The following is a 95,511-nucleotide window of genomic DNA, read 5'->3' as shown; positions in this document are numbered from 1 at the left end:
TATAGATACCAGTGGAACCTGAAAAAGATGACTCCTGTGCAATACAGAAATCACCTTTTAGCATCTTAGTACTCTTTTTTATATTGTCCTTGACATAGGTACCAGTTTAATTAAGGCACCCTTTTATGAAATTAATTATTATATTTTTTCTATTACGATTTGATCATCTTTGGCATCTACACCAATTATAGAACCATCGTTTATCTCTCCCTTAATAATCTTTTTAGCAATATTGGTTTCTAAAACATTTTCAATATATCTCTTAAGTGGTCGCGCTCCATAAATTGGGTCATATCCTTCAAGTGCCATTAACTCTTTAGCAGCGGTTGTTACTTTCATTAATATATTTTTATCTTTAAGTCTATTTTGTATGTCTGCAAGGAATATATCTACTATTCCCTCTATTTCTTTTGTTTCCAAAGGTTTAAATAATATAATATCATCTAACCTATTTAGAAACTCTGGTTTGAATTTAGTTTTTAGCTCACTCATAACCCTATCCCTGATATGTTTATCTATGCCACCAATTTCTTTGTTTTCTAGGAGATAGTTACTTCCAATGTTTGATGTCATAATTATAATACAGTTTTTAAAATTAACTATTTTGCCTTGATTATCTGTAAGCCTTCCATCATCTAATATCTGAAGAAATATATTAAATACATCTTCATGCGCTTTTTCTATTTCATCAAATAAAACTACGCTATAAGGTTTACGCCTAACAGCCTCTGTAAGCTGTCCACCCTCTTCATACCCTACATAGCCTGGCGGAGCACCTATAAGCCTTGATACAGAATATTTTTCCATATACTCTGACATATCTATTCTTATTATATTTTCACTTGATTCAAATAATGTCTGGGCTAATGTTTTCGCAAGTTCAGTTTTTCCAACACCAGTAGGTCCTAGGAATATAAACGAACCAATCGGTCTTTTAGGATCTTTCATACCCGCTCTTGCTCTTATAACCGCATTTGACACAGCAGTTACTGCTTCTTTTTGACCAATGACACGCTTAGTTAGTTCATCTTCAAGCCTTAGAAGCTTTTGTCTTTCACCTTCTTCTAAATTTGTTACGGGTATACCAGTCCACTTTGATACAATTTGAGAAATTTCTTTTTCGGTTACCTCTTCTTTAAGCATTGCAGTTTCATTATTTTGGTGTATTTCTGCCTCTTTTTGTTTTATCTGTGCTTCAAGTTTTGGTATTACTCCATACTTTAGCTCTGCTACTTTACTTAAATCATATTCTCTTTCAGATTTTTCTATTTCACCTCTTGAAACATCGAGTTCTGCTTTTAAATTTCTAATTTCAACTATCTTTGATTTTTCTTTTTCATATTTTGAAGTCATTTCATTATCTTTATCTTTTAAATTGCTTAACTCTTTATCAAGTACTAAAAGCCTTTTCTTTGATGATTCGTCTTTTTCTTTAGATAGTGCCTTCTTTTCAATTTCAAGTTGGAATACCTTACGCTTAATCATATCCATTTCAGTAGGCATACTATCAATATCAGTTCTTATCATAGCGCAGGCTTCATCTATAAGATCTATTGCCTTATCTGGCAAAAATCTTGCAGTTATATATCTATCTGATAATTTTGCAGCAGCAACTATGGCTGAATCATGAATTCTAATACCATGATATATCTCGAATTTTTCTTTAAGACCTCTAAGAATTGAAATTGAATCTTCAACTGTTGGTTCCTCAATAGTAACTGGTTGGAACCTTCTCTCTAGAGCTTTGTCTTTTTCTAAATATTTTCTATATTCATCAAAAGTTGTAGCACCAATGCAATGCAAACTTCCTCTTGCAAGAAGTGGTTTTATCATATTACCAGCATCCATAGAACCCTCTGACTTTCCGGCTCCAACTATATTATGAATTTCATCTATAAATAAAATTATTTTCCCTTCACTATTTTCTACTTCTTTAAGAACTGCTTTAAGTCTTTCTTCAAACTCACCTTTAAATTTAGCACCAGCAATAAGAGCTCCCATATCTAAAGAAAATATTATTTTATTCTTTAGGCCTTCTGGTACATCTCCTTTTACAATTCTTTGGGCAAGTCCTTCAACTATAGCGGTTTTACCTACTCCAGGTTCACCTATAAGTACTGGATTATTTTTAGTTCTTCTAGATAGTATTCTTATAACTCGCCTAATTTCCTCATCTCTCCCGATTACTGGGTCTAGTTTATGTTTTTTTGCTTGCTCAACTAAATTTGAACCATACTTTACCAAAGCTTCATAAGTGCCTTCTGGGTCTGGATTTTCTACCCTCTGGTTTCCTCTAACACTGGAAAGCACGCTCAAAAAAGCGTCCTTAGTTATATTAAATTTCTTTAATATCTCAGTTATCTCTTTAGTATTTACCTCCATAAGACCAAGCATTACATGCTCTACACTTATAAAAGAATCTTTAAACTTTTTAGCTTCTGCCTCTGCTTTCACAAATACTTCCTCAAATCTTCTAGTAGCATAAACAGATCCGCTGTCAGCTCCACTTCCTGTTACTTTTGGCATACTGTCTATTACTTTTTTAATATCGTTATTAAGACTCGCTATGTCCACTCCCATTTTGCTAAATATATTTGGAATTAGACCATCCTCTTGAGCAATAAGTGCTGCAAACAAATGCAAAGTATCAACCTGTTGATGATTATTTTTTACAGCTAATAATTGAGCCTCATTTAATGATTGTTGAACCTTTACCGTTAATTTTTCTACATCCATGTAAATAACCCTCCTAGTTTTTTTAAATTATTACCTATTTAATTTTATAAATTATGATTTTGAATATTGTAAAATATAAATTAATCACCATAGTTGACTAAAAGCTAAGTTATAAACTTAAATTTAAGTTACTATAGTGATCATATTCAATGCATTATTATTTAAGTAGTGCTTGAGTTATACTAATAAGTTGTTCTTTACTTAAAGCTTCAAGGTACATTTGACGTTCCACATGAGTACACTCCTCTAAAAGTTTTCTCACTCTATGAGTTTCTATGTAAATCCCTGAAACCATTAGGTCATCACTATTAGTATCCATGTAATGCCTTTTCCAAATATTATAGTATTTAATAGCTGTGGCCTCACTGAAACCCTTGTTCACTAGTTTCATAATACCCGTTTTTCTATCTTGTTTTTCAAAACATTCACATAGCTTATATATTTTCGAAAGCATTATCATAATTTTTTCCCTTCCTTCTTAGGTAGCCAGGAAACATACAAAAAACAAATCCCTTGTTTATTTTATCTGTCCAAAGACGATTTCTATTTACCTTATATTATACCATAATTAAGCTAAAAAAGCCACTGATTTAAACAATCAGTGGTTTTAGCTCTAATTTTATTTAAGACTTTCAATGGCATTCTTAGCCCAGTTTGAGTCCTTATATATAGCCCTAGCTACGCCAACAAGATCTGTCTTTCCCTCAGCTAATAGTTTTTGCGCAGCAGAAACCTCTGTAATTCCCCCAGTAAGTATCACTGGAATTTCCACAACTTCCTTAATGGCCGAAGTGATTGGAGAAAAATATCCTTGGCTAGTATTACCCGGAATTACATACCCACAAAATCCTCCAGAAATATCTAGCATGTCTACTCCTGCTTTTTCAAAAGCAATTGATGCAACTTTACTATCTTCAATAGTAATTCCACCCTCCATATAATCTGATCCACCTAACCTGAGAAGAATAGGGAATGCTTCACCAACGACCTCACGTACTGCCTTAATAATATCTAAATGAATTTTAATTCTACCATATATATCTCCACCATATTCGTCAGTTCTTTTGTTGGTAAGTGGTGAGAAAAATTGGTTTAGGAGATATCCGTGAGCAGAATGAATCTCTACGCCATCAAACCCAGCTTCTTTTGTTCTCCTTGCAGCTTCTACAAATTCTGAAATTATAACTTTAATTTCTTCAATTGTAAGTTCCTTTGGAACATTCCCTACCCGTGGATTTGCAATAACTGACGGTCCAACTGGAGAATGTCCTGTTACTTTTTTGCTTGCTGCGCTCCCAGCATGATTTATCTGCATTACTGTTTTAGATCCATTTTTATGAATAACATCTGCAAGCTCTTTTAACTTCTCAACGACATTATCCTCTGCCACAGAAAGTTGTCTATCACTGGCCTTTCCATCAACCGTTATAAAACTATGTTCTATAATAATAAGTGAGATAAATCCACCTTGAGACTTTTCATTATAATAATCTAATATATCTTTGCTTACCTTTCCATCTTCTCCGGACTTTGATGTAGCCATCGGTGGCATAACCAATCTGTTCTTTAAAGTTAATTTACACTTTTCTAATGGTTTTAGTAAATCTAACATGTATGACCTCCTACTAATTTATTTTAATTTTAACCCAATTTATCTACAGTATAATCCTTATTTGTTTAAATTTCTAGTGAAAATTATAATACTAATCATCTGTAAACTAGTGAATTAATTTACATATGGGTGCAACAAATTATGTACCACAATAGAAAACGAAAAAAGAAGAAAAATTAAATTTCCTTCCCTTTTACGTTTTATATATATTTTTACTTGAAGACTATTTTAGGTCTTTAGCTAATACATGATCCATATCTGTAAATTCTTGATTTTCTCCAACCATACCCCATATGAAAGTATAGTTTTTTGTTCCAACTCCTGAGTGTATAGACCAGCTTGGTGAAATAACTGCTTGTTCATTTTTCATAACAATATGTCTTGTCTCCTGTGGAGTTCCCATAAGATGGAACACTACATTATCAGCATCCATATCAAAGTATAAATAAACTTCCATACGTCTATCATGAGTATGACAAGGCATAGTATTCCATACACTACCAGGTTGTAGTATTGTCATTCCCATAACTAATTGACAACTCTTACAAACTGCTGGATGTACGTATTGGTTTATTACTCTTTTATTACATTCTTCATCAGTACCAGCTAAAACCTTATTAGCTTGTTCTAGACTAATTTCTACTGTAGGATAATTTCTATGTGCAGTGGCACTATTTGCATAAAATTTAGCTGGATTTTTAGCATCTTTACTTGTAAAACTAATTTCTTTAATTCCTTGTCCAACGTAAAGTCCATCTCTAGCTCCTAATTCATGTACCTCACCATCTAGTGTAACTATTCCTGCTCCACCTATATTTATAACTCCAAGTTCACGTCTTTGAAGAAAATAATCACAACCTAAAGCTTTACTTCCCTCAAGCGTAAGAGCCTTAGTTGTTGGTACTATACCTGCTACTATTATTCTGTCTATATGACTATAAACCATCTTTATTTCACCTGGTACAAATAAATCCTCTATTAAAAAGTGTTTTCTAAGTTGTGTTGTATCATAGCTTTTTGCATCTTCGTTATGACTTGAATATCTAATTTCCATTTCAATTCCTCCTAATATTAATTTTATTATTTAAGTTCATTCATTACAGGATTTTCTTATAATAAGCTCAGGTTGCAATATAATATTTTGTTTTGCAATCTGAAAATTATTTATCTCATCAATTAATATTTTAGCTGCTATTTTGCCTAATTCAAATTTTCTTTGGTGAACTGTTGTTAAAGGAACTGGAAGCATCGCAGCTTGCTCAATATCATCATAACCTGCAAGTCCAATATCTTTTGGTATTTGAATATTATTAATATGAGCGTACTTCATAACTCCCATTGCTACAGAGTCATTAATAGTAAAAATAGCATCTACATTTTTATTTATAAGTATTTCTGCAAGTTCAAATCCATCTTGAAAACTTGCGTCACTATTTAATAGAATTTCACTATCAACTTGTATATTATTCTCCATTAGCACATCTTTATACGCTTTTAATCTTTCATTACTAGCCGAAGATATTTCGTCTCCAAGTATTACTCCAATTTTTCTATAACCTTGCATTAACATATGAGTGACTATTTTTCTAGCCCCAGCATAATTATCATTACCTACATAACTTATTTCTAGGCCACTAACATGATTATCAGCCATTACAAGTGGTACATTTTCAATGATTTTTTTATAATCGGAAGCTTTGGGTTTTACAGGTATGAGAATTATCCCATCTACTCTTTTCTGCGCCAAAAAATCAATGTATCTATTTTCATTTTCTTTGTTTCTATCACTATTACAAAGTACTAGTCCATAACCAAATTTTTCTAAATATGAACTAACTCCCTTGCTCACATATGCATAATATTGATTTGTTATATCAGGTATTAAAAGTCCAATCATATTAGTTTTATTTAATATAAGACTCCTTGCTGCAGAATTCGGAATATACCCTTTTTCCTCACAAGTTTTGAGTATAAAATCTCTTGTTTTTTTAGATATTTCTTTACTATTATTTAGTGCTCTAGATACGGTAGTTGCTGAGACATTACATTCTTTTGCTATATCCTTTATACCTACCATATTTCACTCCCCAATAATAAATAAATATTTTACCGTTAACGTTAACGGATTATCTAAACTATAACATCAACTATCATATATTGCAATAATTTATACACAAAAAGAAAGTAAATCTAGTAGTTATTATTATTCTAACTACTAGATTTACTTTCTTTTCTAAATAAATTTACTAATTGAAAATTGAAAAGATATGTCTTTCTCTTTTAGTCTGTATTCATCTATCAGTTCTGGTCCACAACTATTCGAACCAATACCAGAATTCTTATAATCTATACGTACTATGGTATTCTCATTTTCGATTAATTCATCTGTGTGTTTTGCATTGGTAAGAACTTCTGATGTATAATTTGAAACATTAAACTCAAATTGGTTATTGGAGCTAAAATTTACCCCCAACGAACTAAATTTTAGCCCTCCAATACAAAGTTCCTTAGCTTTTGTGTGATTACCATGTTCTTGAGGAACAATATATGGAACATATTCTTCTTTTGCACAACTCTCAAACATTCCCACACTAGTATGATGACACATGTCCATATAATTCTCAGTTGGACCCATTCCATAATATTTAAATTTTTCATTCTTTTTAGGAATTTCAAATTCAAAGCCCAATCGTGGAAGATATACACAATCTTCTTTAACTTTGCCTTGGAATTCAACTTCAATTTCACCGCAAGCAGAAACAGTGAAACTGGTATTAAACTTTAAGAATGGTGAACGTGATATCCCCGCTAGGCTACCACTTACTAATATCTTATTGCCTTTTAATTCACAAGAATATACTTTCGAGAATATTCTATTTAGGTTTTCTCCACTTCTGTTGTCTTCAAATAGTCCCCACTTATATTTCACATTTCTATCATTGTCTGTTGGTGCGCGCCATACTGTTAACTTTGTTATACCTGCTAATCTTTCACTGCCATCTACTATAAGGCTCTCAAAGTTTCCATAATGCTTGTTAAAAGTATAGGTGAAGTCCTCACCAGTTATCTTAATAAGCTCACTCTCTTCTTCAAACTTTGCTGTGCCTTGTAGATCACTATTTCCATTAAGAATTTCAACATCTAAGGAATGCTGCTCCATAGCAACTTCATATTCCTTCTCTAAGCTAACATCCATGTAACAACCTAATTCGCAACTCTTTGGTAATGTAAAATCGAGTATATACTGCTTAGTGTCATGTGGCTTAATATCACAATTAAGTTCTCCTTGTGCTATAACTTCCCCATCGCTAGCGACTTTCCACAGTAATTTATATTCATTTAAATTTGTAAAATCATAAAGATTTGTCACTTTTAACTTATTCTCTATAATTTCTGTCTTTATATATTGATAAGCAGCCTTAACTTCCAAAGATCCTGCTTTAAAGCTGCGATCAGCAAAAACCATACCGTCACAACAGAAATTACCATCATGGGTAACCTCCCCAAAATCTCCACCATATTTATAAGTACCGTCTACTAGAACAGTATGATCTGCCCATTCCCATACACAACCACCTATAAGTTTAGGATACTGATAAATTCTTTTCCAGTAATCATAAACATCCCCTGGGCCATTTCCCATAGCGTGGGAGTATTCACACAAGAAGAAAGGTCTCATGTCATCACTTTTAGCAAATTCTTCTATACCTTCTACGCTTGTATACATCCTAGATACTACATCAACCGATGACTTATCATTAACTAAAGATGCACCCTCGTAGTGTACTAATCTAGAACTATCTCTGTTTTTTGTCCAATTAATCATAACATCGTGGTTACTTCCATACCCGCTTTCATTGCCCATCGACCACATAATAACGCTAGAATGATTTTTATCTCTTTCCACCATTCTTTGAACTCTTTCCACAAAAGCATTTTCCCACTGCTTTTGGTTACATATCCACTCTGGATTTTCAATATCATATTGATACCCACCATTTCTAGAAACAAAGCCATGGATTTCAATATCAGTTTCATCCACTACATAAAACCCTAACTCGTCACATAGATTTAAGAACTCTGGTGACGGTGGATAATGAGAAGTTCTAATACAGTTAATATTTAATTCCTTCATCTTAAGAAGTTCGACTTTCATCTCATCATAAGGGGTATAATGTCCAAGCGTTGGATGAGTTTCGTGCCTATTAACTCCTTTTAGCTTTACTGACATACCATTAATTAGCAATTCCCCTTCTGTTGATACCTTTATGTCACGGATACCAACTTTAAAAGGAATAAATTCGCTCTTGTTTTTAACCACTAGCGTATATAAAAAAGGTTTCTCAGCATTCCATAAAATAGGATTAGCAAGGGTTTCTATTTTGTTTTTTCCTTCATATATAACATAATCTTTTTCAGAAACACTTATAGTCTTATTAACTATTTTAATTTCTATATCGTGCACACTACCCTTGTCCCTTGAAAGCAGATATACATCTCTAAATATTCCTGATAATCGGAAGAAATCTTGGTCCTCTAAGTAACTTCCAACACACCATTTTAAAACTTTAACTGTTAATTTATTATTGCCTACTTTTACATATTTAGAGATATTAAATTCACTTTGAAGATGAGATCCTTGACTACTCCCAACCAGTTTATCGTTTACATAAAGGTACAAACAAGAATTAACTCCTTCAAATACTATATATGAGTCTTTTTGAGCCCACTCCTTATTAATATTAAAATCCATTTGATACACTCCACAAGGATTATCATCAGGTACGAAAGGCGCATCAACAGGATACGGATAATTTACATTTGTATAATAGGGTGCCTCATATCCATGCATCTGCCAATTAGATGGTACAGGTATCTTGTCCCATTTTGTTATAATATCTGGCACATCTATATCTCTTTTAAAATAAGCAAAATCCCATGAACCATTTAGTAACTTATAATAACTAGAATTCTCTTTATTACCCTCCAAAGCTTTTTCTAAAGAATCATAAGGAATATAATAAGAACGCTGTGGCTCTCTGTTTTCTTGAATTAGATTTAAGTTTTCATAATTTCTCAATTTTTCATTCATTTTCATTTATAGTGCCTCCTTTGCTTTTCCTTAATTATATTACTATTTAATATGTTTTTAAATACATATTATTGACTATAACATACACAAAATGATACAATATCGTATTTTATAATATAGTGTCTTTTCATTTATAATATTTTAGCTCCCCAATATCTTTTGAAGTTTTGATATACTAATATCAATATTTGGACTAAATTCCTTAGACGAAAAGTAATTTAAAATGCTGTATATAAACTGTTTTCCTTCAGCATATTCAATTGTTTTTTCAAAATCACAAGCACAAACTAATAACTTTCCATTTAATACATTACATTCGAACAAAAATCCCATTTTATGATTACGCTCAAAATTATCTATTGTTGAAACTATAGGTCTAAAATTGCTTGGTAGATCATCCAATATAATTGAGCGTGAGTTTGTTATTATACTCCACCACTGATATGTTGAATATTCCGCGCATGGAAAGCACTTAAAAATAGGGTGTAGATTATCAATTAGTAAACCCATTGTACCCACTGGTATTTCTTTATTGGCACTTTGAGAAATAAAGCGAAACATCGGATAACACCAAAAATCCACACAGTAAACTCCTTTGATTGAGTTTTCAATCTCTGAGCTCTCTAATACAGAAAGATTTGGACAGAGCAATACATTTTGACCTTTTTCAAGCAGTTCAATTGTTCCCTGAGATAAGCTATCTACTATATTTATTCCTTCCATTTTTGATCTTTCTATGTCAACAGCAATCTCCTTTGGATAAACCCATAGATCATAGTTTTTTTCAGCATTTATCTCCTTTATTTCAAGTGATAATGTCAGCTTTTTCATTGATGTTACAGCTGGCATTTTTAAACTAATATCGCAAATTTCAATGTAGTTTTCTTTATTAACCTTTGATACTTGAACAGTCCCCTTTTCATATATAGTATCATTATCCTTAAGTTCCCAAAGTAACATAAGATTAGTTAATGGAGTATTTTTGTAATAACAAAGCTCTACATGTGTATTAAAACATTCCTCTGCGTTATAATTATATTTATCAAATCTAGCCATCAGCACGACATCTGAGCAAAAATTAGACCACTCCTCTTTAGAAACTAATTCTTTTGAATCCATAAAAGCGTCTAAGACCCCCACCAAAGCTGTTCCCTGTCCACTAAAATCCTGCAAATCTAAAAGCTGAAAACCTGCTAGCTTTCTTGTTCTAAATGTCGCCTCTAATTCTTCCTTATAACATGCAACCGCAAGTCTACCCGAACATTTAAAATACTTTTCTGCTAAGTCACTTAGACCTTTCTCTTCAAGCCGTTTCTTAAATACTTCAAAATTTCTTGCCTTTAAAGGACCAGTGTATTTTGTTATTTCATTAAAGCTCGGATACGTTTCATATTGTCCTATTTCATGAGATATAATAGGAATATTTGTTGTAAATTCATTACTATTACCCGAAATATTTTCATCATAGTCTTTCATTGTGCTTGGCATATCTGTTTGGACGTGACCTAGAGGTACATCACACATAGCATAAGATCCGCGTAGAAGTCGCTCTTTTGAAAGTCTAACTCCACAAAAAAAATCATCATTTTCAAGTATAACCGGGGTAAATTGAAAGTTGTTTGATCCTTGTGTATAAAGATGGCGATTATCGAATTCCTTGTATGCACTTAATATTTTATTCATTCTATACTGGCTCCCCCAAAGCTCATTTCCTAGAGACATCATAACAAAAGAAACATGATTTCCAAAATTCTTTAAAATAGAAAAACCCTCACTTATTAAATAATCTTGCTCTGCTTGGTTATGCTTTTCGTCATTTTCATCAGTAATAGTTCCCCAAAACGGTAGTTCTGGCTCCATATAAATACCAATTATATCAGCAGCAACAAAAGCAGCCTCTGGAGGACAACAGGTATGAAATCTATAGTGGTTTATTCCATAAGATTTTGAAATTTTAAGTACTCTTATCCACTCATTAACAGTTGTAGGCGCAAATCCCGTTAGTGGAAAAATTAAACCATCATGTTTTCCTCTAAGAAAAGTTTTAACAGATTATAATATCTAAAGAGGACAAGTTTCCTTGTCCTCTTTAGCTTTAATTATTTATTTTTCTTCCCATAATTTTACTTTATCTTGTAAAAGCTTACTATACTCTGCTGCTGTCTTTTCCATTCCTATTTTCTTAAGTTGTACTTGCATTTCATCCCAAACAGCATCGAATTTTTCAGGTGATGCTAACACTGCTTTCGGAACATTTGCCTGACAATAATCCTCTGCTTTTTTAAAATTAATTTCCATATCTGATCCTGTTGGCATTGACGTTTGGAATGCAGCACCATAATCTGATATGTCTGTAGATGCTGGGAATAAATCCTTAAACATTGTAGCCCCATAAGCTTTTAAAGTTTCTTTTTCGGCTACATTATAGTTCTTTATTATACTGTCAGTAGTATTTGTAGTATAAGGACTTCCTGTTTTATCCATAAGTCCATCTCCTCTTTCTGGGAACGGATAAGAATATGCTCCTACACCACTATTGATAACATAATCAGGATCTGTATTTTTCTTAGTTTGTTCCGCTTCTGAACGAACTCTTTTACCATTCTCAACTGTATAATTTACACCTTCAATACCCCAATGAGTAAGTACTTGGCCCTCATCTGATGATAAAAATTCTAGAAAATCCACAACTCTTTGTGGATTTTTAGCCGCAGTAGTAATTCCAACTCCCCATCCACCGCTATATCCAACATCTCTCATACCTGCATTTGTAATTGTTTCATCTAATGTAATTGGTTGTGGTGCCCAAGTTCTATCTGCTTTATTATCTTTAACTAAAGCAGTAGCAGGTTCAAGAAAATCCCAAGGCGAATCTGTCAAAGCTAAAACTCTACCAGTTGCTAATTTTGATTTGTAAGCATCATATTTCTGAGTAAATGATTCTGGATCAAGTAGACCCTTTGCATTCATACTATTTAACCATTTATAATATTCTCTAGCTTTTGTTGCCATAAATTTGTATGTTGCTACATGAGTTTTAGCATCAACAATCCATTCACCATCATCTTGGTGACCTAAAGCGCTGCCTACTGGATTTCCAACTGTTATAAGCCATCTCCAATCATCCGCACATAATGATAATCCTATAGTTTTTTGTCCGTTAATTGTAGGGTATTTTGCTTTGTAATCTGTTATTGCTTTTTCAAAATCTGCTAATGTTTTAAGTTTTGGATATCCCTGATCCTTTAATACTGCTTGTTGAATTTGAAACATAGAATTAGGTGCCCATAATTTAGCTCCAACTCCATATGCTCCTAATGTGTAAATTGATGGATCCTCAACACTATATTTAAGTCTATTGAAAAAATCACCATAAATAGAACTTATGTTAGGTGATTTTTTAATGTAATCATCCAATTTAATTAATGCTCCAGCATCAACTAATTTGTTAGTATCACCTTTAGCATAAATCATGTCTGGATAATCTGAACTAGCAATCATAAGTGGTATCCTTGCATTACTCCCACCTACAGGCGCCTCAATTTTTAAAGTTACGCCAGTTTTTTCTGTAATTTTTTTAGCTACAGCATCTGAGAATCCAGTTCCTTTTGGGTTTGCATCTGCATTATAAAATGTAATTGTTATTGGAGACTTATCTCCTACTTTTGATGGAGCCACTGTTTCTTTTGTTGTTTGCTTACATCCATAAAATAAAGATGATGCTACCGTCATTGTTAAGAGAATACTATAAATTTTTAATTTCTTCATGATTTACCCCCTATTATTTCTTTATGGTACATTTGTTATTAATTCGATTTATTATTAATTTGATCCATTAGAGAATCAAACAGAATAACCACTAACTTTTTACAGCACCTAATGTTAGACCAGTTACAAAATATTTCTGAACAAAAGGATATACTAGCAATATTGGAACGGTTGCAACTATTGTTACTGCCATTCTTATTGAAATTGGTGATACCATATTGGTAATTGCTCTACCATTTGGATCCCTCATACTAGCAGACTGTCCACTTGCAGCATTTGTATTATCAAGTATTTTCATAAGTTCAAATTGCAGTGTACTTAATGATGCATTTCCACCTGCATAAAGATAAGTATCAAACCAGGAATTCCATTGCCCTACTGCAATAAATAATGATATAGTAGCAATTACAGGAAGGCATAATGGCATTACAATCTTATAAAATATTACTAAGTCATTTGCACCATCTATACGTGCAGACTCTTGAAGTGATATAGGTAATCCTTCCATAAAGGATCTAATAACAATTACATTAAACACACTTATAAGACCTGGAATTACATATACCCAGAAACTTCCTAAAAGACCTAAGTTCCTAATTAGCATGTATGCTGGAATCATCCCACCTGATACATACATAGTTATTACAAATATAATTGCAATAGGTTTTCTAAATACATAATCTTGTCTACTAAGCGTATACGCTAGCATACAAGAAGCCATAATTCCCGAAACAGTTCCTATGACTGTTCTTGCAACAGATATAAAGAAAGCATGTAGTAAATTATTATTTGCACTACTAAATATAGTTACATAGTTTTGTAATGTGAATTTTCTAGGAATAACAAATAACGTACCTTTTACGGTATCTGCTGATTCATTAAATGAAATAGCCACAACATTTAAAAACGGATATAGCGTTACTATAAGTATATAAATCATAAATAAATATATAAAAATATCATATAACTTACTGTTTCCTTTTTTCATTTTCATAATAAACCTCCTTACTTATAGCTATTTACATAACTCTTCCTTCACCTATTTTTTTAGCAAAGTTATTTGCAAGTAGTAACAGTACAACACTTACAACTGACTTGAATATACCAATCGCCGTACCAAAAGAATATCTATACATTTGTATTCCATATCCTAGCACGTAGTAATCTAATGTACGTGAATGACTCATTACAAGAGGATTTTGTAACAAATACTGTTGCTCAAAACCTATATTTATAAGATTCCCTATACTTAGAACCAATATAACCATAATAGTTGGTCTAATACCTGGAAGCGTAACATGCCACATCTGATCGAATCTATTAGCTCCATCTACTTTTGCCGCCTCATAAATTGATTGATCTATACCAGAAATAGCCGCTAAATAAATTATAGCTCCCCAGCCTGTTTCCTTCCATATACCAGCAATTGTTGAAATACTCCAGAACATTTTGGGATGAGTTAGCAAACTTATGGGGGTATCTAAAATACCTACTTTTAGGAGCACTGCATTAACAACTCCCTCTGGTGAAAGCATAGAAGTAATTATGCTAGCTGCTATTACCCATGATACAAAATGAGGTAAATACGATATAGTTTGAACCATTTTTTTAAATCTAATTATTTTTAATTCATTTAATAAAAGTGCAAATATTATTGGTATAGCAAATCCGAATGTTATATTAAGTAAACTCATACCTAGTGTATTTCTCATTACTTCTCTAAACGTATCTTCAGCGAATAGCACCTTAAAGTGCTTGAGCCCTACCCATTTTTGATTTAAAAAAGTTAAGTTAGGTTTATAATCTTGAAAAGCCATTGTCCATCCCCAAAGTGGCACATATGCAAAAACAATTGCCCATATTACAAATGGAAAAGACATAATCATTAAATACTTTTGTTCTAATAATAATTTTAAAGTAATTTTTTTCTTTTTACTCTTCAATTTCTTTTCTTTTTTTGCCTTAACTAGTACCTCCATGTTTAGCACTCCTCCCCTGTCATACTCTAATTATAGAACCATAATCTGTAAACGTATACTGTAAAAATTCAATGTAAATTACATTAAAAATTAGTTATTAAATAAAATAAACCTGATAGGATCAACTCATCCTATCAGGTTTATTTTAACAATATATATATCTTATAATTAAACATCATTGCTTATTTCCACATTTCTACTCTCTCTTTAACTAGTTTTGTAAAATGCTTATTCATCTTATCTACTTCATTTTCTTCTAGCTCTTTCATTAAATTGTCCCATATCCCATCAAATTCTGAAGGTTTAGCCATAATTGCTTTTATTGTACCTTTCTCCATTACATAAGTGCATTTTTGCATTATTAGTGCTATATCTGAGTCACTTGGTATATTAATCATAAAACCCATCCCCCAAGAAGATGCTGGTAAATCTTTTGATGCTGGATAAAAATCTCGCCACATGGCTTTACCATAAGCACTTAAAACCTCTTTCTCCACAGGGTTATAGTTTTTCATAATATTCTGGGCATTACTCGGAATGTAAAACTGCCCACTAGAATCTTTTTTACCAATCCCTCGTGATGGGAATGGATAACTATAAACACCTACTCCTGTCTCCCTGGGGTAGTTTTCATCATTATTTCTTTTTTCCCATTCTTCATCTGTTATCTCTCTTTTTCCATTTATTGTCTTGTAGTTAATCCCCTCAATACCCCAATTATTTAATATCTGTGCAGTATCCGAAGACATCCAATCAATAAACTTCATAGCATCTTCTTTATGCTCGGAGTTCGCTGTTATCCCAAAACCCCAACCACCACTATAACCATACTCTCTAAAATCTGCACTTGTCGTACTTTTATCTAGTTGAACTGGGTACATTCCATAAGTTCTCTCATATGATTTGTCAACATTAAGTTTATTCTCACCTCCCGAATAATCCCATTTAGCATCAATTAAACCAAGTACATTTCCATCGGCTATCTTAGCTAAATACTGATCATATTTTTGAACAAAACTATCAGGATCTATAAGATTTATGCTATTCATATGGTTAAGCCACCTATAATATTCTTTCTCACTACTTCTAGTAAATCTATATACAGCATCGAATGTTACGGGATCGATATACCAATTTCCATCATCTGGCGCTCCAGTTGCAAAACCAGCACCATTACCAATTCCTATATTCCATCTCCATTCGCTTGCTATTAATGATAACCCTATAGTCTTCTTCCCATTAATGGTAGGATGTTTCTGTTTATACGTAAAAATTGCATTCTCAAAATCCTTAACAGTTTCAATTTTGGGATAGCCGAGTTCCTTTACAACTGCATGTTGAAGTTCAAAACCCATTACCGGCTCCAATTTGCCGCTAGTGACCGCACTTGATCCTAATGTGTATATTGATTTATCATTTATGCTATATTTATTTCTATTCATGTAATTCCCATAAAGTTTTTTTATATTTGGTCCAAATTTATCTATTAATGGAGTAAGGTCAATCAGAGAAGATGCTGACACTAATTGATTAAGCTGCTCTCCTTTTGAAAATACCAAATCTGGATATTCCTTGCTAGCTATCATTAAACTTATATCTTCTGCTACATTTCCAACTGGATATCGTATTTTTAAAGTAACACCTGTTGCTTTTGTTATCTCTTTTGCCACTGGATTTTGAAATCCATCTTCATCTCCATTTGGATCTTGTGAATACATGGTAAGTGTTATTGGCTTATTATTAGTAGCCTTCTCATTATCATCTTTACTTTCTTTGCCCTTTAATAAATTGTAACTTGTGAACACTGATATAAAAATCGTAATTACCACAAAAATGCTCAAGGCCCTCTTCATGACCACTCCTCCTCAAAATAAAAGCCCTTATACATTCATAATTTTTTTTGGACTAACACCGAAATGTTTTTTAAATTTACTATAAAAATAATCTATGCTTTTGTATCCAACTTTTTCTGATACCTGATAAACCTTAAGCTCTCCCTGTTCTAATAGTAATTTAGCTTTTTCCATCCGTATTTTATCAAGATAACCATTAAATCCTTCACCTGTATAGTTTTTAAACATTTTACCAAGGTAAGCACTATTGTAACAAAATATTTCAGCTAAGAACTCAAGTTTTAGATCTTTATAGTAGTTTTTTTCAATATAATTTAATATTCTTTTCATTGTATTTTGTGGTGAAGTATTACAAATTTTATTCGATATTAATATAAATTCATTATTAATATACAATATCAGCTTTTGTAAACTAATAGTATTATAAATTTCCCTACCTATAATTGATTCATTTACAGGGTTATTTTTAAATTCCTCATAGTTTAAAATAGTTTTCTCAATTATTCCAGAAACCATATTTACGCATATCCCCTTAATCTTTTCAGATGTATACTTTTGTTTTCTAAAATAGTCTCCTACTTCTGCTGTTATCTTATTTATTTTTTCTATATCACCAACTTCAATTGCTGTATATAACCTTTCAAAATGATAAGACATATCTCGCATATTATTATCTATACTTTTAATAACTACATTTTCATTAACACATATTATATCTTCAAAATGGACAATATGAAGTTCCTCATAAAGAAACCTATTATTCAAAATTCCTACTGCATCCTTATATGAAATAGATAATTCCTCAATACTTTTAATTAATCTACCTATTGCAATAAACATACTTTCATTTGCCCTTAGTAATTCCTTATAAAGATTCTGTATTATATTTGATTCATTAATATCGCTATAACCTTTAAATATTAAAACTGGCCTATCCTCTATTTTGAAAACATCAGCATTTTCGCAATTGCAAAAATAGTTAGCTATAATTCGGAAATTTTCATCTGAAGTTGTATCTATGATTATGAACTCAAAATAATCAAATTCAAAATTTAAATTATAAGATTGAATTAAGAGATTATTTATACTTACGCTTTTCATAACTATGTTTCTAAGAATATCATCTTTTAATTGTTTTTCACCCATATCCATGCATTTTTTATGAGTAACATCATTAGATATTTCAAGAGCAATAGATTTAATTGATTCTATTAGTTCTAGCTCATCAATGGGCTTTAAAATATATGAGCTTACACCTAATCTAACAGCACTCTGAGCATATTTAAAATCTGAATATCCACTTAAAATTATAAATTTACCTTTGTAACCATCCTCTTTTGCTTTTTTAATAGCATCAATTCCATTTATACCTGGCATTCTTATATCCATTAATACTAAATCAGGCTTTAGACATAATATTTTATTGAGCCCGGTCCTCCCATCAACTGCTTCACCACAAATAAAAAACCCATTCTCCTCCCAATTTATTATAGTTTTTAGCCCCTCTCTCACAATTGGTTCATCGTCAATTAACAATACCTTTAACACCTGATAAACCCCTCCTTATCTATTGGTAAATTAATTACAACTATCGTCCCCTCATTCTTTTCACTTTCTATTACTACTCCATAATGTTCGCCATAAAGTAGTTTTATTCTTTGATTTACGTTACATAAACCAATTCTTTGCTCATCATCCTCATTAAAATTATTTAATTTTCCATTGATTATAATTAATTTGTTCTCTTCTATTCCAACACCATTATCAATTACCGATATAAGTAAGTCATTTTCATTCCTCTCTATATTAATAATTAATTTACATTCGCCCTCTTTTGTTTCGAGGCCATGAACAAAAGCATTTTCTACTATGGGCTGAAATAATAATGGAATTACTCTATATTTTTTTATATCACAAAGTATATTTATTTCAAAATTTATCCTTTCACCAAATCTAAACTTTTGTATAATAAGGTAATTTTCCATAAGCTCTACCTCTGACTCTAAAGATACTACCTTATTTGTAACTTCAAGATTTCTTCTCATAAGCTTGGCCAATATTTTTATAATATTAGCTATTTCATGTTGACCATTACAATGAGCTTTCATACGAATAGTTTCTAATGTATTGTACAAAAAATGTGGATTAATCTGGCTCGCAAGCATTTTAAACTTTACTTCTCTTTGCCGGTTACTCAATTGTTCTTTAAGTAATTTTTCTTCATATACCTCGTGTATTAATTGTTTTATACTTTCAATCATAATAGTTAAATCTGTATGCAATTCACCGATTTCATCTGTTCCCTCAATATTTTTACCAATATCAAAATCACCAAGTACTACCTTATGCATATCTCCTCTGAGCACTATAATCCTATTACTTAGAACTTTTGTTAAAAGCATAATTAATGTAATTGATATTACTAAACTAAAGGTCATTATAATAATTCCATTCATACTTGCTTTATTTGCATCATTTACAATTTTATTAATTGGTATTATACTAAATACTTGAAATTTGTTTGAGGTCCTATTAGGCAAAAAACTATTGGTAATCACCATAGATGGTATGCCATTATATACAATTTCTTCATTATCATTTTGAAGATTTACTTTTAGATTAATTGATTCCAAACTTTTAATTTTATTTCCTTTTATTTTATTATTAAGGGCCATAACCACTTTTCCATCATCTATAGCCCCTATAGATTCATAGGGCTCATCCTTAATTATTGAATTTAAATATGTATCACTTACATTAATAACCAAAACACACCAATCCTTAACCTCGCCCATTTTAATAAGCCTTGTAAGGCTCAAATATTTTTGCTTACCATAATCATCATAAATGTATTGCCAAGTTACTCTACCATCGCTTTTTATAGTTTTCTTATACCAATCAGTGTTTTGTACACCTGCTGTGGTCTTAATAAATTGAGAGTTATCTAACATTGTCTGATTGTTAACGTAAAATCTAACACTTTGTAGTTCTTGATAATAACGCAGATATTCATCAAAAACTTGATAGTTATTATAAGCACTTACTACTGCAAATCTATCATCACTGTAATCCTTTAACACAATATTAGCTAGTCCTTTATCAAAATATAATCTATCTGAAACGTCAGTTGCTATTTTTAAAACCTCATTTAGTCTAAACTGTATTCTATCAGTATTAGTTGATGCTTCATTTATAGCTCTATTCATAACCATATTTCTCATTGTTAACGTTAAATAACTGCTAACAATTATAACTGGGATCACTACAGCTATTATATAAACTAATATCAATTTTCTCCTTATTTTCATATTATTAATTAAAAAAAGTATTTTATTTCGTATTTTCATATTGATTACCTTTCCTTTTATATTTACTTTATTATACTTCATGTTTTAATATAGTCCTATAATTTTTATAAAAACTAAACAATTTTGATAAATATTAACTATTAATAATATATCCTCTAATGAATATAATGTCTAATTTTTATATGAAATCACCTTAAATATACACTGTATACGGCTTTATGTAAACGTTATATAATTAAACCAATATATATTAATAGTAAGAGGAGTGAAATTATGAAATTTAGTAATGGATGTTGGTTAAATAAGGAAGGCATTGATACATATAGTCCTGCCCAAGTATATAATGTAATAAATGACGATAAATCTATAAGCACATTAGCTACCACAAGAGTCATAAATCATCGTGGTGATACCTTAGGTGGACCTGTCTTAACAGTGAAGTTATCCTCACCTATGGAAGATGTTATTCGTGTACAAATTTTTCATTTTAAGGGATTAAATAAAAAATCACCTGAATTTAAAATTGAGATTGATGAAGATGAAAAAGTTAATATAATCAACAATGATGATTTTACAAGTTTAAAAACTGGTAACTTAAGCGTTAAAATTCCCAAGGCTGGTGATTGGTCCATAGATTTTTATAATGGAGTAGAAAAACTTACGAGTAGTGGAAATAGGAATTCCGCTTACATTCAGACAAAAGATGATGGAAATTTCATGAGGGATCAATTAAATTTATCAGTTGGAGAATTAGTTTATGGTTTAGGTGAGCACTTTACTCCCTTTATCAAAAACGGTCAAACTGTTGATATGTGGAATGAAGATGGTGGTACAAGTACTGATCAATCATATAAAAACATTCCTTTTTATGTAACTAATAAAGGCTATGGTGTTTTTGTTAATCATCCTGAATGTGTTTCTTTTGAGGTTGGTTCTGAAAAAGTTACAAGTGTTCAGTTTAGTGTTCCCGGTGAATACCTTGAATACTTTGTAATCAATGGTCCTACTTTAAAAGAAGTTTTACAAAAATATACTAGTCTTACAGGAAAACCTGCATTGCCCCCAGCTTGGACCTTTGGTTTATGGTTAACTACTTCCTTCACAACAAATTACGATGAAAAAACAGTAACAGGCTTTGTTGATGGTATGGCAGAAAGAGATTTACCCCTTCATGTATTCCATTTTGATTGTTTTTGGATGAAGGATTTTCAGTGGTGTAATTTTGAATGGGATTCTCGTGTTTTCCCTGATCCAGTAAATATGCTTAAAAGATTAAAAGAAAAAGGATTAAAAATTTGTGTTTGGATAAACCCATATATTGCTCAAGAATCAAAACTTTTTGATGAAGGAATGAAAAATGGTTATTTAATTAAAAAAAGTGATGGAGACGTATGGCAATGGGATATGTGGCAACCTGGAATGGCGATTGTTGATTTTACAAATCCTGATGCCTCTACATGGTATGCTAGCAAACTTCACGCTTTAGTTGATATGGGCGTTGACTGTTTTAAAACTGATTTCGGTGAACGTATTCCAACGCAGGATATAAAATATTTTAATGGTGCTGATCCTATTAAAATGCACAATTATTATACATTACTTTACAATGAAGTAGTATTTAATGTGCTTAAAGATAGATTTGGAGAGGGTAAGGCAGCCTTGTTTGCAAGATCTGCTACAGTTGGAGGACAAAAATTTCCAGTTCATTGGGGTGGGGACTGCTCTGCAGATTATGAATCAATGTCCGAGAGCCTTCGTGGCGGATTATCATTATGTATGTCTGGATTTGGTTTCTGGAGTCATGATATCGGTGGCTTTGAAAGCACTTCTTCAGCTGATGTTTATAAACGTTGGGCAGCTTTTGGATTATTATCTTCTCATAGCCGTTTGCATGGTAGTACCTCTTATAGAGTTCCTTGGGTTTATGATGATGAAGCTTGCGATGTTGTTAGATTCTTCACAAAACTTAAATGCAGCCTAATGCCTTATATATTTAAGAACGCTTGTGAAACTGCTCAAAGCGGTATACCAGTAATGCGGGCTATGATTCTAGATTTTCAGGAGGATCCAACTTGTGCTTTCTTAGACCGTCAATATATGCTTGGTGACTCGTTATTAGTTGCTCCTATATTTAATGAGAAAGGAAATGCTTCATACTACCTTCCTATTGGCAATTGGACAAACTTTATAACTAATGAAACAATCATTGGTGGATCTTGGAGAAAAGAAACACATAATTATATGAGTTTACCTTTACTTGTTAAGCCAAATTCAATAATAGCTATTGGTAGTGAAAATCGGAAGCCTGATTATGATTACGTAGATGATGCCCTTCTTCACGTTTTTGAACTTGAAAATAACGTTCCAACTTCAACCACTATTTATAATATTGATGGAAAACCTGAATTAAATGTTTCTATAATCAAAAATAAAAATGATATAAACATTAAGTCAAGTGGCAGCGATAAATCATGGAGTATTTTGCTTAGAGGTTTATTTAATATTGAGGCTACTATTGCTGCTACTACAGCGGTTCATATACTTGGTACAATATTAATAATTGATAAAAACGCTAAAGAAATAATCTGCAAAATTAAATAGCTATATATGGAAGTAACCTTATGGAAGATACAACAATCAAATATGAATTGGAGTGATCTTATGTTGAAAAATAACAAGCTCGTAAATAATCACCCATATTGGGACACAAGTTTAGGTTTAGAAACAAGAGTACATGATCTTGTTTCTAGACTAACAATAGATGAGAAAATAAGTCTATTGCCAACTCGCCAAGCATCCGTAGCGCGATTGGGCATAAAAGAATACAGCGTAGGCGGTGAAGCTGCTCATGGTTTAGTGTCCCCTTCAAATATTACAACAGTATTCCCACAACCTATTGGACTTGCTTGCAGTTGGAATCCAAGTTTGCTTGAGGAAATAGGATCTGCAATTGGAGATGAGGCAAGGGCATATTACAAGAAGAACGGTGAAAAAGGTGGCCTAACCCTTTGGGCTCCGACTATTGATATGGAACGGGATCCTAGGTGGGGACGAACAGAGGAAGCATATGGTGAAGACCCTTATTTAACAGGTAAACTTTCCTCTGGTTTAATTCGTGGGATGCAAGGATATGATGACTTTTATTTAAAAATGGCAGCAGCTCCAAAACATTTCTACGCTAATAATAATGAAGAAGGTAGAATTTGGTGTTCTTCTAGCATAGACCCACGTAATAAACAAGAATATTACTTAAAAGCTTTTAAACCTGCCTTTGTTGAAGGCGGTGCCTATTCAATGATGACTGCGTATAATTCTATAAATGGAACTCCATGTATCCTAAATCCTGAAGTACAAAATGTAGTAAAAGATGAATGGGGTCTACGTGGTTTTGTAGTATGTGATGGTGGTGATATGAGCCAAACTGTAGAGTTTCATAAATATTACGAAACACACGCAGAGACTATGGCTACAGCCATTAAAAGTGGTGTTGATTGTTTTACAGATGACGTTACCCTCGTAATGAAATCAACTAAGGAGGCCTTTGATAGAGGTTTAATTTTAGAATCTGAAATAGATAAAGCTATCTTTAATATTTTCAAAGTACGCTTTAGACTTGGTCAATTTGACCCTGACGAGTTAAATCCATACTCAAAAATAAGTTCATCAGTTATTTGCTCAGAAAAACATAATGAACTAGCTAAAAGGGCCGCTCAAGAAGCTATTGTATTATTAAAAAATGAAAATAACATTCTTCCATTAAATAAAGATAAGTTAAACAAGGTTGCAGTTATAGGACCTCTTAGTGATGTAGTTTATAAGGATTGGTATTGTGGAGTTCATCCATACAAGGTGACTCCTCTACAAGGAATTAAAAGTAAATTACCTACTAGCGAAGTAATCCATGTAAACGGTTATGACCAAATTACTTTAAAATCAATATCTAGAGAAAAGTATTTATCTGTTGATGCCTCAAATCATAATTTAGTAATTGCGAATAAAGACGTAGTAACGGCAAATGAAACTTTTGAACTCTCAGATTGGGGCTGGGGTAGCTCTACATTAAAATCAATAGGAAATGATAAATTTCTTACAACTAATGATGATGGAGTAATAACTGCATCTTCAGCTGAGGCTTTTGGTTGGTTTGTTAAAGAACTGTATAATTTAGAACTTGAAGATATTAGCAGATTCTCTTATTCACTTAAAACATGGGATGGCAAAAACATAACTCTTTCAAGCAATATACTTTCTGTTAACGTTAATCAATCAAAAGTTGAGGAAGATGAATCTATTAATATTGAGAGTTTTAGAAAAACCATTGTTATCGACGGTATAAAAGAAGCAGTTGAAGCTGCAAAAACTGCAGAAGTTGCAATAGTTGTTGTTGGAAATAATCCTATGATTAATGGTAAAGAAGAAAATGATAGAGAAGATATAGCCTTACCTAAGGCTCAACAGGACCTTATAGAAGCAGTTTATAAGACTAATCCTAACACCATAGTTGTAATAGTTGGAAGTTATCCCTATGCAATAAATTGGGAAAATGATAATATCCCGGCGATAATATATTCAGCGCCTGGTGGACAAGAACTTGGTAATGCGATTGCTGACGTTTTATTTGGTGACTATAGCCCATCTGGTAAATTAAACATGACCTGGTATAAATCACTAGAGCAACTACCCTATATGCTAGATTACGATATTATAAAAAGCAAAAGGACGTATATGTATTTTGATCAAACGCCCTTATACCCCTTCGGCTATGGGTTAACGTACTCAACTTTTGGGTATAGTGATCTATTTCTTCAAAAATCTGATGGTCATATTGATGTTAGTGTTCAAGTTGAAAATACTGGTTCCACTGATAGTGATGAAGTAGTTCAAATGTATATAAGTTCTAAATTATCTAGAGTTAAAAGACCCTTTAAGGAATTAAAAGGTTTTAGTAGAATACATCTCTTAGCAAAAGAGTTTAAAACTATTAATTTCTCATTATGCGACTCAGATTTTTCTTTTTGGGATGTAACAAGATCGGTATTTTGCGTGGAGACTGGCGATTATGAGATTTCCATTGGCAATTCGTCTCAAAACATTAAACTAAGCCAAACTATTAAAATTGAAGGTGAGATAATCCCTCCTAGATACCTTACTAAAGTTACAAGAGCAGAAAACTACGATGATTACAATGGAATTATCCTAGATGAGTGTTTTGAAGGTGGTACTAGCGTACACACTAAAAAAACAAATAGTTTTATTATGTTTGATGACGTTAATTTTGGTAATAGTGATTTGAGAAATGGTGTATCCTCTTTTGAAGCAAGAGTATCTAATGTACTCGCGAATGCTGATATTGAAGTAAGACTTGATAAACTTGATGGACCAATTGTTGGAACATGTAACGTTCCCGCTGGCCTTGACATGAAAACTTATATTACTACCTCTTGCAATATAAGTCCTATAACTGGTATTCACAAAGTTTTTCTTATAATAAATGGTCAATTAAATATGAGTTGGTTTCGCTTTATAAATAAATAAGAAATACTATTTAACTAATAATTTTGTTGAACTTTCTATTTCAGTTATTTTAGCTTCTATCTCTTCTTTTGAAATAGCACTCAAAAATGTAAAGTTGCACTTTAAAGCTTGATTTAAGTTTTGGAGTGCTTCTTCAGTTTTATTTAAATGTAATAATGTAGATGCATAGTAATAATAAGCTGAAGGAAAAGTAGGCTTTTCTAGCATTAATTCCTCATATATTTTTAAAGACTTATCATATTCACCTAACATACAATAAGAAGTTGCTAGGTTGTCCAATATACCTGCATTGGTAGAGTTATAATCATATGCCTCAAGATTCATCTCAAGAGCTTTATCATATTTATTTTGCAAAATTAAAAAATACCCTAAATTTTGATATATAATAGTGGTTTTATATTTTTCATATAATTCCATAAGTATAATAACTGCTTCATCTATATTATTCTTCTTCCACATAACAATTGACATATTAAGTTTTATGCTAATTTCATCATCATCTGTTAATTTATTCTGTGAAAGTTGTTTTAATAATTTATCTGATTTGTCCAAATCACCTCTAAGCAACAAATAATATATGTAATACAATTTTATTTTCATTGGGGAATTATTTATATTATAGGCCTTTTCAAAGTAATTATAAGCCTCATCAATTTGATTTCTTTTATATTTATTGCTACCAATATAGTAGATAATTGTTGCAAAACTCTTATATACAACATATCCAATAAGTAAAACAATCGCTATTAATTTACTGTAAGCTATAAATATAACTAATGATAAAATAACAACAACAATATTCGTATATTTTTTAATGTTCATTTTTATTACCCCCATCTTCTGTCTTAAATATTAATTATAACTACATATTTATTATAACTCACTAAACTAATAAATTGCAATAAGCTGATAACTCTCGCATAACAAGTTTATATAAAAATCTAATGACTATAGACACTAAGAGTATTTTAAGAGATAATATTAAAAAGGTAGATTTTTAATATTATTTATTATTCTTTATAATCTAGTATATTGGAGATTTTTAATTATGAAAATGTTAGTAGGATTTTTTAAAAATGAATTTGAGGATATAGTAAATACATTATACGATATAGCAATTAACAGTTGTGGAAGGTATGAGCTTGTTAAACAAAAAAGATTTAAAACCTATAGACCTGGTGGAAGAGATGATTATCAGTTATTATATGTAGCTAAAGGAATTGCTCTTTTCAATATTAACGGTGAAGAACAAGTGCTAAGTGAAGGTAATATAGTCCTATATCTACCTGGTGAAGATCAATGTTATCAGTACAGCAATGAAACTTCTCCAGTTATCTACTGGCTTCACTTTTCTGGCTACAATGCTCTTAAACTTCTAGAAGACAACAATTTATTAAATGAGAGGATTTTCTTTGTCGGAATTAATGGTGACATTCCATTACTTTTCGATAAAATTATTAAAGAATTACAATTTTCTAAAGGACAATATTTTGAGTTATGTAACCTATACATAAAAGAATTAGTTACCTTGTGCTACCGATATCTAGTAGAATCCAAATCTCCAACCTATAAACAAAATAAACTATTAGATGAATCAATAGAATATTTTAATGACAACTTTAATAAGACCATTAGCATAAAAGATTATGCTAATGATCACAATATTAGTTGCTGCTGGTTTATTAGAAGTTTTAAAAGCTATACTGGCAAAACCCCAACTCAATATATTACTAATATCAGAATAAACAAAGCTAAAAATTTATTACTTGGCAATTCTCTTACAATTGGTGAGATAGGTGATTTGATTGGTTATCAGAACCCTCTGTATTTTAGCAGGATATTTAAAAAAAATGTTGGACTAGCACCTATGGGATATAGGCATAAGTGATAATACTATTATTACATTGACGTAATATATAGTGGAACATTTTACTTATATCTCTTTAATATCAGTTCCATAAACCTGGATTTCTGTTAATGCTGCAAATTCCGCCGGTTCGTCCGCCATTTTAAAATTCAACAATTTAACCCAATTAACTCTTTTTTTATTAAACTTGATATACTGAGCTTCGGTTGTCTTTATCGTATCTACGTCCATTTGAGTTCCATCAGAGAATACTATTGTTAAGTTGCTCCAATACGTATCATGTGGAAAATCTGCTCTTAAGTATAACGCAATTTTATCCACTTCTACTTTTCTACCAAAATCAACAATAAGTTCTGCATCATCTCTTTGCCCAGTTCCCCAAGACTCAAATGGCCATACCCCATGACCCTGATTATTAGTTTGCCCATCAATTGTATTTCGAGCAGCAAATACTGCCTCATTTCTGGTCTCAACGTTTGCGGTTACATGAGGATAATATGTTGTATCACCGCGCTGATCCATTACATTTACTGCAAGATTTCTATAAGAATAAACTTCCTCATTCGATGCAATACGCATACTAATAGTATGTGTGTTGTCCTTAAACGTGCTTAGTGAATATGGTATGGAATCTTCTCCAAATGGTATAGAAAATTCTAATGTATTTCCCGGAACATATATTAGTGATTCTGATAATTCATTATCTATATTAATGATTATATATTTATTAACAGATGATTTAGTAAAACAAATTTTATCGCCGTCTTTATACTTTTTTGTGTATATAAGCGAGATTTCATCTTCCCCAGAAATTTCACTTATTGTACTGTTTGATTCATCCTTTATCTCTATTTTCAACATATTTTTTAAAATTTTCATTTTTATCCCCCACTTATTTTATAAGATTATATAATTTAATTTACCTCATTAAATACTTTATTTGTTTTCCACTCAAATCTTGCCTGTATTTCTATATCTACAGTTTATAATAACTATTACATTTACACAATTGTGTAATTATACAAATATTTGATTTTTTAATAAAAAGGTTAATTCCTATGTTACATATTAACCTTTAATTCATAATATTCTTAAAATAAAAATAAGGGAAACCATTTTTGGCTTCCCTTAAAAAGTAAATCGTTTTATATCATTATCCGAACATGTGAGGAATAAATAATGAAATTGCTGGAATAAAAGTTAAAAGTAGTAGTACAAATACCATAACTGCATAGAACGGTAATAATGCTTTTACAACTTTCTCTATAGATATATTTCCTATAGAGCAACCTACGAATAATGTTGAACCAACTGGTGGTGTAAGTAACCCTATACCAAGATTTAACATTAATATAATTCCAAACTGGATTGGATCCATACCAAAACTAATTGCTACTGGTAATAATATTGGTGTAGCAATAAGAATTAATGGAGCCATGTCCATTATCATACCTAATGCAAGCAATATAAGATTTATAAGTAAGAATATTACTATCTTATTGTCTGTTATTGTTATTAATGCACTAGTTACGAGTGCGGGCAACTGAACCATTGCAATCATCCAGCCGAAAGCTGCTGATGCTGCTATAAGTCCCATAACCATTGCAACTGTTTTTAATGATTTTCTAAGTATATCTCCCATTCTAGACATTGGTACATCTTTATATACAAAGAACGTAATGATAAATGCATAAACTGTTGCAAGTGCTGCTGATTCTGTAGCAGTACAAATACCAGACATAATGCCACCCATAATAATTACTGCTGTAAATAGACCAAGAATACCATCCTTTAACATATGGATCTTTTGTTTAAAAGGGATTGATGCACTTACTGGATATTTTCTTTTTACAGCTATGAAGTAACTAAACAACATTACTGATCCACCTAGGACAATTCCAGGAAGAATACCAGCTAAGAATAAACTACTTATTGATACTCCACCAGCTGCCAGTGAATAAAGAATTAGATTATGACTTGGAGGTACAAGTACTCCTTGCGTCGCTGAAGCTATTGTTACACAAACTGCGAAATCTTTATCATAACCTTCTTGCTCCATCATAGGAATCATAATAGATCCTATAGATGTTGTATCTGCTACTGAAGAACCAGAAAGTCCTCCAAAGAATAAACAAGCAAGTACATCTACCATAGCTAGTCCGCCTCTTATTCTTCCAACTATTACTTTTGAAAAGTTAACAAGTCTTGTAGAAATACCACCTTGACCCATAATCTCTCCTGCTAGTATAAAGAAAGGAATAGTGATTAAAGAGAATGAACTAATTCCTTTTCCTATTTGTTGTACAATTGACATTAGTGGAATTTCCATATATATTGCTGCTGCAGTAGCTGAAAGACCTAATGCGAAAGTGATTGGTACTTTTATTATAAGCAATCCGAAGAATACTCCGAGTAATATAAGAATCGCTATTGTATTACTATCCATAATTTACCTCCTATTGAATGTACTTCAAGTTTGTTTTACCAAGTTATTGTTTCATCAAGAATTAAATTTAATTATAATCGACTCTATTTTTGTTTTGCTGTTAATTTTTCTAAAATTCTTGCAATAGTATATATTATTATCATAAAACCTGCAACTGGTAAAGCTGCGTATAACACTCCTGCTGGAAGTTGTGTCGCAGGAAGAGTTGAAGTCATTGTATGAATAGTTAAGTCCCTACCATAAATTAATAAAATTATTCCGAAAAACATTACTGCTAATTCATCAATATAAGAGATTATATTTTGTACTGATTTTGGGAATAAATCAACTACAGCACTTATGCTCAAATGAGTACCTCTTTTTACACCAATGGCAGTCGTAATAAATCCTAGCCATATCATTAATATTACAGCCGTTTCCTCAGACCAACGAGGGGTAAATCCTAATATATATCTAGTAAATACCTGGAAGAAAACTATACAAACTAAAACCACTAAAGTTACCATACATATATATTCTATAACATTGTCTACTTTATTTAATACCTTTTTTAATGTACTCAATTTCATTTCACTCCTTTATTTTTATAAAGTGAAGGAACCCGCTTAAGCTGTTATAATATTACCTCAAAAGACGAGTTCCTAATGTTAAACTTTAATTATTTTGTTGCAATTATTGCATCAACTGTTTCTTTCCATTCTGTATTTGCCTCATACATAGGTTTAACTGCGGCTTGGAATTTTGCTTTAGCAGCATCATCAATTTTAGTAATTGTAACTCCACCTTTTGAAACTATTGTAGCTTGTGCTGCATCGGACTGTTTAATCCATTCAGCTCTTTCTACTGTTGCTCCAACAATAGCTGCAGCTTTTACTATTTTTTGATCTTCTGGTGATATTTTGTCCCAAGATATTTTACTAAATGCTATCATTTCTGGAACTCTTGTATGTTCATCTATTGTAATATGTTTTGCTACTTGATAATGATTAGAAGATAAGAAACTTGGCCAATTGTTTTCTGCTCCATCTACAACGCCAGTTTGTAATGCACTGTATACATCACCATAAGCCATTGGAGTAGGAGATGCTCCTAAATCTTTTACCATATCCATCATAGGTTTACTTTCCTGAACTCTAATCTTTAATCCTTTTAAGTCTTCAGGAGTTTTAACATCTTTTTTAGTATTATAGAAATTTCTTGCCCCAGAATCTACCCAGCTAAGTCCTACAATCTTACTGTCAGCTTCTAAACTTTTAAATATTTTTTCTCCTACAGGTCCTTCTAAAACTCTAAACATATGATCTTTATCTTTATAAAGATAAGGAAGTATTAACGCTCCTATTTCTTTATTAAATTCAGCTAGTGGCGCAGCACCTATACGTATTGCATCAATACCACCGAATTGAACTTGTTCTATAGCACTCTTTTCATCTCCAAGTTGAGATCCTCCAAATACTTTTATTTTTATTCTTCCATTAGTTTTTGCTTCTACTTCTTTCGCAAATGCTTGATCACCTAGTATTGTTGGATATCCTTCAGGTTGATTATCAGACATTCTTAAAGTAACCGATTTAGTCGCTACCTTAGCATCTTTTGTATCAGAAGTTTTACTTCCACAACCTACAAGTACACCTACAGTAAGTACAAGACATGAGAATATTGCGATAAATTTCTTTTTATTCATTATTTTTGCCCCCCTAGAATGTTTTAATTTATAGTCTTATAATACTATTTGCTGAAACCCTTTACTAGATGAAAAACTTGCGATTGTATGTAATCGGTTGTCATGATATAAAATATAGTACGAAATACATTAAAAATTCCCACTATCATAAGAAATCAAATGATAATGGGAAATTATATGATTTATATTTTAAAGAAAATCTTCTCTCTGAGGTGTAAATACATCTAATATAGTTGAATCTTCTTGTGCTACAACGCCATGCAATGCGTTTGGTTTAACATAAAAAGTATCACCAGCTTTTACTATTTCTTTTTTACCATCAATGCTTACTTCAAAACTTCCTTTTATAATATAACTAATCTGTTCATGTACATGTTCATGAATTTCTCCAATAGCACCTTTAATAAAATTCACTTGTACCATCATAACACTTGGAACATGTGCTAGTACTTTACGAGATACACCTTTACCAAGTTCATCAAGTTTGACATCATCATTTCTTACTATCATATTTCTATTCCTCCTTGTAGTCCTCTGTGGCATATAACAATTATTAATTATTATCTCCCAGAATTATTTAACAATATAGTTTCTATTAATTATAATAGCTTAATAAATTAAGTTATGCAAATTAATTTTGTAAATCTAAATAATAAATTATAAATTACAATATTCCTTTGGTGATATATTAGTATACTTCTTAAAAGCTTTGCTAAAATAGTTTTGATCCATGTATCCAACTTCAAAAGCAATCTGTTTAACAGACTTATTTCCTTCAATAAGCATCGTCTTTGCTTTCTCCATTCTAATCTTAATTATATATTCCTTAATGTTAATACCATAAGATTTTGAAAATATCCTACTTAGATAAAAACTACTCATAGATACATATGATGCTAAATGATCTAAGCTTACATCATTCATATAATTGTTTTCAATGTAATCTTTAACCTTTTCAACAACATCGATATTTTTACTTTTTTTATAATTTAATATGTAAGTTATAAGATTTTTTAGTATCAGACTTACACAATTCTTTATATCTGAGGGTTTTGATAAATCAATCAATTCTTTGAGTATATTATCCTTGCTAAACCCTTTGAAATCTTTTCCTATGAAATTATCTATGTCATCAATAACACTATCTAGAATAACTAAAAGTGTTTCCTTTACTACTGAAATATCAGGACTTCCCACTCCGACTAATAAATTACTTAGTATTGTATCTAATTCAACTAATGCTCCATTTAAATCCTCTTTTATAATAAAACCACTTAAAATATGATTAACTTCATTTATATATTTAATGCTATTATTTTCTTTAATCTCTTCATACCCAGAATTTTTATTATCAGTATTTTTAGAACACCTATTTGCATCTTTATAGGATAAATATAATTGATTTAAGCCCTCATTTATTGCAGAAGCGCCTATAGATAAAATTATATCATATTCAAATTTAAAATCAGTACGTAGATTATTCAACAAATTTTCATACTCTCTACTTAACATTTTACTTCCAATATCTTCGTCGAAAATAAATAATATAATGTCATTTAAACATAATCCTCCTATAATTTTAGGGAATAATACACTCAATTTACTTTTTATTAAATGAATACTGTTTTCGTTAAAGACATTTTTTTCATTTGAATTAAATATAATACAGCAAAACATAAGACTATCAATCATTAAAATATGCCTATATTCATTAAATTGAATATCTGTTAATGTAACTCCATAAGCTATATTTTCAATCATTTGCTTTTCAACATAAGGAGAAATTTGTTTGTAATTCTCAGCTAATTCATTGTTTTTAATAACTACTAAATTTTTTGAATTTATTTTATTAATCACCTTATTTAATGAATTAATAAATTCGTCATTTGAAAAAGGTTTTAATAAATAATCACTTACTCCAATATGTATTGCTTGTTTTGCGTAATCAAAGTAATTAAATGCAGTTAAAATTATAAATTCAGTTTTTAGGCATCTTTTCCTAATAATACTACAAGCTTCTAAACCATCCATTATCGGCATGTGGATATCCATCAATATAATATGAGGGTTGAGTGAAAAAGCCATATCAACCCCATCTCTACCATTACTTACTTCACCCACAACTTCAATGCTTTCCGAAAAGTATTTTTTCAAAAGAAATCTAAGCGCTTTTCTCTCTAATGCCTCATCTTCAGCTATTAAAAGCTTCAACAATATCTTCACTCTCCTCTATTGGAATAGAAATTATTACTTGTGTGCCTTCACCTATTTGGCTATGAATTTCGATTAAATCATTTCTGTTAAAGTAGAGTTCTAATCTTTTTTTCACATTAAAAACTCCAAGTCCAGTTGATTTACTTTTAACCTCACTAAATAAAGCATTAATTTTTTCATCATCCATTCCAATACCGTTATCTTTAATTGTAATATATATAAAGTTATTTTTCTTATTAATTGTTATGTTTATAATACCCCCATTATCCATTTCTTTTAAACCATGAACTATTGCATTTTCAACTATTGGTTGTATTAGCATTGGAGGAACTTTAACAGAATCTAGATTCTGTTCTATATCAAACATAAAACTCATTTGATCTTGAAATCTAGTTTCTTGTATAATAACATATGCTTTTATCATATACATTTCTTCTTTTAACTTAACCATTTTATCTTTACAGTCTAAATTATATCTAAGTATCTTTGAAGTAGCCTCTATTAGTTTAACTGTTTGATTAGCGTCCTCAAACATAGCCATTCTGCTAATAGTATTTAATGTATTAAATAAAAAGTGTGGATCCATCTGCGATTGAAGCGCTGATAATTGTGTTTCTTTAATTAACTTATCCTTTTGCGTACTTTTAAGTTTCTCCTCATGATAATTATTTTCAATTTCTATTTTTTCATTTATTTCCTCGATAAATTTACGGATACTATGTTTCATTTTATCAAAGGCCTTCGCAAGGCTGTTTAACTCGTCATACTTTTGATCTTTAAGATCAGGTATTTCCCATTTTGCATCTGTTAAAAGTTCTGCATATGTTTTAAGTCTACCTATAGTATTGTTTAAATCTCTACTTACAAGCATTGTGTAAATGAAACTAATCAGTATTATAAAAATTAATGAAGTATATATCTTTATTTCTGTATTTTTGTATTTTTGAACTGATGTAGAATATTTTAAATTACTATAGTCCAAATATGTAACAAGTAAAGACTCTGAATGTTTTGTTATATAATTATATAATGTTTTTATTTCAGTAAGTTTATCATAACTTTTTTGATCCAATTTTTCTGAATTCATAATTTTACTCATCAACTGATCTGATTCAATTTTATAATAGTCAAACATGTTATTTAAATTTCTTAAATAAATACTACTATTCTCATCTTTATTAATATAGGGTTCTATGTCAATAGATAAATTTTCTATTTTATTATTCGAATCAGTATATTTTTGAATGTTCTCGTTATCCTTAGTTTTTACAAACATATTAAAATAACCCCAGCTATTGCTAAACTCAAGAGAAAGTTTACTTAATTTAATGTTAATGTTTGTAAACTCATCATAGTTCTCAGAGGTAATTTTTCTTTCATAGAGTGAAAAAATGAAACCAATACTCATAAGCAAGATAATGAGGACAAAATTATTAAACACCTTGCTCCCTATTGTTTTTTTATTAGAAATCTTATTAAGTTTCATTTTAAGCTCCTTTAAGATATACAGTAGTTTTGGTAGAATATTATATTCTCATTATACTATTTAATTTATTTATAGTCTAATATTTGTCTATCTGATAAAAATAAAAAGGATGCATATGAACTTAATTCAATGCATCCCAGTAAAATATGGTTTATTTAGTAAAAAACTCTTACAAATTTCCTTTGATTATGTTTATTAACTCATTATATTCATCATCTTTAAGAAGAACTTTATCTTTAGGCATCATTTCAAATGTTCCTCCAAAACTAGGTCCATTCTTATATTTAGGAACTATATGATAATGAAGATGAGTCATTGTATCTGCATAAGCACCGTAATTAATTTTATCAGCTGAAAATGCCTTACTTAAAGTTCTTGCAACTTTAGCAACATCTTTCATGTAAAGATCGCGCTCTTCATCATTTAAATCAAAAAGCTCATTTTTATGTCCGTTGTACGCTACAACACATCTTCCCTTGTAAGTCTGTTCTTTAAATAAATATAATGTTGAAGCCTCAAGTTGACATATTTCGATCATTAAGTTAGTAAGTCGCGGGTCCTTTACGCAGTAAAAGCAATCATTATTAAAATCCATATTAATTTCTCCTTTTATAATATATTTTGTTTGAATTTATGGCTAATATCTATGCTAAAATCTTTACAACTATCTTCTTGACATGTTGTCCAGCATTAACCTTAATTCCAGGCATATGAGCATCTTGAGGTGCAAATATTGCAAAAGTTCCTTCATTAACTAATAATAAATCTCCTTCTCCCTCTAAAAACATCACATCTTTTACTTTGTTATATTCACCAACCATTTTCATTTCATCGATTGAAGCATATCCAATTTTCTCTTTACCAGAAACCACATATTGTATATCTAAATAATTCTTGTGGGCTTCCCACTTACCTAATTCTATGTCTTTTGCATCATATTCGGAAACAGCAACAAAAATATTCTTTCCGTCAATTTCATGTTTACCTATTTCAAGATTTTTCAAATCTGTATTTTGTAAATATTTCAGAGCCTTTTCTATTCTACCAGAAAGACCATAATATTGAGCTGCATTACTTAATTTATCAATTACCATTTGTAAACCTCCGATATTTTTTTTAATCATTTTCTGTATTTAATCAAGTTGTTTATTAAATATAATTTTAATTAAAGTGTTACTCCACTCTTAAAAATAGCTAACTCTCTGAAATTATTTTTTTCATTGTTAACTAATTCTCCATTCGCTACTCTAATTATATATTCTACAAGTTCCTCAGTTAAATCTTCTAAAGATTTATCTTGAACTAAACTTCCTGCATTAAAATCAATCCAGTGAGGTTTTAATTCAAATATTTGAGTGTTTGTTGATATCTTCATTGTAGGTACAAAACTACCAAATGGAGTACCCCTACCTGTTGTGAAAAGAACCATTTGACATCCAGATGCTGCGAGCGCAGAAGCTGCTACTAAATCATTACCTGGAGCACTTAAAAGATTAAGTCCTTTTTTCGTTAATGTCTCTCCATATTTAAGTACATCCACAACCGTTTCTGTGCCTGCCTTTTGAGTGCAACCTAGTGATTTATCCTCAAGAGTAGTTATTCCTCCAGCTTTATTTCCTGGCGAAGGATTCTCATACACTGGTTGGTCATACTTCATAAAATATTCTTTGAAATCATTAATTAAATGAACAGTTTTGTTATAAACCTCTTCATTTTTAGATCTAGCCATAAGAAGAGTTTCTGCTCCAAACATTTCTGGTACTTCTGTTAATATTGTGCTACCGCCCTGTGCTACAAGGAAATCTGAAAATTTTCCTACAAGAGGATTTGCTGTAATGCCAGAAAGTCCATCAGAACCTCCACATTTTAAACCAATTTTAAGTTCTGATAAGCTACAGACTTCTCTTTTGTCTTCTTTCATAATTTCATAAAGCTCTACAAGACGATTTGCCCCTTCTTGTATTTCGTCAGAAACTTCTTGAGAAATCAAGAACTTAACTCTTTTTTCATTAAAATCCCCTAAGGATTTCTTAAAATCATCCATACCGTTGTTTTCACATCCAAGTCCTAATACCAAAACTCCGCCGTTATTTGGATGTTTAACGGCATCTCCTAATATTGTTCTTGTACTTATATGATCATCTCCAAGCTGCGAACAACCATAGTTATGCTTTAATACTTCAACATTATCTATAGTTAAATCCCCTACCATCTCTTTGAACTTATCAATAATTCTATCAGCTATCCCGTTTACACAACCAACAGTAGGCACTATCCAAAGCTCATTTCTAATACCTACATTTCCATCAATTCTTTTATAGCCATTAAAAGTTAAGTTTCTATTGGTATAGGTATTTTCTATAAGTTTCTGATCGAATTTATATTCTTTTATTCCATCCAAGTTTGTTTTTATATTATGAGTATGGACCCATTGCCCTTCAAATACATCAACAACTGAGTGCCCTATTGGAAACCCATATTTTACAATATTTTCATCCATTTTAATATCACTTATTGCTATTTTATGTCCTCTTTTAACATCTTCTTTTAATGTTACCTCTTTATTTCTTATGATAATCACTTCATGTTTTGTTAAATCAGTCAATGCCACTACTATATTATCGTTTTCATTTATCTGTATTATATTTTTCAAAAGTCTTACCCCACTTCCACTTGAATCTCTTTTTGTAATAGTATTTGTCCCCCACTTCTAAAAGTGGAGGACTTTTTTTGTAAAATATGATTAGAGAACTTCTTTAATTGCTTCTACTGTTCCAACTTTTTCAATGCTAGTTAAATAATGCGTTACTGCATCTGTTAAGCCTTTAACTTCATTCAAATCCATTTTCCAAACTTTTTTGTAAGAAAGGATAGTAGTCACTAATTTTTTCAAAGCTACTTCACTTCCATCACAATTATCCCACGCTGTTTTATATAGTTCTAAAACATCAGCGTCATCAGATAATTTAATTACTTCTTCTCCGCGTTTGCCTTTATAGAACTCCATAAGTGCAGCTAAAGAGAATACTAATCTTTTAGGTAACTCTTTCTTTATTTTTACAAATTGTAATAATGAAGGTAAATCTCTTGTTTCATATTTGGACATTGAATTTAAAGATATACTCATTAAATAATGTTTAACAAAAGGATTCATAAATCTTTCAAGAACAACTTTTGCATAATATGATAACTCTTCTTCCGGAAGGTCTAATGTAGGAATTATTTCATCATATATTGTATCTTTAATGAATTTACCCATAACTTCATGTTCAACTGACTGTGCAACTGTATTTAATCCATAAAGGTATGATACTGGCACAAGTGATGTATGTGAACCATTAAGTATTCTTACCTTTCTTGTTCTGTAAGGAGTCATATCATCAACAAATTTAACATTAAGACCTGCTTTACTTGCAGGGAATTCATTTTCAATCCATTTTGGTCCTTCAATAATGAAAAGATGAAAATGTTCTCCGACATTAACTAGGTTATCAACATATCCAAGTTCCTGCGTTATTTCTTTGATAGTATCTCTTGGGTATCCTGGTACTATTCTATCAACAAGTGTAGAGCAGAAAGTATTTGCTTCATTTATCCAAGTTGCAAATTCAGCTTCTAAATTCCAATGCCCAGCAAGTTTTAAAATTATTTCTTTAAGTTTATCACCATTTCTGTCTATAAGTTCACAAGGAATTATTATAAGTCCCTTATCCTTAGATCCATCAAATGTTTTAAACCTATGGTACATAAGTGCTGTAAGCTTTCCTGGAAAACTTTTTTGAGGTTTATCTTCTAGCTTATCAGTTTCATCATACGCAATTCCAGCTTCAGTAGTGTTTGAGAAAACAAATCTTAACTCTGGGTTTTCAGCAATTTTCAAGTATTCATCATGCTGAGTATAAGGATTTATTCCACGACTTATACTATTTATTACTGAATGCTCAGCTATTGCTTTACCTTCGTTCATTCCTTGTAAATAAAGTGTGTATAAACCATCTTGCTCATTTAATTTATCTACTAGTCCAAACTCGATAGGCTGAACAACTACCACACTACCATTAAATCCAGCTTCTTTATTCATCTTGTCAATTTGCCAATCAACAAAAGCTCTTAAAAAATTACCCTCGCCGAATTGAAGAACTTTTTCAGGATATTGTTTATATTCCTTATATGTCTCTTTATTTAAATTCATTTCTATTCCTCCCTATCTTTCGATTGTTTTTGTTTTTCCAATAAACGCCATCAATTGTTCAATACTAGGGTAACCTTCCATATCTCCCTTTACAAGGACTGCCATGGCTCCAACTCCATTTGCATACTCTGCGCATCCTTTTAAATCTAATTTACTTAACATACCTGATAAGAAACCTGCTGCAAATCCGTCCCCAGCGCCCACAGTATCTTGTGGATTTTCTAATCTATATGAATTTACATATAATTTATTAACTGAGTCAGTTACATAACAACCTTCTTTTCCAAGTTTTACAGCTACAATATTACATCCCATATCCATAAATCCTTGAGCAATATCTTCAGGATTTGTAAGTCCAAGAAGCATTTCCCCTTCATCTATACCTGGGAAAATTATATCTGATTGTTTTGCGATTTCAAGTAGCACAGGTATTGCCTCTTCTTGGCTCCATAATTTAAGTCTAATATTCGGGTCAAAAGACACCAAAACATTATTGCTTTTCGCAATTTCTATAGCTCTAAATAATGTTTTTCTGCAACTCTCTGAAAGAGCAGGTGTAATGCCTGTAATATGAAGTATTTTTGTGTTTTTAATATACTCTTCATCTAGTTCTTCCGGCATCAGTGTGCTGGCCGCCGAACCTTTCCTATAGTAATATACATTAGGATTAGAATGCATAAATCTTTCCTTAAACAATATACCTGTATTTTTACTAGGATCAGATATTACTCTAGATACATCTACACCTTCACCTCTAATTGTAGTCTGAATATACCTTCCGAATTCGTCGTCCCCAAGTTTTGAAAACCAACCAACCTGATGTCCAAGTTTTGCAAGTGCAATAGCTACATTTGACTCTGCACCTGCAATAGACTTGTTAAAGTTTTGAACATATCTTAAAGGCCCTGAGGAATCTGGCCCAAATAAAACCATAGACTCTCCAAAAGTTATAACATCCATAATTATCTTTGCACCCTTCCAGAAGCATCACCATTCATAAGTGTTTCTACTTCTTCTTTAGACACAAGATTAAAGTCTCCTTCAATAGTATGCTTAAGGCAAGAAGCAGCAACTGCATATTCAAGTGAATCTTGATGTGAAAGACCTGATGTTAAACCATATATTATTCCAGCACCAAATGAATCTCCGCCGCCAACTCTATCTACTATATGCATTTTATATTTTTTAGAACTATAATATTCTTTTCCATCATAGAACATTGCAGACCAACCATTTTCTGATGCTGAGAAACTCTCGCGAAGTGTAATTGCAACATACTTTAAGTCAAATAGATCTTTAAGCTTCTTTGCAACATTTTTATAACCTTCGCCACTTATAGTTCCACCAGTTATATCTGTTCCTTCAGCACTAATTCCGAAAACTTTTTCTGCATCTTCTTCATTTGCTATTACTAAATCACAATATTTAACGATTTCGCCCATTACTTTACCAGCTTTTTCACTGCTCCAAAGTTTTTTTCTAAAGTTTAAATCAACACTTACCATAACTCCAGCTTCTTTTGCTGCCTTTACTGCATCAAGTGTAATAGCTGCACATTCATCAGATAGTGCAGGTGTTATTCCTGTAAAATGGAACCACTCAGCATCCGCAAATATTTCTTTCCAATTGAAATCTTCTCTTTTAGCTTCTGCAATAGAAGAATAAGCTCTATCATAGATTACTTTAGAAGGTCTTTGAGAAGCACCTTTTTCACAATAATAAATGCCTACTCTATCTCCGCCTCTTACTATCATGTTAGTGTCTACGCCATATTTTCTAAGTTCATTTACTGCAGCTTGACCGATTTCATGTTCTGGTAATTTTGTTACAAAGTAAGCATCCTTACCATAATTTGAAAGTGATACAGCAACGTTTGCTTCTCCTCCACCATAAACAGCACCAAATTCTTTTGATTGTGCAAATCTTTCAAATCCTACTGGTGCAAGTCTAAGCATGATTTCACCGAATGTTATAAATTTTCCCATAATATTGCCTCCTATAAATTCAGTACATACCAATTGGTATGTACTGCTATAATATTTATTCTATCTAGTATGTATCTAAGATCTTAGTTATTTCTACGCTCTTGCTTTTTTAACTGCCTCAACAAATTTAGCAGCAGTCTCTGTTACTAATTTATAATCTCCAGTTTTAGCACCCTTAGTTAAATCTCCGCCAGTTCCTACTGCAACAGCACCTGCTTTAATCCAATCTTTAACATTATCAAGTGATACTCCACCTGTTGGCATAAAGTTAGCATGTGGAAGTGGTCCTTTTAAAGAACTTATTATTTGTGGTCCAAAAACATTTCCTGGGAATACTTTTACTATTTCAACACCAAGTTCTAATGCTTCGATAGCTTCTTTAACTGTCATAATTCCTGGCATAACAGCAATTCTATATCTGTTACATAATTTTATAGTTTCTGGATTTAAACTTGGACTTACTATATATTTTGCTCCAGCTAAAATACACGCTCTTGCAGTTTCTGGGTCAAGAACAGTTCCTGCTCCTATAAGTACTTCTGCATTATCTTTATATATCTCAGTTAATTCTTTTATTACATCTATTGCACCTGGTACTGTCATTGTAACTTCAATTGCATTGATTCCACCTTTTGTAACAGCATCTACAATTTTCACGCCTTCTTCTTTAGAATTCGCTCTAATAACAGCTACTATTCCATATTCAGTTAACTTTTGTATTATTTTAATTCTTTTCATTAATTACACCTCTTACTTTATATTTTGAAAATATTAATCTCATTATATTATAACATAGTTAGCGTCATACTTCATACTAAATTGTTAACGTGTGCTATTTTATAATAACAAAATTTCACAAGGAGTTTACCCTTGTAAAATTCAGTCACTGATTTGATTTAATATTTATACTTTTGGGTTACAGTATTTTTTTAGTGTTGTGCGTACAGCGCCTTTTCCAGCATTCAACTCTTTAAAGTAGCCTTCAATTTTATCGCCTAGCCCAACTTCATATAAATCCACACCCATAATTGACTTATTTGAAAGAATTTTAACTAGAGTATCATGTATATTATCATTTTCACCAAGCTTAATATTATCTATTATCTTAGTTAATGATGAAAGCATAGGATCAGGACTTAATTCGAATGTATTTCCCTCATCATCTATAGCCATTAGATAACGACACCATCCAGCTATTGCAAGTGGTATAAAAGTTAAACTTTTAGCATCTAGTTTAGGGTCTTCAACATAAGCCTTGATAGATTCACCAAAACGAATAGCAAGTTTTTGAGATGTATCGCAAACTATTCTTTGAGGTGTGTCAGGCATAAATGGATTTGGTAATCTAACATTCATTACCTCATCTATAAAGTCTTTAGGTGACATAATACCTGGGTTTACAACAACAGGTAATCCTTCTACATATCCTATATTTTTTATAAGTGTTACAAGCTCATTATCTTTCATTTCGTCTGATATTTTAGTATAAGATAATAGACAACCATATATAGCAAGAGCTGTATGAAGAGGATTTAAACAAGTACAAACTTTCATTTTTTCTACTTTATCTACAGTCTCTTTATCAGCAAACATAACGCCACCTTTATCAAGTGGAAGTCTACCATTCTTAAAATCATCTTCAATAACTAAATATTGAGGTTGCTCAGCATTAACAAACGGAGCAATAAAAGTATTTTTTGAAGTCATTATAACTTCAGCTTCTTCAAACCCAATCTCAACAAGCATATCTATTACAGATTGTGCAGGCCTTGGTGTAATCTTATCTATCATAGTCCAAGGATAAGATATACTTTCTGTTACATAAGCTAAAAATTCAGGTTCTACTAATTTATTTTCAACCCATTTATTTGAAAATGTAGTAATAGCATTCTCAAGTTTTGTACCATTATGTGAACAGTTATCCATACTTACAAGTGTTAATGGTAATTTACCATTTTTAAATCTTTCGTAACATAGTGCAGTAAGTTTTCCAATATAACTTTTTACATAAGTTGGATCATTAATAAAATCAGTTGCTACGTCTTTTAAAAATTCACCACTTCCATCTACTAAGCTATAACCTTTTTCTGTAATTGTAAAAGAAACCATTTTCAAAGATTTACTTTTGAAAATTTCTTTTAATCTATTCCAGTCACTCGCATTACTTGTATCAACACATAAAGATTCTGCAATACTTCCAATAACTTTTTTTTCTAAACTACCATTAGCTTTTAAAGTTACTAAAACATTTAAATCATCAAATTTTTTGAAACTTTTTTCAATTATTTCATAATCATAACCTTCAGCAACTATTATACCAGTGCTAAGTATTCCTTTATTTAATAAATCTTGACAAACAGCTGCTGGAAAAGCACGAAATATATTTCCAGCGCCAAAATGTACCCATTCAGGATTTTCTTTAGTAGCTTTTATCATTTTAGCTCTATCAAATTGTGGTAATTCAAATCCGTTATCTTCCCAAATCTTTCTATTATTTAATTCTTCTTGTCTAAGTTTCAATTCATTACCTCCTAATTTACATTTAAACTCTATATTATTTAACTCATTTAGAATTTTACTCTTATTTTGTTTTGTCGCTTTTTTCAATTGCTTCTATAAGTCCATTTAAATAAGTTGCTCCTAGTGCTCGATCATACAATCCGTATCCTGGCATTGCAATCTCTCCCCAAATAGCGCGACCATGATCTGGACGAACCGGTCCGTCAAAACCAATTTCATGAAATGCTTTCATAATTTCATACATATCTAATGATCCATCTCTTGATAAATGTGCTGCTTCATCAAATTTACCAGGCGCATTATAAATTAAGTTACGTACATGAGCAAAATGAATTCTTCCTTTTGCACTTCTTATTACATCACAAATATCATTAGTTGGATTAGATCCAAGTGATCCTGTACATAATGTAAGTCCATTAAATTTAGCGTCAACAGCCTTTAGAAGTTTTAATATGTTCTCTTTATTATTTATAATCCTTGGCAAATCAAATACAGGCCATGCAGGATCATCTGGGTGAATTGCCATCATTATATTGTATTTTTCACATACTGGTTTAATTTTGTTTAGAAAATATACAAGATTATCAAACAATTTTTCTTCATTTACATCTTTGTATTTTTCAAATAGTTCTTTTACGTATTCCATTCTTTCTGGTTCCCAGCCTGGCATTACATATCCATTACTATTTTTATCAATTTGTTCGAACATTTTTTCCGGATCAATTCCATCTATTATTTCTTGATCATATGATAAAACTGTTGAACCATCTTCGCGCATCTTAGCAAGGTCGGAACGAGTCCAATCGAATACAGGCATAAAGTTATAACAAACCATATCGATTCCTGCTTTACCTAAGTTTTCTAATGTTTCTATATAATTAAGGATATATTGTTCTCTTTCAGGTGATCCTATTTTAATAGAATCGTGAATGTTTACACTTTCTATTCCTTCTATTTTAAGTCCACTTGCTTCAACTTCTTCTTTTATTTTCAAAATATTCTCGAGTGGCCATACTTTCCCCGCAGGCATATCATATAGTGTTGTAATAACACCTGTAACACCTGGTATTTGTCTTATTTGCTTAAGTGTAACTGAATCATGTTTGCTTCCAAACCATCTTAACGTCATTTTCATGTAATATTCCTCCTTAATTTATATTATTTATAAATCTCTACTCTGGCGTATTACTACTATAATTATACTACAAAACGCCACAGAGAGTTTTTTATATTATTTTTTATAACCCATTAATGTTGGTAACCATATTGTAATATTAGGTATATATGTTGTAAGCATTAATACAACGAAAATAGCTACATAATATGGTATTAATTTAAGCATTACATTTTCAATTGTTGTTTTAGCTACCTTAACCCCAACAAAGAGTATGTTTCCTACTGGTGGTGTAATTGTACCTATACATAAATTAAATGTTATCATTATACCAAATGTAATAGCTGACATTCCAAGCCCCATACAAATTGGTAAGAAAATAGGTGTGAAAATAAGAACTGCAGGTGTAATATCCATGAAAGTTCCTATAAACAATAACACTAGGTTAATAATTAACAAGATTACTATAGGATTGCTACTAACACCTAATAGTGCACTTGAAATTGCAGATGGTATACCAGTAAATGCCATAACCCATGCCATAACACTAGATACTCCAATTAGGAATACTATGATGCCTGTCATCTCCGCGCTTTCTTTGTAAATACCATATAGCTCTTTAACTTTTATTGTTTTATAAAAGAATATAGATAATATTAAGCTATAAGCAACAGCAACTACTGAACCTTCTGTAGCTGTAAATATACCTGTAATAATTCCGCCTATAACTATTAAAATTAGAAGTAAACTTGGGATCGCTTCAACAGTTGTTTTTAATGCTTGTTTCATAGTAACACGTTCTGAAGTTCGATATCCTTTTTTCTTTGCTATGAAGAAAGCAACTACCATGCAGCTAACTCCCCATAAAATTCCTGGAATATAACCTGCCATAAATAATGCAGCTACTGAAGTTCCCCCACTTACAAGAGAATATGTTATTAATACATTACTTGGAGGTATTAATAACCCTGTTGGCGCCGTTGCTATATTTATAGTTGCCATAAAATCTTTGTCATAACCATCTTTTTCTGCAATTGGTCCTATAATAGAACCCATAGCTGATGCTGCTGCAACTCCTGAACCAGAAATAGCTCCGAACATCATATTTGCAACTGCATTTGTATGTGCCATTGCACCTGGTATTCTTCCTGATAAAATTTTCGCAAAATTTATTAAACGTATGGCTATTCCGCCCTTATTCATGATATTACCCGCTAGAATAAAGAAAGGTATTGCTATTAATGTAAATACAGATATTCCTGAAAATATTCTTTGTGCAGCTGTTAACACAGCAGCGTCGAAATTTAATATTGGTAATATAGCTAGTAATGATGATATTCCTATTACTATTGAAATTGGAATTCCTGCTAGTAATAATACTACTAAAACAACTGCTATAATAAGTCCTGATAATAATGCTATAGTCATTTAATTTTCCTCCTTTTTATTTAGAATTCTTTGCATTTAATTGTGTAACTAGTTCATTAATATTAAGAATGTTATAAATAACTGTTATTATTCCACTTATAGGAACTACAACATATATATAAGACATAGGTACCCCAAGAGATGCGGTAACCTGTAAAACTGTAAGTTTAGTTATTGCAAATCCACCATAAACAAGTACTAACGCAGCAAATATTAAAATTAATATTTCTGATACTATGCTTAGTTTTATTGCATCTTTTCCTTTGAAGAAATTTGCAACGAATTCCATTCTCATATGCTCACGTTTTCCAAAAACTAAAGCAGCTGATAATAATGCCATCCATGTGAAAGAAAATGTTAACAATTCTTCTGAAACTGTACTAGGAGCATTAAATACATATCTTGTTATAATTTGATATAGTCCAATAATTGTTATGAATACAAACAAAGAAATACATATTACTTCCAATGCTTTTGTTAGCTTTGCTTTAAAATTTTTCATATTATTTCTTCTCCTTAGTTTGTTTGTTTATTTCTTGAATCCTATCATATATTGGTTGTAATTTCACGTTATTTGTTAATAATTCTTTCTGTAATGGAAGTACCTTGGCTTTAAATGAAGCTACATCAGGATGTATAAATTTCACTCCCATTTCTTTTGACAACGTAATTGCCTTAGCTATTTGAACATCCCATTGTGAACGCTCAACTTTTGTAGCTTCCTGCGCCGCTTGATCAAATACCAGTCTATCCTCAGGTGATAAACCATTTAAAAATTTAACGTTTCCTATTAATAAATCTGGAACCATTTGGTGTTCATTGTATGTATAAAATTTAGCAACTTCTCCATGTTTGTTGTTAGTAAGTGCTAATTCATTATTTTCGCCGCCATTAATAACCCCAGATTGTATAGCTGTATATACTTCACCAAAGCTCATAGGTGCTGCTGCTGCGCCAAATAATTTCATCATTCGTACATTTGTAGGACTTTGTTGAACCCTTATCTTTTTACCCTTTAAATCATCTGGTGTATTTATAGGAGTGGTTGCATAAAAGTTTCTTGTACCAGCCTCGAACCAAGTAACTGCTTCAAATCCGGCCGCCTCTGTAGATTTATAAATACCACTCATTAATTTATCATCTTCCATTACCGCGTGATAGCTGTCTACACTGTCAAATAAATAAGGCATACTAAATGTTTGGTAAATATTATCAAAAGATTCAAGATTACCAGTACTTGCAATTGCATAATCAATTGCTCCTGTTTGAACAAGTTCTATTGCCTTTACAGAGGGTCCTAATAATTCATTAGGGAAAATTTGCACATCATACTTATCCCCTAGTCTTGATTCTACATATTTTTCAAATGCTAAAAGTCCTAAATGATCAGGATGAGTTTGTGATTGTGAGTGAGAAATACGGATAATTCGTTTTCCGCCTGTAATACTACTACACCCAATTAAACCAAAAGCTAAAGTTGAAGTTAATATAAACGCCATAGTTTTTTTCATAATTTTAAACATGTTTTTTCCTCCTTTGTATCTCTTTAGAATATTAATACTATAATTACAAAAATATTATCTGAATGTTCCATAATAATATATTATTGTTAACGTTAACAACTTTTCCCATACTTTTAATAATTAGTGGCAACCTATATTATAGTTGCCACTGATTCTCTTACAACAAGTTCTGTATCAATGTAAATCTTTTCGCCTTTAATATTATTATTCTTACTCTCTATAATATTTAAAAGACTTTCTGCGCCTTTTCTACTTACCTCATTAATAGGCCTTCTAACAGTAGTTAAAGCTGGTGTTAGATAATCTCCTAACTGACCACCATCAAACCCCATAAATGAAATATCAAATGGCACTCTCAATCCTGCTTCTATTGTAGCTTTAATCGCCCCTACAGCCATATCATCATTTGAGCAAAATACCGCTGTTGGTCTAATATTTAAAGATAATAACTTTTTCATTGAACTATATCCACTTGAAATAGTGTAATTTCCTTCAACCATATACTGACCACTTATTTGTAGTTTGTTTTCAATTAATGCTTTTAAATAACCGTTTTTTCTCTCTGTACTAGAAGCAAATCCCTCTGCCCCTTCTATTATAGCTATATTTTTATGCCCGTTTTGTATTAAGTATGTTACTGCCTCATAAGCACCTTTTTTGTCTGCTGATAATATGTTAACAACTGAATCCTCATCTATATCCCTATTCAAAACAACTATCGGTATCCCTTTATTCATTAAATAGTATATAAACTGATTGTCACTATTACTTTGACTCATTAATATTATACCGTCAAACCTTTTGCTATTGACGAACGTGAAATCTTTATAATCATCAATTCCTCTAACTACTAAGTTGTAATTTTCCTTAATAACACTATTAACCCCTCTTACCGCTTCATAAAAAAAGCTGGTGGAAGTTACCTCACTTATTGTTGTAAAAATAAGTCCTATATTATAGGACTTATTTAAAACTAAACTCCTAGCACTATAATTCGGTACATACTTAAGTTCTTTTGCTATTTCCTTTATCCTAAGCTTTGTAACTTCATTTATAAAAGGGCTGTCATTAAGTGCTCTTGAAACTGTAGTATGTGAAACATTTGCTATTTTAGCTATATCTTTTAATGTTACTTGCATATTAACACCCCTACATTACTAACAAATACTTATATAATTAATTATCTTAGCAATCTATTCCGAAATATGCTTTTGCATTATCATAACATATTCCTTTAACAATACTTCCTAGAAGTTCCATGTCATCTGGAAATTCGCCATTCTCAACCCATTCTCCAATTAAGTTGCACATTATTCTTCTAAAATATTCATGCCTTGTGTAAGATAAGAAACTTCTTGAATCAGTTAACATCCCTACAAAACGACTTAATAATCCAGTATTAGCAAGAACTTTCATTTGTTCTATCATACCTTCCTTATTGTCTAGGAACCACCAAGCTGAACCAAGTTGCACTTTTCCTGGTATTTCAGAGCCTTGGAAGTTACCAAGCATAGTACCAAGAACATAATTATCTTTTGGATTTAAAGTATATAAAATAGTTTTAGGAAGAGAATTGTTGATATCTAATGAGTCTAAAAATCTTGATAAAGCAGACGCCATTTGCTCATCATTAATAGAATCAAATCCAGTATCTGGTCCTAATTTATTGATCATTCTTGTATTATTACTTCTTAACGCTGCAAGATGAAGCTGCATTGTCCATCCTAGTTCTGCATATAATTTGCCTAAGAAATGTAATGTAGCAGTCCTGTATATACTTTCTTCGTCCTTAGTTGCAACACCACCATTTAATACCTTTGTAAATACAGCAGATACTTCTTCTTTTGAAGCTTCCTTATATGTTAAGCTATCTAAACCATGATCTGATACTCTACATCCAACTTCATTAAAAAATCTTAGTCTTGATTCTAGCGCTTTTAGAAATTCATCGTAAGTTTTAATAGTCATTTTAGATGCTTCTGCAAGTTTTTTAGTCCATGGAATAAATGTATCTTTATTTATTAAAAGCCCTTTATCTGGTCTCCATGTAGGCAAAACCTTTACAGTAAATTCAGTATCTTCTTTAAGTTTTATATGATATTCAAGAGAATCAATTGGATCATCTGTAGTACATAAAGCTTTAACATTAGATTTCACTATTAAATCTCTTGCTCTAAAACCTCCACCGGTTAATTGTTTATTAACTTTTTCCCATATAGCAGGTGCAGTTTTTTCGTTAAGAACCTCATATACTCCAAAATATCTTTGAAGTTCCAAGTGTGTCCAGTGATATAGAGGATTACCTATAGCCATTGGCAATGTTTTTGCCCATGCCATAAATTTTTCATAATCGCTAGCATCACCTGTAATGTATTTTTCATCAATACCATTACTTCTCATAGCTCTCCATTTATAGTGATCTCCATATAACCAAGCCTCAGTTATATTGTTGAATTGTTTATTTTCAAATATTTCATTTGGATTTAGATGACAGTGGTAATCAATAATAGGCATGTCTTTAGCAAAATCATTATACAAGGTTATTGCTGTATCGTTAGATAGTAAAAAATTTTCATCCATAAATTTTTTCATAAGATCACCTTTCCCTTAATAAATTTTGTTAATGTTCACGTTAACATTAACTTATATTTCAATTATAAGCTAAAGCTTTTTATAATGCAATAGTGAATTTTATGTCATTCTATAGAAAAGGGAAATAAACTTTATTGACTTAATTATATTCCCCTCCAAATTGATATATTTAAATATTTTTAAAAAATTCCACGGCTTCCTCTTGTGATTTAATTACATTATCACAAAACTTGTCAAACTCCTCATCCTCAATTTGCAACTGTGGATGGGCTAGTATATATTTAATCGATTTTTTAACGCCTTGATCAAATCTTGTTGTAGCGACGTATTCTGGAACTAGTCTTTTTATTTTACTATTATCAAAAACTACAGTATTAGCCTTGTCTCCAATTAATCCGCCTTCTATATCCTTTTGAACTTTCACCAAGAAATCTGTAGATACATGATATTTGATAACTTTTACATTAAGTGCATCACCAATGAGATCATATATTTTATTCCATGTTATAGATTCATCTGAAGTTATGTGAATAGCCTCCCCTATAGATGCTTGATTACCCATAATTCCTACAAATGCTTTCGCAAAATCTGTATTATGTGTTATAGTCCATAATGAATTCCCATCACCAGGAACTATAACAGGTTTCCCTTTCCTTATACGGTCTATCACCTGAAAGAAGCCCTTTTCTCCCTGAACAGCTACTGGTACATTGGACTCACCATATGTATGACTCGGCCTAATTATTGTTATAGGAAAACTATTGTTTCTATACTCTGACATTAAAAGTTCCTCGCACGCTATTTTATCCCTAGCATATTTCCAATATGGATTTGATAGTGGAGTACTCTCTGTAATTTTATAAAAAGCTAATGGCTTTTGATAAGCTGAAGCTGAGCTAATAAAAATGAATTGTTTTGTCTTTTTACTAAAAAGTCTTATATCTCTTTGAATTTGAGATGGTTCAAAAGCAATAAAGTCTGCTATAACGTCAAACTCTATTCCTTTAATTAGCCTTGCTACCTCTACCTCATTATTAATATCAGCAATTAAAACTTTAACTCCTTCTGGGACTTTGCTAGATTTATTTCCCCTGTTTAGTATATATAATTCCCAACCATTTTTAGATGTTAGTTTAGATACTTCATTACTAATTGTTCCTGTTCCACCTATAAATAAAGCCTTCATTAAAATCCTCCATTCTGTAACTAAATTATACAACATCCTTATAGCTATTTTCTTTATATTTGATTTTAAAGGCAAATAATGCTCCACAAAGCCCACCAATAATATGAGCAAGTTGAGAAATGTTATCTTGGGCAAAAGCTCCACCAAAAATTTCTCTACCTATAAACACAAAAAAAACAATTATTAATGTAAGTGGAATTCTACCCTTTTGTGCATTTGTAAATGAACTTAAAATAATAAACATATAAACAATCCCACTTGCGCCTAGTAGTGTTGCACTAGAAAAAATCGTATGTATTATACCTGTAACAAAAGCTGTTACAAGTATTAACTGTACTAAAACCTTTGACCCATATTTTTCTTCTAGCATTGGTCCTGTTATTAATATTATTATAAAGTTACCAGAAAAATGAGCCCAATTAGCATGACCTAGTATATAAGAAAAAAGCCTTACATATTGCATTGGGTCCAAAAATGATGTTCTATAATTTGAAAAAAGAATTTTCGTGGTAATTCCATTTGTTAAGAAACTTAGCAAATAACTACCAAGAGCTAAAAAAGTAAAGGTTAATATCACCGGTGAATTATATTGTATTTTCTTTAATTGTATTTTCTTTAATTTCATATTTTTCCTCCATAAAAGCCTACAATTTATCCGTACTAAATTATACTTGCCTATTTATAAACTATTTAATACCTTAGTATTACTAATACAGTAATAGATACAAAATATATAACTAGCGGAATATATTTTTTCTTATCCATATTCTTATCCTTAGCCTTAATTTCTGAGTATATGCTTGTGTATCCTTTCCCAATTAATTCTACATCTTCTTCACTTAATCTAATATCTACTTTACTCTCTTTATAATCCCTCAATTTTCTTAGGTTTATATATAATATATACCCTCCAATAATAAAGAATATTGATGATCTAAGTATTACTACTAAAAAACTTGAATTCATAGCCTCTGCAGTAGCCTCGATTTGCTTTGGGTCTATTAGTCCATCTTTTATCCCAGGCGTACTAATACTCATTGCGACTTTACTAAGAGTAAATGATATACCATTATTTAATGCATGAAGTGTCATGCTCCCTACTAATGAACCTGTATATTCACGTACTTTTAATAAAACAAACCCCAAAAACATTACATATATAATTTGCATCACATTGCCATGGAATGTTGCAAATATTAAGATTAGTATAAAATATTTAATTTTAATATTTATCCCTTCATAAGCATCTAATAAAACTCCCCGAAAAAATACTTCTTCAAAAAATGCTGGAACTAAAACTACTACTATTAAACCTAATAATGTTGTGCTACTGCTTAGTAATCTAGATATCTCCATGCCATCTTTTATTGCAACTGGGAATAACTTCATACTTACAGAATTAACGCCAACTGCAAAAATATATGTTCCAAATGACACCAGCATAATCAAAAAAACTTGTTTTAAAGATATTTTCTTAATTACCATTACTTTACTGAATTCTCTTTTAGTTATTATGCAATATAATAAAGCAATTCCACCAAATGTTATAACAGTAGTTCCCCCTGAAATCAGTAGTGAAAGATCACCCTTTATATCCCCACCCAGGCTAAATAAGCTATTCACTATACTAGGAACTAGAATAAATATTAATAGAGCGAGTAATAATAATGTATTAGCTAATAGTATTTTTTTACTTTTCATAGTTTTCTCCTTAAAATATATAATTTCAATAATCCATACTTCTTATTTTAGACTATTATTTTTATTTAAGATTATTATTTTTAAAACCTATAGTTGAAACAATATTATTGTCTTTAATATCAAGGTACTTAATCTCCACTTCATCATTTTCATTTGTTAAGACTATATCAATTCCAGCAGCTTTAGTTACCATGAATATTGTATTATTCCCTACTAGTTTCACATAAAAAACAGTATTCCCACTCTCTGTTACATGATTTATTCTTAAAACTTTACCCGTTATGCTCTTCTCCTCGGCCTTTATGCTGTTAGCATTTTTGTCTGTAGAATCACTTATTTTTCCATATGATATAGCATTTTTGAAGCTTTCTATGGCTGCCTCTTTAGATTCTTCAACAACAGCGTAACTATTCTTAGCAGCTACAATCGCTATTTTAACTATAGCTCCATCATTTTTATTAACTACAGGAACTACCCAAGCTTCTGATCCAAAAATATTATAAAATAGCGGTTGAACCGGAGTCCAGTTAGCTTTATCTGCCCCAAGTGCTTTATCCACAGCATTCATAGCGCCTTTCCCATTTATATATCCTGGAGTTTTATAATAAATCATTTCACCACTACGCATATCAGTCATTGAATATCCTGTCATAGTAGTAGAAGTTTCGGATGTATTAGTATGGTCAGTAAACCACTTCATTCTACCATCTGTGTCTATAACCCCTGTAACTTCTTTAGAATTAACGTTAAGTCCTTCAACTTGCGTCTGTCCTTCCCACGTTGTAGGTACATGAACTCCTTTTTTAGCTATAATTTTGTTTAAAAGACCCTTTCCATACGCGCCAAAATATTTATTGTATAACTCAGCAACATCTGATGGATATACCTCATCTACCCACTCTGGAGCTTTAGCTACATCATAATCTACAACCTTGGCATCTTTAAAAGAATAAATCAATACCCCTTCAATTACTGGGAATTTTCTTCCTAATTTATAATGACCATAACTTCCTACATAATAAGGATTATTAGAATCATCAAGTTCTACATTAGCCTCAAAAAGAATCGATGACGGTTTTTGACTTCTCATATACCTTTGTAAATCTTTTTTTAACAGGAGTGATTCTGCTATTTTTGATGTTACACTAATTACTTTTGCTTCTTCAGGTTTTTCTGCGCTTACATAAATTGCACCTGGAATTTCACTATTAGTAAGTGCTCTAAAAATCCCATCTACCTCTATAGGTGCAACATAACATGCCCCATTTTTTGTTTGTGTAACTCCTAATTGTCCAATACTATAAATACTTGGATTTGGTAGGGTTCCAATCATTTTTTGCATTTCATAATAGGCAGTTTCTGGTGATATAATTATTATGTGATTTGCATCTGCTTTTGAAACACCCTCTGTGCTTTCCTTTACTGGAACAGATGATGCAAGATTGCTAGATCCTGCAGTTATATATGGATACAAATTATAACCAATACTCAAAAATAAAAGTATACACATTCCCCAAATAAATTTACCTTTGTGTATATCTTTTGATCCTAATGAAAAAACCATCTGAAAAATAGCTGGCACCCATAGTGCTGCCATAATAAAATAAATACTTCTATCAACGTTAGCTAAGTAAAATAAAAACCAACCAAATATAAGCCCTGTAATTGCCCTTGCAATTTGCTCATTCACATGTTCTTTCTTTATGCTCGGCTTTAGAAAAAGTAAACTCATTATAATATAATACATAATTATCCCCCAATTTATATCTCTTTATTTTTATATGTTTTAATTATATAACAATAGTCCATATTTTTCTAATATTTATTGATTATAATGTAATAAATTCATAGGCTTTGTCTAGCACTAACCTACTACTTTCATAATCCAGAAGTTGTTTTGAGCTCTGAAAATCTGCCCACTTATAATCACTTACCTCATCTAATTGAATTTGAACGGCCTGCCCATTACTGCGTGCTAAAAAAAATACAACATCCTTTTTTGTGTTCTCTTTTACTAAATACTCAACAGACTCTCTAAATCCAAATATTAAATCAACCCGTAGTCCTGTCTCCTCACTAACCTCTCTTATTGCTGTTTCTTCTTCACTTTCATTTTCTTCAACATGACCCTTTGGAAACCCCCAATGTCCATCACTTCTATTACTGATGCACAGAAACTCTAAATTTACACCTATTTTTCTATAAACTACTACCCCACAGGATTTTTCAAAATTCATAATAGTTGCCCCCCTAATTTTAAACTAACCTTAACCTTTAATATACCATATCATTAAATGAGTTATAAATGTACTAAAAGTTATAATCTAGAGTTCAAAAAACACCGTACCAATTTAGTACGGTGTACAATGTTTCTTTGATTATAATTTTGAATTACATTTTTACAATTATCTTATTATCATTACATACAAGTCTAATCTCATTTCCAATTTGAGTTGTTTTTAAATTTACAGTATGGCCCCATAATTCATATATATATTTTAATGTGGCTTCTGCATATGAAATATTTAATTCTCTTCCATCAAAAACATGCTCTAGATTTAAAGTTTTGTCCTTTTGGGACATTTCTATTACCCTAATAAGCGGTATGGATCCCACACCACAGGTACTAGCTAATGTGTTTCTAATACTTATAAACCCATTATCATCTGCAACTTCTTTAACCACATAATTCCCATTCTTAGCTGCATATTCAAATAAATTAAGATCTTCACATAGTTCCCTTGTTAAATATTTCCTTAAAAACGATTCATCTCGTTCAATTGCTCGAACTTCAAACATTTTATCCATTCCATATCTTTTTAAAATATCTTCAAAAATTTTAAATCCTACAAAATATGGGTTTATGGTGCCTTGACCAGGCGTTATAACATCATTATGACGTTTAATAAATTCTAAATATAGTTCATCAGGTAAATCAAGTTTCTTTAATATATTATAATGCCAAAAGCTAGCCCAGCCTTCATTCATTATTTTCGTTTCAATTTGAGGTATAAAATACGATGTTTCTTGTCGTACAATTTCTAATAAACTTTTTTCCCATTCCTCTATATCACCATGTTTAATTATAAAATACAGTAAATCATCCTCAGGTTCTAGTGGTATCTTGTTTATTTCTGGAAATTCTAATTTTGTATAAACATCCAAATTGCTATGAATTTCATTATTATTTTTATAATCCTCTAAAATTCTTTGCTTTAGAACTTCCTCTGGTATTCTCTTTTCTCCAACTACCCTAGATGTTTGATACTTTATGGCATGGGCTGCATCTAGTATTCTTTCTACCTTTTCGTAGCCTATACTTGGATCATTTATAAAGCTTCTTACAGTATCTCCATGAAATTTGAACATCCCAACAGTATTTGCAGCCCTTGTTCCTTCCTTAAAGAGTCTATTATTCTTGAAAAAATCATTATGCCCATACACATGGGCCATAGTTAATATCTGTAATAAATTTGTATTTTCCTTCATTAGATATGCTAAACAAGGATCAGAGTTTATAACCATCTCATAAGGTAACCCCGATAAATTGTATTTATATAATGTACTATTTTTTTCATAAGATTTACCAAAACTCCAGTGTGGGTAACTTGACGGCATCCCCACATAAGATTCGTAGGCCAGCATGTCTTTATATCCAATAATTTCAAATTCTTGAGGATAGTAATCAAGTCCTATCTCATTTACTATAACCTCAATTTTTTGATTCCAATATTCTAAGTCCTTTAGGGTATACTCCAAAACAATATCACCTCTCTTGATCTTTTTTTAGCATGTATTTAAGACCTTTCCACAAATCTTGTTTCTGCTTTATTTCTACTGAAAGAAAATTGTCATTATCTAATCCCTTATCAAAAACATCTTTCATAGAAGCAGAATAGTAACTATTCATAAGCTCTGCATACCCAAATAAATTGCTTACCTTACAAATATCTTTTGCAGCCTTTATTGATTTCATATTATCTTCTTGCCAATTGTCTCCATCACTTACGTAAAATACATACACGTTCCAATTATCAGGATTATATCTTTTTTCAATTATTTCTAAAGCTTTATTTAATCCACTAGATATATACGTACCGCCTGATTCAACTTTATGAAAAAAGTCAACTTCGTTTACTTCCTTAGCAACAGTGGTATGTGCAATAAAAGCAACCTCTACGTTTGAATATTTGGACTTAATAAATTGAGATAGTACAAAGAAGAATGAACGTGCTAAATATTTCTTTGTGGTATCCATTGATCCCGATACATCCATTACACATAAAATAACTGCGTTTGATTCCCTTTTGAGAACTTTTTTTACTCTATGATACCTTAAATCTTCATTTTTGAATGGCAATTTTTCAATTACCTCTCCCGTGGGTTCCTCTAATAGAGCTTTATTTTTTGCTTGTTGCCTTTTGATTTTCTCGGCTACTGTTCTTTTTTTAGCAAGTCGTGGATTGATACCATGTTTCTGATAACCTGCTCTTTTAATACCATTTTCCGTTAAAATTTCTGAAAACTTCATTTTATCCATTTTAGGAAGTTCTAAATCTTCTAGGAGATAATTTAATGCATCTTCGAGAGTTATCTCAATTTCATAGATATCTTCCCCTTCTTTGTCCCCCGCTTTAGTTCCTCCTTTACCATCACCTTCAGCTTTTTCTTTCCCTATAACTTGATCTCTTTTTTCACTACCGTCGCCACTTGCGACACCGCCCTTATTTTTACCAAAAATGAATTCATATTCCTTTAGACCTTTTATTGGAATCTTAATTTTTTTATCTGTGCTTTGCCCTATAATACTTTCTTCTGACAATATATCTCCCAAATTTTCTTTGATAGATTTTTCAACAAGCTGACGATGTCTCCTTCTATCCTCGGAAGCCCTATCATGTTCTATGGGAGTTATATTATAGTCTCTAAATATTGTCATAGGATTAGTCCTTCCATAAATTGTTAGCTGCGTATTTAAGTATTACGTCACAACAATGATCACAATAACCATTTTCCTTCATTTGCTCAACCATCACATTATATTTTTCATCTTGATCCTTATCCCGTACTCTAGATCTAGTTATAATTCTCGATAGTTCTTTTACTGAACTTGTTAATTTCTTTTCAATTGCTTCCTTTAAAGGCTCATAAGACTCATATTTTATTTTCCCACCATTTCTAACCACATAAAACATATATGAAGTCACATCACTTCTAAACCCCTTTGAAGAGCTTTCAGAGATCCCAATCTGTTCTTCTATTGACCGCATAAATGACTCATCTGCTTGAAGTTCCTCTCCTGTAGCTTTATCCTTTAATTTTGCTTTATTAACAAATGCTTCTGCATTATCTATATAATTATCAAATAAACTTTCGGCTTGTTCCTTATAGCTGTGTATAAAGGCCTTGGTTACTTCTTTCTCCAATATTTTGTTATATTCCTTCCTTATACTATCCTGAACAAATCCCATATACTTCTTTTTCTCGTCTTCCGCAATGTCCATTTCCCTAACGGATTTAATAATACTCTCCATAATACTTAAAGGATTTATACAATCTGATTCTGAGTTTGAGATAGCATTATCAATTGCCTTTACTATAAATCTTGTGGAAATTCCGTGCATCCCTTCATCCGGACCTGCTTCTTCCCTTAGTTCACTAATATCCATTTTCTTAGTAGTTCCCTTCTCTACTATTTCCTCACCATTATATATCTTAAGTTTCGTTATAGGATCGACCTTATTTGATGGTGTAAACCTTGAGAGCAATGCGAACATTGCTGCAGTTTCAATAGTATGTGGTGCTATATGTGGCTTAAAGTTACTCTTTTTAAGTATCTTATCGTAAATCTTAATCTCCTCATTTAGCTCGAGGCAATAAGGAACCTCTACCTTTACTATTCTATCTAAAATAGCTTCATTTGTATGATCTGACTTAAATCTATTCCATTCTGCTTCATTAGAATGAGCAATAATTATTCCATCAAAATAAATCATAGAACCTTTGCCTGGTGATGGTATTGATTTTTCTTGAGTTGCAGTTATTATTGTGTGAAGGTATTCAACGTCATTTTTGAATACTTCAATAAATTCCACTAGTCCTCTATTGCCAACATTAAATGCTCCATTAAGAGAAAACACCCTTGGGTCATCCTCCGAGTACATATCCATTTTAGATATATCAACTGACCCCGTTAAAATCGATGTATCTTGATTGTTAGGATCTACAGGTGGAACAACGCCTATACCTTTTCTTGATCTTATTGAAAATGAAGTAGTAGTAACAGGAAATTTTTCATATTCTCCATTATATTCATTAAGTAATTTATATTTACATGCTGGACAAAGATCACCTTCAATTTTCACATTAAGTATTTTCTCAAAATCGCCTCGTAGATGTTTTGGCACTAAATGTAATGGTTCTTCATTCATAGGGCATCCTTTTAAAATATATACAGGTTCCGTATTTTCAAAAGCATTTTTTAAAGCTTCCACCAGTGACGACTTTCCAGCCCCGACAGGTCCTGCTAAATACAATACTTGTCTTGATTCCTCTCCCCTCATAGATGCGGAGTAAAAGTAACTTACAAGTTTCATAAGTACTTTATCAATTCCAAAAAAATCATCTTTAAAAAAATCAAATCTTTTTATAATATCATTACCATATATTTTTCTTATTCGTGGATTTTCTTCTGGTTTTAAAATTTTAAAACCACCCTTAATTATTGTGTCATACATCCTTTTATGCGATAGCTTCGCCTTATCAGGGTTTTCCTTAATTATATCCAAATATTCTAAAAAGGTTCCTTCAAATTTACTTTTGATTTTAGCTTCTCTATCATTTTGTATTATATCTTTAAGATCCATTTGATACCTCCTAAGGTAGTGTTTTTTGATACTATTAATTTATATGCAAGGAGGTATAGTGAACATGATTAAAACTAAAAAAATTATTTACAATATAATTAAACAATAAAAAAACAAGCCCATAGTAATTATGAGCTTGCTTAAGATACGCAAGAACTTGCTTATTTTAATTATCGAATCTATCAACTTTAAATAATTTTAAATCATCATTTCTTTTACCTAAATATAAATCACTGAGCATCATTCCACCTAACATTGAAAATAGTATCCCATTCGCTCCATAACCAAGACAATACCATAATTTATTATTATCAGGATCTTCTCCTATAAAGCCCAAGTTATCCTTAGTTGATGCAAAAGCTCCACAATATTTATATTCTACTTCTATATCCTTAATATCTTTAAACATGGATTTTAATCTTTGCTCTAATATATTGTATTTTTCCTCTGCCATTTTTTCATTAAATATATCTGGCACAAACCTTATATCTTCACCACCTATTATTATTCTATTATCTAACGTTGTTCTATAATAATTATATGCTAGATAATTATCCCTAATTAGCACTCTATTGTGCCACCCTGAAAAATCAGAAATAGGTTTTGTAGCTATGTTATAAGTGGTAGTTTTAGTACCAAAATTTCTTTTAGTAAATAATTCTGTGTTATACCCCGTAGCCACAATAATTTTTGCGGCGCGTACCTTGTAACCATAAGATGTTTCTACAACTACTCCACTACTCTCGTAGTCGACTTTCACTACCTTCGTATTTTCATACACTCTAACTCCCCTTTTCAAGCAAATATCTAGCAATTGGTGAGTGTACTTATAAGGATCAAATTGTGCTCCACCATTATTACTGTAAACACCAGCTTTTAAATCAAAGCTAAAGGGATTATTAGACTCATCAATAAAATCTACATCAAATCCATTTTCTTTCCTAACCTTATACTCTTCGTATATTTCATTTCTCTCTAATTTTTTCGAAGTATATAATAATGTGTCCTTTTTCATATAATCGCATTTGTTTCCATACTCATTTATTATACCATCTATTTCCCTCAAGGCCTTTTGTCCAAGTTCATAGGACCTTATCACATCTTGCTTAGTTGTAGTTTCCATTAAATCACTTAGTTTATCATCTAGTTCATACTGAAGTAATGATGTAGTAAGCCCTGTGCTACAATAACCTATCCTATGTTTTTCTAAAATTACACATTTAATGTTATGTTTAGAAAAATAGTATCCTAAAATACTTCCTGTAACTCCTCCTCCAACTATTATTACATCTGTTTCTATATTATTTGTTAAATAACTATACTGCTTAGGTACTTTATTTATATTTGTAAACAGAGGTTTACCTTGAACATATTGCAATTCCATTTTATCCCACCTAATTAATTATTATATTATATATTTTTAATGTTAGTGTTTCTTAGTTAGCAAATCTGTATACATATAATGATTTTTATTTTTCGTATTATAATATTTATATGATACAATGTAGACTAAAACATAGAACAATATAGATTAAAATATTATACATACTATTATAAGTATAGGAGATGTAAACCTTGGAAAAATTGTATTATGAAAATCAATATCAAACGTCATTTACAGCTGAGATAATAAATGTAATCGAAAAAAAAAATAAATATCACATTGAACTAGACAAAACCTGTTTTTACCCTGAAGGTGGCGGTCAACCAAGTGATACTGGGTACATAAATGATGCCTTCGTATCATTTGTATATGAAGAAGAAGGCATAATATATCATGTGGTTGAAATTAAACCACTGAAAATTCACAGGGTTAAATGCAGCATCGACTTCGATAAAAGATACGACTATATGAAACAACATCTAGGTCAGCACATACTTTCTGCTGTTATACTTAACTTATTTAATGCAAATACAATTGGTTTTCATCTTGGTTTAAATTCTACAACTATTGACCTTGATAAGGTAATTAGTAGTGATGATATTAATACAGCGCAAAAAAGCGCTAACGAAATAGTATCAAATAATATTAATGTAGAAGTTATATACCCAACGAAGTCGGAGCTAAAAAAATTATCTCTGAAAAAAATTCCTTTAAAAGCTGGTGAACAAGTTAGAATAGTTAAAATTGGTGATATCGATATTAGCCCTTGCGGTGGTGTGCACCCTAATTCAACTATTGAGGTACAGTTAATTAAGGTTATAAAATTAGAAAAATATAAAACAGGTTTAAGAATTGAATTTTTATGTGGACAAAGAGCAGTTTCTGATTATATTTCAAAACATGAAGACATAGGCAAAATGTCTAAACTTTTATCTTGTAATAATTCTAATGTTTTATCTGAAGTAGAACGTCTCTCTGGAGAACTTAATAAGGCACTAACGCAAAAAAGGGCCCTAAAGGCACAAGTTGCGGAATATGAGGTTCAAAACATGTTAGTATCAGCTCAAAAGATACAAGATGTAAAGATACTTAAATGTATATATGATAATGGTGATTTAAAATATATTAATACACTAGCCACAAAACTTGTATCAAACTCTAAAGTTATAATTTTATTTGGAGTAACATCAAATGATAAAGCTAACCTTTTGTTTATGTGTTCAAAGGATTTAAATATCATTAGTATGGGTGACCTTCTAAGGGATGCCATAACACTAATCGATGGAAAAGGTGGTGGCTCCAATTTTTCTGCACAAGGTGGAGGAAAAAATAATAATAATTTAGATTCATCCCTTGATTATGCTTACAGTAAAATTAAGGAAAGTATATCTCCCATATCAAATTAAATGATAAAACTTTATTTACAAGTAACTCTATTTATAAGTAACAATTAATAGACATAAATATTAGGCGTTTTTAAATAGATAGCAATGAATGCTTTTTATCTAAAAACGCCTAAGTTTGTTATTTACTCAACTAGTTATTTATTTAAAATTTTAGGAACTCTAATTGCTCTAAGTCTATGTGCATAATGCATATCTGAACCTAATAGCGGTCTAGCATAACTTAAGAATGCATCAGTTACATTATTACATTCTTTGTTAATGAAATCATCAGGCATTACCTTTGTCTTGCCCGCTACTTGCTCAATTGATGTAAGTCTATAGTCTACTGAATAATGCCCTGTTCTATGAATAGTAATTGAACCATCAACATTATCCCACAACGCAAATTGTGCAGCTTTTTCTCCTACTTCACGAGCTTCATTCATATCTACATCTGAGTAACATCCCATGAAACTCCTTTGAGGATATCCAAATGTATCCGATCTAACTCTACTAATGTTCAATTTGTTTCTAATGTACTTGCATAGGAGATCACCTAATGCACCAGTTCCTGAGAGTTGAATGTTTCCATGAGCATCTTTTTCTATTTTCTCCATTAGGCTAGCAATAATTGGTACTCCATTTTCATCTGCAATACCCTCTGAAACGGCTATTACACATCTTCCATATTTTTCATAAACGTTTTTGACGTCGATTAAAAATTTATCAATTTTAAATACTTTTTCTGGTAAATATATTAAATGTGGGCCATCATCTTCGTATTTTTTTGCTAGTGCTGCTGATGCTGCTAAAAATCCAGCATGACGTCCCATGACTACACCGATATATACACCTGGTAGTGCTCTATTATCTAGATTAACTCCAATAAATGCATTTGTTATATATTTAGCTGCCGATCCATATCCCGGTGTATGATCATTAATCATTAAGTCATTATCTATTGTTTTTGGTATATGAATCGCTCTAAGATCGTAATTTGCTATTTTAGCTTGCTGATTTACTATTCTAACTGTATCTGCTGAATCATTTCCACCAACATAAAAGAAATATCTTATATCATGGCCTTTAAGTACGGTAAATATTTCTCTACAATATTTCTCATCAGGCTTGTCCCTAGTAGATAAAAGCGCGGATGACGGAGTCATAGCAACCTGTTCTAAATTATGGGTTGTTTCACGGCTTAAATCATAAAAATTTTCATTAATAATTCCATGTACTCCATTTATTGCACCATATACCTTTGTTACTTGCGTAAATTTTCTTGCTTCTAGTACAGCACCCACTAATGATTGATTAATAACGGCAGTTGGTCCTCCACCTTGAGCAATTAAAACTTTTCCTTCAATTGTCATAATCCACACCCCTCATTGTTATAAACTTAGTTTACTATGTTTACTATATATATCTTACCATATTTTAGAATATAACTCCATATTTTATCAAATATAAATAATTATAAAAGCCCAATAAGATTATTAATCCTATTGGGCTTTTGTATACTAATATTTATATTTTTATGTTTGACAACAATTCTTCAGCTGCTTCTTTAATACATTTTTTGCCGAGTATATCTGATACCACAGCTATACCATCAATATTGGCTATCTTAAGTAAATCTACGTTGTTTTGATTTATTCCACCAATAGCAACTACAGGAATAGAAATACCTTCTTTTATTTCCTTTAAACATAACACAGATACTGCATCTGCATCATTTTTGGTAGTTGTAGGGAACATAGCCCCAACACCCACATAGTCTGCACCTTGTTTTTCTGCCTTTATAGCTTCAATAAGTGAAGAAGTAGAAACTCCTATTATCTTATTATTTCCTATTATGATTCTTGCTATATCTGCAGACATATCACTTTGACCTAGATGAACCCCCGCAGCATCTATAGCTAGTGCAATATCAATTCTATCGTTAATTATAAGAGGAATTTTATATTTATCGGTAATTTTTTTCATTTCCACTGCAATATTGTAAAATTCTAAAGTGCCTATACATTTTTCCCTAAGCTGAACTAATGTAACTCCGCCTTTTATTGCCTGCTCTACTGCAGAATATATATCTGTATCTAATAATACTTCTCTATCTGTAACAAGGTAAAGAGTGTAATTCAGATTATTCTTCATTTATTTTGCTCCTCTTCATTATTAAATTCTCGGATAAATTATAAATAATATCTAGTATTTTTACTTTTAATGTTCCTGTACCGTCAATATTTTTATCTAATCCAGAGTATGCTACCTCTCCTGCAATGCCCATTGATACAATTCCTGCAACCGCAGCTATTAAATTGTTATCTCCTGCTCCAAGGTACGATCCAATGAGCGAGGTACACATACATCCTGTCCCTGTAACCTTAGACATTATCTTGTGACCATTAGCAACACTATAAATAGTCTTTCCGTCTGATATAACGTCTCTAGCACCCGTTATAGCTACTACTGTATTTAATCTAATTGCAAGAGCACTTGCCATTTCTTTCTCTTGTGCAAACTCATCAACATTTTCCGAATCTATTTCAATTGAATCTACGCCTTTTGTTTTAGTTTGGGTGCCATAAAGTACTTTTACTTCAGATAAGTTTCCTCGAATAACTGCGAGTTTTACTTCACTTATAATTCTTTTAGCAGTTACTGTCCTATAGTTTGTTGCGCCTACTCCAACAGGATCTAATATAACTGGAATATTTAATTCATTTGCCCTTTTTCCTGCCATTATCATAGATTCTACACTTCTACTATTTAAAGTACCTATATTTATAACAAGTGATGATGAGAGTGATACCATATCGCTTACTTCATTAATATCATCTGCCATAACTGGTGATGCACCAATAGCTAGTGTAATATTAGCACAATCATTGACTGTAACATAATTTGTTATATGATGTACCAATGGGTTTTTCTCTTTTACATTCTTTAGTAATTCTACGATTTTTTTATTAATTTCCATTTTGACGTCCTCCTCCAACTTATTGTATATATAAATCCTGTAATAACCATTACTGGAACTGTAGCTCCAAATATCAAATCCTTTTTAACAAATACATAATAAAGCACTATTCCTATAATCCAAACTATTATTGCTCCCCAATTTATAAGTACATTGGAGTTAACTTTTATATTTTTCTTTATTATAAAATAATCGGTAATTAATATTGCAAATAGTGGTGCAAATACTGAACCTATTGCATATAAAAAACCTTCATAGTTTGCCATAGGGAATATTATAGCCGCAAGAGTTCCAATAATGGCCATAATAATACCAATTTTTTTCTCACTAATTTTAGGGATAATATTAAGGAAAGAAACCCCTGCTGAATACACATCTAAAAATGTAGTTGTTATTGTAGATAGAACTACTATCCCAAGAGCTGTAATTCCTAAATTTGCAGCAAGCATAATAGCTGATATATCTGAATTGTTTGATACTATAACAGCTCCTAGTCCTATAATAAACATCCATGAACTTCCTAAAAAATAACCTATAAAACTACCGTAGGCTCCAGTTTTTTCACTTTTAGCAAATCTAGTATAGTCTGCAATTAAAGGTAGCCAAGAAAGAGGCATAATTATACTAAGTTCTAGTGCTCCTCCAAAAGATATTGCACCTGTACTCCCCTTTGTAAGTAATGTTTTATCTTTAAAAATAATTGTTCCAAGGACCAGTGTTAATATAAAAAGTAAAGATACTGCTGTAATATTTAATTTTTTCATGCCCTTATTTCCAAAACATAACCACAAAATTGTAAGCAATCCAATAAACACTATAAATACTAACTCATTATTGAAATTCCATAAACTTTGAGATATTGAATTTACAGAACTAGCTGCTACTTTTATCATTATTGCCGTCCAACCAATTAGTTGAAGTATGTTTAAAATTGAAAATAAATAAGTACTATATACTCCAAAAGAAATATTTGTTGAAGTCATTGATGGCACTTTTTCCCTAGTACCTATGATACCTCCCATGACTAATATCCCGGTTCCAATTAAGTGTCCAAGCAAAATTACTATTACCCCCGTTTTAAAACCTAAGGGTGCAATAAATCCTCCTGTAAGTATTTCAGCAGCAGAAACCGCTGCTCCGAACCATAAAAACACAAAGGTCCAAAATCCTAGTTTTTCTTTATCATTAATCATTTTTCATACCTGCCTTTTTATATAATTCATAAAAGTGATTAGTCGGCCCCACTCCATGACCGATATCTAAAGAATGTTTTATAGCTGTTGTGATATATTCTTTCGAATTTTTTATTGATTCCTTCATGTCGTGGCCAAGCGCTAAATTTGCAGCTATGGCAGAAGACAAAGTACAACCAGTTCCATGAGTATTTTTTGTATTAATCCTGCTAGACGTAAAATGCAAAATTTCTTTTCCATCATAAAATACATCTACTGCATCACCGACCATATGTCCTCCTTTTAAAAGAACACTTTTACATCCAAGCTTATACATTTCTTTTGCTGCCTTTTCCATATCTTCTACTGTTTCAATTTTTTTAATATCGGAATTTATTTCTTGCAAAATCTCTTCAGCCTCTGGTACATTAGGTGTGATAAGTGATGCTAGTGGAATTAATTTTTTAATTAGAGCAGATTTTGACTCTGGCTTTAATAATGAATATCCACTTTTTGAAATCATTACAGGATCGAGTACAATATTTTTAGGCTTGTATAACTCTAATTTCTCACTTATAGCATTAATAGTTGTAATTTGCGATACCATACCTATTTTAACTGCATCTACATTTATATCTGTAAAAATAGCGTCAATTTGTGCCTTAATAATATCTTCTCCTAGGTCTAGCACATCAAAAACTCCCATAGTATTCTGGGCTGTTATCGCTGTAATAACACTCATCGCATATACACCATTAGCACTAAGACTTTTCAAATCTGCTTGTACCCCCGCTCCTCCACAACTATCAGAACCTGCTATCGTTAAAACTTTTTTCATATGTACCTTCCTCCTACATTTTATCTGTTTTAGTTTCCTCATTTAAGTTAGTATATTTCTTTATATCAATTACTCTAAGAATAAAATATGCTATTAGACTTCCTCCAATGGTACTTATCAAAAACGGGGTCATAAAAAACAATGCTCCCACTTTCTTACCCATTATAAAATTAGCTATGGGAAAAGCTAATAGTCCACCCAATATTCCCGTTCCAAATATTTCTCCTAATACTGTGAGTACATTATTTTTAGTTTTCTTATATATAACTCCAGCTATCAATACTCCAATCATGCTTCCTGGGAATGCTAAAAGAGAACCGGTACCTAATATATTTCTTAAGAGTGATATACAAAATGCTATAGCAACCCCATAACCAGGGCCTAAAATCACTGCTACAATAACGTTAATTGTATGCTGCACTGGAAAACATTTTGAAACTCCTACTGGTATAAAAATAATATTACCTGCTATAACTCCTATAGCTATCAAGAGTGATGATATCGTTATTTTTTTAGTTCTCATTATTTACTCCCCTTTTTAATATAATTATAAAGAATAAATACTGAACCTTACTGCTAGAAAAGGATTGTCTAAATTATGCAACGAAAAAAACACAAATCCATAGGATTTGTGTTTAAATTATCGCGCTATATAAAAGTTTATATATTATACACCAATAAACAACTTCCTACGCTGGCATTATCCAGTTCAGGTCATAGGGTCAAAGAATTAAAATTCTTGCTCTCAGTTGGCATATCCAACTCCCCTGTGTTCTCTTATTCTCTTTTTTAACTCGTATATTATAATACCATATCCACTTACTAGACACAATTAATTTTTAATTATATTACTCAAGTCTTATTCCTGATCTCTTAACAGCTATATGCCATCCATGAAGTAATTCTTTCCTGTGTTCCTCTGTCATAGAAGGTTTGAAACTTCTTGAAATTGCCCAATGCTTTGATACTTCCTCTTTACTCTTCCAATATCCTACTGCAAGCCCAGCAAGGTAAGCCGCACCTAGAGCTGTAGTTTCAGTAACAACTGGTCTATCTACTTGAACGTTTAGAATATCAGATTGGAACTGCATTAAGAAATTATTAAGACACGCTCCACCATCTACTTTAAGTTCAGTAAGTGTAATTCCTGAATCTTCTTGCATCGCTTTTAAAACATCATGTGTTTGGTATGCAAGTGCTTCAAGGGTTGCTCTAATTAAATGTTCTTTTTTTGACCCTCTTGTAAGTCCTACAATTGTTCCTCTTGCATAAGGATCCCAATATGGCGCCCCGAGTCCAACAAAAGCTGGTACTACATAAACTCCATTTGTATCCTCTACAGCATTAGCATATTCCTCGCAATCAGCAGCATTATCAATCATTCGAAGTTCATCCCTTAACCACTGAATTGCGGCCCCTGCAATGAATACACTGCCTTCCAGTGCATATTGTACTTTACCATCTATTCCCCAGGCAATTGTTGTAAGTAATCCTTGAGTGGATTCTATTGCTTTATCCCCAGTATTCATAAGCATGAAACAGCCTGTACCATATGTATTTTTAGCGGTTCCCGGTTCATAACAAGTTTGTCCAAACAATGCTGCTTGTTGGTCTCCTGCAGCACCAGCAATTGGTATTTCTCCTCCAAATAACGAACTATCAGTGTTACCGTATACACAACTTGAAGGTTTAACTTCTGGAAGCATTGATTTTGGTATGTTCAACGTTTCTAAAATTTCGTCGTCCCATTTTAATTCATGAATATTAAATAACATTGTTCTTGAGGCATTAGAATAATCTGTAACATATGTTTTGCCTTTTGTTAAATTCCAAATTAGCCATGTATCAATGTTACCAAACAATAAATTTCCAGCTTCTGCTTCCGCTCTAGCGCCTTCTACATTATCTAATATCCATTTTACTTTTGTTCCTGAAAAATAAGCATCTAATATTAATCCTGTTTTAGATCTAACAACTTTATCAAAACCTTTTTCCAATAATTCATCACAATATTCTGCTGTTCTTCTACATTGCCATACAATCGCATTATATACTGGAACTCCTGTCCTTTTATCCCAAACTACAGTTGTTTCTCTCTGATTTGTAATACCTATCGCAGCTATATCGCTAGCTTTTGCATTAACTTTAGCCATTGCCTCTGTTGCAACACTAATTTGACTTGACCATATTTCCATTGGGTCATGTTCTACCCATGCTGCTTTGGGGAAAATCTGAGTAAATTCCTTTTGAGCAGATGTTACAATTAGTCCCTTCTCATTGAATAGGATACACCTTGAACTTGTAGTCCCTTGGTCAAGTGCCATTATATATTTAGCCATTTTAGCAAAACTCCTTTTATAATTAATTTTAATAGATAATTTACAACTTTACACAAAAATCGTTTACAATTTGACATATAAAAAAACCACATCATTATAAAGCATAATACTTTATAATAACACGGCTCCTATTCTCTGCCATTTCTTATATATCATTAATATTATTATAACTTATTATTAAGTTATTTGCAATGGAAGTAATATACTTTACACTTTGGCTTTATTTCTAAATTAACATTTCAACTAAATCACTATATATCAAAAAAGTTTCCAATACTTACAACTATATTTAATATAAAAATGGGTAAACTATAATTACACAGGTTGATAAGTGTAAATTTTTATAATTGAAAGGAGATTATATATTATGAATAACAATTCACAAGAAACAAAAGCAAACCAAAAATCAGCTTCAAACGGAGGTTCTAACTCTTCAAGTTCTGCTATGACTAACAGTACTAATGGTGCTGATTTACAAGAAACAATAAAATTAAATAATGAATCAGCAGCAAACAAAGGTACTAGTGGTGTTTCTAGTAATAGTGCATCTTCTATGTCCAATATGTCCAGTGGTGCTACAACACAGGAAACAAAACAGTTAAATAGTCAATCAGCTTCAAATCAAGGAAATAGTGGTGCTTCAAACTATGGAATGTCTAGCAGCACTAGTGATGCTAGTATAGAAGAGACAAAAAAATTGAATGCTCAATCAGTAGCAAATAAAGGTCAAAGTGGTGTTTCAAATGCAGATATGTCTAACATGTCTAGTAGCACAAGTGATTCATCAATAGAAGAGACAAAAAAATTAAATGCTCAATCAGTAGCAAATAAAGGAACTAGCAACTAATATATTTTATATAATTAGTTAAATATTTATAAAATCCATTATAAATATAATAATATTAAAGGAAAGCCATAATATATGGCTTTCCTTATTTTTATCTATTTTATTTACATATAAATATATAAATTAAATATAATCACTATTTAGAACTTTAGAATATAATATTACGTACTCAACAATATTATATGGAGGATTAAATTGGATCAATATGAAATCAGAAAAAACGATAACAAGTGTTCGCCAACAGAAAATTGCATTCCACAAGAAACTGTAATTAAAAATATTAGATTAGCTGCTGCCTATGTTCCTTACCAAAAACTTTGCACTCTTTTTACACCTCTAGAAGCACTAAAAAGAGGAACTGCCTTTCCAGAGCTTTATAGTCCCTATGACGGAGAAGACAAAATGTATTGTCCTGTTAAATTAAATAAAAAGGAGAGAACTTATGAAGAATAGAATGGAACTCTTAAAACAAATAGTTGCGACTGAATTTATGAAACAGGATTTGCATTTGTTTCTTAATACCCACCCAATGGATAAAGAAGCTCTCGCAAAGTATAATTTTTATGTAATGGAAACAAGAGGTTTAAGAGAAAACTACGAAATGAATTATGGAATGTTATCTGAGATGAATTCCCTAAGCCCTTATCCATGGCAGTGGATAAATAATCCATGGCCTTGGGAATATGATGCTAATTTCAAGTTTGAAAAGGAGGGCAAATAATATATGTGGACATACGATAAGTTTTTACAGTTTCCAGTAAAGATTAAAACTCCAAATCCTAAAATGGCAAAAATTATTATTACTCAATACGGAGGACCAGATGGTGAATTAGCTGCTTCATTAAGGTATTTAACTCAAAGATTTTCCATGATTACTCCACAAGCTATAGCAACATTAAACGATATTGGCACTGAGGAACTAGCTCATTTAGAAATGGTTGGAGCAATGGTTAGGCAACTAATGAAAGGTGCCTCTCTTGAAGAAATCGAAAAAGGAGGTATGGCTGACTATTATGTAGATCATGGTAGAGGAGTATTCCCAATAAGTGCTTCAGGCTCTCCATTTACTGCTGCTTATATTCAATCTAAAGGTGATCCAATTGTAGATCTTACTGAGAATTTAGCCGCAGAACAGAAAGCAAGAGCAACTTATGAATACCTAATAAATCTAGCTGATGATCCTGATGTATTAGATCCCTTAAAGTTTCTCCGTGAAAGAGAAATTGTTCATTATCAAAGATTTGGTGAATCACTTAGAATTGTTCAAGATTACTTACAGGAGCCTCGCCTGTTTACAATGAAATAATGAGACTCTACCTTCTAATTTAAATTATTGTTTTTAGTTAGCCTATTTTAATTAGGCACACCAGTCACCTCCAATAGAGTTGGCTGATGTGCCTTATAATATATTTACAATTAACTCATAACTACCTTCTTGGTACACTTTTTATCTTAGTTATTTTCTTCTTCTACGTAAGTAATGTTGCCATCAAAAATATAATTAAGTGATGTTTTTGTACCCTCTAGTGTTAACATCATTTTTTCAATTACAACTTGTTCATCCTTGTTTGTTGTTATCGAAAGTTTTTCACCTTCATTAACTTCAGATTTTAATCCAAATTCATATATAAAATCATTTATGAGTCTTACCCATTCAGATGTATCATTAGAGATTACTTTCTCCCTCTTTACGAAATCTTTTAACGTTTTCTCTAATTGTTTCTTAGTAAATCTTAGTATATTTGCCATTGTTATTCCTCCTATTTTAATCTTAATAAAAAAAGATGCGACCTATGAATTCCTCCTGCGGGGCACCAAATAAGAGTTTAAAACGTGAAATTCCATTAAGAAATTCTAATCTTTTGCCAATATAAAATTCTCTATCACTCACATTCGGCTTGCGCCGGTTCGCTAGCCTTCCTTCCGGTCAGGCTCACGAGAATTTTATATTGGCAAAAGAAGAATTTTAAATGGAATTTCAATGTTTCTGCTCTTCTTATTTGGTGCCACTCTCTGAGAAATTCATACTATATCATATTTACGCTTAGATGTATCTATTATTGCTAGTATGCATAAACTATAAAAAAGTTACCCACATTGTTTTCCGAATGCTGTTTCCTATACAATAAAAAAAAGGATGAAGATTTACTTTCATCCTTTTTTACTACATGTTGTGTGTTATATTATGCTTTAACTTCAGCTTCAGCTTCAGGAGTTACTACTTCAGCAGCAGCTTCTTCAACTGTTTCTTCTTCAACGATTTCTTTCATTTGTACTATAGCTGCGTAAACTTCATCTTCATTATCAGTAATTTTGATTTTAGCATCTAAATCAAAATCTGCCATTGTAATTGTATCTCCAAGTATCTTTTCTGATACATCAATACTTACTCCATCAGGCATTAATTGCATATTTCCATAAACATCTATTTCAGATTTATAAACATTTAATTGAAGTTGGATGTCTAGTAATGCTTCTTCACCCTTAAATGTAATAGGTAATTGAACCTTTATTTCTTGATCTGCAGAAACAAGTTGTACATCTATATGGTTAATCATTGCTGTTACTGGATGTCTTTGTATTTCTTTAACGAATCCGAATTTAGTATCTTCTCCGTATTTAATCCATACTTTAGCATTTGAACCATGTTTTCCAAGAATTTTTCTAAGTTCTACTGTTTCAAATTTTACAGCAGTTGCTTCCTTAACTTTACCACCATAAAATACTCCTGCAATAAATCCTTCTTCTTTAAACTTCTTATTTCCTACAGTTCTTTCAAATGCATTTAAAATTACTTTTTCCATAATAATTCGCTCCTCTTGGCTTATAAAGCCATTCTGTTTATTCTTTTGCATACATATGTTACCAATAATAATTTCCAGTTAAATTTAGGTTGAACTTTAAAATAATTTGTTTTTTAACCAACAGTACTTGAAAATTTAATATATATAATTATAAACATTAATAGACAACACAAACTACTCTGCTGCCTTTACCGTCATTGTAAATACATATGTTAGATTTCAATGTTATATCTATTATTTATATAAACAAATAAAAAACCAGCATCACTACTCAAAAGGTAACATTAGTAATCAAAACATAATTTCATTATAACATATTATAACACACATTAGCAATCAGAAGTTGTCTACTCTTCCATCACTTTTACGACCATCTACTTAAATGCATTTATATAGTGGCTTATACTCTTAAAATAAAAAAAACTATTGTTTATAAATTGTATATAAATGATATACTAAATGTGTATAAATACTTAATTGGAGGGGTTATGTTGTTTAAATATAAAAAAATACCATATATAGAGTTTGTGCCTATAATCATAATTACTTTTCTTCTTTATAAAATAGTAGTTAATCTTGAAAATATATATTCCATGTTTTTAAATTTCTTTTCTTTACTTAGTTATTTTATATGGGGGTTTATAATAGCTTATTTACTTAATCCACTTATGGTGTATATCGAAAAGGAAATTAAGCTGAAAAGAATTTACAGCATAAGCATAATTTACACATTATTTATAGGTATAATACTCCTTATAGTAATTTTAGTTACGCCTAATGTTATTAAAAGTGCAGTTGATTTATTTAATAATATACCCCATTTTGCAAATAGCGCATATAACTGGTCAACTAATTATTTGAATCAGAGTGAACTAATGAATAAATATAATATAAGTTCTTACTTTGAAAATTATCTTAAAACTTTTAATAAAGATATATCTACATATTTCACTCCAGGTTTACAAATTATAATTGATAACTTAATGGGCATAAGCTCTATGTTCATAAAATTGATGTCTGGCATTGTAATCTCAATATATTTATTATTTGATAAAGAAGCCATTATTCACAATCTTAAGAAATTTATTTATTGTATTATTAATGAAAAAGCTTCAATTAATGTAATACATTTCTTAGGTATAGTTAATACTACATTCAAAAAATATTTTGTAGGGAAAATGATTGATTCTATTATTTTTGGTATTATCACCTTTATAGGATTTATTATATTAAAAATTCCTTATGCACTTCCCTTTAGTTTAGTTATAGGGGTCACAAATATGATTCCTTACTTTGGGAACATTATAGGAATGATTCCTGCCGTTATAATAACAATTTTCTTTAACCCAATAAAATCTGTAGAGATAGTGTTATTTATTACAACTTTAAGCAATATCGATGGATGGTTCATATCCCCAAAAATTATTGGGGACAAGGTAGGCATTAGTCCACTACTAATAATCCTAGGAATTGTACTAGGTGGAGGTTTGTTTGGAATTGTAGGGATGTTACTTGGGGTTCCAGTTATTGCATTAATTAAGAATTTACTTGAAGATTTTATGGATAAGAGTATTAAAAACAAACAAATTGATTAACTATATTTTCTTATTTGTATCTAATTTATAGGAAAGCGCCAGTGACACTATTGCAATTAGTATAAATGTTATAAATACTTGGTGAAGTCCTGAGTTTAAAGATGACTTTATCTGCTCTATACCTATACCACTACTCAAAGCTTGCTTAGAATACAAATTGTTTGGTTCTATTCCATTTATACCTAAATTATTAAAATATTTAACTATGTTGGTATTTAATATTATTCCAAAAAAACTTACTGCTATGGTTTGTCCTAGTGTACGCACTAGAGAATTCGCTGCTGTAGCTACCCCTCTTTTATTATATCCCACTGACTCTTGTACTACTATTGTTAATGTTGTAAAAGCTCCTCCAAAACCAAATCCCATTATAAAACTATAAGCTATGACTAGTACTAATGATGATTTAATACTCAGAGCAGATAAAAACACACAACCTATAAGTATAATCAAACTCGAAGATGCGATCACTATTCTTTCACCATACTTAGGAATAGCTTTAGACAAAACAAATGAAGTTAAGAACCATGAAATAGACATCGGTGCCAAAGATACGCCAGAAACAGTAGGTCCAAAGCCTAAGACGTTTTGCAAGTATAAAGGTAAATATACATCTATGCCTATTAATATCCCCGATGCTAAAAAACTTATAGCATTTACAACGTTGCTATTTTTAGTGAAAATTTCGAAGGGTATAATTGGCTCCTCTACTCTTTTTTCAACATGATAAAACAAAATTAATATAACAATAGTAGCTGCTATCGATAGTACAATATTACTTTTTTCACCAGATAGGATACCAAGCAAAAATATTATAATTGCCATAGAAAATAATATTGTGCCTAAATAATCTATCTTCTGTTTCTTTCTATCGAAGGTTTCATTCAAATTCTTTTGCAATAGTATTATAGATATTATTCCAAAAGGAAGATTAATAAAGAAAATCCAATTCCACGAAAAATTTTCTATTAAAAATCCACCTAAAAAAGGTCCAGCCAAACTTGCTATTCCCCATACTGTACTAAGCCATCCTTGTACTTTTGGCCTTTCACTTGAAGAGAAAATATCACCTATTATGGTATAAGTAATAGTAAATATTGCTCCTGCGCCAATTCCTTGAACCGCACGAGACGCTATAAGCTGATACATACTTTGTGAAAACCCACAAAGACAGCTACCAATCAAAAAAATTATTATTCCAATAGTGATAATGTTTTTTCTACCATATAAATCAGATAACTTTCCATATATCGGTGTAGAAATAGCTGATGTCAATAAATAGGCAGAAAAAACCCAACTTATTAGCTCGAATCCATTTAATTCTTTAACTATTGTAGGTATCGCTGTAGTTACAACTGTACCCTCTATAGCTGCTAAAAACATTGCCACCATTAATGCAACAACTATAGTTCTTTTTTTAGATTCCATCCTATGTGCCACCCCCCTTTATTTTAATATTCCAAAAAAAAAGCACTATATATATAATATCATATACAGCACTTTTGAGCACTTGTTGATCAGCTCTTCTTAAATGTCGACTTCACCGATCGCTTTAGCACATCAAAAAAACTTAACGAATTAACCATACGACTTGGCTCAACATATTTTCGAACAGCACGAAGTACTTTTTTTGGTTCTTTAGACGAAAAAATATAGGTAGCATTTTTTTTCGTTCGAATGGCATATCGTGGAATCCACTTTCCCTTTAGCAATACTGACACGATGACATTGTCAACCTCTTCCCATGGGATTTGAATATATTTACGAGGATCACGAGAATTATAAAACTCAAAACCTTTGTCGCCGATCATTATTTTACCATACTCTGTAAAACCCGTTAAAGCTGTTGCATCGATTACTAGATCCACCTTTGTATTGAGTGATTGAACCATACGATCTACCTCTTTTCTATTTATCAAATTTCACAAAATCATTGTTGATTATAATATACCTTCTTAAGATGTAATAATCAAGTGCTGCAAGGCACAACCGTCAAAAACAGTTTTACTATACATAAGATTAAATCATCTCCTGTGGAGCTTCAATAATCACATAAAAGGTAATAAAAAAACCTAGGCTAAAAAGCCCAGGCTTGAGTAACAATATTACATTAAACCGATTAAGTGGAAAACAATGCCTACTGCGAAGAGTCCAAAAATAATTGTAATTGGAGATACTTTCTTCTTAAGCAACCACATACAAAGTAATGTCAATAATAATCCTGCAAGTCCAGGAATTAAAGAGTCCAAGTTATTTTGTAATGTTGTAACCTTAACATCAGTTAATGACAAACCACCTGCTTGTTGCAATAGAGCTTGTTTAATACCTTCTGCTCCTGCAGGAAGTTTGCTCCAAACAACGAATGCACCGTCAGCTAACTTAACGGATGATACTGTTGGTGCAAATACAACGGATACCCATCTGTTAACTAAAGATCCCAAAATGAACATACCAAGGATGGATGCTCCTTTTGTAACATCTTGTAGTAAACCACCTGATACATCATCAGTAATCTTAGAACCTGCTTTGTAACCAAACTCTTGTGTATACCACATAAATGACATACGGATGACATTCCAAGCAAGGAAAAAGATTATTGGTCCAAGTATGTTACCACTCATAGCAAGAGAAGCAGCTAATGCCCCTAAAATTGGTCTAACTGTAAACCAGAAAACTGGATCACCAATGCCCGCTAAAGGTCCCATCATACCAATTTTAACACCTTGAATAGTTATGTCATCAATTGGTAAACCATTAGCACGGTCTTCCTCTAAGGCTAATGTTACACCAATGACTGGTGATGCTACATATGGGTGAGTGTTAAAGAACTCCAAGTGACGTTTAAGTGCTGCTGCACGATCTTCTTTAGTCTTGTATAATTTTTTGATTGCTGGTATTAATGCGTATGCCCAACCACCGTTTTGCATTCTTTCGTAGTTCCAAGATCCTTGAAGAAAAAATGAACGGAACCAAACTGAAATACGATCTTTTCTTGTTAATTTAATTTTATTTGCCATTTTCGTGTCCTCCCCCTTTCTTAGTAAGTGTCAATAATATCGCCTATTGGATCACCAGTATTTGAGCTTCCACCATTACCTGAGCCACCTTGTTTAGTAAGCTTTAAGTAAATAAGAGCCACACATACACCGATTGCCCCTAGTCCGATAAGTGTAATTTGTGAAATAGTTGCAAGTACAAACCCAATTGCAAAGAATGGCCATACTTCTTTTGTAGCCATCATGTTGATTACCATTGCATAACCAACAGCTACAACCATTCCACCACCGATTGCGAGTCCACCTGTTAACCAAGTAGGCATAGCTTCAAGTATTGAACGAATTGGAGCAGCACCAACTGCTAAGATCAAACCTGCTGGAATTGCAATACGAACACCCTGCATACAAATAGCAATGATATGCCACATTTCAACTTTTCTGAAATCTCCTTCTTTAGCAGCAGCATCCATGAAATGTACAAACGCTGTAGCTATCGTACGACAAAGAATTGTTAATAATAGCCCTGCAACTGCTAGAGGAACTGCAATAGCAATAGCTGCTGGAACTCCAGCTCTACCTTGACCACCAAGAACTAAAATAATTGCAGATGCAATAGATGCAAGCGCTGCATCTGGTGCTACGGCAGCACCGATATTGGCCCAACCTAAAGCTATCATTTGAAGAGTACCACCTAAAATTAGGCATGGTAGTAAGTTACCTGTAACTAAGCCGATTAACGTACAAGCAATTACTGGTTGGTGGAATTGAAATTGATCTAAGATACCTTCCATACCAGCTAGAAATGCCACGATAACGACTAATATCATTTGGACAATATTTATATCCATGATTATTAATCCCCCTTTTTCATTTAAATAGTTAAATTATTTTAGTTTATTTAATTCACTTTGTGCTTTTTTAAGAATTTCTGCCATATTTCCTTTTGAATCATTTGGAACTTTACGAACATCAAAAGTAAGTCCAGCTTCCTTAAGCTTATTGAAGGTATCAATATCGTCTTGATTGAAAGCAAGTACTTTGTTTGGTTGAACTTTACCAGTCGCATGAGCCATAGATCCAATATTGATTACCTTAAGTGGTACTCCACCTTCTACTGCTCTAAGTACATCTTGTGGATTCTCAAAAAGAAGTAATGCACGTTGCCCACCAAAATCTTGATCATTTTTTGCAAGTTTAATCATTTGATTAACTGGAACAACATGAGCTTTAACGCCAGGAGGAGCAGCTTGTGTTATAAGCTTCGTACGAAGCTCATCTTTGGCTACTGCATCTGAAACAACAATAATCCGCGAAGGTAGCACATCTTTTGACCAAGCAGTCGCTATTTGTCCATGAAGTAAACGAGAGTCAATACGAGCTAAAACATATTCGAATGATCCAGGTGTACCTGCATTAGACCGCCCAGCCGAAGTTGCAGAAGCTTTACCATTATCTGCTGGTTCTAATTCTTCTGGCTTAACTTTAACTCCTTCTTTAGCTGGTCTTAAAATATAAGCCGCAATTTCCTGTGCAGACTCCATTGAAGAACGTGACGCATAAGCTTCAATAACCATTGGTAGATTCATACCAGATACTATTGCCCATTTGTCTTTGTGTTCTTCAAATAGACCATTTGCTTGGTTGAATGGTGTACCGCCCCAAAGATCAACTAAGAATAAAACCTCATCTTGGTTGTCAAAGGATGCAATTGCATCTTTCATTTTTGCTTTAAGATCATCAGGGCCTTCACTAGGCATCAACGTAACAGCTTGCACGTTTTCTTGCTCTCCGAAAATCATAGCACCAGATTGCAAGATGCCTGTAGCAAATTCTCCGTGACTCGCAAGAATTATTCCTACCATCTTTATACCCCCTATTTTTTATTTGTTACAGTAAAATCTATAATAAAGTTTCGAAAAACCTGTAACCAGAATTAATAATTATTATATTTCAATTAATTTATGAATTGTAATGAAATTTGATAATCTTATAGTTTTGACATTAAATCTACTTTTGAATCTGATGAAATTTTTCTTATTTCTAGTTCAATGCCTTTTTTATTTAATTTTTTAAAAGCCTCAATATCTGTACCATCAACTGATACTACATTAGTTATTTGTTTCTTTCCCTCTTTAAATGACATACCACCAATATTTACACTCTTTATGTCTACTCCACCTTCAACCATTCTTACAACATCAGTTGGATTAGTGAATAGAAATAGAACTCTATCATTTTGGTATCTCGGATTTTTATAAACGCTTATTGCCTCATCAATTCCTACAACATTTGTTCTAATCCCTGGAGGTGAAACTTGCTCCAAAAGGATCTTTCTAATTGAGTCTTTTTTCACATCATCATTACATACAATTATTCTTTGGCATTTTGTGTATTTCGACCAAATTGTCGCTACTTGACCATGTATTAATCTATCATCAATTCTTGCTAATGAAATTATCATTTTATAATACCTTCTCGTTACTATTGTTTTCATTATCTTTGCTACTTTTCAAGGTTTCTTTTAATGATTTTATTCCAAGCTTACCTGCACTTATTGCTATTTGGGCAAGTTCACCTATAGTTGAATCTTTTCTAGCATAAAACACATCAAGCAACATAGGTATATTTATTCCACTTACTATATCCATCGCATCTTCTTTTGGCACTATTCTACTAGCTACATTAAAAGGACTTCCTCCAAATAAATCTACCATAAATAGAACACCATCATCGCATTTCAAAGATTTCATACCAGCCTCATATTTTTTCATTAAATCATCTGCGCCCTCTCCTGGCAAGAAAGTTATCGCTACAACATTTTCTTGTTTGCCTAAAATCAGTTCAGTAGTTTTTAGTAATTCTTGCGAAAATTTACCATGAGTCCCGACTACTATAGCAATCATTCAATTAGACCCCCAATTCAAGTAATTAATACTTTCTTTTATGTATATTAACATAGCAACATCCATGCCAATATAGTGTATCAAAATATATTTATCTTGTTAATCCCCTAATTAGTGGGCATTACCATAATTATTATTTTATTATATAATTTTATTAATACACTATTTATTTCTTTTAATACTGTATTAATAAGATTAAAGACATTCATATGATGCATCCCTAAATTTCTATGCATATTTCAATATATTTACAATTATTATATTGTCGTTAAATTAATTTAAACTTTATCTAAAATGTCATTAGGTTCCTCTTGAAGAATTTCACAAATATAATATATCTCATCATCTATTAAGCTAATATTGAGCGTTTCCTTAAATTCATTAGCCGCGTTTTCAACATATTTTAAAACATCTGGATTTATGGTACTTTCATCTCCATTATAAGTAAGTGGTGCATTTATAACCATTCTCTCTAATGCACAACCTACATGAAGCATTAATTTAATTTTAAAAGCATTACTAAAATTCATCGCAGCTACTTTTTCTAATACACTTGTAAAATTCGTTAATACACTAATAACCTTATGTGGGTTTAGATATGTTAGGAACTCATTTAAACTATCTTCGCATAGTTCCTTAACCACTATATTTTCTTCTTTCCTATCTGTAGGTATATTATTTTTCTGTATTATATTCATAAGTCGTTTTTCACCATCACCACCGATAAGATTTTCTAATGATATAAACGGTGCATCAATTTTAGGGTCCATAACACCTACAGAAGCTAGAATAGTATAATTATTTAATAAATTTTCTAAATCTTCTTTTATATTCATAATCCCTATAGGTATAACGTTTATTTCATCTCTTGTTATATTAATTACAATATTATGAACTAATTCTTTAAGTTTTTTTGCTGTTCCCTCACCGGTTGAACAAATAGTTATTATAGCTGCACTCCTTTGCACCAAAGAATCTTTAGACTCTTTACTGTAAAGCCCATAACCTCTAAAGTCTTTTAATGAATCATATAATGTATCTATATCCATATCAAGCATATTAGCCTTTCTAACCGCTTCAAGAACTAATGCCGTTGATACCATATCAATAGTTTTAACCCTTATGCCTGTTTTCTCCATTATTATACTATCAAAACTAGTTAGAGAACCCATATCAGCAAGTATTAGTACACCACGTCCCATATCAATTTCATTAACCTTCTCTATTATATCTTTAAGCACTCTCTTAGGACTTACATCCAGAGGCATATCTATACTTTCAACAACTCCCTCACCTAAGAGATTTTTAGCTACATTGACCATAGAACTGGCGCTACTACTGCCATGCAATGTAACTATTACGGCTACCCTTTCATTGTTTTGTTCTTCTTGCACTGAACTAATAAGAAGGGTTAAATAAATCACTTCCATATCTGGTACTATAATATTATATTTTTCCTGAATAAGATCTTTGATTTTAAGCGATATATTAAACTCTTGGGGTTTATCATTAATTATATTTTTTATATTGGTGTATTGTAAACTACGTCTGCTATCTATTCTTTTTAAGAATGCACTAAGATGTAGACTAAAAGCGTATAAAAACCTTTCATTAAATTTTCTTTTAAGTTCTGCTTCTACAAGGTCTCTAATCTCTTCTGCAAATTGAAGAGTATCTTCATTAACTAGTTTTAACATTTTTTCTCTACCATGAGCACTATTAATACTCTTCTTATAAAAACTTTTAAGATGGATGTTAATATCAGTTGTTATAAATTTTTTTATATATTCGTCATCTGCTCCTTCATCCTTTAAAATAGCTGCCTTATCTTCAATAATTTTATATAAATTAAATGTTGGCTCAGACGAATCCTCATCTATTAGAACCTTATAACCTTGTGGTAATACTACCATTTGATCATCAAAATACTTAGATAACTCTTCCATATCTATTTTTTTACTACTTGAAGAAAACAAACCATTTTTTATGTCAGATGGTAACGATTTAAAATCTATCTCAATAAAATCTTTATTATTTATACTATTTAAAAATCCAGTAGCGCACACCAATTGTATATTAGATTTCATCTGGCCAATATTTCCATAGGATGCACTTTCAATAATTGCCTTTACAGCCTCAGCCTCTACCTTTATTGGCTTGTTAACTCTATGAGCTTCATTTGTTAAAAGAAATTTCATTATATTAAATTTATCCTTACCTGATCTTTCCTCAAGTGAAGGCAACGATATAACTATAGGAATTCTACGTACAAAAGTCTTTAAGAGTGATGATGCAGGATTTTCTGTTGTTGCTCCTATAATAAGCACCGTAGATTTTCTGTTTCTTTCCGTCTCGCCAAGTTTGTTATAACTTCCAGTATCTATGAAATAAAATATCATTTCCTGACCTTCTGGTGGAAGTCTATGAATCTCATCAAGAAATAAAATACCTCCATTAGCCTTAGCCACAAGACCTTCTTTCTCAACATCCGCCCCTGTAAATGCACCTTTTATATGACCAAATATATGTGATAATAAAAGCTGAGGGTTATTATAATAGTCTGCACAATTAAATAGTACAAAAGGAGCATTAGCTTCTAATCTTTTAACATATATTGCGTATTTATACATCATATTAGCAAATAATGTTTTACCAACTCCCGTAGGGCCTACTATAAGTGTGTTGAGTCCATGTGGCGGATAAAGTACAGCCGCTTTAGCCTGTTCAATATGAGTTCTTAAGCTGGTATTATATCCTATAAGACTATCAAATGGGTTCTTTTCTACCTCATCGACCTTCTCATCACCTAAGAGTTCATGAAAATCCTCAAATACTAAAGGTCCAGATTGCAGTTTGTATTCTAAAAGCCTCTCTATATTTTTCCTGTCTAAGAATAGTACAGGCCTACCTTTTATTTTTATTATTTTATCTTCTCTAAGTAAATTATTAAGTTCAAGGCTTACATTATTTCTCATTATAGACAGATCTTTTGCTATGTGACCCGCACTAAAACCTTTCCCTGCTTCAATATCTTTTAAAAGAAACACTTTAGATTCTTCAACTATGTAATTATATATTTTATCAATCCTTCTAATAACTATCACCTTACCTATAATAAATTATTTTATTAGTTTTATATTTAAATGATTTAAACTTACACACACTCTCTATTATAATACTCTTTTATTGATACACTATTCAATAGCGTATTAACATTAAAGACAAATAATTAAATTTTATATGACATAGTCTTTTATAACGATTTTTCATTACCCTTTATAAATAAAAAAATCCTTGTAACATATACGTTACAAGGATTTTTTCTATTAAAATTGGTTATTTTTATTTAAATGATCTAATCTAACATTTTTTTTCTTAAGTTATCAACATTTTTGTCTTCTTTATTATTTTGTAGCATCATGTATAAGTAAATTGGAATACCAACAAGCATAAGTATAAATCCAAACATTACAACCTGTGCGCCAGTTCCATAAATTGCATATATCGTATATCCAAAAGCAAGCAATGCTACAAATGAATTTTTTAAGAAATTCCATATATTAAAGTCTGGTGAATGTTTCTTCAAAAGCACTATATCTGCTGCTGCGCAAAAAGCATAAGCAGGCAAAAATGCCAATGTAGCAAGTAATAACATAAAGTTAAACGCTGCATTTAATGAACCTACATAGTTTAATATAAGAAGCAAATTAGCTGCAACACCACTAATTAAAAGTGACGCAACTGGTGTCTTATATTTTGGATGTATTTTTCCAAATACTTTTGGAAATAACTTATCCTGAGCTGCGCCGTATGAACTTCTCGCAGTGGTTAATATCCATCCTGCAGTAGCTCCTAGCGTTGAAATTATTGCACCTATTGCTATAAAGTTTCCACCCCAAGTTCCACCTGTCGCAGCGTTAATTATATCTGCAAGTGGGGCTTTCGACTTAGCTAATGTTGCTTGATCTAAAACACCCATTGCAACTATTGAAACAACTAAATATATAGTTGCAGCAATTAAAGTACCATATATTGTACTTTTTCTTATATTTACTTTCGGGTCTTTAATTTCTCCTGCTGGTACTGTTGCACTTTCTATTCCTACGAAAGCCCACAACGCAATTGCAATCGCTGCTGGTAATGTATTCATTCCCGAAACTTCAGCGCTGGAAACCGTACTAAGCATCTCCGGGTTAAAATGAATAGCTGCAATAACAACAAATACCACTAAAGCACATACCTTTAATACTGTTGTTACAATAGTGATCCTACCTGCTCCTTTTACGCCAAGAATATTTATAATGGTAAAAAACCACAATACTCCCGAAGTTATTAAGAATGCTGCCAACGGCGTGGCCGCACCTGGAAAGAAATATGTAAAATAAAGCATAAATGCAGTTATTATAGCCGCATTTCCAACCCAAGCACCTACCCAATAAGTCCATGCAATTAGAAATCCAGCAAAATCACCAAATGCAGCTCTAGTATACACAATTGGTCCTCCGGTTCTTGGCATAGCTGTTCCAAGACTTGCAAAACTTAAAGCAATTAATAATGATCCTATGGCTGTAATTACCCATGCAATTATAGCCGTTTTAGGATTTGATGCCGCGGCTAGAGATGCAGCTGATGTGAATATACCTGAACCTACACAGTTACCTACAACTATGGCAGTTGCCGCAGCAAGTCCAAGCTCTCTCTTTAGCTCAACTTTACCCGAATCAATAATATTATTATTTTTATCCATAAAAGAGTACCTCCTATATAATTGAACATAAAACATTATAGTTGAACATAAAAAATTATAATTCAACATAAAACACTATAATTGAACATAAAACAATTTACTATTTCGATATATATATTCATATTCATTTTCATTTTTAAACTTTCAAATATAAATATATCATATTATCTTAGTAAAAACGATTAAATTCAGCATATGTTTATCATAAAGTTACATATTTGCTCTTATAATGTCGAAAATCAATACTATATATTCTAATTCTTCCACATTAAAATTATTCTAACAAAATTTGCTAGTGATTTACCCATTAACTCATGTGTCTTTAAACTCGGATGACCGCTAACACCATAACCATCACTCTCAACTTGATGATCAAATTCTAGAAAGTATATCCAATCGTTATTATCTTTACTTATATATTCAACAACATCATTTTTTATATAATCCTTTGATACCTCTAAAGCATTTCCTTCGATTACAGGTCCTACGGAGCAAATCACCTTGGCCTCCGGATAGTTTTTATGAATCTTGTTAACTAAATTAATATATGCTAATGTAAACTCTTCTCTATTAGGAATAAACCCATCGCTAAAATCATTAGTTCCAAGATTTATTACTACTACTTGAGGAATAAAGTTTTTAGCATCCCACAATGAATAGTTGTCTGGAAGAATACGCGAGTATATTGGAGGAAGTATATTAGATTTGTCTCCATCATAACTTCTTATTAATCCAAACCCTGAACGTCCAACAATTATATGTTCCGCGTTTAGGTACCTTGCCGCAATAGATCCATATGATAAATATGAATTGTCATATTTAGGACTGTATTCTATATCTTTATGCGTCGCTTCATTTCCAAAACCACAACTTATAGAGTCTCCAATAATTTCTATTCTTCTTTTTAATGGCACAGGTGACGAAAGTATATTACCTTTAGCAAAATCGAGCCCTAAAAACTGAGCAGTTCCTAAGTAAAACTCTGTACGAACTACGATACTTACTTCGTGTTCTCCTTCCACCAAATTCGATGATAATAAAAACACTTTTTCTTCACCTTCACCTAACTTTAAAGAATCAATTATAACCTTTCCATCTATAATTATAAGAAAATAATTATCTCCAAAAGATCTAAGTTTAACGCGAACACTACTACCATAGAACTTTGCATAAATCGTGCTTGCTGACCAAGCAAATTTTGGTCCCGCAGCTTCACTAAAATCAAATCTTCCTATATATCTTACTCCTGGCTGTCCACTATTTTTTGATTCATGTGTTATAAACTCACTCATTTTCTCCCCCTTATGATACTATTCCAACCATAGCTAATCTAAAATTAGTTCCACGGCTACTATATATCACTTTAAGCTCAAATTTATGTTCTAAATCACCAAAATCATCACCAATATAGGAAACTCTATACCATCCATCATTTCCACACCAATCAGGACAATCCCATTTCATTTCATACCATTCTCCATAATCTATTCGATACGTAAAATCTGTTGATGTTTTCCCAAAATCAAAACCTAGTATAAGACCTCTTCCAGTAAATAAAAAAGATAATTCTGCTCCTATAACTGTAGTCTCGAGAGCTTGATCCATCCATTGAATTGTTGTACATCTCCTCATTGTCCAAGGACCTTTTAACTCTACCTTTGAAAGCGGTAGTATATACGCTTTCTCCCAGTTATTTTTATTATAAGGCTCTGGAATTATATACTTTAAATCGCTTGTATTTGCTGCTGATTTAGTAACTATTTCTTTTTCTAAAAATTTAATTACACTTTGACCATATGTATAGCTCCCTCTAAGGTCTGGATGAAGTCCGTCTGGAACCCATTCCTCCATCCGCAAAAGGCCTCGCATTACTTCATCTAGTGCATAAAGTCCCATCCATACAGAACTTATGTCATAATGATTAGCTAAAATTTCGAATTCATTGATGCTTGAAGGTACCTGACTATTAATCATCTCATCATACATATCATTGCTATAAGTGTATGTTAGAACTAAATCACTTTTCCCTGAAGATAGCAACTTTCTTAAAAGTCCTTTCCTAGTTCTCATTCTTTTTTCAGTTACCTGCTCATTATCATTTACAGCAAATTCAACAAAAATTATATCGCAATTTCTGGTAATTATATCTCTTTTTGCTCTAAATACAGCAAGATCACTCCCTGTAGCACCAATAGCAGCATTTTCAACAATTATCTTCACATTTGGAAACTTATCCACAAACCATGCCGTTACTGGTTCAGGCCATCTATTTCTACCTCTTGAGTCAGTTATTGATCCTCCTATAAATCCAATAGTTAGACTCCCCCTTTTAATAGCCGCAAGTGTTCTTGTAAGTTCTCCACGATACTTAAACACTTCTAATTCCATTTTAAACACCCCTTTTAGTGTCATAAAAATCTTTTATTATTTTCTCTGCTGGTTTCCCATAAACTCCGTAACCATTATCATCTTTGGCCTCATTCTCTTCATATAGCTTTGACTGCCAATCCCATAATCCAAAACCTTTTACCCAGGTCATATCCCTAGTTTTTTCAAACATAACTTTATAGTATTTCGCTTGTTCCTCTATGCTTGATCCACCTATTAGTTCCCAATCGTTAGGAATTAGTGAAGAACCTACTCTGCTTGGACATCCAGCTTCAATAAAAAAAAATGGTTTATTATATTTCTCAACTACTTTTTGTATACGTTTTAATTGATTATCCCAATCATCAATAGGATAATATCCACTAGAAGATATAACATCTACAGCATCCCACCACTTAACCTGATCTTCTTGGTATTTATCAGTATTATAAGTAACTAACCCACTATAAATTTCCTTTACTTTTGAAACTAAAGATCTAAATTCCTGTTCTCTTTTTTGTGCTTGCACCATTTCACACCCAACTACAAACATAAAACAACCAGTCCTCCCAGCTATTTCTGCATAATGAGTAATAAATTCATCATAACTTTTAAACCAATCACTCCATTTCGGTTCACAAGGTACATCTATGTCAAAAAAATTTATATGAGCTCTCCAAGTACCATCTTTGCAATTTACAGTTGGTTTTAATATAACCCTCATTCCCATATTATGAAATTTATTTATTACCACAATTAACTCTTCATCACTAACTGTATATTCACCCTCATAATTAATAAAAGTAGATTGCGCTTTATCTTGAATTCCAGCCGGCGCTAGTACTACCGAATTTACTCCAGTACGTTTTACAAGTAGATTTAGAGAGTTTAACGCACCTTCTATAAGAAAGTCTCCCCTATGATTAAATGCTCCCCAGGTAAAACCTTTGATATATTCCATTATATCGCTCCTTTATATTTATAAAAAAATCCTTAAATCTCAAGATAAAACGATTTAAGGATTTATGATATAATTATTTGATAAACATTAAAAACTATCTATATTCCTCTGCATCTCCAGGTGCTAATTCAGAGTTAGCTTTTATATATTCTACAAGCTCATCTACCTCACAGTACGCAACTGCAAGATAAGTATCAGCCGCTCCGTAATATATAGCAATTCTTCCAGTTTCTGCATCATGAAGTGTAGCACATGGAAAAGCTACATTTGGTACAAAACCTGTAGTTTCATATTTCTTCTCAGGTGTAAGAATATAGTCTCTTGTTCTATATAAAACCTTAGATGGGTTATTTATATCAAGTATTGCTGCTCCAAAGCTATATACAAATCCATTACAAGTTCCTGAAACACCGTGATAAAATAGTAGCCATCCGTCAGTTGTTTCTATTGGTACAGCGCCAGCTCCTATCTTAGTTGCTTGCCACCATCCAGCTCCTCCTTTAGCCATAACTCTTCTATGTCTTCCCCAATGAACTAAATCAGGACTTTCACTTATGAAAATATCACCAAAAGGAGTATGTCCACTGTCACTAGGTCTACTTAACAACATATATTTATCATTTATTTTTCTTGGAAATAACACTCCATTTCTATTGAAAGGGATAAATGGATTCTCAAGTCTAGTAAATTCCTTAAAGTCTTTTGTCATTCCTATTGCAAGAGCAGCCCCTGCAAAATCTGAACACCATATTATATAGTATGTATCTTCTATTTTAACTAGGCGAGGGTCATAAGAATATGATGGTTCATATGAAATTCCTTGCTCATCAAACCAATGAATTTCTTCATTTTCAATTTCCCATTTTAAACCATCCTTGCTACGTCCTATGTGCAATTGTGGTTTACCATGTTTATGGTCCGCTCTAAATATCCCTATAAATCCATCACCATAAGGCACAACTGAGCTATTATAAACACGAGCAGTCTTTGGAGTTGGGTTCCAACCTATAATAGGGTTTTCATCATGTCTCCATACTACATCTTCACAACCAGCTGGCTTGTCCTGCCAAGGCATATTTTTCATAACATCTCCAATTATTTTAACTTTACTCATTACATAATCCCCCTTCTATATTTCTTTTGATAAGTTCTATTCTTTGCTGTACGCAATCGCATGAGCGTAATGGATCTGCTGGCGTTCCAAATGCATATTCTAATAATAAATCAGTAGTTGTTGTTGCCACATGAATTCTTGTATCACAAGATGCATAATATATAAACACATCTCCATTTCCTCTTACAATAGCTCCATTTGTAAATACTACATTGGATACATCTCCAACTCGTTCTTCACCAAAAGGTGCAATTAAATATCCACCTGGAGCTGCAATTATTTTTTCTGGATTAAGTAAATCAGTTACAAACAGATAAATAACATATCTAAGTCCTGCGGCTGTAATTCTTACCCCATGAGCAATATGAATCCAACCTTTTTCAGTCTTTATAGGAACACACCCAGCTCCATTTTTGGATTCAGTAATTGTATGATACTGTCTTGGGCTTAATACAATTTCTTTCTCAATTACAGGCTTCTCCATAGTATCACTATAACCAATGCATATTCCGCTTTCGCTTCCCGTGTCAATAAATCCATCCATAGGCCGTGTGTATAACATATATTTACCATTCACAAATTCAGGATGCAGAACTACGTTTCTCTGCTGAGGTGAAGGAGTTTTAAGGTTCGGCATCCTCTCCCAACTTTTCAAATCTTTTGTTCTTACTATGCCAGCTTCTGCAATTGCTGAAGAAAGATCACCACTTGTTGCACTCGTATCTTTTCTTTCTGAGCAGAACACGCCATAGATAAAACCATCTTCGTGTTTAGTTAATCTCATATCATATAAATTAGTTTCACCAGGGCATGTATCTGGAATTACTACAGGGTAGTCTATAAACTTAAAATTATCAATTCCACTATCACTTTGTGCTATTGCAAAAAAGGATTTACGATCAGAACCTTCCATTCTTGTTACTAAATATAATTTACCGTTTAATTCAATTGCTCCAGGATTAAATACGGCATCAATCCCTAAAGTTTCAATAAAATTCGGGTTAGATTCCTCATTTAAGTCATATCTCCAACTAAGTGGCACATGTTTCCTAGTTAATACAGGGTAATTATACCTCTTATAAATTCCATTGTACTCCTGGGACACTATATTCTTTCTGCTAATGAGTTTATTGTATTTTTCAAGTTCCTTAATATATAACTCCTTCACTGCTTTTCGCCACCCTTCTTATAATTTCTATACACATTCTTCCATTATGATATGGACATTTCCAAGGTTCAACAATAGGCAAATTATTAATAGGGATATTATTCTCATCAAGCTTCCAATACCATTCACTGCTATCCTTCTTATCAACAAGAAATTTTTTAATAAACTTAAACATGTCTTGCGATGCTCTTAAGTATTTACTATCTCCTGATTTTTCATAGGCATTGTAAAAACCTACAATCGCTTCAGCCTGAACCCACCATACTCTCCCAGCATCCGTAATTCCGTCTACTGTTTCGTTAATTACCCCTAATGGAGAATACGCATTTTTGTAAATATTTTCAGCAATTTTAAGCGTATACTCATGTGTGCTTTCAATTAAATCCTTGTCCCCTAATAACTCCGCAGCTCTGTCTATGAGCCATGTACCTTCAATATCGTGACCATAAGATTGCAAATCGATAGTCTCATTCCAATTTTCATCGAAAAACACCTTTAAAGCATGTTTCTCCTCTGAGTATATTTTATTTTTTATTAAATCCAAAAGGTAATATAATCTTTTAGCAACAGTATCATCCTTAGAAACTTCATACAGAAGTGTATAAGCTTCAAGTACATGTAGATGTGTGTTCATAGTTCTATCTGATATTACATTATTTTCACTTAACATTTCATTTTCTTTTTCATTCCATATCCTATCGAATTCTTCTAAATAACCATTAGAATTTCCACATTTTCTTTCTATTAAATCAAATAGTTTTTTTGCTTTATTAAGGGCTTCTACTTTACCTGTTGCCTTATAATACTGACATAAACCATATATACCAAAAGCCTGATTATATATATGTTTTCTATTATCAGTAGGTTTTCCTTTGTAATCGACCATCCAATATAAACCTTCATATTCATCGTCGAAAAGCTTTGCATTCATAAAATCGTATGCATGATCGGCTAGTTTTAGTGCTTCTTCTTTTTTTTCTAAACAATATACTGAAGAAAAAAACCATAATATTCTAGTATTTAAAATAACGCCTTTCTCTGCCTCTTTGTTAATCTTTCCATCATAGCCTACATATCCATAAAATCCACCATTTTCATAATCAGCTAGATTACTCCAAAACGGAAAAATGCGTTCATCTAATTCTTTTTGCACTTCATGTGATAAATTTAGCATATAAAATTCTCCTCTCTAATTTATTTTAATTTATACCTACTTAACCGATCCAGCTACAAAACCGTTGTATATATACTTTTGCATAGATAAAAATGCTACTAAAGTTGGAATAATAATTAAAATAACACCTGCACATATTACATTCCACTGTCCACCGTACGGTCCCATAAACTTATAAAGTGAAGTTGATAAAGTTTGAAGTTTTTCATCAGGCATATAAAGAAACGGAATATAAAAATCATTATATATTGTTACTCCACGAATTATTGCAACTGTCGCAATTGCTGGTTTCAAATTTGGAAGTATTATTCTGAAAAATATAAAAGGGTAGGAAGCACCATCTAGTTTCGCTGATTCATCAAGACTTACATGTATCGACTCCATAAATAGCAGCATAATATACAAACTCATTACATCTGCTCCAAGATAAAGAGCAATCGGAGCCCAAATTGTACCAACAAGACCTAAAAAACTAACAATTTTATAAGTCGCAACCTGAGTTGTAACCATTGGTATAAGCATTGCTACAAGGTAAGCTCCAAAAATCAGTTTTTTACCAAAGAATTCAAATCTGCTTAATACATATGCAACCATTGCTCCAAATAGAATTGTACCTAACAGTGACATTCCCATTAGAAATAGCGTATTTTTGAGTCCTGTAATCATTCCACCATCAGTAAATGCTGTTTTAAAATTATCGAAATATAAAAAACTATTAGGTAAGTCAAGTTTACCTGATACATTAAACTCGCTGCGAGTTTTAAAAGCGGCAAATAATATAACTAATACTGGTGCTATAACAATAATGGCTGCGAGTATTAAGGATAAATACTTAATTATAATCATAATAACATGACTGATTTTCTTAGATCCATAATTTGTTTTTTCCATATTAATCTGCCTCCTTAAAAAATGTTTTCTCAGCAATTGTTACTGCTGCAACAATTAAGAGCATTATTACCGCCATTGCAGATCCGAGTCCTACCTGCTGGAATTTGAAGGCAGTATTTACAGTCTGAATAACAAATGTGTTACTTCCATTTGCTCCACCTGTCATTATATATGGAATCTCAAATACACTTATTGCTCCAGATATAGCTAATATTAAATTTAATTCTACAATTTTTTTAACACTTGGCAATATTATGTATTTTACTTTTTGCCACTCATTAGCTCCATCTAAATCTGCTGCTTCCATTACTTCTCCTGAAATAGACTGTATGGCTCCTAAAAATATTATAAAATTAAATCCAACATACCTCCATACAGAAACTGTTGCCAATGAGTAGTTTATAATATGCTCATTTCCAAGCCATTGCTGAACATATTTTCCCATACCTAAAATATTTAATATGCTATCAAGTGTTCCATCAGGTCTTAAAAAGAAAACAAATATTAAAGATATTGCTACACCATTAAGAAGATATGGAAAGAAGAGTATAGCTTTAAATAAACTTTTCCCTTTCATTTTTGCATTTAATAAAACAGCAAAATAAAATGCAATGAACAATTGAAGAAACCCACCAACAAAATAGTAAAGACTATTTTTTAAAGCTACAAAATAAATAGGATTTTTAAATATTTCTATATAATTATTAAAACCAACCCATGTTTTATTGATACTATATCCATTCCACTCTATAAAACTATAATAAATCATACTTATTGCAGGCATAAATGTAAAAACGGTTAAAAAAAGCAACGGAATTAATAGGAACATAAAAATTACTAGTTTTTCTTGTTTTTTATAACTGAGCTTTCCAAACATCTTTCCACGACCTTTTTCCCATATTTTAAATAAATAAGGGGGCAAACCCAATGTCATTAAGTTAACCATCTTGTGACAAATAGAATTATAGCCAATTGAAAGTATGTATGCTTCTAATTGGCTTTTTTCTTTTACAACTATTATTTTTGGGCATGCAAATAAGACAGAGACATTTCTCCGTCAAAAAATATTTTTATTAGTGATTCTTTATGCTACTCTATATAAGAAGCTAACTGACGATTTGGTTCTGACTTTGCGAGGGTCTCTTCTTCCATTTCGTAT

78 protein-coding genes, 1 pseudogene and 1 riboswitch are annotated in these 95,511 nt (G+C 31.6%); of the genes and pseudogenes, 9 read left to right on the top strand and 70 right to left on the bottom strand.

Annotated elements, in window-relative coordinates:
- Window positions 1–138: 138 nt before the first annotated feature.
- From clpB to KPL55_RS11800, 13 genes and pseudogenes are all read right to left on the bottom strand, one after another.
- The gene (gene clpB, locus KPL55_RS11860) at window positions 139–2,736 is read right to left on the bottom strand and encodes an ATP-dependent chaperone ClpB (RefSeq protein ID WP_216306930.1); all 2,598 of its coding nucleotides are present in this window, start codon (window positions 2,734–2,736) and stop codon (window positions 139–141) included.
- A 157-nt stretch (window positions 2,737–2,893) separates the two neighbouring features.
- Window positions 2,894–3,196, bottom strand: a complete 303-nt coding sequence (locus tag KPL55_RS11855; RefSeq protein WP_216306929.1) for a hypothetical protein — start codon at window positions 3,194–3,196, stop codon at window positions 2,894–2,896.
- A 159-nt stretch (window positions 3,197–3,355) separates the two neighbouring features.
- Entirely contained in the window at window positions 3,356–4,348 is a 993-nt protein-coding gene (locus KPL55_RS11850) for an NADH:flavin oxidoreductase (RefSeq protein ID WP_216306928.1), read from the bottom strand.
- A 223-nt stretch (window positions 4,349–4,571) separates the two neighbouring features.
- Window positions 4,572–5,402, bottom strand: a complete 831-nt coding sequence (gene kduI / locus KPL55_RS11845; protein WP_216306927.1) for a 5-dehydro-4-deoxy-D-glucuronate isomerase — start codon at window positions 5,400–5,402, stop codon at window positions 4,572–4,574.
- 36 nt (window positions 5,403–5,438) lie between these two features.
- Entirely contained in the window at window positions 5,439–6,425 is a 987-nt protein-coding gene (locus KPL55_RS11840) for a LacI family DNA-binding transcriptional regulator (RefSeq protein WP_216306925.1), read from the bottom strand.
- Between the two features lie 156 nt (window positions 6,426–6,581).
- A complete protein-coding gene (locus tag KPL55_RS11835; RefSeq protein ID WP_246599424.1) occupies window positions 6,582–9,446 on the bottom strand; it encodes a glycoside hydrolase family 2 TIM barrel-domain containing protein in 2,865 nt (954 codons plus the stop codon).
- 135 nt (window positions 9,447–9,581) lie between these two features.
- A pseudogene (locus KPL55_RS11830) lies at window positions 9,582–11,486 on the bottom strand (DUF8487 domain-containing protein); the annotation flags it as partial.
- A 57-nt stretch (window positions 11,487–11,543) separates the two neighbouring features.
- Window positions 11,544–13,208: an ABC transporter substrate-binding protein gene (locus KPL55_RS11825; protein ID WP_216306924.1), complete on the bottom strand. Its 1,665-nt coding sequence runs from the start codon at window positions 13,206–13,208 to the stop codon at window positions 11,544–11,546.
- Window positions 13,209–13,299: 91 nt separating this feature from the next.
- Window positions 13,300–14,202 (bottom strand): carbohydrate ABC transporter permease, encoded by a 903-nt coding sequence (locus tag KPL55_RS11820; protein ID WP_216306923.1) that lies wholly within the window; start codon window positions 14,200–14,202, stop codon window positions 13,300–13,302.
- Between the two features lie 25 nt (window positions 14,203–14,227).
- Window positions 14,228–15,187, bottom strand: coding sequence for an ABC transporter permease (locus tag KPL55_RS11815; RefSeq protein WP_216306921.1), 960 nt, complete (start codon window positions 15,185–15,187; stop codon window positions 14,228–14,230).
- A gap of 182 nt (window positions 15,188–15,369) precedes the next feature.
- Window positions 15,370–17,040 carry an ABC transporter substrate-binding protein gene (locus KPL55_RS11810; protein WP_216306920.1) on the bottom strand — a complete coding sequence of 557 codons (1,671 nt, stop codon included), beginning with the start codon at window positions 17,038–17,040 and terminating at the stop codon, window positions 15,370–15,372.
- A 27-nt stretch (window positions 17,041–17,067) separates the two neighbouring features.
- Window positions 17,068–18,588 carry a response regulator gene (locus KPL55_RS11805; protein ID WP_216306919.1) on the bottom strand — a complete coding sequence of 507 codons (1,521 nt, stop codon included), beginning with the start codon at window positions 18,586–18,588 and terminating at the stop codon, window positions 17,068–17,070.
- The gene (locus tag KPL55_RS11800; RefSeq protein ID WP_216306918.1) at window positions 18,582–20,261 is read right to left on the bottom strand and encodes a sensor histidine kinase; all 1,680 of its coding nucleotides are present in this window, start codon (window positions 20,259–20,261) and stop codon (window positions 18,582–18,584) included. Before KPL55_RS11800 ends, KPL55_RS11805 begins: the two co-directional genes overlap by 7 nt.
- A 360-nt stretch (window positions 20,262–20,621) precedes the next feature.
- Here KPL55_RS11800 and yicI point away from each other — a divergent pair, with 360 nt between their 5' ends.
- Both yicI and KPL55_RS11790 read left to right on the top strand, forming a co-directional pair.
- Window positions 20,622–22,949 carry an alpha-xylosidase gene (gene yicI, locus KPL55_RS11795; RefSeq protein ID WP_216306917.1) on the top strand — a complete coding sequence of 776 codons (2,328 nt, stop codon included), beginning with the start codon at window positions 20,622–20,624 and terminating at the stop codon, window positions 22,947–22,949.
- A gap of 60 nt (window positions 22,950–23,009) precedes the next feature.
- The gene (locus KPL55_RS11790; protein WP_216306916.1) at window positions 23,010–25,883 is read left to right on the top strand and encodes a glycoside hydrolase family 3 protein; all 2,874 of its coding nucleotides are present in this window, start codon (window positions 23,010–23,012) and stop codon (window positions 25,881–25,883) included.
- Window positions 25,884–25,889: 6 nt separating this feature from the next.
- Here the strand turns inward: KPL55_RS11790 and KPL55_RS11785 are convergent, their stop codons facing one another.
- Window positions 25,890–26,705, bottom strand: a complete 816-nt coding sequence (locus KPL55_RS11785) for a tetratricopeptide repeat protein (RefSeq protein WP_216306915.1) — start codon at window positions 26,703–26,705, stop codon at window positions 25,890–25,892.
- Between the two features lie 226 nt (window positions 26,706–26,931).
- On the opposite strand from KPL55_RS11785, the gene KPL55_RS11780 reads away from it, so the two are divergent.
- Window positions 26,932–27,771, top strand: coding sequence for an AraC family transcriptional regulator (locus tag KPL55_RS11780; protein WP_216306914.1), 840 nt, complete (start codon window positions 26,932–26,934; stop codon window positions 27,769–27,771).
- A gap of 45 nt (window positions 27,772–27,816) precedes the next feature.
- Here KPL55_RS11780 and KPL55_RS11775 read toward each other — a convergent pair whose 3' ends face one another.
- The 30 genes from KPL55_RS11775 to KPL55_RS11630 form a co-directional block, all read right to left on the bottom strand.
- On the bottom strand, window positions 27,817–28,629 hold the full coding sequence (locus KPL55_RS11775) for a DUF7402 domain-containing protein (RefSeq protein ID WP_216306913.1): 813 nt from the start codon (window positions 28,627–28,629) through the stop codon (window positions 27,817–27,819).
- Between the two features lie 274 nt (window positions 28,630–28,903).
- On the bottom strand, window positions 28,904–30,196 hold the full coding sequence (locus tag KPL55_RS11770) for a TRAP transporter large permease (RefSeq protein ID WP_216306912.1): 1,293 nt from the start codon (window positions 30,194–30,196) through the stop codon (window positions 28,904–28,906).
- 83 nt (window positions 30,197–30,279) lie between these two features.
- Complete coding sequence (locus KPL55_RS11765) at window positions 30,280–30,759, bottom strand: TRAP transporter small permease (RefSeq protein ID WP_216306911.1); 480 nt, start codon at window positions 30,757–30,759, stop codon at window positions 30,280–30,282.
- Window positions 30,760–30,854: 95 nt separating this feature from the next.
- The gene (locus KPL55_RS11760; RefSeq protein ID WP_216306910.1) at window positions 30,855–31,880 is read right to left on the bottom strand and encodes a TRAP transporter substrate-binding protein; all 1,026 of its coding nucleotides are present in this window, start codon (window positions 31,878–31,880) and stop codon (window positions 30,855–30,857) included.
- A gap of 189 nt (window positions 31,881–32,069) precedes the next feature.
- Window positions 32,070–32,390 (bottom strand): cupin domain-containing protein, encoded by a 321-nt coding sequence (locus KPL55_RS11755; RefSeq protein ID WP_216306909.1) that lies wholly within the window; start codon window positions 32,388–32,390, stop codon window positions 32,070–32,072.
- A gap of 147 nt (window positions 32,391–32,537) precedes the next feature.
- On the bottom strand, window positions 32,538–34,094 hold the full coding sequence (locus KPL55_RS11750; protein ID WP_216306907.1) for a response regulator transcription factor: 1,557 nt from the start codon (window positions 34,092–34,094) through the stop codon (window positions 32,538–32,540).
- On the bottom strand, window positions 34,072–35,580 hold the full coding sequence (locus tag KPL55_RS11745) for a sensor histidine kinase (RefSeq protein ID WP_216306906.1): 1,509 nt from the start codon (window positions 35,578–35,580) through the stop codon (window positions 34,072–34,074). The genes KPL55_RS11750 and KPL55_RS11745 overlap by 23 nt, the downstream gene beginning before the upstream one ends.
- A 169-nt stretch (window positions 35,581–35,749) precedes the next feature.
- Complete coding sequence (locus tag KPL55_RS11740) at window positions 35,750–36,175, bottom strand: HIT family protein (RefSeq protein ID WP_216306905.1); 426 nt, start codon at window positions 36,173–36,175, stop codon at window positions 35,750–35,752.
- 49 nt (window positions 36,176–36,224) lie between these two features.
- Entirely contained in the window at window positions 36,225–36,674 is a 450-nt protein-coding gene (locus tag KPL55_RS11735) for a NanQ anomerase/TabA/YiaL family protein (protein ID WP_216306904.1), read from the bottom strand.
- Between the two features lie 71 nt (window positions 36,675–36,745).
- Window positions 36,746–38,233 (bottom strand): UxaA family hydrolase, encoded by a 1,488-nt coding sequence (locus tag KPL55_RS11730; protein WP_216306903.1) that lies wholly within the window; start codon window positions 38,231–38,233, stop codon window positions 36,746–36,748.
- A gap of 90 nt (window positions 38,234–38,323) precedes the next feature.
- Window positions 38,324–39,772: a tagaturonate reductase gene (locus KPL55_RS11725; RefSeq protein WP_216306902.1), complete on the bottom strand. Its 1,449-nt coding sequence runs from the start codon at window positions 39,770–39,772 to the stop codon at window positions 38,324–38,326.
- 12 nt (window positions 39,773–39,784) lie between these two features.
- A complete protein-coding gene (locus tag KPL55_RS11720) occupies window positions 39,785–40,732 on the bottom strand; it encodes a sugar kinase (protein WP_216306901.1) in 948 nt (315 codons plus the stop codon).
- Window positions 40,733–40,734: 2 nt separating this feature from the next.
- Complete coding sequence (locus KPL55_RS11715; RefSeq protein ID WP_246599422.1) at window positions 40,735–41,757, bottom strand: PfkB family carbohydrate kinase; 1,023 nt, start codon at window positions 41,755–41,757, stop codon at window positions 40,735–40,737.
- A gap of 93 nt (window positions 41,758–41,850) precedes the next feature.
- Window positions 41,851–42,495, bottom strand: coding sequence for a bifunctional 4-hydroxy-2-oxoglutarate aldolase/2-dehydro-3-deoxy-phosphogluconate aldolase (locus KPL55_RS11710; protein ID WP_216306900.1), 645 nt, complete (start codon window positions 42,493–42,495; stop codon window positions 41,851–41,853).
- 165 nt (window positions 42,496–42,660) lie between these two features.
- The gene (locus KPL55_RS11705; RefSeq protein ID WP_216306899.1) at window positions 42,661–44,277 is read right to left on the bottom strand and encodes a mannitol dehydrogenase family protein; all 1,617 of its coding nucleotides are present in this window, start codon (window positions 44,275–44,277) and stop codon (window positions 42,661–42,663) included.
- Between the two features lie 61 nt (window positions 44,278–44,338).
- Window positions 44,339–45,412: a mannonate dehydratase gene (gene uxuA / locus KPL55_RS11700; protein ID WP_216306897.1), complete on the bottom strand. Its 1,074-nt coding sequence runs from the start codon at window positions 45,410–45,412 to the stop codon at window positions 44,339–44,341.
- Between the two features lie 96 nt (window positions 45,413–45,508).
- Window positions 45,509–46,819, bottom strand: a complete 1,311-nt coding sequence (locus KPL55_RS11695) for a TRAP transporter large permease (RefSeq protein ID WP_216306896.1) — start codon at window positions 46,817–46,819, stop codon at window positions 45,509–45,511.
- Window positions 46,820–46,835: 16 nt separating this feature from the next.
- Window positions 46,836–47,321 (bottom strand): TRAP transporter small permease, encoded by a 486-nt coding sequence (locus KPL55_RS11690; protein ID WP_216306895.1) that lies wholly within the window; start codon window positions 47,319–47,321, stop codon window positions 46,836–46,838.
- 1 nt (window position 47,322) lies between these two features.
- Window positions 47,323–48,342 carry a TRAP transporter substrate-binding protein gene (locus tag KPL55_RS11685; protein ID WP_376770441.1) on the bottom strand — a complete coding sequence of 340 codons (1,020 nt, stop codon included), beginning with the start codon at window positions 48,340–48,342 and terminating at the stop codon, window positions 47,323–47,325.
- Window positions 48,343–48,473: 131 nt separating this feature from the next.
- Entirely contained in the window at window positions 48,474–49,481 is a 1,008-nt protein-coding gene (locus KPL55_RS11680; protein WP_216306894.1) for a LacI family DNA-binding transcriptional regulator, read from the bottom strand.
- Between the two features lie 46 nt (window positions 49,482–49,527).
- Complete coding sequence (gene uxaC / locus KPL55_RS11675) at window positions 49,528–50,934, bottom strand: glucuronate isomerase (protein ID WP_216306893.1); 1,407 nt, start codon at window positions 50,932–50,934, stop codon at window positions 49,528–49,530.
- 169 nt (window positions 50,935–51,103) lie between these two features.
- Window positions 51,104–52,120, bottom strand: coding sequence for an SDR family oxidoreductase (locus KPL55_RS11670; protein WP_216306892.1), 1,017 nt, complete (start codon window positions 52,118–52,120; stop codon window positions 51,104–51,106).
- Between the two features lie 25 nt (window positions 52,121–52,145).
- Window positions 52,146–52,745: a rhomboid family intramembrane serine protease gene (locus KPL55_RS11665; RefSeq protein ID WP_216306891.1), complete on the bottom strand. Its 600-nt coding sequence runs from the start codon at window positions 52,743–52,745 to the stop codon at window positions 52,146–52,148.
- Between the two features lie 65 nt (window positions 52,746–52,810).
- Entirely contained in the window at window positions 52,811–53,821 is a 1,011-nt protein-coding gene (locus KPL55_RS11660; protein ID WP_216306890.1) for a CPBP family intramembrane glutamic endopeptidase, read from the bottom strand.
- A gap of 61 nt (window positions 53,822–53,882) precedes the next feature.
- Window positions 53,883–55,568, bottom strand: a complete 1,686-nt coding sequence (locus KPL55_RS11655; RefSeq protein WP_216306889.1) for a hypothetical protein — start codon at window positions 55,566–55,568, stop codon at window positions 53,883–53,885.
- An 82-nt stretch (window positions 55,569–55,650) separates the two neighbouring features.
- A complete protein-coding gene (locus tag KPL55_RS11650; protein WP_216306887.1) occupies window positions 55,651–56,058 on the bottom strand; it encodes a bis(5'-nucleosyl)-tetraphosphatase in 408 nt (135 codons plus the stop codon).
- Between the two features lie 154 nt (window positions 56,059–56,212).
- The gene (locus KPL55_RS11645; RefSeq protein ID WP_216306886.1) at window positions 56,213–57,580 is read right to left on the bottom strand and encodes a SpoVR family protein; all 1,368 of its coding nucleotides are present in this window, start codon (window positions 57,578–57,580) and stop codon (window positions 56,213–56,215) included.
- A gap of 7 nt (window positions 57,581–57,587) precedes the next feature.
- Window positions 57,588–58,760: a sporulation protein YhbH gene (yhbH, locus tag KPL55_RS11640; RefSeq protein WP_216306885.1), complete on the bottom strand. Its 1,173-nt coding sequence runs from the start codon at window positions 58,758–58,760 to the stop codon at window positions 57,588–57,590.
- Window positions 58,761–58,764: 4 nt separating this feature from the next.
- Window positions 58,765–60,687 (bottom strand): PrkA family serine protein kinase, encoded by a 1,923-nt coding sequence (locus KPL55_RS11635; protein WP_216306884.1) that lies wholly within the window; start codon window positions 60,685–60,687, stop codon window positions 58,765–58,767.
- A 166-nt stretch (window positions 60,688–60,853) separates the two neighbouring features.
- Entirely contained in the window at window positions 60,854–62,071 is a 1,218-nt protein-coding gene (locus KPL55_RS11630; protein WP_216306883.1) for an NAD(P)/FAD-dependent oxidoreductase, read from the bottom strand.
- A 191-nt stretch (window positions 62,072–62,262) separates the two neighbouring features.
- On the opposite strand from KPL55_RS11630, the gene KPL55_RS11625 reads away from it, so the two are divergent.
- Entirely contained in the window at window positions 62,263–63,477 is a 1,215-nt protein-coding gene (locus KPL55_RS11625; RefSeq protein ID WP_216306882.1) for an alanyl-tRNA editing protein, read from the top strand.
- A 134-nt stretch (window positions 63,478–63,611) separates the two neighbouring features.
- Here the strand turns inward: KPL55_RS11625 and KPL55_RS11620 are convergent, their stop codons facing one another.
- From KPL55_RS11620 to glpK, 7 genes are all read right to left on the bottom strand, one after another.
- Window positions 63,612–64,829, bottom strand: a complete 1,218-nt coding sequence (locus KPL55_RS11620; RefSeq protein ID WP_216306881.1) for a 6-phosphofructokinase — start codon at window positions 64,827–64,829, stop codon at window positions 63,612–63,614.
- 154 nt (window positions 64,830–64,983) lie between these two features.
- The gene (gene thiE, locus KPL55_RS11615) at window positions 64,984–65,610 is read right to left on the bottom strand and encodes a thiamine phosphate synthase (RefSeq protein ID WP_216306880.1); all 627 of its coding nucleotides are present in this window, start codon (window positions 65,608–65,610) and stop codon (window positions 64,984–64,986) included.
- On the bottom strand, window positions 65,600–66,436 hold the full coding sequence (gene thiM, locus KPL55_RS11610; protein ID WP_216306879.1) for a hydroxyethylthiazole kinase: 837 nt from the start codon (window positions 66,434–66,436) through the stop codon (window positions 65,600–65,602). The genes thiE and thiM overlap by 11 nt, the downstream gene beginning before the upstream one ends.
- Window positions 66,412–67,629, bottom strand: a complete 1,218-nt coding sequence (gene cytX / locus KPL55_RS11605) for a putative hydroxymethylpyrimidine transporter CytX (RefSeq protein WP_216306878.1) — start codon at window positions 67,627–67,629, stop codon at window positions 66,412–66,414. Before cytX ends, thiM begins: the two co-directional genes overlap by 25 nt.
- Window positions 67,622–68,446: a bifunctional hydroxymethylpyrimidine kinase/phosphomethylpyrimidine kinase gene (gene thiD / locus KPL55_RS11600; protein WP_216306877.1), complete on the bottom strand. Its 825-nt coding sequence runs from the start codon at window positions 68,444–68,446 to the stop codon at window positions 67,622–67,624. Before thiD ends, cytX begins: the two co-directional genes overlap by 8 nt.
- A 13-nt stretch (window positions 68,447–68,459) precedes the next feature.
- Complete coding sequence (gene thiW / locus KPL55_RS11595) at window positions 68,460–68,969, bottom strand: energy coupling factor transporter S component ThiW (RefSeq protein WP_216306876.1); 510 nt, start codon at window positions 68,967–68,969, stop codon at window positions 68,460–68,462.
- A 145-nt stretch (window positions 68,970–69,114) separates the two neighbouring features.
- Window positions 69,115–69,225: riboswitch (TPP riboswitch) on the bottom strand.
- A gap of 69 nt (window positions 69,226–69,294) precedes the next feature.
- Entirely contained in the window at window positions 69,295–70,785 is a 1,491-nt protein-coding gene (glpK, locus tag KPL55_RS11590; RefSeq protein WP_216306875.1) for a glycerol kinase GlpK, read from the bottom strand.
- 367 nt (window positions 70,786–71,152) lie between these two features.
- Here glpK and KPL55_RS11585 point away from each other — a divergent pair, with 367 nt between their 5' ends.
- The 4 genes from KPL55_RS11585 to KPL55_RS11570 all read left to right on the top strand — a co-directional run bounded on the left by KPL55_RS11585 (window position 71,153) and on the right by KPL55_RS11570 (window position 72,938).
- Complete coding sequence (locus KPL55_RS11585; protein ID WP_216306874.1) at window positions 71,153–71,632, top strand: hypothetical protein; 480 nt, start codon at window positions 71,153–71,155, stop codon at window positions 71,630–71,632.
- Between the two features lie 195 nt (window positions 71,633–71,827).
- Window positions 71,828–72,085, top strand: coding sequence for a spore coat associated protein CotJA (locus KPL55_RS11580; protein WP_246599420.1), 258 nt, complete (start codon window positions 71,828–71,830; stop codon window positions 72,083–72,085).
- Window positions 72,075–72,353 carry a spore coat protein CotJB gene (locus KPL55_RS11575; protein ID WP_246599418.1) on the top strand — a complete coding sequence of 93 codons (279 nt, stop codon included), beginning with the start codon at window positions 72,075–72,077 and terminating at the stop codon, window positions 72,351–72,353. Before KPL55_RS11580 ends, KPL55_RS11575 begins: the two co-directional genes overlap by 11 nt.
- Before the next feature lie 3 nt (window positions 72,354–72,356).
- Window positions 72,357–72,938 carry a manganese catalase family protein gene (locus KPL55_RS11570; RefSeq protein WP_216306873.1) on the top strand — a complete coding sequence of 194 codons (582 nt, stop codon included), beginning with the start codon at window positions 72,357–72,359 and terminating at the stop codon, window positions 72,936–72,938.
- 146 nt (window positions 72,939–73,084) lie between these two features.
- Here KPL55_RS11570 and KPL55_RS11565 read toward each other — a convergent pair whose 3' ends face one another.
- Window positions 73,085–73,381: a hypothetical protein gene (locus KPL55_RS11565; protein WP_216306872.1), complete on the bottom strand. Its 297-nt coding sequence runs from the start codon at window positions 73,379–73,381 to the stop codon at window positions 73,085–73,087.
- 434 nt (window positions 73,382–73,815) lie between these two features.
- Window positions 73,816–74,436 carry a 50S ribosomal protein L25 gene (locus tag KPL55_RS11560; protein WP_216306871.1) on the bottom strand — a complete coding sequence of 207 codons (621 nt, stop codon included), beginning with the start codon at window positions 74,434–74,436 and terminating at the stop codon, window positions 73,816–73,818.
- Between the two features lie 488 nt (window positions 74,437–74,924).
- Between KPL55_RS11560 and KPL55_RS11555 the strand changes: the two genes are divergently transcribed.
- Window positions 74,925–76,031, top strand: coding sequence for an AI-2E family transporter (locus KPL55_RS11555; protein ID WP_216306870.1), 1,107 nt, complete (start codon window positions 74,925–74,927; stop codon window positions 76,029–76,031).
- On the opposite strand, the gene KPL55_RS11550 is transcribed toward KPL55_RS11555, so the two are convergent.
- From KPL55_RS11550 to KPL55_RS11470, 17 genes are all read right to left on the bottom strand, one after another.
- The gene (locus KPL55_RS11550) at window positions 76,032–77,459 is read right to left on the bottom strand and encodes an MDR family MFS transporter (protein WP_216306869.1); all 1,428 of its coding nucleotides are present in this window, start codon (window positions 77,457–77,459) and stop codon (window positions 76,032–76,034) included.
- 89 nt (window positions 77,460–77,548) lie between these two features.
- Window positions 77,549–77,923 carry a DUF956 family protein gene (locus KPL55_RS11545; protein ID WP_216306933.1) on the bottom strand — a complete coding sequence of 125 codons (375 nt, stop codon included), beginning with the start codon at window positions 77,921–77,923 and terminating at the stop codon, window positions 77,549–77,551.
- 213 nt (window positions 77,924–78,136) lie between these two features.
- Entirely contained in the window at window positions 78,137–79,048 is a 912-nt protein-coding gene (locus KPL55_RS11540) for a PTS system mannose/fructose/sorbose family transporter subunit IID (protein WP_216306868.1), read from the bottom strand.
- 20 nt (window positions 79,049–79,068) lie between these two features.
- Window positions 79,069–79,875, bottom strand: a complete 807-nt coding sequence (locus KPL55_RS11535) for a PTS mannose/fructose/sorbose transporter subunit IIC (RefSeq protein ID WP_216306867.1) — start codon at window positions 79,873–79,875, stop codon at window positions 79,069–79,071.
- A gap of 36 nt (window positions 79,876–79,911) precedes the next feature.
- Window positions 79,912–80,889: a mannose/fructose/sorbose PTS transporter subunit IIA gene (locus KPL55_RS11530; RefSeq protein ID WP_216306866.1), complete on the bottom strand. Its 978-nt coding sequence runs from the start codon at window positions 80,887–80,889 to the stop codon at window positions 79,912–79,914.
- A gap of 125 nt (window positions 80,890–81,014) precedes the next feature.
- Entirely contained in the window at window positions 81,015–81,488 is a 474-nt protein-coding gene (locus KPL55_RS11525) for a mannose/fructose/sorbose PTS transporter subunit IIB (RefSeq protein ID WP_216306865.1), read from the bottom strand.
- Window position 81,489: 1 nt separating this feature from the next.
- A complete protein-coding gene (locus tag KPL55_RS11520; protein ID WP_216306864.1) occupies window positions 81,490–81,930 on the bottom strand; it encodes a mannose/fructose/sorbose PTS transporter subunit IIA in 441 nt (146 codons plus the stop codon).
- A 278-nt stretch (window positions 81,931–82,208) separates the two neighbouring features.
- Window positions 82,209–85,034 (bottom strand): sigma-54-dependent transcriptional regulator, encoded by a 2,826-nt coding sequence (locus KPL55_RS11515; RefSeq protein ID WP_312887274.1) that lies wholly within the window; start codon window positions 85,032–85,034, stop codon window positions 82,209–82,211.
- Between the two features lie 251 nt (window positions 85,035–85,285).
- Window positions 85,286–86,677: an amino acid permease gene (locus KPL55_RS11510; protein WP_216306863.1), complete on the bottom strand. Its 1,392-nt coding sequence runs from the start codon at window positions 86,675–86,677 to the stop codon at window positions 85,286–85,288.
- 254 nt (window positions 86,678–86,931) lie between these two features.
- The gene (locus KPL55_RS11505) at window positions 86,932–87,969 is read right to left on the bottom strand and encodes an SGNH/GDSL hydrolase family protein (protein ID WP_216306862.1); all 1,038 of its coding nucleotides are present in this window, start codon (window positions 87,967–87,969) and stop codon (window positions 86,932–86,934) included.
- Window positions 87,970–87,979: 10 nt separating this feature from the next.
- Window positions 87,980–89,065: an SGNH/GDSL hydrolase family protein gene (locus tag KPL55_RS11500; RefSeq protein WP_216306861.1), complete on the bottom strand. Its 1,086-nt coding sequence runs from the start codon at window positions 89,063–89,065 to the stop codon at window positions 87,980–87,982.
- Window position 89,066: 1 nt separating this feature from the next.
- Window positions 89,067–90,005: a glycoside hydrolase family 113 gene (locus tag KPL55_RS11495; protein WP_216306860.1), complete on the bottom strand. Its 939-nt coding sequence runs from the start codon at window positions 90,003–90,005 to the stop codon at window positions 89,067–89,069.
- A gap of 94 nt (window positions 90,006–90,099) precedes the next feature.
- Complete coding sequence (locus KPL55_RS11490; protein ID WP_216306859.1) at window positions 90,100–91,119, bottom strand: glycoside hydrolase family 130 protein; 1,020 nt, start codon at window positions 91,117–91,119, stop codon at window positions 90,100–90,102.
- Window positions 91,112–92,287: a glycoside hydrolase family 130 protein gene (locus tag KPL55_RS11485; RefSeq protein WP_216306858.1), complete on the bottom strand. Its 1,176-nt coding sequence runs from the start codon at window positions 92,285–92,287 to the stop codon at window positions 91,112–91,114. Before KPL55_RS11485 ends, KPL55_RS11490 begins: the two co-directional genes overlap by 8 nt.
- Window positions 92,268–93,461 carry an AGE family epimerase/isomerase gene (locus KPL55_RS11480; protein WP_216306857.1) on the bottom strand — a complete coding sequence of 398 codons (1,194 nt, stop codon included), beginning with the start codon at window positions 93,459–93,461 and terminating at the stop codon, window positions 92,268–92,270. Before KPL55_RS11480 ends, KPL55_RS11485 begins: the two co-directional genes overlap by 20 nt.
- Before the next feature lie 36 nt (window positions 93,462–93,497).
- The gene (locus KPL55_RS11475) at window positions 93,498–94,352 is read right to left on the bottom strand and encodes a carbohydrate ABC transporter permease (protein ID WP_216306856.1); all 855 of its coding nucleotides are present in this window, start codon (window positions 94,350–94,352) and stop codon (window positions 93,498–93,500) included.
- Between the two features lies 1 nt (window position 94,353).
- Window positions 94,354–95,298: a carbohydrate ABC transporter permease gene (locus KPL55_RS11470; RefSeq protein ID WP_246599417.1), complete on the bottom strand. Its 945-nt coding sequence runs from the start codon at window positions 95,296–95,298 to the stop codon at window positions 94,354–94,356.
- Window positions 95,299–95,511: the final 213 nt, after the last annotated feature.

The organism is Clostridium lacusfryxellense (genome assembly GCF_018861735.1).
Classification (GTDB): Bacteria; Bacillota; Clostridia; order Clostridiales; family Clostridiaceae; genus Clostridium_AD; species Clostridium_AD lacusfryxellense.
The sequence above is the reverse complement of the archived record's forward strand: the minus strand, read 5'-3'. Positions and strand labels throughout refer to the sequence as shown.

What these genes read in the sequence shown, in the direction of transcription:
- clpB (WP_216306930.1), bottom strand. Translation starts at nt 2,736, where the DNA reads ATGGATGTAGAAAAATTAACGGTAAAGGTTCAACAATCATTAAATGAG.
- KPL55_RS11855 (WP_216306929.1), bottom strand. Translation starts at nt 3,196, where the DNA reads ATGATAATGCTTTCGAAAATATATAAGCTATGTGAATGTTTTGAAAAA.
- KPL55_RS11850 (WP_216306928.1), bottom strand. Translation starts at nt 4,348, where the DNA reads ATGTTAGATTTACTAAAACCATTAGAAAAGTGTAAATTAACTTTAAAG.
- kduI (WP_216306927.1), bottom strand. Translation starts at nt 5,402, where the DNA reads ATGGAAATTAGATATTCAAGTCATAACGAAGATGCAAAAAGCTATGAT.
- KPL55_RS11840 (WP_216306925.1), bottom strand. Translation starts at nt 6,425, where the DNA reads ATGGTAGGTATAAAGGATATAGCAAAAGAATGTAATGTCTCAGCAACT.
- KPL55_RS11835 (WP_246599424.1), bottom strand. Translation starts at nt 9,446, where the DNA reads ATGAAAATGAATGAAAAATTGAGAAATTATGAAAACTTAAATCTAATT.
- KPL55_RS11825 (WP_216306924.1), bottom strand. Translation starts at nt 13,208, where the DNA reads ATGAAGAAATTAAAAATTTATAGTATTCTCTTAACAATGACGGTAGCA.
- KPL55_RS11820 (WP_216306923.1), bottom strand. Translation starts at nt 14,202, where the DNA reads ATGAAAATGAAAAAAGGAAACAGTAAGTTATATGATATTTTTATATAT.
- KPL55_RS11815 (WP_216306921.1), bottom strand. Translation starts at nt 15,187, where the DNA reads ATGGAGGTACTAGTTAAGGCAAAAAAAGAAAAGAAATTGAAGAGTAAA.
- KPL55_RS11810 (WP_216306920.1), bottom strand. Translation starts at nt 17,040, where the DNA reads ATGAAGAGGGCCTTGAGCATTTTTGTGGTAATTACGATTTTTATATCA.
- KPL55_RS11800 (WP_216306918.1), bottom strand. Translation starts at nt 20,261, where the DNA reads ATGAGAAATATGGTTATGAATAGAGCTATAAATGAAGCATCAACTAAT.
- yicI (WP_216306917.1), top strand. Translation starts at nt 20,622, where the DNA reads ATGAAATTTAGTAATGGATGTTGGTTAAATAAGGAAGGCATTGATACA.
- KPL55_RS11790 (WP_216306916.1), top strand. Translation starts at nt 23,010, where the DNA reads ATGTTGAAAAATAACAAGCTCGTAAATAATCACCCATATTGGGACACA.
- KPL55_RS11785 (WP_216306915.1), bottom strand. Translation starts at nt 26,705, where the DNA reads ATGAACATTAAAAAATATACGAATATTGTTGTTGTTATTTTATCATTA.
- KPL55_RS11780 (WP_216306914.1), top strand. Translation starts at nt 26,932, where the DNA reads ATGAAAATGTTAGTAGGATTTTTTAAAAATGAATTTGAGGATATAGTA.
- KPL55_RS11775 (WP_216306913.1), bottom strand. Translation starts at nt 28,629, where the DNA reads ATGAAAATTTTAAAAAATATGTTGAAAATAGAGATAAAGGATGAATCA.
- KPL55_RS11770 (WP_216306912.1), bottom strand. Translation starts at nt 30,196, where the DNA reads ATGGATAGTAATACAATAGCGATTCTTATATTACTCGGAGTATTCTTC.
- KPL55_RS11760 (WP_216306910.1), bottom strand. Translation starts at nt 31,880, where the DNA reads ATGAATAAAAAGAAATTTATCGCAATATTCTCATGTCTTGTACTTACT.
- KPL55_RS11755 (WP_216306909.1), bottom strand. Translation starts at nt 32,390, where the DNA reads ATGATAGTAAGAAATGATGATGTCAAACTTGATGAACTTGGTAAAGGT.
- KPL55_RS11745 (WP_216306906.1), bottom strand. Translation starts at nt 35,580, where the DNA reads ATGAAACTTAATAAGATTTCTAATAAAAAAACAATAGGGAGCAAGGTG.
- KPL55_RS11740 (WP_216306905.1), bottom strand. Translation starts at nt 36,175, where the DNA reads ATGGATTTTAATAATGATTGCTTTTACTGCGTAAAGGACCCGCGACTT.
- KPL55_RS11735 (WP_216306904.1), bottom strand. Translation starts at nt 36,674, where the DNA reads ATGGTAATTGATAAATTAAGTAATGCAGCTCAATATTATGGTCTTTCT.
- KPL55_RS11725 (WP_216306902.1), bottom strand. Translation starts at nt 39,772, where the DNA reads ATGAATTTAAATAAAGAGACATATAAGGAATATAAACAATATCCTGAA.
- KPL55_RS11720 (WP_216306901.1), bottom strand. Translation starts at nt 40,732, where the DNA reads ATGGATGTTATAACTTTTGGAGAGTCTATGGTTTTATTTGGGCCAGAT.
- KPL55_RS11715 (WP_246599422.1), bottom strand. Translation starts at nt 41,757, where the DNA reads ATGGGAAAATTTATAACATTCGGTGAAATCATGCTTAGACTTGCACCA.
- KPL55_RS11710 (WP_216306900.1), bottom strand. Translation starts at nt 42,495, where the DNA reads ATGAAAAGAATTAAAATAATACAAAAGTTAACTGAATATGGAATAGTA.
- uxuA (WP_216306897.1), bottom strand. Translation starts at nt 45,412, where the DNA reads ATGAAAATGACGTTAAGATGGTTTGGAAGCAAACATGATTCAGTTACA.
- KPL55_RS11695 (WP_216306896.1), bottom strand. Translation starts at nt 46,819, where the DNA reads ATGACTATAGCATTATTATCAGGACTTATTATAGCAGTTGTTTTAGTA.
- KPL55_RS11690 (WP_216306895.1), bottom strand. Translation starts at nt 47,321, where the DNA reads ATGAAAAATTTTAAAGCAAAGCTAACAAAAGCATTGGAAGTAATATGT.
- KPL55_RS11685 (WP_376770441.1), bottom strand. Translation starts at nt 48,342, where the DNA reads ATGTTTAAAATTATGAAAAAAACTATGGCGTTTATATTAACTTCAACT.
- KPL55_RS11680 (WP_216306894.1), bottom strand. Translation starts at nt 49,481, where the DNA reads ATGCAAGTAACATTAAAAGATATAGCTAAAATAGCAAATGTTTCACAT.
- uxaC (WP_216306893.1), bottom strand. Translation starts at nt 50,934, where the DNA reads ATGAAAAAATTTATGGATGAAAATTTTTTACTATCTAACGATACAGCA.
- KPL55_RS11670 (WP_216306892.1), bottom strand. Translation starts at nt 52,120, where the DNA reads ATGAAGGCTTTATTTATAGGTGGAACAGGAACAATTAGTAATGAAGTA.
- KPL55_RS11665 (WP_216306891.1), bottom strand. Translation starts at nt 52,745, where the DNA reads ATGAAATTAAAGAAAATACAATTAAAGAAAATACAATATAATTCACCG.
- KPL55_RS11660 (WP_216306890.1), bottom strand. Translation starts at nt 53,821, where the DNA reads ATGAAAAGTAAAAAAATACTATTAGCTAATACATTATTATTACTCGCT.
- KPL55_RS11655 (WP_216306889.1), bottom strand. Translation starts at nt 55,568, where the DNA reads ATGTATTATATTATAATGAGTTTACTTTTTCTAAAGCCGAGCATAAAG.
- KPL55_RS11650 (WP_216306887.1), bottom strand. Translation starts at nt 56,058, where the DNA reads ATGAATTTTGAAAAATCCTGTGGGGTAGTAGTTTATAGAAAAATAGGT.
- yhbH (WP_216306885.1), bottom strand. Translation starts at nt 58,760, where the DNA reads ATGACAATATTTAGAGACTATAATATAACTCCCATAGAACATGATAGG.
- KPL55_RS11635 (WP_216306884.1), bottom strand. Translation starts at nt 60,687, where the DNA reads ATGGATCTTAAAGATATAATACAAAATGATAGAGAAGCTAAAATCAAA.
- KPL55_RS11630 (WP_216306883.1), bottom strand. Translation starts at nt 62,071, where the DNA reads ATGGAATTGCAATATGTTCAAGGTAAACCTCTGTTTACAAATATAAAT.
- KPL55_RS11620 (WP_216306881.1), bottom strand. Translation starts at nt 64,829, where the DNA reads ATGACAATTGAAGGAAAAGTTTTAATTGCTCAAGGTGGAGGACCAACT.
- thiE (WP_216306880.1), bottom strand. Translation starts at nt 65,610, where the DNA reads ATGAAGAATAATCTGAATTACACTCTTTACCTTGTTACAGATAGAGAA.
- thiM (WP_216306879.1), bottom strand. Translation starts at nt 66,436, where the DNA reads ATGGAAATTAATAAAAAAATCGTAGAATTACTAAAGAATGTAAAAGAG.
- cytX (WP_216306878.1), bottom strand. Translation starts at nt 67,629, where the DNA reads ATGATTAATGATAAAGAAAAACTAGGATTTTGGACCTTTGTGTTTTTA.
- thiD (WP_216306877.1), bottom strand. Translation starts at nt 68,446, where the DNA reads ATGAAAAAAGTTTTAACGATAGCAGGTTCTGATAGTTGTGGAGGAGCG.
- thiW (WP_216306876.1), bottom strand. Translation starts at nt 68,969, where the DNA reads ATGAGAACTAAAAAAATAACGATATCATCACTCTTGATAGCTATAGGA.
- glpK (WP_216306875.1), bottom strand. Translation starts at nt 70,785, where the DNA reads ATGGCTAAATATATAATGGCACTTGACCAAGGGACTACAAGTTCAAGG.
- KPL55_RS11585 (WP_216306874.1), top strand. Translation starts at nt 71,153, where the DNA reads ATGAATAACAATTCACAAGAAACAAAAGCAAACCAAAAATCAGCTTCA.
- KPL55_RS11575 (WP_246599418.1), top strand. Translation starts at nt 72,075, where the DNA reads ATGAAGAATAGAATGGAACTCTTAAAACAAATAGTTGCGACTGAATTT.
- KPL55_RS11570 (WP_216306873.1), top strand. Translation starts at nt 72,357, where the DNA reads ATGTGGACATACGATAAGTTTTTACAGTTTCCAGTAAAGATTAAAACT.
- KPL55_RS11565 (WP_216306872.1), bottom strand. Translation starts at nt 73,381, where the DNA reads ATGGCAAATATACTAAGATTTACTAAGAAACAATTAGAGAAAACGTTA.
- KPL55_RS11560 (WP_216306871.1), bottom strand. Translation starts at nt 74,436, where the DNA reads ATGGAAAAAGTAATTTTAAATGCATTTGAAAGAACTGTAGGAAATAAG.
- KPL55_RS11555 (WP_216306870.1), top strand. Translation starts at nt 74,925, where the DNA reads ATGTTGTTTAAATATAAAAAAATACCATATATAGAGTTTGTGCCTATA.
- KPL55_RS11550 (WP_216306869.1), bottom strand. Translation starts at nt 77,459, where the DNA reads ATGGAATCTAAAAAAAGAACTATAGTTGTTGCATTAATGGTGGCAATG.
- KPL55_RS11545 (WP_216306933.1), bottom strand. Translation starts at nt 77,923, where the DNA reads ATGGTTCAATCACTCAATACAAAGGTGGATCTAGTAATCGATGCAACA.
- KPL55_RS11540 (WP_216306868.1), bottom strand. Translation starts at nt 79,048, where the DNA reads ATGGCAAATAAAATTAAATTAACAAGAAAAGATCGTATTTCAGTTTGG.
- KPL55_RS11535 (WP_216306867.1), bottom strand. Translation starts at nt 79,875, where the DNA reads ATGGATATAAATATTGTCCAAATGATATTAGTCGTTATCGTGGCATTT.
- KPL55_RS11530 (WP_216306866.1), bottom strand. Translation starts at nt 80,889, where the DNA reads ATGGTAGGAATAATTCTTGCGAGTCACGGAGAATTTGCTACAGGCATC.
- KPL55_RS11525 (WP_216306865.1), bottom strand. Translation starts at nt 81,488, where the DNA reads ATGATAATTTCATTAGCAAGAATTGATGATAGATTAATACATGGTCAA.
- KPL55_RS11520 (WP_216306864.1), bottom strand. Translation starts at nt 81,930, where the DNA reads ATGATTGCTATAGTAGTCGGGACTCATGGTAAATTTTCGCAAGAATTA.
- KPL55_RS11510 (WP_216306863.1), bottom strand. Translation starts at nt 86,677, where the DNA reads ATGGATAAAAATAATAATATTATTGATTCGGGTAAAGTTGAGCTAAAG.
- KPL55_RS11505 (WP_216306862.1), bottom strand. Translation starts at nt 87,969, where the DNA reads ATGAGTGAGTTTATAACACATGAATCAAAAAATAGTGGACAGCCAGGA.
- KPL55_RS11500 (WP_216306861.1), bottom strand. Translation starts at nt 89,065, where the DNA reads ATGGAATTAGAAGTGTTTAAGTATCGTGGAGAACTTACAAGAACACTT.
- KPL55_RS11495 (WP_216306860.1), bottom strand. Translation starts at nt 90,005, where the DNA reads ATGGAATATATCAAAGGTTTTACCTGGGGAGCATTTAATCATAGGGGA.
- KPL55_RS11490 (WP_216306859.1), bottom strand. Translation starts at nt 91,119, where the DNA reads ATGAGTAAAGTTAAAATAATTGGAGATGTTATGAAAAATATGCCTTGG.
- KPL55_RS11480 (WP_216306857.1), bottom strand. Translation starts at nt 93,461, where the DNA reads ATGCTAAATTTATCACATGAAGTGCAAAAAGAATTAGATGAACGCATT.
- KPL55_RS11475 (WP_216306856.1), bottom strand. Translation starts at nt 94,352, where the DNA reads ATGGAAAAAACAAATTATGGATCTAAGAAAATCAGTCATGTTATTATG.
- KPL55_RS11470 (WP_246599417.1), bottom strand. Translation starts at nt 95,298, where the DNA reads ATGGTTAACTTAATGACATTGGGTTTGCCCCCTTATTTATTTAAAATA.